We start from the raw sequence: 115,343 nt of genomic DNA on the forward strand, positions 1-115,343 counted from the left end.
CCCTCGCATTAAAGCCTAAATTCATAGTATGCGATGAAGCCGTTTCGGCCTTGGACGTATCGATTCAGTCCCAGATCATAAACCTCCTCAATGACTTACAAAAAGAATTCCACCTATCCTATTTGTTTATTTCGCATGACCTATCGGTTGTAAAGCACATAAGCGATAGAATCGGTGTTATGTATTTGGGAAATATGGTCGAATTTACCGATAAACGCGAGATGTATGCCAATCCTCTTCATCCTTATACAAAAGTCCTTCTTTCAGCCATTCCTGAAACGGACTTACAGAAGATGAGAACAAAGAGGCGAATCTTATTGGAAGGAGACATTCCGTCCAATATCATCACGCCCACAGGCTGTAAATTCCATACAAGATGCCCCATTGCAAAGGATATATGCAAACGCGACGTTCCTCAATTTAAGGAAGAAAAGCCGGGACATTTTGTTGCATGCCACTTTAGCGGAGCGGAGCTGTAATGTTTTTTAGAGACCATGAGCATAGTTTAAAGTCAAAAAGGCGTCAAGCTATGGAAGAAAAGGAAGAATTGAATCATCTGCGGGAAGAAGCAAACCTTGAAAAAGGAGATGTGCCTGCCTTGATAATCGCAGCCCTTACAACCCTGCTGCCCATCGCAGCTATAATTGTATTAGTCTATTATCTGATATCAATGTTCGTCTTCGGCTAGAGCCTTAAACAAAAGGGATGTTCCTTTAAGGAGCATCCCTTTTTTCTCATCCTAACTTTAACAAAATAATCAAATTTACTATTGAAGGAGCGGCCTAGCCCGCTTCTCCGGTTTTTACCTTGTCAAGCTTCATTTCTTTTCCGGCAACCAAGAGCTTTTTGCCCTCAATTTTAGGAATATAATCTTCTATTAAGATGGGAGCTGCAAAGAAGGTGTCTGCATTTATCTCTGCCGGTTTTTGTGCGTAAAAGGCTTTTACGACCTCGGGGTCGGAAGAATCGGCATCGCCTTCAAGGATTACGGGCGTTCCGGGAGCAGCCCACGGGGCTTGAAGAAGCTCGACATGTTCTTTTTCTTCTTCATCATACCAGCTTGCCGCCAAAAGCATACCCTTCGACTCGATACCGCGCATTTTTCGTGGTTTTAGGTTGTCTGCAATTATGACGGTTTTTCCCAATATTTCGTCTTCCTTCAAAAAGGGTACAAGACCTGAAAGGATTGTTCTTTCTTCGCCGGAGCCGTCATCAAGCTTTTCGATGTAGAGCTTGTCGGCATCCGGATGCCTATCGACGGATATAATCTTGGCAGTTTTTAAGGCAATCTTTTTTGAAAAAAGCTCGGCCGGGGAGAGTTTAACTTCCGGCTTTGCAGAAGAAGCCGTATCGGATTTTGAAGCACCTCCGTCCTTGCAAGCTGAACAGCCTTCTTCCGATTTTTTTCTGTCCTTTTGACTACCCGAATAGCGTTCGCGATAGGCATCGATGACCTTGTTATCGAGAGTCTTAAAGATGATTACGGGGTTTTCTACCGTTTTAAGCCCTGCCCTTTCACCTAAATTTTTCCATGAAAGGAAGACTCCTTCCGGCTTATTAAATTGCGGGTCCTTACCGTCAAAGATATTTCCCGACCAAATCTTTTGTCCGAAAAAGCCTGCGGCCTGATCGGCGTATTGGGGCATGTAGGGATGAATTAAAATTAAAATATCCTTTATAAGATAGCAAAGCTCGGACATAAGGGCTTCGGCATATTCAGGATCGGTTTCACGCCTTTTCCAAGGCTCTCCATCTTGAAAGGCCTTGTTTGCAACTGAGGAGAGGGCAAAGGCTTCATGGAAGGAATCCCTAAGCTCGGCCCAGTCGGAAAGCTCCGTTATTTTTTTGAAGCTCGCAGAGGCGGCCTCCCTTAAAGATTTTACCATGCTCTTTATATCCTCCCGACCGGATTTTGCTCCGTCAACTTGAGGTATTTTACCCTCATAATAGCGGTGAACAAAAGTGGCAGTCCTGTTTACAAGATTGCAGAGGTTTCCGATAAGCTCGCTGTTGACCCTCTCCTGAAAATCCTTCCATGTAAACTGGGTGTCGTTCTTTTCGGGGCGGTTATAAAAGATGTAGAACCTCCACATATCGGCAGGGATACCGGATTCTTTGGCATCATTCCCGAAAACGCCCACTCCTTTCGACTTTGAGAATTTTCCGTTCTCGTAATTAAGGTACTCGGTGCCGGACATGTGAAAGAGTTTTGTCCAGTTTTTTCCGGAACCTATGAGAGAACAGGGGAAGATTACCGTATGGAAGGGAATATTATCTTTTCCGATAAACTGAAAAAGCTCTACATCATTTTGATCAAGCCACCATGTCTTCCAATCCTTTCCGGCAAGGTCTGCCCAGCACTTTGTTATCGAAATATAGCCGATTGGAGCGTCAAACCATACATAAAAAACCTTGTCTTCAAAGCCTTTTTTGGGCACGGGGATTCCCCATTTAAGGTCCCTTGTGATAGCCCTTTCTTGAAGGCCGTCCCTAAGCCAGCTTTTTGACATTTGAAGAGCATTGTTTGACCATCTTCCCTCCTCTGCTGTCTTAGGCATCCACTTTTCGTACTCCGGTACGATTTTGGGAAGGTTTATATAAAGATGGGTTGTAGAACGCACTTCGGGAGATGCCCCGCAAGAAGAACAACGGGGTTCTTTTAAATCGGTAGGATCTAAAAGTTTTCCGCAATGCTCGCACTGGTCGCCCCTTGCTCCGTCATAGGAACACGAAGGGCAGGTACCCAATACATAGCGGTCGGCCAAAAAGCGTTTACAGGATGGGCAGTAGAGCTGTTCTATAGTATGCTCGGTAATATAGCCGTTTTTATCGAGGTCATTAAAGATACCCTGAGTTATTTCGGTCTGCTGCGGTGTAGAAGTTCTTCCAAAATAGTCGAAGGCAATATTAAACCAATTGTATATTTCAGCATGAATTGCATGATAGAATGAGCATAGCTCTTCGGGGCTCTTTTTTTCTTCGAGAGCCTTTGTTTCGGTGGCGGTGCCGTATTCGTCGGTGCCGCAAATATAAAGGGTTTCATATTCTTTTAAGCGGCAAAAGCGCGCAAATACATCAGCGGATAATACTTGAATTAAATTTCCCAAGTGGGGAAAATTGTTTACATAGGGCAAAGCCGAGGTTACTAATTTTCGTTTCATGGAAATGATTATGGATTATTATCAAAAAAAAATCAACTACCCGCATTAGTCTGCGGTTAGTTTTAATCTGCGGAAAAACGGAAGAGGCAGGAATCGAACCTGCCATTGCGAATTATGCAACCTACGGTTTTGAAGACCGCGGGAGCCACCAGACCCCATCTGCTTCCGCAAGGACTATACACAAAATCAGCGCTTTTGTCTAGGGGTTCTCCTGATAATACTGTGCTTATACTAAACTCTCAATAAAACGGTACCTTCTGCATCCGAATATTTTGGATAGGTTATAATTTCCAGCCCCATTCCAAGGGAATCTAAATAATCGATTAATGTAGAAATCTTCAAATCTTTTCTTTTTTCAATTTTTGATACCGAAGATTGAGAAAAATTAGCCATCTCAGATTGTTTTATATTTTGCCCTTCTCGAAGCTGAGCCAGTCTTATCGCCATAATATCTTGTTCAGCTTTTATATAAGCTCTTTTTACTGATTCAGGATTCATTTTACTTTCCATTATTTTAATAGCATCTTTCATTTTCAAATCTCCCTCTCATGTGTCTCAATAATTTTTTCGGATTCCGCAATTAAATCCTTATAAAATTTATTTTGATTTTTTCCTTTTTTATCTCCTCCCATAAGAAGATAAGCATTTCTTTTTTTATCAAAATAATAAGCTACTCTTAAAATATGAGCTTCCGTCTTATTTCGTAATTCTTTAAGATTTTTGTATTTTTTTGATCCATGTAAAGTATCAGAATAGGGACGCGGTAGATTCGGTCCAAATTCTCTCAATAGAATTACTCTTTCCAACACAGCTTCTTTACTTTCGTCATCCAAAGTATCAAACCAAGTTTCATATTCCGGAGACATATCTACTTCCCACATAATTTAATTATATTCACTTAAGTGAATACTGTCAAGATTCCTCTTGATAATACTGTGCTTGGGCGTTCCATAATTTGCTGTAAAGGCCGTCTTCCGCTAAAAGTTCTTCGTGGCTGCCTTCTTGAACTATGCAGCCTTCGTCAAAGACCAAAATATGGGAACAAAACTTACAGGAAGAAAGGCGGTGCGAAATATACAGGGAGGTTTTGTTTTTTACAAGGCCGTCGAATTTGGAATAGATTTCGGCTTCTGCAATGGGGTCGAGGGCGGCGGTAGGTTCGTCCAAGATTATGAGGGGAGCATCTTTATAAAGGGCTCGGGCTATTGCAATCTTTTGCCCCTCCCCGCCTGAAATGTTTACGCCTTCATCATCGAAGTTTTTATAAAGATAAGTTTCTTCCGCATTTTTAAACTTAGAAAGATCGAGGCCGGTATTTTTTAAAACTTCCAAGACCTTGAGTTTATCGTAAGCCTCTCCGCCCGAAATGTTTTGGGCAAGGGGGAGAGCAAGTAGTTTAAAATCTTGAAAGACTACGGAAAAAAGATTTAGGTATTCTTTATAGTCATATTCTTTTATATTTTTTCCGTTAAAAAGAATTTCGCCTTCTACCGGGTCATAGAGGCGGCAGAGGAGTTTTACAAATGTAGTCTTACCGCTCCCGTTTTTACCGACTACGGCAAGCCGCTCGCCCTGCCTTAAAGTAAGGTTTAAATTCTTTAAAACGGTCTTTTCGGAATCGGGATAAGCAAAGGAAACGTTTTTAAATTCTATAAGAGGCTTATCAAGCGGTTGATAATTGACCGGAGCATTGTTCATACACATTCCGCTTTTTATATCCAAGAAGTCAAACACATCCTTTAAAAATTCCCTATTGTTTTTTGCCTCCCCTGCAACCGTAAATATTTCGGTGAGGGCAGAAGAAAGGGCTGTGATGCTTGCCGCATATTGCATGAGGTTTCCGGCGGGGAAAGCTCCTCCTAAAGCCTTTAGTCCCACAAAGCCGTAAATGATTATTAAAAGAGAGGTAGAAATAAAGGCCGATAAAAAGGCAAAAAAGCCCATCTCCTTTTTTGCATACTGTGACATCTTTCCGCCCGGTACAAAAATATTACTGGAAGATCTTATTATGTTACCCTGTCTTTGCTGGCCGTACATACGCACATCCATTGCTCGGTTTTTTTCGTTAAAGAGCCTAAAGAAAAAACTAAACACCCTGTTTCCTTCTGTGGCATCCTCCGAAACAATTGCCCAGTAGGAATCGGACATTGTTTGAAGCTTAGCAGGAATGAGAATTAAAAGTACAATACTAAAAAGAATTACAAAGATAAACAAAGGATTGTTTAAAAAGGCCAATTCGGGACTTTGAACCTTAAAACTAAAAAGGCTTATACTCAAGGCGAGCGAAGTAATAACTGAAGTAAGATGTGTAGAACACTTTGGATAGATCCAAAGGATTTTTTCCAAGCCCCAGCCTCCGTAATTTGTATTTTGCCACATCCTTGTATAAATCTCATTTGTTTTCGCGGATTCAACATCTTGAAAGTCCATGCTTAAAAACTTTTGAACATAGATATCTTGCAGTTTATAATCTACGCTCCGGCCTTCATAGTTTGCCCATCTTTTAAATAAGGAAGAAATAAGCATACAGACGGCCGTTAAAATAAGAGAGAGTAAAACCAAAGTTTTGATTTTTGATAAATCTCCTTTCCCCGAATAAATTAAAACAAGCTCGTTTATAATTCTTGCCGAAAAGAAAATACCTATAAAGGGCAAGAGGCTTGTAAAAACTTTTTCTCCAAGCACGGAAATAAAAAACAAAGGCGCCTTTTTGAAGAGAAGCAAAAAAGCCCGCCGATTCAAGCCCTTGTTATGTCTTTTTTTATTATATTCTTTTTCAGTTTTCATCAGATTTCCCCTAAACTTTCAGGCAATTCTTTATCCTGTTCTTCCTTATAATACTTGCTTTGTACTTCAAAAAGATGAGCGTACTCCCCGCCCTTTTTTAAAAGAGAATCATGGGTGCCTTCTTCGATTATTTTTCCGTCCTTTATAAAAATAATCCTGTCACAAAAGCGGGTGGAAGCAAGCCTGTGCGAAATAAAGATAGAAGTTTTGTCCTTCGATAAATCGTTATACTTAGTATAAAGCTCATGCTCAGCGATAGGATCCAAGGCTGCCGTCGGTTCATCCAATATTAAAAAGGGCCTGTCATTGTAAAGAGCCCTTGCAAGTAAGAGCTTTTGAGTTTCGCCGCCTGAAAGTTCTACGGCATCAAAGAAAATGTCCTTGCAAAGACGGGTTTCTTCTTTTTGGGGAAGAGTTTGAACCTTATCGTAAAGGCCTGAAAGTTTTAGCACCTCTTCAATCCTCTCCTTGTTAATGCCTTCTCGGCTTTGTGCAATGTTTACGGCAATACCGGTAGGCAAAATAGAAAACTCCTGAAAGACCGCACTAAAGCACTTATAGTATTCGCTTCGGTTAAATTCTTTTATATTTTTTCCGTTAAACAAAACCTCTCCTTGAGTAGGATCATAAAGCCCGGTAATCAATTTTACAAGGCTTGTTTTTCCTGCTCCGTTTAAGCCGACAATTGCAAGCTTTTCTTTGGGCTTCAAAGTCAAATTGAATCTATCCAAAACAGGAGTTCCGCCTTCCGAATATAAAAGGCATACATCTTTTAGCTCGATGAGGTTTTCTTTTTGTAGAGGAACTTTTTCACCTTTTTCAAATAGATAATCTTCTTTAAATTCAAAAAATTCTCTAAGGCGGGAAATATCCAGACTCTGTTTATGCAAAACGGAAAACCGATTTAAAATACCGCTCACCCATTGAGTAAAAGTTCCCGCTGCGGCAAAATAAAGAATAAATTGGGGAACGCTTATATTTTTTTGTAAGACAAGACTTATCAGCCAATAATAAATAAGACCGTTCCGCAAAAAAGTTAAAACAAGGTCTGCAAGGTCGGCAAAAAAATAACGCTTTTCTCCTTTGAGGTGAAAATTACTGTAAAGCCTTAAATGCTTTTCATATAATTCTTTAAGCCAAGCATCCATTCCGAAAAGGCGGATATCCTTTGCAAGCTGCTTATTTTTTCCGGTTTGGGTTATGTAGCGTAAATGATTTACATGTTTATTTTCTTCATCACGCCTCTTATACATCCAAGAGTTTACACTGTTGGTGATAAAAAAACTCACGCAGGTTGTCAAAATCGTAATTAAAATTATATTAAGGTTTAAGGAAGCAAGGATAACAAGATAGATGATAAAGCAAAGAAGGTATTGAAGAAGTTCCTGCAAGGTAGTCCAAACAGCTTCGGTTGATTTCGAGTTACCGTCGGTAACATCCATAGCCTTATTTTTCTTTGCTTCAAAATCCTTATTATCCAAGTTATTATAGGAAGTGTTCATCGCCTTACCGCCTATCATAAAAATAAGCTCACTCCTAACTCCAATCCGCCCGAATAGATGGTTCGTTTGCAGATAAGAGAGGAGCCCGCGTAAAAGCATTAAAGAAAAAGCAAAGGCAAAAATAGTTATTAAAAGATTTTTAATGGAAGCATTGCTTTGAATAAGGCTCAAAACGGCAGGCGCAAAAAATATCGAAATTAAATTATCTCCCGTATATAAAAGGGATTCCAGTAAAATCAAAACAGGCACAGACTTATATGTCCTAAAAGATGTTTTAAGCATAAACAAAACATTGCTTAAAATCCCGTATTTTATAGGTTCTTCTTTCTTTTCCTCTTTTTCCATAGGGAAAGATGATAACACAAATAAAGGGAAGTGTCAAAGGCAGATAATTTAACCGCAGAGGACGCAAAGGACGCTAAAATCTTTTTCTAATTTACTATTTTTTTCAAATAATAACTATAAATATCTTTGCGTAGACAACCTTTAAATTTCGCTCAGAACCTTTGTTTCCTAACTCAACCAAAGAATTGACCAGAAACTTTGTAACAATGCGGGATTCCAAAGGGCTGCAAGTCCTTTGGCAGCGCGAGGAAAAGGGATGGGGTCAAAGGGGAAGGGAAAAACCACCGCCCTGACTTGAAAAGCCCGTAAGGGAACGGGGGGTTGTCCCTTCCCCTTTTAGAGGTTATAATGAATGCAGAAGGCTTTAAAAACACTAAAGACAAAGAATTAAAGGAATTTTTAGAATATCTTAAAACAGGCAAAACAAAGAGTGAATTTACAAGGAGGATAGAAGAAATGATACAAACAGTAAAACAAAATGAACAGGCAAGGCAAGAATATAAATTAATGTCAACTTTTGAGATGGATATTAAGGATAGGGTTAAGCGGGAAACAGCAAAACTTATGAAAAACAGAGGTTATCCCATTTCCGAGATTTTGTTAATGACCGGACTTCCCGAATCAGAGATTGAGGAACTGTAAATTAGGGGAAGTACAGCCGGCGAAGCTTCAAGGCGTACAGCCAGCGAAGCTTCAAGGCTAAGACACTTTTTCGGAGAAAGGTGTTTCACCTTGAAACTGTTCAAAATTCTAAATATTAACTATCATCTCTTATTTTGGTGAAAACTGATCATTTTCAACTACAACAAATTAAATAGTTAATGCAACACCGCCACGAATGGCGGTGGTTCCATTCTTGCGATGTTTTGCCGTGAGGCAAAACTCGAAACTCAAAATCGGACACGGATGCAGCTGGTTCCATGCAGAAGCGACGTTTGAGGCTTCGCCTCAAACTCGACGATGAAAAATGTACAAGGACGTACATTTTTCATCAGGGGCACCAAGCCAGGCGGAAGCCAACATCTTCGTACCTGTTGTCGGGGCCGTTGCCGAGCCGTATACCGACGACACAGTACTCCGCGCCATAGCGCCAGCCGCCGCCGCGCAAAACACGGTAAGAGCCTGACGCAGCACCTTGAGGATCGGTAACAATACCGCCTTGCTTATAAGCAGCATCGTTTGATGCAGGGTCATCATTATGCCGATCAAAACACCATTCCCAGACATTCCCGCTCATATCATATAAACCGAGTGCATTCGCCCGCCTTTCTCCGACCGGATGAGTTTTATAGTCTGAATTACCACTATACCATGCAACGGCTTTTGTCTCATCCGCATTATTCCAGTCAGCTTTGGCTCCGCTTGCACTGTTTAGCTTAGTCAGCCATACCTCACTACCACTTTCGCCGTAGTCTGTCGCATTTGAATTTGTGTTGTCATTTTGCCGGCGGGCAGCATATTCCCACTCCGCTTCGGTCGGAAGTCTAAAGCCTTTTTTACTCATATCGGCATAGGCTGCATCACAATCAGCTGTTGCCGTTGCGTCTTTTAATACGGTAGGGTCGGTTTTGCTTTTGCGGTATACGCATTCGGTTTCGGAGCCTTTTGTCTTTTCCGTATACGCATTACACCACACTATGCAGTCCCGCCAGCTTACCATTGTTACAGGATGATTTTTGTTTGCTGTAGGAGGCTTGCCTATGTTTGCATAATTGGGATGATAACCTCCGCCGCCTGTGCCGTCCCAACCTTCAAGCCCTTTGTTTGCAAAGGTGTAGCCATTACTTTCTGCCCACTTACGCACTTGATACCATAACTCGTACGTTACCTCTGTTTTGCCCAGCTTATAGGGGCTCAGTTTTACCTTCCGGTCTTTAATAAATACGCCTTTCCAACGTTCGCCATTTCCTGGTAAGGTGTAGTCAGGGTCAACGCCTATTATTCCGTTTGCAGGCAGGGTTATTGTTACAAAGCCGTCGCCTGAGTTACCACCTCCGCCGGAACTGCCGGAGTTACCTGAGTTTCCTACTCCGGAGCTCCCGCCTCCTCCGCCGCCCGCGTTGTTGGGGCAGCCTGTAAAGACCAGTGCCAATATTGCGGCTGTGATGAGTGCCGCGGCTCCCTTAACTGTGAAGGCTTTTGCCTTCTTGTTATTTGGTTTAAACTTTATCATAGGTTCCTCCTGTCAAAGTTAATTTGTAATTTAACCGCCGAGCGGTCTTAACCACCGCCATCCGTGGCGGTTTTAAGGGAATCTTTATAAGGACATCCTTAATAATCCTTTGGTAAATTGAGCAAAGCTCAACTCTTGACATGCATTGTATTTATAACTGCTGTCGGTGTGTTTGTCTATCATTACGCTACAGTGTAACATGTTTCCACACAAATATCAACCTTATCGTAATATCAATTTTATCAAATTTGTAATATCCTAAAATTAAAAAAAAACGATTTTCTTTCGTTGACAAGCTCTAATTTTATCTCTATTATATAACCCAAGATTTAGTAGGGAACCTCAAAACGGAAAAAAGGATATGTACAAAAAAGACTTGGATCTTACCGAAGGCGTAATTTGGAAAACTTTGATAATATTTACTCTTCCCATTTTGGCAGGAAACTTTTTTCAGCATTTATATACGGCAGCCGATGCCGTCATTGTCGGGAAGTTTACAGGCAAGGAAGGGCTTGCGGCAATCGATTCCGTTTTAAGTTTATTAAAACTGCCGATAAATCTTTTCAGCGGACTTTCGGCGGGAGCAACGATTATTATCTCTCAATTATTCGGTGCAAAAAAAATCAGGGAACTCTTTTCTGCAATCCACACTTCAATAGGACTAACCCTTATTGCGGGCATAGGCCTTTCGATAATCGGAGTTCTTATTTCTCCCCTGCTTCTTTTTATGATGGGGGTTCCTCAAGATATTTTTGAGATGACATTGAGCTATGTCAGAATTTATTTTGCGGGAATGGGAGTCTCCCTTTTTTATAATATCGGTTCGGGAATTTTGCGTGCAATGGGAAATTCCAAAACACCCTTTTATGCCCTGATAGTTTCTTCAATATTAAACGTAATCTTAGACCTAATCTTTATAGGAATCTTTAAGTGGGGAATCGGAGGAGCAGCCCTTGCGACCGTGCTTTCACAGCTTATAAGCGCAGTAATAATTCTTTTTGCTCTCACCAAAAAAACGGGATACTGTCCATTGCTCATTAGCAAGATAAAAATTGACAGGTTTTCTTCTGCCAAGATCGCAAGGCTCGGACTTCCTATCGGCATACAGTCAGCCTTCTTCCCCATAGCCAATATGATAATTCAGGCGACTGTAAACGGTACGGGAACGGACAACATTGCGGCTTGGGCGCTTTGCGGCAAGCTGGACTTTTTAATTTGGATATTACTCGAAGCCATGACCACATCGGTTGCAACCTTTGTTGCTCAAAATTACGGTGCAAGAAAATATGACCGCATTACCGGAGTTGTGCGGATAGGGCTTATTATGTCCGGCATCATAATAGGAAGCATTTGTGTAATGCTTTATTTTTGGAATGTACCTTTGGGGAAACTTTTTATCAACTCAAAGGATTACGAGGTTCTTATAATAAGCGAAAAACTTATGCATATCCTTGCGCCCTTTTATTCGGTCTTCATCTTTACGGAAGTTTTTTCGGCGGCCATCCATGCAACGGGAGAAACTTTTAAGCCCATGTTAATAATCCTCCTCGGAGTTTGTGCCTCCCGCATTGCGTGGATATTTTTATTTGTTCCTATAAACCCTGTAATCGAAATGATTGTTCTAGCCTTCCCTATTTCATGGACTTTGACAAGCATTATATTTACGGTCTATTATTTTATCTACAGAAAAAAATTATATCAAGTTCGATAATAGCTTATTTTAATCACACCTTAAACTTTGCGATTTCCGAAGCAACCCCGGAAGCCGTTTCTTTATTCACTCTTGCAGTATCGCTTACTTCCTGAATATTCTTATTTACCTGCCCTACCCCAACCGACATCTCTGTCATCCTTTGAGTTATATTTTCCGAAAGGGAAGAAAGAGTTTTAAGCTCTTGTGAAATTTTTTCTATCTTTAAAAGCATTTCATCGGAACCCTCCTTTACAGCTTGGCTTACCTCTTCCATTCCGTGTATTTCGTGTAAGACCGCCTCTGCATCTTTAAGCTGCTCATTCATAGTTCTTATCATTCCGTCTTCATGGCGGTAAATAAAATCCATCATAGAACTTATCTTTTCAAACTGCTCGAAAACACGGGGACCGGCACCGTTTAGATTTTCGATTTTGCTTTTTAATTCTTCCAAAACCTTTGTAATATTTTTACCCTGCTCACCGGATTCTTCGGCAAGTTTTCTGATTTCATCGGCTACAACGGCAAAACCCTTTCCGGCTTCTCCGGCATGAGCAGCTTCAATTGCAGCATTCATTGCAAGAAGGTTTGTCTGACTTGCCGTATTTTGTATAACGGAAATTGCATCTAAAAGCCCCTCAGACTGCTCGGTTACGATTGCAGTAATATCTACGACGGATTTTACGGTTTCTTTTCCTTGATGGGTTGCCTGTTCAAGCTCTTTAATGGCTTTTAAATTATCTTGCGCTTTTCCTCTTACACCCTCAATATTTGAAACTATTTCTACTACAGCCTTTGTAGAAGACATAAAACTTTCAGTTTGAGTGTCGATATGAACATCAAGCTCTGAAATACCTTTGGATATTTCATCTACCTTGCTGACCGCATTTTCTACACTAGAGTTTTGAGTGAGAACCTGTCCTCTAACCCCTTCAATATTTGCCGTTATCTCATTTAAGGCGGCTGCGGATTCTACCATATTGGCAGATAAATTTTCGCATATTCCCTGCATCTTATCGGTATGCTTCCCAATATTTGCCAAGGAAGCACTAACTTTCTCTATTGCGTTATTTAAAACCGAGGTTATACTTCCAACTTCATCATTTGAAACATCAGCCCTTATGCTAAAATCTCCTTCAGCTATTTTATTAAATACGGAATTCATTTTGGCAAAACGTCCAAAAAAGACTCGCAATAAAAAAGAACTGAGTATCAACATAATTACCAAAATTGCAAACGACCATATAAAAGGTAAGCGTAAAATTAAAAGTATAGAGGGAACAAAATCCACCATAGGAGCAAAAAGCACAATTGAATAAGGGAAATTTTTTAATTGTTTTTTTGCAATAATGACCTTACCTAAATCTTTATCCATGCAATAATAAAGCTCGGAAATACCTTTAACCGGAATAAGACTGCCGGTAATAAGTTCTATCTTTTTTCCGATTAAGTCGGAGTTTGAGGATATTATAACCTCATCATCCTTTCCAATAAAGCCCAGCCAGGAATTATCACTGGGTATGGATTTTTTCATTTTTTCTACAGCCTTATCCAAATTAACGGCCACACCTGCAAGCCCTAAGGCTTCTCCTCTATTATTAACAACTTTATAATCAAACCAAAAATTTACGGTTCCTAAAGTTTTATTGTAGTCAATGTTATAAAAGATCTCTTCTTTTTTCTTTAAAATATCATAAAACCATGAATCAGCCGAATTATCTTTAGATAATTGGTCCCGCACAATATTTTTATTTTTATCAACTGCATAATAAGAACCGGTCAATCCCGAAGCGGCAAAACAGGTACTGAACTTTTCATCACTTGCCAAGCTTAACATCATGGTTTTGATATCTTCACCGACTTGTTCATCCTCTTCATAAGATTCAAACCACCTTATTAAATTATTCTGTCCTGCAAAACTTTTTGAAAGAACTAAACCGCTTTCAATATCTCTTTGCAGCTCCGAAAAGGAAGAGTCCAAAATATAATGAATATTTTTATAAAAAATACTTTCTATAAACGATCTTGTATAATAAATGGTTGAAGTTAAAGCTCCAAATACAACAATAACCAAGGTAAGCGTCAAAAATAAATTGACCGATGTCCTAATTTTCATTATAGCCCCAAAATAATTTTATTACTCATTGTAATATATTTTATCAAAATTATCTAGTAACTAAAGAAAAAATTGCAATGAAAATTCTTAATTAAGATTTCAAAAAGATATTGGCAACATCATTAAAATATATTATAATAAGGGTGTGAGCTTTTACGTAAAAAAAATTGCAGATAAATATCGTTCTCTCCTCATTTTTGCAGTCATAATGTGCTGTCTGCCTTTTTTTTCTTGTGTAAGCACAAAAAAAGCGGTTGCGGAAGATAAGCCCATAGGTTCTATAGAGCAAAATGGAGCAGGCTTAAAGCCTATAGGAGAAGGCACTATTCTTTCTCTCCCCGGAAAGGATGAACTTGCCGAAAAAAAGCTCGATTCAACCCTTGCAGCCCACATCGAAAAAGGCTCCCCTGCAAGCCTAAAAGAGGCGGTTCTTTTTATTCAAAATGACAGCAAGGGCCTCACAAACGAAAATAAACTTTACCTAAAAATAATTGCAGATATAATGTATCTTGTATATCCTTTAGAAACAAATGGAGTCAAACCGCCCCTCTATGCTGAAGATGAACCTTATTTACAGGCTCTAAAAGAGGTAAAATCCGGATTATATCCTGTTTCAACAAAAAAAGACGGCTTTTTAAGCCTTATAATTCCTACATTGGTTTTAACATATAACGATTTTTCCGACACAACGCTTGCACAATATTCCGAGGATATAGAATCAAGGCTTATGGAAGCTCAAAAGCTAAGACCTCAGTCAGTCCTGCCCCATTATCTTTTGGGTCTTTTAAAAGAAAAAAACAATAAATTGACAGAGGCCGTTGCCCTATACCAAAAAGCTTGGCAGCTTGACTCCTCTTGCTATCCTGCCGGTTTTAAATACGGGCACTTTGCTGCCGAATCAGGTAACGGAGCTGAAGCCTTAAAAATCGCCGATACGCTCAACTCCTCATACAAAGACAATACTGAAGTCAAACTCTTATATGCTCAAGCCCATATAGCAAAAAATGATTTAAACAAGGCTTCGGAAAATATCGTATCGGTTCTAAAAAAAGAACCTGAAAACATCTCTGCCCTTCTTTTACGGATAAGGATATTGATAGAACAAAAAGAGTACCTAAGGGCAAACTCTCTTTTGGATGCCTATTCAACCAAAAACAAAACTGCAAAAAACTATCTTCTATATAGAGCCCGTGTAACAAAAGAATGGAATAAAAATCTGATTCGGGCATCCGAATTTTTAACCGAAGCTTATAAATACTACCCTGAAGATTTTAATGTTCTTTTAGCATGTGCGGAAATTTGCTTTGAAGCCTCAACCAAAATAGACAATAAACCGGCAGACTTTTTTATCCGCAAGGTCTTGGAAGCTTATCCAAAAAATACGGCAGCCTTAGCCCTATTGGTAAAAAACGATATTAATAACGGAAAATGGGCACAGGCAGTAGAATCGGCTGAAGACTTAGCCGCGAAATACCCCAGCGATGCAAACAAAGAACTTCTATTAACCTCATACCTTGGTGCAGGTCAAACATCAAAGGCACTCAGCCTTGCAAAAAAGCTTTATGCAAATACAAAAAATCCTTCAAACTCCTTTATAAACCTCTACATGGAAGCTTTATATGCCGGAAAAGATTATCAAACCGTAAAGCAGGTAATAAATCAAAAAATAAAGGGAGCCGATTCGCAGCTTAAATCGATTTTGTATTACTATAATGCAAAATTAGAACAAGGGAATTCGGGTGAATATTTAAATTTTCTACAGTCAAGCCTCTTGTCAAACCCGCGAAACAAAGACTCCCTTTTTGCTATGTATGAATGGTATTTAAAAACAAAAGATTATAAAAAAGCAAAATATTATCTTGGTCAAGTATTGGCCTTAGATCCTTCAAATAAAAACCTCGTCAATTTATCGGAAAACCTGGATAAATTACTTGCCGATTAGCAAAAAAAAGTGTATTATATGAAACATAGAGTGATCTTATAACATCATTTAAGGAGTATGCAATGGATAAATATGTATGCGATTTGTGCGGATATGTGTATGATCCGGCTTTAGGCGATCCCGACGGCGGAATTGCTCCCGGAACCGCATTTGAAGATATACCTGATGATTGGGTATGCCCCCTTTGCGGAGTAGGAAAAGAAAGCTTTACAAAGGTGTGATGCTTTAAGGTATCAAAAACGGAGCCGGCTTTTAAAACAAGGCCGGCTTTATTCGTGCGGAGGGTTTAATACCCCGACGCTTGCGTCGTAACGAAGGGTATTAAAGCCGACTGCAACCACCTTATGAGAACATACAGTGCGAAACATTGAGTACTGTACCCCGACCTCGCGTCGGGGTTGTTGATTTATAAAAAAGTTTAATTTGGGAGAGAAGTTATGGAAATCAAAGATTTTATAAACACAATAGGTTATGACGGAAATTCTGCCATAGTAGATAAGGCAAGACTATCAAAAAATTCAAATAAAAATCTTGACCAACTTTTAGAAGCCGGAGCTTTTAGGGCTGCGGCAGCCTATGCCGTTTATACCGAATCCGATGAGGACCTTCAAAAGGTAGCTGATGAATATAATAAAATTTCCCATTCAAATTACAAAAAAGAACAAATCAAGAGGCTTTTCGGAGTCTCTAAGGTAGAAGTAAAAAAGAAATTAGTTTGGTAAGCAGCTTAACCTTTTAATTAATTTTATAATTAAGCAGAAAATAAAAAAGCCGTGCAGGGTACACCCAACCTTACACGGCTTTTTTTGTGATAGTTTTACGGGATTATTTTTCGCTCAAAAGCATGGTTTTAGCATCAAAAGAAGATCCGGTATCGGAAGCTCCGTTTCCGTGTTCCTTTAATGCCTTAATCCTTACAAAATCCCCGTCATTTTCAAGATAGAGAAGTACATCAATATCATCAATATACTTCTTCAAGCTCTCATCTATTTCAAACGAAGTAACATCTGCAGCAGCCGTATACCAAACGGCAACCCCCATTTCCTTGGCAAAGGCCTTCATGTCCTTCATTGCTTCGGGCAGAGCCTTTGCAAAGTTAAAGTCGTCAATCATAACTACTGACGGCTTTGAGCCTCCTTCGGACAAAGCCCTGATTGTCTTTAAAATCTGAGTAGTTCTAACCGTATCTTGGTTAAAGTTTAAAACAATTCTCTTTGAAAAGGCCTGAGCCTTTACCTCTTGAGCATCGCCGAGGTTCTTTTTCTTTGAGAGTTCATTAAACATATCGTTATACCAAGTTATGGCATAGTCTACATGCTGACTGAACGATATATGAACAACAGGTTTGTCCTGTAATAGTTTATCCAAACCGAACTGAACTAAAATAGATGTTTTTCCCACACCTTTTTTTGATGTAACAACACCTACCTCACCTGCTGCCAAGCCGCCGCCGAGAGCTTTTTCAAGTTTTCTCATCGGGCTTTTTTCAATCAAATCTTCTTTAAGCATTACAGAGCCTCCTTATTTTTTTTCTGCAAGCCGTTTAGCTTCGTATTCTTTTATCAGTTCTTCCGAAATACTTGCCGGAGCCTTGCCGTACTTGGCAAATTCCATAGAGTATTCCGCCTTTCCCTGTGTTGAAGAACGCAAGATGGTAGAAAACCCGAACATTTCGCTTAACGGAACTTCGGCATCTACACGGGTAAAGTTATCGTCTTCAGTTGATGAAATAATAATTCCGCGTCTTTGATTAATAAGACCGAAGATATTACCTTGGAATTCCTGAGGTCCTTCAATAGAAACCTTCATAATGGGCTCAAGAATTGCAGGTTTTGCAGCCTTGTAAGCCTCACGGAAGGCACCGATTGCAGCAGCTTGGAAGGCCATATCCGAGGAGTCTACCGGGTGGGACTGTCCGTCATTTATAGTAACCTTAGTTCCGACAATCGGGAATCCGATGAGGGTACCCCTCTTGATAGCTTCTTTAAAGCCCTTATCGCAAGAAGGTATAAATTCCGAAGGAATTGCTCCTCCCTTTATCTGATTGTCAAACTCATAATCCTGTTCGGTAATGGGTTCAATAAAGCCTGCAACACGGCCGAACTGACCGGAACCGCCTGTCTGCTTTTTGTGAGTATAGTTAAAGTCTGCCCTCTGGGTAATAGCTTCTCTGTAAGCAACCTGAGGCATACCTGTTTCAACATCACACTTATATTCTCTCTTCATTCGCTCGATATAAACTTCCAAGTGGAGCTCGCCCATACCCTGAATAATGGTCTGGTTTGATTCCTTGTCTACATAGCTTCTGAAAGTCGGGTCTTCTTTTGTAAAGCGGTTAAGAGCCTTGGACATTTGATCGGCAGCCTGCTTATCTTTCGGTGTAAGAGAAAGAGAGATAACGGGATCCGGAACATACATGGAGCTCATTGCATAATTTAAATTACCTCCGCAGAATGTATCTCCCGAAGCACAGTCAATACCGAAAAGAGCTACGATGTCACCGGGACCGCCTTCGTTAATATCTTCCATACTTGCAGAGTTCATTCGAACCAAGCGTCCTACCTTAAACTTCTTTTTGGCGCGGGTATTAAAAAGCTCCTCACCTTTCTTTAAAGTTCCTTGATAAACTCGGACATAAGTAAGCTGTCCGTATTTTCCGTCTTCAAGTTTAAAGCCTAGTGCAACGACGGGAGCATTTTCATCCGTACCGAGAACGACGGGCTTTTCATTTTCATCAATATCTAAAGCCGTATTTTCAATTTCTGTCGGATCGGGGAGATAATAACCTACGGCATCCAAAAGGGGCTGGATACCCTTATTTTTATAAGCTGAACCGAGGAAGACGGGAACAAACTGCTCTGCAAGGGTTCCCTTTCTTACGGCAGCTCTTATCATTTCTTCGGTTTCGGCACCTTCCAAAAAGGCTTCTGCCAATTCATCGGAGAACATGGTAGCGGCATCAATCATTTCTTCCCTGTATTTTTGGGCATCGGCTAAAAGATGCTGGGGGATTTCGGCCATGCGGATTTGGGTACCATTTTCGCCTTCAAAATACATAGCCTTCATGGTAACAAGGTCTACAACGCCTTCAAGCTTATCTTCCAAACCTATGGGAATCTGCATCATATAAGCATTGAGACCTAACTTTTCCCTAAGCTGCATTCTAACTTTAAACGGGTTAGCACCGGTTCTGTCGCACTTATTTACAAATGCAATTCGGGGAACATGGTAGCGTTTTAACTGTCTGTCAACAGTGATAGATTGGGACTGAACACCTCCGACAGAACAAAGAACCAAGATAGCTCCGTCCAAAACGCGTAAAGAACGCTCAACCTCAATCGTGAAGTCTACGTGCCCGGGAGTGTCAATTACGTTAACCGTATAATCCTTCCATTTAACCTGAGTTGAAGCTGACTGAATCGTGATACCTCGTTCCTTTTCAAGCTCCATATTATCCATCGTAGCACCCACACCGTCTTTTCCGCGGACCTCGTGTAAAGCATGAATTCTATCACAATAAAAAAGAATTCGTTCCGAAAGAGTTGTTTTACCGGAGTCAATGTGAGCACTAATACCGATATTTCTCATCTTAGAAATATCATTACCCATAATCAATACCTCATCTTTATAGATTTTTAGGAGCAAACTGCCGAGTTTCTCCTAAATGATTTTATAAAACCGAAAAGTCATAATACTTTTCAAGATACAAGACGTTACAGTATAATAAAAAAAAGAATAATATACAAGGGGGTCGATGAAAAATGTACATCCTCAGTCCTTTTTTAATCTTCATGGCGGATAAAATATTTACAAAAAAAGGGAGTCCGTATTCCGAACTCCCCTTTGAACTACCACCTGAAGTGTGCAAAAGCTTTGTTTGCTTCGGCCATTCTGTGAACTTCTTCCTTCTTTTTGAAGGCTGTTCCGGTGTTGTTGTATGCATCGATCAGCTCTGAAGCCAATCTTTCGGACATCTCATGACCGCTTCTTTTTCGAGCAGCGCCGATAATCCAGCGCATAGCCAAGGCTTCTCGCCTTCCCTCCGGAATGTCCATCGGAACCTGATAAGTGGCACCTCCGACTCGGCGGGATTTTACTTCAACAACAGGTTTTACGTTGTCCAAGGCCTTTGAAAAAACGGCCAATGGTTCTTCGCCGGTCTTTTCCTTGATTTTATCAAAAGAATCGTACATGATTTTTGTAGTAATGCTCTTTTTCCCTGAAAGCATCATTCTTCCGATAAAGCGGGTAACTACCACGCTATTGTACTTGCTGTCGGGAGCAACAGGGCGTCTTGCAGTAATTTTTCCTCTACCCATTTTTTACTCCTTAAGCCTTGGGCCTCTTGGCTCCGTACTTGGAGCGGCCTCGTTTTCTGTCTTCTACACCGAGAGCGTCTTTAGTACCGCGTATAATGTGATAGCGTACACCCGGGAGGTCCTTAACACGTCCGCCTCTTACGAGAACAACGGAGTGTTCCTGCAAGTTGTGTCCGATACCGGGAATATAAGCGGTTACTTCGATTCCGTTACTTAAACGAATACGGGCAACCTTTCTTAAGGCCGAGTTCGGTTTTTTAGGCGTAATCGTCTTAACGCTGGTGCAAACACCGCGCTTTTGGGGACAAGACTGCAAAGCAGGACTCTTTGTCTTAACTGCAGCAGATTTGCGTCCCTTTTTTATCAATTGATTAATTGTAGGCATAAGCCTTATCTCCTTAATTTATCCGCCAGCACTACGGAATATCAGAAAGTACAGTATAACATAAATTTTAAAAAAAAGTCAATGCCGTAAACAGGCGTTTTTAATTAAATCTCCCCGGAGGCTTCGGAGGATGCTTTTTTGCATAAATTGTCTTAAAAAGGTGCTTTAAACTTAAAATGGGACGTTTAAATAAAAGTCTCGGTCCTGCATACCTCATTACCTTTTTTATTTTTTCACGCATATCTCTTTTATAGCAATGCACAGGACAGACATTGCAAAAAGGTTTTTTTTCATCATTTTTTCGATAAATGCAGGTTTCAATCCTCTTTGATGCATATAAAAAAAGCTCATCAAGCTCCTCATCACTCATTTCTCTTCCTTTAAAAGAGCGGTACATATCTATCATAATAGCAATGAGCTTTTTTTCTTGTTCTTTTTTATCTTTGTTCAACACAACCCGCATCTGCTTTTATTGCCGATTTTTCATCATCCGGAAGAGTTTTTATCTTAAAGATAAATACGTAATATTTAGCCAAAAATACACAGGCTATTAAGATTCGGGCATAGGGCTTAGCCGAAAAATAAAAAGCGGCTGCAAGCATGATTGAGGCAAAGGAAAGTATGATAAGCTTGTTTTTTAAAGTCATACCCTTTTTTTCGTAAAAGCTTTGAATGTATTTTTTATGAAAAGATGTGCTCATAAACCATTGTTTTAGTCTTTCCGAGCCCTTAGCAAAGCATACGACTGTTACTAAAAAAAAGGGCGTTGTCGGTAAAATAGGCATAATAATACCTATAACTCCAAGGCCCAGACAAATAAAACCCAGCACAATCCAAAAAATATTTATTATCTTCATAATCCTCACACCTTTAGTTAGTCGTAATTTACGTTATTTTTTAATTTTTATCAAGTAATCAGGTTTGGAAGTTTTTTCAAGATGCCCGGCCCTAAGTCCGCGATTTTTTTAGTAAAAAGATACTTAAAATAGAGAATATAAAAATAGGCGTCCACGCTCCTGCAAGGGGCGAGATATATTCCCACTTGGCACTTAACATAGTAACCATTTCCGTAACGTAAAAAAGAGTTGCTATTCCCAAACTGAATAAGATACTCATCAGCAGGATATTCTTTTTAAATTTGCCGCCCAAAGAAATCGAAAAAAACAAGACTATAAAAATAGTAAACGGAAACGAAAAGCGCCTGTGATATTTTGAAAGAGCCTCATAATACGGAAGGCCGTTTTTTTTAAGGGCAGCAATAAATTCTTTTGCTTCCGAAATTCTCATTTCATCGACCGAGCTTAGATTTTTTTGAAAATTAGAAGGAGGCTCTGAAAGAATTATATTATCCGGAATATGGTTCAAACAGCTCACAATATTTTTTTCATCAAATCGGTAAACTTCAGCACTGTCAGTAGTCCAGCGGTCTTCATTCCAGACCATATGAGAGCTTTTAATAACCAACGATAAATTTCCATCCTCGTCACGGATTATTATGTAGGCATTTGCAAGAGTTTGATTTTCTGCATTAAAATAATCGGCCGTGTATACGATTTTTCCGAGTTCGGATAAAATTACCAAGTCTTGAGTATCCAAACTTTCTTCTTCTTGCAAAAGTTTTTTTGAAAGCTGCGTTTTTTCATAAAAATACTTTATAACCACATTGTCTTCAAAAAAAATCATCCCTACAGAAAAACAGAGCCCCAAAACCAAAAGAGGAAGGGTAAAACGGCCTAACGATATTCCCGCCGAAAATATCGATGTAAGTTCATTTTGTGCATATAAATTTCCCATGGTGTAAGAGCCGGCAAAAAGAATTGCCAAGGGCACGGAATAAGCAATACATTTAGGAATGTAGAGCCACATAACTTTTACAATATCTTTAAACTGTGCTCCATTTTGAAGATAGGCAACTATATTGGCAAATAAGTCTCCCAACTGTAAAAGCAAGACAAAAAAAAGCATTGCAACAACGAAGGTTGGTATAAAAAGTTTAAGCAAGTATCTTTGAAGCAGCCTCATTTTAACAACCTCTTTATTGCAATCACAGCCGTGCAGATTACCAACAAAACATTCGGAAACCACATTACAAGGGCTCCGTTTATATTTAGGCCAGATTCAAGGCAGAGCATTTGCCCTCCTATCAAAAAGGCCCAATAAGCAACTGAAATTAAAAGCCCCACTATAAAACCCGTACTCTGATCATAGGTCTTACCGGCACGGCTTATAGCAAAAGCCAACAATACAAAAAAGAAGGCACCGAAGGGAACAGAAAATTTACGGTGAAGCTCCATAATATAGATATTCAAAAGACGCGGACTTGTATCACCGGCTTCCTTTTTTTGCTTTATATCTTTTATTAGGTCATAAGAAGTCATCTTGTCGGGACCTGAACTTGAAATAAACTTAGGGGCAACATCCTTTGCAAGAACATTGTAGGTTATACTTTCCCCATAGACAACATCAAATTTAGATCTATTGTTTAAATCCAAATTTAAAAGACGGGGATTGAGCATTTCAAGCTGCATGATAATCGATCTGTCGTTGGATTTTTTTACATCGGTTTGAGATGAAGATAAAAATCTTTTCGCTCCTCTCTGACTTGAATCGATTATTAAAAGATCATGGATTGAATTATCCTTTATCAAGCCGGAAACAACTATTGAATTTTCATTACGCTTAACCGAATAAGACTCAAGTTCGAGGGCCGGAGTCGAAGAAGCAATATTGTAAAGCACCTCGTTAAATTTTATTGTCCCGCGCGGAATCAAAATATCGTTTGTTATAAACGAACCTACCGAAACAAAAACTCCTAAAGCAAAAACCGGAATCAAAATAAAGGAGGTCGAAATTCCTAGAGCATTCATCGAAATAAATTCATGGTCTGCCGAAAAGCGGCCTAAGCACATGAGTGTTCCTATCAAGGCTGCATATGGAGCTGTTGTAGCTATTATAAACGGAAGAGAATAAAACAAGAGCAATAAAACATCTTTTGTGGGAGCCTTTTTAGATAGGATTTCTTCTGCCATTAAAAGAATCTGATTTACAAAAAAAATAAAAAAGAAAAACAAAAAAGAAACTATAAAATATAAAAGGAGTTCTTTAAAAACATATACAAAGATTGTTTTATGATTAAATGACAGACCTCTCATAAACTACGCTCTTTTTAATCATGCTATTCCCGTAGAACCGTAGCCCCCTGCTCCGCGTTCGGTATTGGAAAGCTCATCCTTTTGAACAAAATCAGCCTGAATAGCTTGGGCAATAACGGCTTGGGCGATGCGGTCCCCGTTTTCTATTTTAAAGTCTTCATTTCCGAGATTTATTAAAAGAACGGCGAGCTCTCCGCGGTAGTCCGAATCTACAGTGCCGGGAGTGTTTAAGACGGTAATGCCGTGTTTTAGTGCAAGCCCCGATCGGGGACGCACTTGAAGCTCAATTCCCTTAGGTAATTCAACCGAAAGGCCTGTAGGAATTAAGCATCTTTGCATGGGTTTTAAGATAATAGGTTCTTCAATAAGGGCCCGCAAATCCGCTCCGGCAGATCCGCTTGTTTTGTATTCCGGTAAAAGGGCTCCTTCTTTTAACTTTGTAAAAACTTCCATTTACAATCTCCTAAAATCACCATGCGCAAAATTTAAAAGCATGGGCCGAGTGATCGGCTCCATGCTCCGTTTTATTTGGAACGATCTTCAAGAGCATCGACATAAGAAAGGTTGAGCCTTCCGAGCTTATCGATTTCCAAAAGTTTAACGGGTATTTCCTGTCCTTCTTTAAGCACATCCGAAACCTTTTCGACTCTGGAGCGTGAAAGTTTTGAAATATGGCAAAGACCTTCTTTTCCGGGAAGTATTTCAACAAAGGCACCGAAGTCCATAATCTTTTTTACGGTTCCGTCATAGACCATTCCGACTTCGGGATCGCTTGTGATGCCCTTAACAATACTCTTTGCGCCTTTAAGATCCGAAGTTCCGTCCTTGCCGTAAATGGTTACGGTACCGTCATTTTCGGTATTGATTGTTACATTATACTTATCCGAAATGGCTTTTACATTCTTTCCGCCGGGGCCGATTAGTGCACCGATCTTGTCTTCGGGTATTGTCATCATCTCAACCCTTGGAGCATATTGGGAAAGTTCCGCATTGGGAGCGGAAATACACTGGTTCATTATGCCGAGAATGTGCATTCTTCCTTCTTTGGCCTGTGCAAGGGCATTTTTCATAATTTCAGGCGAAACACCTGCAATCTTTATGTCCATCTGGAAGCCCGTAATTCCGTCGGCCGTACCTGCAACCTTAAAGTCCATATCGCCTAAGTGATCTTCTTCTCCAAGAATGTCGGAAAGAATAGCGTAGCGGTCGTTTCCTTCGGTGATAAGACCCATGGCAATACCGGCAACCGGCTTTTTCATGGGAACGCCTGCATGAAGCATAGAAAGGGTTCCCGAACATACGGTAGCCATCGAAGAAGAACCGTTTGATTCCAAGACCTCCGAAACAACACGGACCGTATAGGGGAATTTTTCCCTTTCGGGAACCATCGGATAAAGGGAGCGGTGTGCAAGGTTTCCGTGCCCGATTTCCCTTCGGCCCGTTCCGAGCCTTCCGACCTCTCCAACAGAGAAGGGCGGGAAATTATAGTGAAGAATAAAGTTTTCTCTTCTGTCGCCCTCGATGTCATCATATATCTGTTCGTCAAAGACTGTTCCTATAGTTACAACACCCAAGGACTGGGTTTCGCCTCGTGTAAAGACGGCCGAACCGTGGGGACGGGGAAGAACTCCGATTTCGCAAGTAATGGGACGAATGTCCTTAGTGCCTCTTCCGTCAACTCGCAAGCCCTTGTCCAAGATATTGGTTCTTAAAATATTATACTCCATCTCTTCAAAGAGGGCATTAAAAAGTTTAAGCTGAATTTCGTCTTCAAGCTGTTCGGCATATTTTTCGGCCAATTCTTTTTTTACCTTGTCCGATTCTTCGCGGCGTTCCATCTTTGTTGAAAGATAGAGGGTTTTACTTAAACGGGGGAAGGCTTCGTCATAAATTGCCTGTTTATTTTCAAGCTCGGCTTCAAGAGGAACGAGGGGAAGTTTTTCTTTTCCTGCAAGTTCGCGTAAATCTTCCTGCATCTTGCAAAGAGCCTTGATCATTTCATGGGCTTTTTCCAAGGCTGTGAGCATTACCTCTTCGGAAACCTCGTTAGCACCGCCTTCGACCATCGTAATGCCCTCTTTTGTTCCGGCAACTACAATTTCCATATCGGCCGTTTCAATTTGGCTAAATGTCGGGTTTATAATGTATTCGCCGTTTTTATAGGCGACACGGGCCGCTGCAACGGGGCCGTCAAATGGTATATCCGAAATATGAACGGCTGCAGAGCTTGCGATAACTGCAAGGATGTCGGGCGGGTTTATCATATCCGTTGAAATACATGTAGGAACCAGCTGAATTTCACGCCCGAATTCTTTGTTAAATAAGGGGCGCATGGGCCTGTCTATAAGACGGGAAACAAGGATTTCTTTATCCTTAGGTCTACCCTCTCTTTTTATAAAGCCTCCGGGGATTTTTCCGGCTGCATAATATTTTTCGTTATAATCAACCGTTAGGGGGACATAGTCTAAACCTTCCTGAGCCTGTCCCGATGCACAGATTGTAGCTAAAATTGCGGAACCGGCATATTCCGCATAAATAGAACCGTTGGCCTGTTTTGCCAAATAACCGGTTTCTAAAATTAAATCATGTTCGCCGATTTTATAAGTTACTCTTTTTCTCATCATTTTTTCTCTTTGAAAATCTCTTCTTTAAAATTACGTTAATTTTAAAACTCAATAAATAAAGATAAAGGCGCAAGGACAAGAATTCAGTCTTTCTGCCCCTGCACCTTATCAAACTACTTTCTAAGGTTAAGCTCTTTAAGAATAGTTCTATAACCTTCAATGTCTGTTCTGCGGTAGTATTTAAGCAAACTGCGTCTATGACCTACCATGCTGATCAAACCTCTTCGGCTGCCTGCATCTTTAGGATGATCCTTGCAGTGGTTTGTCAACTGGTTAATTTTTTCGGTCAATAAGGCAATCTGCACCTTTACATCGCCTGTGTCTTTTTCGCTTGCACCGAATTTCTTTACGATCGATGCTTTTTGTTCTTTAGTAACTGCCATTACTTACTCCTTACAAATAAATTCTATAGTGTCAAAATTATTAAGGTCTTTTAGATCAAAAGCTTTTGAATCCTTTTCAGGAAAACCCAAGAGCAGCCCGTCGTCATTTATAAGGCAATGAGCTTCTTGTTCTTGTCTGTCTGTTTTTTGAACCAAGACCCTATATTTCCCGCTTTGCGGAAGAATCTGCGATATATATGCCTTGGGAGCAAAAATGCTGTTTTTGTCCTTTACCTCCCACGGCAAACTTACGAAATCAAATAAAAAAGGATAACCCAAAAGCTCTTTTGCAAGGGAAAAATCCCCTAAACGTACAGCCTCCCTGATAGCACTGGAGCTAATCTTAAGGGAACCTCGATTCACGGGATCGATGGAATCAAAGCAAAAGCCTTTCTGAGGGGCGATTTTTTTTAAATCGTCGACCCCCAATCCTCGGCGATATCCGCAGAAAAAATCGCTGCCTACAGCCAAATACTTCATACGGATAGTCTTTATAAGAATATCAAAGAACGCAGTTCCTTCTATTTTAGCAAAACTTGCAGAAAAGTCAATAAGTACAATGAAATGAAAACCTAATTCCTGAAACTTTTTTAATCTTAGCCTGAGCGATGAAACATCACCCGAATAAGCCTTATTTTTTACTGCTGCCGGCGAGCGGAAAAAAGTAACAAGCCCCGGAACAAGGGCATTTTCGGCTGCATAGGTCAACACCTGCCGTAAAAGCTTATCATGGCCTTTATGGGGGCCGTCAAAACCGCCCACACTAATCGCTGTTTCTTTTCCTTCGGGGAAAAAATCCGAACCCGTTAAAACAGACTGAGCTGCTTCAACAAGCCCCTCCCACGAAATTATCTTAAAATCATCCATTACTACAGAGCGGATTATATCTTTTTTTCTATTTTGTTTCAAGAGGAGGACTTATACTTATTCCCGCTTTTGGGCTTAGATTGAAGTTTGAATATTTTTCTTGATTCCTATTGCAAAAGTCAAAAAAGTTTTATACTATAGATATATGAAAAAGACTATTTTAATTACCGGCGCTTCAGGCTCCATGGGCTCTGAAGTTTTAAAACAAATTGCCGAAACCGGAAAACACGATATTACCATAATCTTGCGAGAAAAAAAAGCCAATATACGCTTAGCTAAATCTTTAAAAAAAAGATATCCTGATATTTTAAAAATTATTTTCGGGGACTTATCAATCTTTGCCGACTGCGAAAGAGCCGTCGAAAATGCCGATTATATAATCCATTGTGCTGCGATAATTCCTCCCGTAATAGACCACAATCCCGATGCAGGCTATAAATCAAACTTTTTAGGCACCTTAAATTTGATAAATGCCGCAAAAAAAACGCCCCAAAAAGACAGAATAAAATTCATTCATATAGGAACTGTCGCTCAATACGGGAATAGAACTTTCAAACACCCATGGATAAGAACCGGGGACCCTTTAATAGGTTCAGCCTTTGACTTTTACGGGGCCACTAAGATTATGGCCGAGCGGGAAGTAATAGAATCGGGCCTAAAGTATTGGGTTTCATTGAGACAGTCGGGAGTTTTATACGATGATATTATGCTTAAAAACATGGATGACGGCCTTATGTTCCACACAGGCTGGAATACTCCGATAGAATGGGCAACAGCCCGCACCTCAGGCCTCATGCTTAAAAACCTCATCGAAAAAGATACAGGCGGCACCTTGCCCGAAGATTTTTGGAAGAGGGTCTATAATATAGGAAACGGAAAAGAAGCACGGGTTACCGGTTATGAAACCCTCGACCGAGGCTTTAAACTTATGGGCAGATCGGCAAAGGAGATTTTTAAGCCCCATTGGAATGCGGCCCGCAACTTTCACTGCGGCTGGTTCTATGATTCCCGTATTTTAAATGATTATCTTGACTTTCAATATGAAGGCTTTGAGGACTTTTTTAAAAAACTCGATAAAAAATTTTGGTATTTTAAGCTGGGAAAACCATTTCCGCGTCTTATTAGAAAATTTGCCATAGAACCTCTTTTAAAAACAAGCAATGCTCCTCTTTATTGGATTAAGCACAATTTTGAAGGCAGAATAAAGGCTTTTTTCGGCTCGAAAGAAGACTTTGAAAAAATCCCTCAAAACTGGAAAGAATATAAGCTTTTATCGGAAAACAAAAATCCGAAAACGGGAGAAATGCTGAACTATTCCGAATTAAAAGACGAAAAAAAAGCCGCTTCTTTTTTGCTGAATCACGGCTATGACGAATCAAAAAAAGAAAGCGAACTCGATATAAGCGATCTAAGGGAAGCTGCCCGTTTTAGGGGCGGCGAATGTTTAAGCACAGAAATGAAAAAGGGAGGCCTCTACACTCCGCTTGAGTGGAGCTGTGCTTACGGCCATAAATTTAAAGCGAGCCCCTTCCTCGTTCTAAAAACAGGCCACTGGTGCCCCGAATGTGCATGTCCTCCATGGAATTTTGATGAACAGGCAAAGAAAGTTCCTTTTTATGCCCAGATTTGGTATGACGATCACAGACCCGATGAAAACAATTTTTATGATAAGGACTGTTTTAGGGATATTTTAGCTTCTAATTCTGCAATCTCCTGAAACGGTTTTTATAAAAAGCCGCGGGCTGTCCGTTTTATAGACATCGTATATTTTCTTTTCGGCAGACGAGCCGGTAAAACTATTTTTATAATCGCCCGACGATGAATTAAAATCGCATGAAAAGCCGGTTATATCTTTTGGTAAATATATTGAAAAGTCTCCTGAAGTACTGCTAAATGTAGAATCGTTTTTAGGTGCGGATAAAAACCTTAATTTAAAATCTCCCGATACGGAAGTTCCGGCAAATCCGTAAATGAATGCTTCTCCTCTTATGTCGCCTGATTTTGTATTAAATTCAAATTGATTTTCAATCTTGGAATTTCTAAAAATCACATCACCGCTGACACTTTTAAAATGTAAATTCTTTAGTGTAATATCATAAATCCTAATATCCGAAGAAGTACTCTCTATAAAGGCACTTATTGTATTTTCAGCACTACCGTTTCCGGCATTCTCTGCAATATATAACTCGGCACTCGGTATGGAAATTTCGATTCTATGCGAATAATCCCAACCGAAAAAAAATCGTTTTTTTTCGGTTTCAAAAGCCTTAATAATGAGAGCATCTTTTTCTTTTTTTATTTCGGGAAGTTTTTTATTTTCTTCGATGCCGATAATTTTTACTATAATTTTATCATCGTTACTCGGAATAAATTTTATGTCTTCACTTATAAGCGATGCTTTTATAAAACGTATTTCGTTTATATCAAATTGCATTTCTTTTAACACGGAAGTATGTGGATTAAATTTTCCGTTTATAATGCCGAATCTCATAAAATCTTTATATCCTAACCGGTTAAATCTGCGTAATTCATTTGTAAAAAAAGCAATGACTGCAAAAGCCAAACAAAACCACGCAAGTGCCAAAATAATATTTTTTTTCATTTGCTTTCCTCATTTTTATAATTAGACCAAATAATAAGCAATTTTACGCCTTGCCAAACAGCTATGGCGGCAATAAAAATAAGCCATGAAATATGCCATGCGTGTGTGTAAAAACTTACGGCCAAATAAACGAGCGGAACTAATGTCCAATAAAATTTTTCAAGCGATGTTAAAAAATAGTTTTTATTAGGCCCGTAATTATCATGCGAAAATATTTTTTCTTCTTTTTTGAAATAAGATTGAACTTCACTTGGAGTACTCATATTTACATAAATTAAAATGGAGGTTGCAACAGCCGCCATAGAAAGCAGCAGCACAACACCAATATTGGCATAACGAGACGTTGATAGAAAAATAAGCACGGCAGGCGAAAGCATATACAGTGCTACGGCAATCGAGGTAAGAAAGCCTTTGCGTTTGCGTTCTTTATCGATTTTTTCGGTAATCTCTTTATCCGGTAAAACCGTTTTAATAAGTTCATCGACATCTCCAAGTCCTGCAATAGCAAACCCGTAAGCCTCATGTTCGGATTTGCCTTCTGCCAGCAATGCTTCAAACCTATCATTTAAGTTTGCCAAAATTTCATTCCGCAGCTCAATAGCTTTGCGGCTTTGAGGGACTCCTTCAAAAAGAAGCCCTACATAGTTTTTAATTTTTTCGTTCATTTTCTTCTCCTATGAAAACTTTTTGCAGCAAATAGCAATTTGCGAAAAAAGCGAGGTGCTATTTGTGCCGAGCTGTTTATCACATCTCCCTATAATTCAAGTAAACCGGAAATAGCAGCGGAAAATTCTTCCCAATCGTTTACATTTTCACGGTACAACTTTTTCCCCGTTTTTGTGATTGAATAATACCGCCTTCGGGCACCTGTATCGCCATCACCCCAATAGGAAGTTAAAAGTCCTGCCGCTTCCAACCGTCTAAAGGCAGTGTACAATGTTGCTTCGGTAAGTTGAAATAAGGATGAACTCTTTTGATGAATTTGTTTATTTATTTCATAACCGTAACTGTCCTTAGAATACAGCCGGCCTAAAATAAGCGTATCGGTAAGTCCGCGTAATATCTCCTGTTTGTTTAACATAAGTATATTATAACATAATATACATAACCTGTCAAGGTATCTAAAGTAAATTAGGCAATAAGAATTTTTATATCAGTTTTTTCTTTTTAAACCAGCAAAGTCCTAAAACAACGATGGCAATACTCAGTATTATAACCGTAATATAGCCGTACTCCCATGAAAGTTCAGGCATGTGGGTAAAATTCATACCGTACCAGCCTACTACAAGAGTCAGAGGAAGAAAGATTGTAGTTACAACCGTAAAGATTTTCATAATCTTATTGAGGTGTAGATCCAGCTGAGCTTGATAGGATTCCCGTAACTGATTTGAATACTCCCTTAAAATACGGATATTTGCTCCATAACGCTCTACCCTTTTGGAAAGCAGGTTTATGATTGTCAATTCTTCTTCGGTAAAAATTTCGTTTTCGTTTTCGGCCAGCTCCTGGCAAAAATCTTCCAACTGATCATAATAGCTAAAGAGGGTTAAAAGCTCATTGTTGATATTTGAAAGCTCCGATTCAAAGTTACTGTCTTCTTCTATTTTTTCCCAAACCCTCATTTCCAGTTCGGATATTTTTTTTCTAAAACGGTAGTAGACGCCGGCATGGGACTTGATAAGCTCTTTAAAAAAACGGTTAAGAATACGCGGAATGTTTCTTTCACGAACTATAGTTTGCTGTAAGGCAGCTTCAAAAGCTTTTTGAGCGGAGTAGTCCTTGTCGATAATTTCTATGGCCAAAAAAAGATTTTTTGATATATAAAGCCCTATCGTATCGCGGTCTTTAAAAATGTTTTCCATTTCGACTATATTTATAACGCCGAAACTGTAGTCTTCCCAAACACCCAGGGTATTTTGTTGGGAAAAATCGCTGCATTGCTCGATAAAAAGAGGATCTAGGCCTAAAAGCCCTTGAAGCTCGATGAGTTCTTTAAATCTTATATAGCCGGCAACAGGTCCCGTTATTTTTTCGGTCCGAGGATCAATCGGTGTCAATTCTGCATCTAATTTTACAAACATATCTTAGCTTATCATATTTTTTATATTATGGGAACCTATAAAAACTTCAGTTTTTTGAGGTTTTCCTTAATATCAATAATTTAACTCAAATTGGAATTTATTGCAGCCGCAATTTTTAAAAGTTGGGCTTTGGTATTTTGTGAAGGGTCTTCAAGAACGGCTTCAAATAGCTTTTGTAAGATTATGCCGAGCTTAGGGCCTGCAGGAATTCCGATTTCCATCAGCTCTCTGCCGCCGACGGCCAGATCTTTTAAACTCAGGGCAGAATCTTCGGCTATGACTTTTTCAAGCCTTTTTTTAAAGGCCGCCAAATTGCTTAAATCGGGAGCCTTTCCTGTCATGCCGAAACCGTCGGCCCTTCTTAAATCGAAGAGATTCGGAATATTTTCTACTCCGGCTCTGACTATAAAGCGGCGGACTGCAGCATCGGTCCAATCCTCCGTATAATGAAACATGTGAAGCCCCACCAGATGAGAAACCTCTTCAATTTCCTTGCTCGGGAATTTTAAACGCTGCATTATCTTTTTGGTAAGTTTTTCTGAAACTGCCTCATGCTTATAAAAGGTATAATCGCCGTATTCATTTTTTTCTCTGGTACTTACCTTTCCTATATCGTGGAAAAGGGCGGCCAATCGCACAATCGTATTATCTTGCGGAGCGGCATCGCAGCTTAAAAAGCTGTGGTCAAGCACATCGAAGGAGTGCATTCCTTTTTGCTCGACCCCGCGGCAATCCGAAAGCTCGGGCAAAAAGACTTTTAAAAGCCCCGTATCCTCCAAGAGCTTTAAAGAAATTATAGGATGCTCACTTAAAAGCATTTTAACGAATTCGTCCCGAAACCTTTCTATCGAAACTTTTTTGCAAACTTCAATACTTAAGGGAATCGCTTTTAATGTTTCCTCTTCTATCTTAAAGCCCAGCTGTGAAGCAAAGCGGATTGCCCTGATAGGCCTCAAGCCGTCTTCCCCAAAGCGGTCAAGGGGAGAGCCGACGGTTTTAATGGTTTTTGATTTTATCGATTTTACGCCCTCAAAAGGGTCAACAATGGAACCGTCCTTCAAAGAGACTGCTATTGCATTCATAGTGAAGTCTCTGCGGCTCAAATCTTCTTCGATTGAACGGACATAGTTAACGCTCTGAGGCCTCCGGCCGTCGGAATAATCGGCCTCGCAGCGGAAGGTGGTACATTCTATTTTTTCGCCCTTGTAAAGAATAGTAACCGTACCGTGGGCTATCCCCGTGGGAATCGTCTTACGGAAAAGGGCTTGAACTTCCTTGGGTTCGGCATCGGTAGCTATATCGTAATCCTTGCACGGCTTTCCTAAAAACCAGTCCCGCACAGCTCCGCCCACAAGGTAGGCCGAAAAACCGGCATTGAAAAAAACGGAAGCAATCTCACTCATTTTTTTTGAAACAGGATAGCGCATAGGAATAAAGTTTACACAAAAATTTAGGACCTGTCTATAGGCGTTTTTAAGCTACAGCGCTTCTATTTTTTCTCGGCTCAAGCCTGTACCTTCAGCTATTTTATCAATATCAACACCAAGTCTTTTAAAAGAGACAGCCACTTCCACTTTTGCTTGATATGAGCCTTCGGCTAAACCGGCAGACCGGCCTTCTGCCAAGCCCTCTCTCCTGGCTTCACTGCGTTCATCTTCCACATACATCCGGTATTTTTCGTCAGAGAGTTCTATTGCCATTCGCCTCTCTTCATCAGTTACCCTAAAGAGTGTTGCTTCTGCCATTTTTATACCCTCCTCTAATTTACACAATTCTTCCAACATTCCGCTTTTTTTGTCTTCTTCATAGTTGGCTAAAAATCTTATCCAAAAATCTTTTAAGCTATACTCATCCAATCTCTTTTTCATAGTATAACCTATTAGCTCGTTTAATTCAACATAAAGATATTGAATTATCGAGCTTTCAGGCATTCTTACAAGCTCTGCATTTTTAGGAACATCGCAGCCAAAAACGGAAAGACTTATTGCGTACAAAAAATCGTCCTCTTTGGGCTCCGTCTTTAAAAAGCGGGAAGCTAGGCGCATGAGGTACATTTGACTTCTGCGATGATAGTTTGTTTTCCAAAACTGCTGCATCTCAAGGTCTACAAGAAGACCGTTGTCGGTTCGAATCAAAAAATCGAGGCGGTAAGTTTCTCCCGAAGGCCTGTCCCGAATAAGCTCGGTGTTTATGATTTCTGCCTTGTTGATTTTACCGTAAGAATCTTCCAAAAAAGCGTTTAAAAAGCTTATCAGAGCCTTGTTTCCTTCTTCGCCTTTGGAAAACATCAACTTAAAAACCCAATCGGTTTTGGGGTTTAAAATAGATTGTTCATTTGACATAACTTTTCTCCTTAAAACAGCAAATTATTCTTGCCTGTCTTCACATAATTATAGGGTTCTAAGTTGAATAAATAGTAAAATTTTGAAAAAAGGATTGTTTATTTTATAGCGACGGGATATAGAAAAGTTTTTAAGAACTTGCATTTTTACATTTTATTCATTTTTTTTGAAACAGGATAGCGCATAGGGATTCACTCATACATCGAAGGAACTAAAAGGTTAAATTCCAAGATTGTCTTAGCATCGGGTATTGTGATTCTATATATACCCCTTTTCAACCTTTTGGTAAAATTTACTTTGGAAAGATCTATGTTTTTTATACAAAAGACATCATCTACATAGATTTTTTTTCCTCCGTATTCGGGAAAAATTTGAATAAACTTTTTCTGAAAAACATCCTTATCGATTTTTTTGATTTGAAAAACCGGAATCGAAAGGATTAGATTTTCTTTTTGAAACAACAAGATGTTTAGATCCAAATTTGCAGCAGAATATTTACGTATTTCGGAAGCCTCATTTAAAAGACTTCGAGACCCTTTTTTTAGGCTTTTTTCCAAAAGACCGCCTTTTTTATTCTCCAAAAGGACAGCCCTATGCTCAATAAAAAGAGAAATTAAAAGATGGTTTGATTCGGAATTTACTCCTGCGGGTGAAAAAAACGGGATCGGCTTTTTTGTCAGTGCCTCTTGAGAGGCCGATTCCAAATAGCCTTCAGCCTGAGTCTTATAAAATTCTTCGATAACCGCATTCGGAAGGATATTTTTTACGGTTTCAGAAAAAACTTGAGGAGGCAGAATCGATGAGCATAAAACAAAGAGGTATGACAGGTTTCCGTCGGTTTGAATATAGGCATCAATAACCACAGCTCTGGCTTCTACGCAGGCCAAAGAAATCCTCATACGCAATACCGCTCCTTGCTCGCTCATAAAATTCTCTTGTACGGCAAAAAATTTTAGGCCGTAAAGAAATTCCCTGCGCAAAAGCGAGTTGGTTAAAACCGAGGAATTGGAATTTTCATATTGTCTATATACGGAAACCATCGATAATTTTATCGGCAGTTTTTACACAAAGCATTATAAAAAAACTGCGCCCTGCCCTAAGGCAAGACGCAGGTAAGCTGGTGAACAGAGGTAGTTTTTTTATGCAGTTTTGATTTCGATTTGTTTTGGCTGGGTATCAGGTTTTCTCGGAATATTTACAACCAAAACACCGTTTTCAAATTTTGCAGAAACTTCATCGGAGTTTATATCCTCAGGCAAGGTAAAACGCCTCATAAAATGCCTTGAACTTCGCTCCTTTATGATGTACTCTGCTCCCTTATCTTCCTTTTCTTCTTTTTTGGAAGATGAGATTGTCATAAGCCTATCTTTTAAGCTGATTTCAACATCTTTTTCGCTGTAACCCGGAAGATCTACTTCCATAACATAGGCTTTTTCGGTTTCGCGGATATCGACACTCGGCATTCCGCAGCTTGCATTCTTGATCGGAGCAAAAACTCCAAAATTGGAACCCAAGCTCCTATCAAGGGCATCAAATACGCTGTCCGTAAAAGACGGACTAAAAAGACTTAAACTATTCATAAAGCACCTCCTGCTTATAAGTTACTATTTCAAGCTCAATGAGCGGCTCTGTGAGTCGGCTCTTTAAGCTGTCACTTATATACAAGCAATTTATATGCCAATCTATAAGAAAAGAGGCGGTTTTTGACACAATTTTATAATTTTATATTGGATATAGAATTATAAAATCGAAATAATTAAAATAAACAGATTTTTGATTTTTAAACACAGAAAACGTAAATGAAATCGCGACAAAAAGTACTATTGTGCCAAAATTTCATTTTAAATAGAGTTATTTTGACACAGTAGACTCTGAACACAGGTTTTCATAGGCCACTTTTGCTACAGACTGTTCAGCTTCTTTTTTTGTTTTACCCGAAAGAGGTCCATAAACCTTACCGTTTATTGAAACCGAGAACCAAAAAGTACGGTCATGGTCGGGTCCGCTAGCCTTTTTAAGCTCATACTTGGGAACCGTTTTAAATTTCTTTTGTACCAATTCCTGAAGGAGGGATTTATAGTCGCTTATAAACTTCTTTTCCAGGACCGAATGGATGGTAGATTCCAAAAGTCTTAGAACAAATTTTTGAGCCGCTTTAAAACCCGAATCAATATAGTAGGCACCGATAACGGCTTCAAGGGCATCGGCAAGGATGGCCTTTTTTTCTCTTCCGCCGGACATTTCTTCACCCCTTCCTAAAACCAAGTAATTACTTATATTCAGTTTAGAAGCAGTCTTTGAAAGAGCATCTTCGGAAACAGCGGAAGCCTTTATCTTTGCAAGCTCCCCCTCCGGCCTGTCTTCAAAAGACTTATAAAGATAGGAAGCCGCGACAAGTCCGAGTACGGAGTCCCCTAAAAACTCGAGGCGTTCATTATTTGCGTGGAAATTATTATGTTCGTTGGAAAAAGACCTGTGATGGAAAGCAAGATCAAGCAAGCGTAAATCTTTAAACTTCAATCCCGCTTGCTTTTGGAACTCAAGGAGCTCCTGCTTCCTCTTGGGCTCAAGACCGCTTTTTATCGGAAACAAAGAGCTGCTCCTTAAAACAAAACTTATTTTTGCTGAGATTTGATAAATTCATAGGCGTCGCGGACAGTTTCAAACTCATTAGCCTTTTCGTCCGGGATCTTAATACCCATATCCTCTTCGAGAGCATAAACAAGTTCATAGGTGTCAAGACTATCGGCACCTAAATCTTGTCGGAATGAAGAATCCAATGTAACCTTGTCTTCGTCGATTTCCAACTTTGCTGCAATTAATTGCTGAATCTTTTTGAATAAATCATCCATAAACTATCTCCTTTAGTCTAATTTATCGGGGTTAATAACCTGCTTGCCTTTATAAAACCCGCATTTGGGGCATACATGATGAGGCATAATCAAATTACCGCATCCGGAACACTCAACAAGATTTGGCGCTTGTAAACGCATATTAACACCGCGTCGGCGTCTTGTTCTAGCTTTTGATGTATTCGCTCTTGGTACAGCCATACTCAATCCTCCACTACAAAATATCTAAAATTAAAAAAGCGTATCTGCCGCACCATTATGCGGCCTTACCATACATTTAAGGGTTCATACTACACTAAAATGCATAAAAAGTCAATACAAAATTGAAAAGATGATAAAATATCGGTTTATACCAGATGTTTTTTCATTATCCTTATAGCCATATCGGGATCTTCGGTAGCCAAAAGCCCCATAGCCGATAGTATATACTCCTTATCAAGAAGGAACTGTGGATTTTTAGGTTTTAAGCTAAAAGGATCATCCTCACGGAATTTGCAGGCTTCCATAATTTCCTTATAATTGGGATTATAAACCAAAATTCCGCCCGTCCCTATTATATAACTCAGCCGGGTTAAATCCTTTCCCTCTTGCTGAAAGCTGGCACCGCAGCCCGTATAAACAGGGGTCAAAACTCCTACATGCCTGCCCATGGAAACATCGGCACAAACCTTGGCAACAGCACAATCAAAGGCAAGGTCTTTTGCGTTTTCAGAAATAAAATCGGTGTGCTCATTCCGTTTTTTGACTTCTTCTTCAATATTGTACTTATACTCTTTTGAAAGATAATGGCGAAGCCCATGGGGACCTTGAACATCAGCAACTGTCGGAAGGGAGTAACGCATCCCAAGGTCGCCTTCCACCGTGCGTTTTAAAAAGGCTTCAGGGAGACCATACAAAAAGACAGAGCCTTGTGTCGGATCTCCTTCAGCAGCAGAATGAACGTCGGTTGTAGCCCCGCCTATGTCCAAGATAACGAGATCTCCTAAACCGGCTTCATTGTCAGTACCCTCAGACAGGGTTTGGGCTGCCTTTAGGACGGCAGCAGGAGTCGGCATCAGGATATTATCTATATTATTTTCGACATGGGTCATGCCCTTTGCATGCACGATATTATTCATAAAGATACTGCGGATTGTTTCGCGGGCACTTTCAACATTGAGCTTGTTTATCTTCGGCATTACGTTCTCGGCCAGATGAAAATCTACCTTATCTTTGAAGATTTCGATTATTTCGTCTTCGGCGCTCTTGTTTCCTGCAACAACGACAGGAACCCGTACTCCGTAATCGGCAAGCATCTTTGCATTGTGGATTATACAGCGCGAATCGCCGCCGTTTGTACCTCCGGCCAATAGGATTATATCGGCATTTGAGTTTACGATCGCTTCAGCTTCACTCTTGTTGAGATTGTGGCTGTAAGTGTGAATTACCTTGGCTCCGGCACCGAGGGCAGCCCTTTTTGCTGCCTCGCTTGTAAGTTCAGGCACAAGGCCTATCGCTATAATCTTTAAGCCTCCTGCTGCGGAGGAGCAGGCAAGGCTTTTTACCACCGTATAATCCGTTCCTGTCTTTTTGTGCAATAGCTCAAGGGCATTATTATAGCCTATCATAACATCGGTTTCAACAGTCGTATAGGCCTTTGCCGTACCGATTATGTCTTCTTTTTCGATATCCACAAGGGTTATCTTTGTGTTCGTGCTTCCAAAGTCAACAAATAAATAACAGTTCATTTTAAGTAAATCTTAAAGTTCGATCTTAAGTCCTATGCGTGATCCGGAAAGTCGGCATGTAAATCTTTAATAGTCGTTTCAACCGGTGTTCCCGGCGGATAAACGTGATCAAAACCCATTGCGGTAAAACGTTTATGTACCTCATCAAAATTTTGTTTTCCTACAACTATGTTTCCGCCGACAAAAAGCTTAATTCCTTTTAAGCCTGCTTCATCGCATTTTTCGCGTAAACCTTTACAGTCCAGCTCTCCTTGACCGTAAAGAGAGGATACTAAAATCGCATCCGCATTCGTTTCAAGGGCAGCATTTATAAAATCTTCTTGGGGACTCAAAACGCCTATATTGGTTACTTCAAAACCGGCTTCGGTTAAAGAGTAATCCAAAATTTTATTACCGACAGCATGACAATCAGAGCCTATTACGCCCAATACAAGTTTAATTTTTCTTGCCATATTCCGCCTCCTAAAAAATTTATCGTGTTGAGGCCTAGTCTATTCTTAAAATGAAGATGTGTCAAGTACACTAAAAAGGCAAAGAGTACTTCTTGTAAAAAGTATCAAAATCGAGTATATTGTCTCTATGTCAGAAACCACAGACTGGGAAATAAAAAAATTTAACGAACTCTTTGATGACGAAATAAGGGTTTTGACCAGAAGAAGGGAAAATTCCAAAGATTGCTCCATCGAAGACCTGCAAGGCACCTTAGATGCTCTGTATATATTGGAAGGAAACAATATTGGCGGCCGCAGCAAGGTACATGAAATAGCTCTTTCCGCTTCAATTGCAGCCTATGAGAAATTTATAGAGGACTGGAAAAATGAAAAATAAGATTATCTTTACGCTCATCCTTATCGGCCTGATTTTTTCTTCTTGTTCGATAAAAAAGATGGCCTATAATTCGGCAGCCAATGCAATGGCTCCTCTTCCCGAAAAAAAAATAAAACCGGCGCCGGATGCCCCGAATCCCATTACGGCTTTAACCGGAGAAGATGATGTAGAGCTGGTCGGAGAGGTTTTTCCCGTTATTTTAAAGCTCTATGAGGGAATGCATATTGCAGACCCTGCACATAGGGGGCTTGCCATAATGACAGGCGAACTTTATATAATGTATTCAAATGTATTTGTAGAAGGTCCTGCCAACTATCTTTCGGATGACGAGTACGACAAAAAAGACAAGGCTTTTAATAGAGCAAAAAAGTTTTATAAAAGAGGTTATAATAAAATTCTTTCAGCCTTGGACACGGCCTATCCGGGATTTACCGAAGCCGTTAACTCCGATAATGAGGAAAAAATAGAAGCGATGATTAAAAAATGCAAGCCCTACGACGCGGAAGCCCTGCATTGGGCAGGAGCAGGTATTTTAGCTGCATTTTCCCTTGATCCCTTGGATGTTCAATGTTTACAAACAGTTCAAGGAGCAAGACTTATGCTCGAAAAGGTTTGCAGCCTTGATCCGGGCTATTCTGACGGGGCAACATGGGAAATTTTAGCAAAATTCTATGCATCCGCACCGGACAGCCTGGGCGGTAATATTGAAAAGGCCGAAAAGGCCTATAAAAAAGCTCTTGAGCTTTCTCAAGGAAAAAGTCCTTCAATATATGTAACCTATGCCCTCTCTTTTTGTGTACCTAAGCAGGACAGTAAGGGATTTGATGAAGCAATAGAAAAAGCTTTGGCAGTCAATCCCGAATCTGATCCGGATAATAAGCTGGTCATCAGCATTTCACAAAGATATGCGGAATGGCTAAAAGAAAATAAAGACATGTTTATATTGGGAGATATAGAATGAAGAAAAAATTATTGTTTGCTTTTTTTGTACTTGTAATGATTTCAGGCATCTTTGCTCAACAGAAGATTGTTTTAAAGATTGCAAGCAGTGCCCCCGCGAGGACTCCTTGGGATATTGAATTAAAAAAGCTGGCCCAAGAGTGGAACAAGATAACAAAGGGTCTTGTAAGCCTCAGGTTTATGGATATGACTGTACTCGGAGGAGAAAAAGCAGGGGTTGTAAAGATGAAGCCTTCACGTCCAGGACAAAGGCCGCAAATAGACGGAGCCATATTAAGTCCGGTAGGCTTAAATGAACTTGCGCCTAATGCTAAAATTTTCACCCTTTCCCTCCCCTTCTTAATACAGAATCAAGAAGAACTTGATCTGGTTTTAAGCAAATACGGATATGCCTTTGAAAACGAAATTCAAAAAAACGGATGCAAGCTTATAACATGGTCCAATGTAGGATGGCTTTCATTTTATACAAAGGATTCATATTCAAACCTTAACGAATTAAAAAAGATAAAAATGCTATGCTCAAACGACACAAAAGACTTTACCGATGTGCTAAAAATTTCAGGTTTTAATGTACTACCCGTAGACCCTGCAAAATTCACTCAAGAATTAAAGGCTTCGGCAGGAGCAAGGAGCTTCGCATCGGTTTCTATTCTTGCTTATACGCTAAGGCTGTACAAGGACGTATCCTACATGCTTGATGCCCGTATATGCCCTATAATGGCAGGCTTTGTTATGTCGGATGAATCTTGGGCTCTTATCCCTGATCAGTATAAACCTGCAATGCTGGAAGCAATGAATAAAACAACAAAAAATCTAAATGCAGCCCTTGAGGATATGGAAAAGGAATATGTGAAAGAAATGAAGCAAGGCGGTATAAAAATAATAAGCCTTAACCCTCAACAAAAAAAGGAATGGACAAAAGAATTCCAGGAAGATATGAAAAGAGTTCAAAAAACACTTCCTAATATCATCAATGCGGAAATATACGAAAAAATAACAAAACAGCTTGAAGCATACCGAAAATAAGTATATTATATTGAAATGAAAAAGTTAGTTAATGGTTTTATTTTAGCTCTTACGGCAGTACTGATTGTACTGCCTTTTGTAAGCCATATACTTGCAAGTTTAGGTGGAAATAGTTTAGAGTATGAGCGGTTGATTGTTCAGCTGGTCTTTGTTTTTGCCTGTCTTGCAGGTCTTATCACAACAATAGAAAAAAAACAACTGAATATAGAAGTTTTTACTTCCAAATTGAATAAAAAGCATCAATCAATTGTACATGTGACTTTATCCTGCGTAAATACAGCAATCCTTACAGCTATATTTTTATCCGTATTTCCAAACTACAATATGCTCTCTTCAGAAGATCATGTTTTGTATATTCCGATAAAAATTTTCTTCTCTGCACTCCCTCCGATGTACCTGATAATGCTTGCATTGGAAATAAAGAGAAACAAGTGCATAATTTCAAGCATAGCAGGTCTTTTAATAGGACTTTTAATAAGTACGGGCTCTATTTTGGGACTCTTAAATTTGATATTCGGTTCATGGTACCCTGAAATAAACGATTCAGGTCTTGCAATTCTTTTAAGCGGTATTTCCACCTCCGTGCAAACTTTTTCTGAAAATGCTATTTGGCTGATTGTATTAATTTTTACCGTATTCAGCCTTTTCGGTATGCCGCTTTATATTGTACTTTCAGGTCTGGCATATTTTGCCTTTATGACCACCGGAGGCTATGTAGAGAGCATACCCATGGAAACCTATAATATCTTAACGGATACCTCCATAGCTGCAATCCCGCTGTTTACGATTGCAGGCTATCTTTTGGCAGGAGGAAGTGCCGGAAAAAGGCTCTTGGATTTTGTTAAAAGCTCTGTCGGCTGTATAAGAGGCGGCGTTGTGATTGCAGCAGTATTGGTTGCAACATTTTTTACAACCTTCACGGGAGCATCTGGAGTAACCATATTAGCCTTGGGAGGGATTTTAGGCGTAATTTTAACAGGCTCAGGCTATTCGGAAGATGACTCGGAAGCCCTTATAACGGCATCAGGTTCCATAGGTCTCTTATTGCCTCCAAGCTTGGCCGTTATAGTCTATGGAGCAACTAACTTTATGACCGTAAACATATTTGACCTTTTTAAGGGGGCTGTCCTTCCCGGAATGCTATTGGCCTTGTCAATGATAGTCATAGGAGTTATAAGGGATAAAAAATCAAAAAGAATCAGGTTTTCAAGGGAGGCCCTTGCTCAAAGTTTTAAGGCAGGTTTTTTAGAGCTTCTTCTTCCCGTATTAATAGTGATTGTATATTTTGGAGGCTATTTTACCCTTTTTGAAACCGCAGCCTTTACGGTTTTATATTCGTTTGTGTTGGAAGTTTTAATAAGAAAGGACTTGAGCATAAAAAAAGCTATCGACGTTATTTTACAAAGTATACCGGTCGCAGGAGGAGTGCTCGTAATAATAGGAGCCGCAAAGGGGCTTGCCCTCTTTTTAGTCTATGCAGGAATCCCCCAAATACTCTCAGATCTTGCAATCACCTTTGTCGGTTCAAAAATTTTATTTCTGCTGCTGTTAAACATTGTGCTGTTGATAGTAGGCTGTATCATGGATTTATATTCGGCTATCTTGGTAGTATCGCCCCTTATAATTCCTGTTGCCGAAAGCTTCGGTATACATCCGGTACATACCGGAGTAATATTTTTAACTAACCTGGCTCTCGGCTTTTTGACACCGCCTATCGGAATGAACCTTTTTATAGCAAGTTATACATTTAAAAAGCCTGTAATAAAAATAGTAAAGAGCATATTGCCCTATCTGGCAGTTCAATTTGTCATATTGCTTTTAATTACGTACATTCCGTGGTTCAGCACTGTCTTTGTAGATTAAACCCGGCTCTTATATTTTACGGCTATTATTGCACCTAAAATCATTAAGTGTCTTGAAAGCTGAGAAAGATAATTTAACACGGACATTGTGCTTGTAAAGATATTGCCGTTGATAGAGCCGATAATATCGATTAAGACAATATTTACAATCCATAAGATCATAAAAACAAGCAAAATTACATTGGTTAAACGAATCTCTCCGGAAAAAAACTCTACAATCAAAAATACGCCGGCAATAAGTTCGGCTACAGCCAATGTGATTATAATAATCGTTGTTATTGTCTGGCTTCTAAAGACGGCATCCAAAAGAGCAATAGTCTGGCCTAATTCTCCTGCAGTTGAGCGGATTAAACCTAAAACACCTGCAACAATCAAAAAGAAAGCTAAAGCAATCTGAAGCACAACAAGACCTACAGTTCTTTTCATAAGAACCTCCCATAAAGTAAAAAATAAGATCTGTAAAACAGTCCTTCTTATTGTATCGGAATAAGGGGCTGCTTGCTATAGAGCAAAATCCGATTTTAACCGCTTACCCTTTTTACCTCAGCCTCTATAGTTCCCTTTGAAGGCTGAATTAACAGAGCTTCTCCTTCTTTAACTTGGGAAAAGGAGCAGATAGTTTTTCCTGTTTGGGCATTGCGGACAATGGAGTATCCCCTATCCAAAATACCCTGAGGGTTTGCCCCTTCCAAAATCTTGTTTAAAACTAAAAGTCTTTGCCTAAGATCCTTACATCGCTCCTGCATACCGGATAGGATTTCTTCCTTTGCATTGTCGAATCTTGCAAGAAGGGGCTGCTGAATGTTTCTAAAGCGCAGTTCCAAGGAATCGGGCTTAAAATTATTTAACATGAGCCTTATCCTTTCGATGCGGTTTTCAATATTTTGTGTAAGGTCTTCCCGATTTACGGCTATTGAGTACATAATATCGTTTAAAATGGGAGCGGCCAGCTCTGCGGCTGCAGAAGGAGTGGGTGCCCTCATGTCTGCGGCAAAATCGGATAGAGCCCAATCTATTTCGTGACCTACTGCAGATATGACAGGGGTTTTGCAGGCAGCTATTGCCCTGACAAGATCTTCATCCGAAAATGGAAGGAGGTCTTCCAAAGAGCCGCCTCCTCTTCCTATTATGATAAGGTCGCCTAAGTTTTTTTCATCGGCAATTTTTAACTGCCTGATTAAGACAGGTGCAGCCTCTTCCCCCTGAACGATTGCAGGAAGAACAACTATGCCTATTTTTTCGTTCCGTCTTTTTACTACATTTATAATATCCCGAACGGCAGCTCCCGTGGGACTTGTAATTACGGCAATTCGTTTCGGAAAATAAGGCAAAGGTTTCTTTCTTTCAGAATCAAAAAGCCCCTCTGCGGCAAGTTTTTTCTTGCGTTCTTCCAGCATTTTTAAGATATTTCCCTCGCCTGCAAGGCTCATCTCTTCTATTATAATCTGATAGGAACCGCGCTGCTCATATACCGAAATTGCCCCTTCAGCTTTTACGGTCATCCCGTCCTTGGGCACAAAGCTTAAAGAGCGGGTCTTTCCCTTAAACATTACAGCTTGAATCGAGGCCTTTTCATCTTTTAAAGTAAAATAAAGATGTCCCGCGGCCGAAGGACGGAAGTTGGAAATTTCTCCTTCAATCGAGACATATCCGAAGCCTGATTCCAAAAGCTCTTTTATCTGTAAAGTAATTTCATAAACGGAATAAGTTTGTGCCATCTTAATCTTTCCTCAAAGAAATTTCATTGACCTTTTTATAAAACTCTTCAAGTCTTTGAGAAATCATCCATGTGTAAACTTCTTCTTGAAGACCCGATAAAAGTTTTATACCTTCGCCGATAGTTTTGATTGTCCAAATATTAAACTTACCTTCTTTTACGGCTTCCTTAACCTCCTTAGATAAAAACAAATTGTTTTTATTGCTGACCGGAATCATAACGCCCTGAGTTCCGGTAAAACCCAATATTTTACACGTATTAAAAAAGCCTGCTATCTTTTCGGTTATGCCGCCGACAGGCTGCACCATACCGTGCTGGTTTAAACTTCCCGTAACGGCTATATCCTGCCTCATTTCAAAACCGCCTATTGCAGAAATAAGGGCCAAGAATTCGGCACAGGAAGCGGAGTCTCCGTCAATGTAGCTGTAGGACTGCTCAAAACAAATACTTGCAGAAATTGAAAGAGGAATATCCTTCGAAAATTTTTCCCGTAAAAGAGAGGTTATTATAAGGTGTGCCTTATCGTAGATTTCGCCCGAAAGGCCGGCTTCTCTTTCTATATTTATAATTCCGCCTGTACCGGGAGAGGCTTGGGCCGTAACAGAAACCGGTACACCGAAGGAATGATAACCCCGTTCCTCTACAGCGAGGCCGTTTATTTTTGCAAGCTTTCTGCCCGATACATCTATCAGTATTTCTCCCAAATGAACCATCTCGGCAAATTTTTCTTCAGGCAGAGAATGAAGATAACGTCTTTTTTCGATTGTGCCGTTTAATACGGCTGCACAAATGGTATCCTTTTTTTGCTGCTTTGCATTAAAATCGGCTTCGATGATAAGGTCGGAAATTTTAGTAAATTGAGCTGTAAGCAGGTGGCGGGAACCGGCAAGCTCCGAAGCATAGGAAATTAAGCGGCTGTATCCCGAATCATCGAAGTTAAGAGCTTTTTTTTCTTTACAAAGATACTCGGTCAAATGAATCAGAGAAGCTATATTTTTATCGTTTTTTTGCATAACCGAATCGAATTCCGCACAAACTTTAAAGAGTTTATAAAAGTCCGGATCTTCCTGATAAAGAATATCGTAGGTGTATTCTCCTCCGATTATGATTATCTTAAAATTTGCAGGAAGAGCTTCGGGTTTAAAAACGCTCGGACTATGGTTCCCGGAAGGAGGTATCTGCACTTCGATTTTTCCCGACTGCAAAACTCTTTTTAAATAAGACCACGAATCGTCCTCTTCAAGTAAATCGTGTAAACGCACTATAAGATAACCGCCGAAGGCTCTGTGGACAGCTCCCTCTCTTATGCGTAGGTGTCCGTTAATTTCGGGAGCATCCGAATCGGAATGAGATTCGATCGTGCCGAACAAATTAGTAAAACTCGGCAGGTTCTCATTTATTACATAATTTTTATCATTACTGTTTTCACAAATAAGATTGATAAGATAGCGCCCAAAAAAGTTTTTCTTTATTCTCGAAGATTTAAATTCCGAGCTGTAGATATTCATTCTGTTGATTAGATCTTCTTCGGTCTTTTTTAAAAATAAAAGAATCTTTTTATTATCTTCAATTTGTTTCGGGTTATCGTATTTTGTCGTATATGAATCTACCAGCTTCCTTAAAGGCTCAAGGGCTTCATCAATTATCGGCATAACGGAATCTTTTTGATGCTTTATCAGCTTTTCATCCATTTCAATTCTTTTATCCCGCAAGATAGAAAAAAGCTCGGACATTTCATCAAGAGAGGCGTAATATTTTTCGCGTAAGGCCGTCAATTCTTGCTCACTGAATTTTTTCCGGGCAGCCTTGGATTGAAGCTCGCTAAAGGATATTTCCTTTCCCTTTATTATAGGAATTAAATCCAATGACTGGTTGTTTTCATCCTTTATTTGCAATACCTTAAAACCGACATGCAGCATCTTGGATTCAAATTCCATCAAAAGAATATTTTCTTCATTATCGGTTTTAGTAACAATTTTTTTCTGCTCGGCCAAAAAGCCCTCCGATTTTAAAAGGGCCAGAGTCTGTGTATGAATATGCCCTACGGCTTTTTTTATCTTTTTGCGGAAAAGCCTTCCTTCACCGGCAGGGAAAAAAAGAGCGACAGGCTCAATCGGGCGGCTAAAGTTGTAAGCATAGGCTATATCTTGAAGTTTTGCAAAATTTGGTTTATAATTCTGCAAGAGAGATGATATAACGGTTCTTCGGCCTGTTCCGGGTGCACCCATAACAAAAATGTTATAGCCTTCACCCTCGATACCGAGGCCCAGTTCAATAGCCTTAAGAGCACGGTCTTGACCTACTATGGTTGAGTCGGCTCCGTTATTTTTTAATTCCCTTATCTTGGATTCGGGAAAAGAAAATTCCAGTTCATCAAGGTTTAATTTTTCTGCAGCACCGTCTGTCATGTAAGCTCCTTAAAATCGTACTTGTGAGGATTCTATGTCTGATTTTTTTGTCAGCGAAATACTTGTTTTAATTTTGTTGATTTTACCCTTAATTCGTCCGTTCTCAAAAGCTCTTAAAACAGCTGATGCAATTCCGCTTTTTCCCATTGCGTCTTTAATCGTCTTAATTCTTTCAATCATCGGCCAAGGTCTAATCTTCTCATTAATCCCCACAGCACTGATAGTAATAATCTGTATTATAACAGAATTTGCAAGATTTGTAATGTTTTTAAGGCAAGTTCCTAATAATTTTTACACAATTCCTTCGATTTTATTAAGAATTTTTGTCCTTATCTTGCTGAGCGGAGCTTTTTTTGCAGCTTTTTATTTTTCGCCGGAAAGGGAATATCCCGTTTTTACATCTATTGCCGAAAAAGAGAGGGTTTCTTTTATTGCCGATGAAAAAGAAAAAACGGCCGGAGTTTACTATAAACCGGAACCTTGCCGGAACGAAAAAGAAGCAATCATAATAGTTCCGCCCTTTCCAAATGAAGATGCCGGAACCTTCGATCGCTATCTTTTAAATGAAGGGTATAAGATTGCAAGCCTATCCCTTCCTAAAAAGACGGAATATAAATACAAGCTAAAAAATTCCGAAATCTTTTTTTCCGTCTTTGATTCCGTGTTTAATACAAAGACAGCAGAGACATCAAAAAAAGAAAGCAATGAAAACTTAGGTACAAGTCTATCCTCTCTTATTCGATTTTTTTGGGATACGGAACTCTTTTTAATAGGAGAAGGAGATCAAGTTCAAGACCTTTTAGACTACTATAACAAAAATCCGAATGCCTTTTCGGGTGCCTTTTTTATAATTTCCGAAGACACCCCTCTTCCTAAAGGCTTAAAGGAAGGTACATACACTGTTTTAAACGAAAAAGATTTAAAGTTTTCAGAAAACATCGCCCTTTTTCCTATTTGTATTTTTATTCAATCAAGGGAAAGTTTAACCGGCTTTGGAGACATAAGAGGAAACGACATTCTTGCAAGCCTCTTACTTGGATCTTCAAGAGATTTAGGCAGACAAGACCGAGTCAACACAATAAAGGCCTTTGAAAAATGGCTAAACTTAAGGGCAAGCCGTACAATAAAGTAATTTCAATTTTACTTATAAAAATATAATAATGATAATTTTTTTTGAGGTGGTTTTTTATGGATGATTTTGTTTCATGGGATGCAAGTTACGATTTAGGAATAGAATACGTAGATAAGCAGCACAGAAGATTGGTAGAGCTGATAAACGAGTTGTATCATGCATGTCTCGGCGAAAAAGGGGAATTAGAAGAAAAATTTAAACATGTGATGAAAGAACTTGTAGAATATGTAATGATTCATTTTAAAGATGAAGAAAAGATAATGGAAGAAATCAATTATCCGAACATTAAAGAACATAAACAGCATCATGAAAATTTTGTAAAGAAAATTTTACAATCCGTCAACGATTATCGCAACGGAAAACAATTTGTTCCAAATACATTTGTGCGTTTTTTAAGGGATTGGCTTTTTAATCATATCTTAATTTCGGATAAAGAATGGGCAAAATTCTATTTTGCAAATAAAAAGTAAACCGTTTTAATCTTTCTTTGAAGCCTTTGCGGTTAAATAAAAAAACCGCCTAAGCAAATTGCGCTTGGCGGCTTTTTGATTTATTTTTTGCCCTGCAATAATATTGCAAAGGGATTGTACTTTGTACCGTCATCATCTTTGCGGGAGCGGGGTTCACCCACCTTTCTATCGCCTCGATGTGCAGGAGATCTTTCTCCTCTTGCAGCGGGGCTTCTTTCTCCTCTTTCGGAAAGCTCCTTGCCTCCCTGTACCGTCGGAGATCCTGCAGCGGTTTTAACCGTAAGCGTTTTACCGTCCTTGGTTTTGACTACAAGTTTTTTTACCTCAGCCTTTTGCTTTGCGGTAAGACGGGATGTACCCCGGGCTTTGCCATCGGCACCGCCTTCTCCCGTTTTTCGGCTTAAAGAAATTCGGCGGCGGTCTTCGTCAAGTGAAATGATTTTACACTCTACAATGTCGCCGACCTTTACGGCCTCAAGCGGATCCGAGATAAAAGAATCGCTCATCTCCGAGATATGTAAAAGAGCCGTTTCCTTAATTCCCAAATCTACAAAGGCTCCGAAGTCTACTACATTTTTGATTTTTCCCTTTACGGTCATTCCGACTTTTAGGTCTTCAAATTGAAGAACACCTTGCTGCATGATGGGCTTAGGACAATCTTCGCGCGGATCACGGTTAGGCTTTTTTAATTCTTCGATAATATCGTTTATGGTCTGGTCTCCGATATTGTACTTGGTTTTTATTTCGCTTCGAAGCTCGCCTGAAACTTCTTCATTTTTATGAATTACATCGTAGATGATTTTTCCGGTTTCATAGTTTTCGGGATGAACCCAAGAATTGTCCAAGGGGTTCGAGCTTTCGGGGATTTTTAAAAAGCCGGCACACTGCTCAAATGATTTAGGCCCCATTCCACTTACCTTTTTTAATTGTTCCCTGTCGGTAAAAATCCCTTCGGCTTCACGGCGGGCTACAATTTTTTTTGCAAGAGAGGAGCTTACACCCGAAACGTATTTTAACAAAGAGGCACTTGCAGTGTTTAAGTTTACGCCTACATTATTTACTACGGAACCTACAACAGCATCAAGCTCTTCGCTTAATTTTTTTTGGTTTAAGTCGTGCTGGTATAAACCGACACCTATGGACTTGGGATCAATCTTTACAAGCTCTGCAAGAGGGTCCTGCAATCTTCTTCCGATTGAAATAGCCCCTCTTATCGTTAAATCCAAATCGGGGAATTCTTCGCGGGCGACATCGCCTGCAGAATAAACGGAAGCTCCGTCTTCATCGACTACAGTGAATAAAACATCGGGACAAGATTCTTTTATAACTGCAGACACTATTTCCTGCACCTCGTGGGAGCCAGTGCCGTTGCCTACAGCGATGAGCTGAACATTGTATTTTTTAACGGCTTCCAATACCAAGAATTTTGCTTCTTCAGCTTTATGCTGATAGATCACAAAGGAGCCCAGGTATTTTCCCGTTTCATCGAGAGCGGCACATTTAGTTCCCGTCCTTATACCCGGGTCAACTCCTAAAACCCTTGTGCCCTTGATGGGTTGGGTCATCAAAAGATGCTTTAAGTTTTCACTGAAAATATTTATACCGTGCTCGTCAGCGGTGTCGGCGAGGTCGCTTCTTATTTCTCTTAAAACTGCAGGAGCAAGCAAACGAACAAGTCCGTCGGCTATAGCTTCCTTATGGTAATCGTTATTAATGGTGTACTTATTTTGCAAAAGAGAAATTGCATCTTCGATGCTTACATCTATCTTTACCTCCAAAACCCCTTCCCTTTCTCCGCGGTTAATCGCAAGCACGCGGTGGGGTTTTATTTCGTTTAAGTTTTCGGAATAATTCCAGTACATCTGATAAACGGAAGTCTTTGCAGCCTCTTCATCACCGAGACCCTTAACTTCAAACTTTCCGGTTTTTATAAAATAATCATGAACGGCTTTGCGGTTTTCGGTATCTTGAGAAATTTCTTCGGCAATTATATCGGCAGCACCTTGGAGGGCATCTTCGACCGTGGGAACATTTAGCTCTTCCGTTTCGGCATCGGTTACAATAAATTCCTTAGCCTTTTCTTCAAGGGGAGCGGCTTCAAGCTCTTTCATCCAATCGGCTAGAGCTTGCAGACCTCTTTCAACGGCAAGCATACCGCGGGTTTTCTTTTTCTTTTTAAAGGGAAGCCAAATGTCTTCAAGCTCGGTAAGAGTTCCGGCCTTCATTATATTTTCATAAAGAGAATCGGTCAACTTTCCGGCAGCAAAAATCCCCCGCACAATTTCGAGGCGGCGGGTTTCCAAATTTGTATAAGATTTAAACAGGCGGTCTGAATCCCTGACTTGAACTTCATCAAGAGAACCGTGCATTTCTTTTCGATAACGGGAAATAAAGGGGATGGTGCATCCCTCATTGACCAAACTTATAACTGCAGAGACTTGAGCAACTTTTATGTTAAGTTCTTCTGCAATCTTCTTCATAATATCGGCCTCGTTTACACTGAGGCCTTCAATAAATTCATTTGTAAATTCCATAATACTGCGAGTATATACCATAAAAAAAAGAAAATCAAGGGCTTAAAATCAGGTATCGGATTTAAGCCTTTTACTTTATTTCGCCGCTTGTTACCGAAAAAACATTGTCTTCTTTTTTTGTCTGAACCTTTATATCTCCTATCGGATTCCACTGAACAAAAAATGTTACGGTAGGCACCAGTTCATAATATTTTCTTGACGCACCCGTACGCAACACAGGTTTTACGGAATATGAAAATTTCATTAGCCAATCTTTTAAATAGTGGGTCAAATCAAGGCTAAGAGATTTTAATTTAAATCCTGACTGCAATCTTGCATTTTCATCCCAAAAATAGAAAGAAGAAATCAGGTCCTTAAAAATATTTTTTTCACCGGGGATAACAATCGGAAGATTAAGCGAGTCTTGAAAATATCTTGCAATAACATCATTGCGGGAAACGGCACTAAAACTTATATCCAAAAATTCGTGTATTTTAAAAACGAGTTTAGGAGAAAATGAAAATGAAGAATCCGTTATTCTTATCAAATTAAAATTAAGAGACGAATTAAATGAAAATTCCAATTTAATTCTGTTTTTCCAAGCATAAATTTCAATAGGTTGTGATGAGTTGGAAAAATTTATATCCAACGATCTCGGAATAAATTTTTTATAAGGTAAAGCTGTCCACCCCGTACCCGAAATTAATTTATAAGGATTCTCATAATTCATTGCATAAACTGCCGACATATATTTCCATGAAAAAGAAGCGGCATATCTCTCACTTCGTTTTTCTTCAATATTATAAACATAGGATTGACTTAACGAAATATTATAAGGCAACGAAAAACTTAAACCGATATTGAGCGGATCCCAAAACCGTTTTTTTGCATTATTTTCTTTTTCAAATAGTCTTGTAGAAATATTAAGTTTGCCGTAAGGAAAAGCAAAGCTCCCTGCAAAGGAATAGGCTTCCAAAAGAGGATTTAAATTCATGGATGTGGTAATCAATTGGGTATAATTTTTAAAATTTATTCCAAAACCTGCAGATGCAACATGAGTTTTAATATATTCCTTGTCCCATTTTACAGGAACAGTTTTCCACTCGGGATTGGCAACTGTTCCGATAAATTTATTTTGAAGAAGGGTTTCCGAAATAGACCATTCAACAAAGGTTGGTTTAAATAAATCGTTGGAAATAAACGGACTAAGTTTTAAACTGTTCGAATTATTTATGCTATAAACATTTAATTTATAATTATTTAACTGAAGCCTATCAAGCTCCGTCTTTTTCTTATGCCATATATGTTTTTGATTATTGCCGTTTAATTCAATTGAATTTGATAGATTTAAAAAACCTTGATTATACGAAAGACGGCTGTCAATTTTAGCCTGTCCGCTTAATTTATAATAGGATGAATAAAAATCGGACCAGTTAATGTCAAAAGGCTTTTTCCAATCTTCATGATTAAAAACTATATCTTGAGATGCAAAGCCGTTTAGTTTATAGGTTAAATCATAGTTTATTAAATTCGAAAAACGATTGGTTTTTACACCGTCAATTTTATATGCAGGAAACAGATCAACGGAAAAAGCCGGAGCTTCATTCGTTGCTTTATCGTTTTTATCCTTGCCTGACTCTTCTTCAAAAGGATTTTTAATACCTGTTATGTTTTGTGTTTGTTTTCTTTCTTTTTTTTGAGACAGCATAGATGTTGAAAAAATAGTACCGCCAAGGCCGGCTCTTAATTCCGGTAAAATATTTTTAGGGTAATAAAATAATCTGTCCGGAGCATATAAAGCATCGTTTCCGCTAAGGCTTTCATTTTTCTTTGATTCAAAATTAAGTTTCCCTGAAAAAGCCTCAAGAGACATATAACTTATCCAAGGTTTTAATACGGAAAAGCTCGGATTGATCGAACCGTCTACCCTCCATGAATAAAAATTTTCCAATGTAGTATCTTCGGCAGCTGCCAGTTTATCCTTGTTTAAAAAATATTTAAACCAGTTCATATCTTCACTTCTGCCCATAAAATCTTTTTTAAAAAAAGGATCCGAAATAAACGGAAATAAAACCGAAACATTGAACGGGCTTTTTGTCATACTCATATTAAAGCTGAAATTATACCTGAAGGGTACGATTGCACCGAAAAGGTTTGCCTTATTTATAGCTTTTTCTTTACCGGGATCTCCATATTGACTAAACAGAAGGCCGGTTCTCGGATACAGGGTATAAGAAAAACCTAAAAATCCATGAAAATCAATTTGTTTTACGTATCCTTTTTTGGGAGTAAATTTTCCTTCAAGTCCTGTCAAATAACCCAGCCCCGAATAAGCATCCGCTATCAGTTTTAAATACGAACCTCCGGTATCGGAAGCCGGCTCATCCAATTTTTTAAAAAACAAACCTTCCAGCTTTTGTTTTTTTACCGTGTCGCTTTGCATAAAATTGGAAAACGAAGTAGCTTCATCGCTTTTAGGAGCAGGCTTACGCCCCAGAATATAGGTAGTAGTTTGAACAAAGGCTCCTTCCCTGTTTTTAAAACCGAAGACAGGGTGAAAAAGCATCTCATCTGAAGGATAATAAAAAAAGGGAAAGTACATGATAGGTACAACTCCGACAGATAAAAAACCGTTAAAAAAAGCCATTTCGTTTCCGGGTAAAATCCAAAGGCGGCTTGCCCGAATAGACCACAAGGGGTATTCTTCTTTACTTGTCGTAAGCAGGGCATCCTTAAAAGTTATGGCACCGCTTTCATTTCTTCCGGCAAGGCCGGTATGAATTCTAAAAGGGTCTTGATTTTTTTTTGCAGGAGCCTGCGATATAATTCCGTCAACAAAAACTCCTTCAAGTTTTTGAATATTAAAAATAAGAGCATCCCCTCTAAAACTCTCACCTTCATCGGATCCGATCTTTCGGGTATAAACAACATTTCCGATTGCAGTCAAGGTTTCACGGGTCTTGTTATGAATTATTTTATCGGCAGTAATTGTCGAAACGGAAGTTTCATCCGAAACGGAAATTGAAACAAAGCCTGTAAAAATAATCAGTTCATCTTTTTTTATATTCTTTTCTTTTGAAGAATCTGTTTCGGTTTTATTTCCAAGTTCGGAATTTTCAGCCTTATCTATATCGTCTTTAGAATCTGCGTTTGGAAGCTCTGTTATGGGAGCAGACGGGACCTTTACATATTCGGTAAGTTCTGCAGAGTTAATAGTAACCTTTATTTTCTTTCCGGTTTTTTCATCAGCCTGTAAAATATTTACCGAAAAGAGAAACATAAAAAAGATTAAACTCTGCAAAGCTTTTTTCATTATTCCGTCTTACCTGACTCTTTCAAGCATTTCCTTTATATAATATCCCGTATAGGATTTTTTTATCTTTGCTACTTCTTCAGGTGTTCCTTCCGCTATGATTTGCCCTCCGTTGGTTCCGCCTTCGGGGCCGAGGTCGATAATCTTATCGGCCTGTAAGATAACGTCAAGGTTGTGTTCAATCATAATGACGGTGTTTCCCTGATCTATGAGCCGATGAATAACCTGCATGAGCTGCTTGACATCTGCAAAGTGTAAGCCCGTTGTAGGCTCATCCAAAATGTAGAGGGTCTTGCCTGTAGAACGTTTGGCAAGTTCGTTTGCAAGTTTTACCCGCTGGGCTTCTCCGCCCGAAAGGGTAAGAGCCGACTGGCCTAACTTTATATAACCCAAACCGACCGATAAGAGGGTTTGAAGTTTTCGGGCAATGTGAGGAATGGGAGCAAAAAATTCCGAAGCTTCCTCGATGGTCATATCCAAAACATCGGCAATGTTTTTTCCCTTATAGCGGACATCGAGGGTTTCCTTGTTAAACCTTTTCCCTCGGCAAACATCACAGGCTATATAAACATCGGGCAAAAAGTTCATCTCGATTGTGAGGGTTCCGTCGCCCTGACAATGCTCGCACCTTCCGCCCCTTACGTTAAACGAAAAGCGCCCGGGCTTATAACCTCTCGCCTTAGATTCGGGAAGGCTTGCAAACAAGTCCCTTATCCCCGTAAAAACGCCTACATAGGTTGCAGGGTTTGAGCGGGGAGTTCTCCCGATGGGGCTTTGATCGATATTGATAACCTTGTCTATGTGCTCGAGGCCGCTCAGTTTTTTATAGGCCCCTTCGGGAATAGAGGAGCGCATAATCTTGTTTGAAACTGCCGGATACAGCACATCAGTTAAAAGGGTTGATTTTCCCGAGCCCGAAACTCCGGTAATACAGGTAAAAGCCCCTAAAGGAATTTTTATAGAAACATCTTTTAGATTATGCTCGCTCACCCCTGAAAGTTCCAAGACATTTCCGTTTCCCTTCCGCCTTTCTTTAGGAATATCCATTTTAAGCGTACCTGCAAGATATTGCCCCGTTAAACTGTTTTTTACTTTTGCAACTTCATCAGGCGTACCTTGGGCCGTTATGTTTCCCCCGTGAACGCCAGCCCCAGGGCCGAGGTCTACAATGTAGTCGGCCGTGCGGAGGGTTTGCTCGTCATGTTCTACAACGATGAGGGTATTCCCCAAATTACGCAAGTACAAAAGAGTATCAATCAGTCTCTGATTATCCCTTTGATGAAGCCCTATCGAAGGCTCGTCCAAAATATAAAGAACACCTATCAAGCTTGAACCTATCTGGGTCGCAAGCCTGATGCGTTGAGCCTCGCCGCCTGAAAGGGTTGCAGCCTTTCTTTCTAAGGTTAGGTAGTCAAGGCCGACGTTTTTCATAAATTCCAAGCGGGCCTTAATTTCTTTTAAAATCTGAAAGGCTATGTGTTCTTCCGTTTCGGTTAACTTCAATTTTTCAAAAAACTCGATAGAATCCCCGACGGAAAGACAGGTAAGGTCATGAATGTTTTTATTGCCCACCGTTACGGCCAGCACTTCGGGTTTAAGCCTCATTCCTCCGCAGGTTTTGCAGGGCTTTATCGACATAAACTTTTCATAATATTCTCTGATAGAAGCCGAGTAGGATTCGTTATATTTCCGGTTCATGTCGGCCATTATGCCCGGCCAAGGGCGGTTATAAGAATATTTCCCCGTTCCGCTTTTGGACGTATAAGAAAACTGGATCTTTGTATCGCCCGAACCTTCCCAAAGGAGTGTCTGTATTTTTTTGGGGAGCTTGTTCAAAGGCGTATCAAGAGAAAAATCGAATTGGGCAGCGAGGGCTTCAAAGCGCACCCTGTTCCATTCGGATTCGGGATTATACGGAACGAAAACGCCTTCATTAAACGAAAGGCTCTTATCGGGGGCTATCAGGTCTTGGTCAAAGTGCTGGGTCATTCCGAGTCCCGTACATTCGGGGCAGGCCCCTATCGGGTTATTAAAAGAAAAAAGGCGGGGCTGCAATTCGGGCATCGAAATGCCGCAATCAGAACAGGCATTTTTTTGCGAAAAGAAAACCTCGGTTACGGGAGAATCCTTATCGTCCTGTCTTGTAGCAAGCAGGGTTCCGCCGGAACTTTCCAAGGCCGTTTCCACCGATTCCGAAAGGCGTTTCCGCACATCCTTCGACAGCCGGATTCTGTCTACGATTATTTCGATTGTGTGTTTTTTTTGTTTATCGAGCTTTACCCCGTCTTCGAGGTTTACAAGAAGGCCATCTATGCGGGCACGCACAAAACCGGCAGCGATAGCATCGCTTACTATCTTTTGGTGTTCTCCCTTTTTTCCCTTTATAATGGGAGCGAGAATCTGAACGCGGGTTCCTTCCGGCCAGCTCATAATGGTATCTATAATCTGGTCAACCGTCTGCTCCTTAATCTCTTTTCCGCAAGAAGGACAGTGGGCATGGCCGGTACGGGCAAAAAGAAGGCGGTAGTAGTCATAAATTTCGGTTACCGTCCCGACCGTAGAGCGGGGGTTACGGTGCGTCGTTTTTTGTTCTATAGAAATAGCGGGAGAAAGGCCCTCGATGTAGTCCACATCGGGCTTATCCATTCTGCCTAAAAACTGACGGGCATAGGCCGAAAGGGATTCTACATAACGGCGCTGCCCCTCGGCAAAAATAGTGTCAAAGGCGAGGGAGCTTTTTCCCGATCCCGAAAGGCCGGATATAACGATGAGCCTATCGCGTGGAAGCTCTACATCAATGTTCTTTAAATTATGTTCACGGGCACCCTTTACAATGAGTTTATTTAAGTGTCCGCCTTGATTTTGGTTTTTCATAAGGAAAGCATTATACACAAAAAATAAGGTTTTGGGAATAAGTATCACATACTTAGAATTTCTAAAAATTTATACTAAGTACCGTGTAACTATTGAAACTTTTAAGTATTTATGTTGATACTTCATACATATTTTACAACTCACACATTCAAAATTATTTTAATTGAGGGAGAAACCTATATGAAAAAAAGAGGTTCAATAAGGAATAAGCTATTGATTATAGTCGGTGCTTTGATTTTTACGGCAGGCTTTACGCTGGGGGTTTTGGGAGTACGCACAGCACGAAAAACCGTATCCGAAAAGGTGGTAATTCACCTTAAAGATAAGGCAACCGACACGGCAGAAATTATTAATGGAAGAGTTACGGCTTTTTTCCAATTTTTGGAAGGAATAGCCCGTATGCCTATCTTAACCGATAAAAGTCTTTCATATACTGAAAAAGCAGCTATATTGGACAAAGAAGTTGTTTTTAATGAAAGATTGGAGGAGCTTAATCTGTATGATATTTCAGAAATAAGCACTGCAAATGACGACCAATTTATATCGATAAATAATAGTACCTGGTTTAAATCCGCTGCAAGCGGAAAACGGTTTGCGTCAGAGCCGATTTTATCCCATTCGCTTAATAAACTTGTTTTCGTCTTTGCGGTTCCTGTGTACGGCAAAGATAAGAATGTTGTTGCCGTATTAAACTGTACAATTGGAGCAGAGCATCTATCCAACGATATTGATGATATTATAGTCGGAGAAACAGGATATTGCTATATTTTAGGTATTACCGGAACAACAATAGCACACAAAAAGTTTGATTTGGTCAATTCTCAGGATAATATTTTAAATAATGCAAGATCAAACAAAGACTTTGCCTCTTTGGCAAAATTTACGCAACAAGCTTTAAACGGTACAAAAAGTGAAGTAGGATTTTATGAGTACAAGGGAGAATCCTATATAGCCTCTTACGCAAAGATTGGCAACACGGATTGGACTGTCATTATAAGGGCACCTATAAATCAATTTATGGGAAGTATTGATACTCTGCGCAACAAAATGCTGTTTATAGGCCTTAGTATTTTAGCAATAAGTTTGGCTATACTCTTCATTGTTTGCTATAATATGCTAAAGCCCATAAATGTTGTGGTGTCCGCACTCAAGGATATTGCCCAAGGAGAAGGCGATCTAACAGTCCGTCTGCCCTTGGTCGGAAATAATGAGGTAACTAACTTATCGGAATACTTTAATCAGACAATCGAAAAAATCGGCACATCAATTAAAATAGTCGGAGAAAACAGCGATGAGATGATAAACACAGGTTCGGAACTTGTAAGCAATATGACGGAAACAGCCAGTGCAGTACATGAGATAAGTGCAAATATCGATGGAGTAAAAAAACAGGCTCTTACACAAGCTGCCAGTGTCAGCGAAACGGCTGCTACCGTAGGAGAAATTATCCGGACAATCAAAAATCTTAACGGAAGTATTGAAAATCAGGCAGCAAGTGTTGCAGAGTCTTCTTCAGCAATTGAACAAATGGTAAGCAATATCGCTTCAATTACACAAACTTTGGATAAAACAAACGATGTTATAAAAACCCTTGCATCTGCCACTGCCGACGGAAAAGAAACTGTTGTCGGAGCAAACAGTGTAACACAACGCATAGCTGAAGAATCGGGCGGTCTTATGGAAGCAAGCAATGTTATTCAGCATATTGCAAGTCAGACAAACTTATTGGCAATGAATGCAGCTATTGAAGCCGCCCATGCAGGCGAGGCAGGAAAGGGCTTTGCCGTTGTAGCCGATGAAATACGCAAGCTGGCAGAAGAATCCAGTACTCAGGGAAAAACCATTACCTCAACCCTTAAAATACTTTCGGGAGAAATTGAAATGCTTTCGAATGCTGCAAAGACAACAGAGGATAAGTTTAACACTATCTTCAACTTGTCCGAGCAGGTAAAAACAATGAGCCAAAATGTAATGAATGCCATGCGGGAACAGGAAAACGGCAGCCGTGAAGTACTCACCGCAATCCGTGATATAAACATAGTAACAAACCAAGTAAATGACGGCTCTGCCGAGATGCTCAAAGGCGGTGAAAATGTTGCGATTGAAATGCAAAAGCTTGATGCTCTGACACGCGTTATAACTGACAGCATGAACGAAATGGCTGCAGGTGCAGTTCAGATAAGCAATGCAGTACAGGATGTAAGCGAGATTACCCAAAAGAATAAACGCAGCATAGACAGCCTATCTACAGAGGTAGGAAAGTTTAAGGTATAAAACTAATTTAACCGCAAGGAACACAAAGGACTTAAAGAATTTTTTAATGCTTTAATAATAACGCATTACTTCTGACTAGCTTAATTTTTAAATTTAACCCAAAACTTTTATTGTCATCTCGACTAAAAAGTAAGCTAGAAATTATGTAACAATGCGGGTTCTTAGTGATTGCAAGCCGGCGTAGCAATCCAAGCCCTAAGCGGTTCTTTTGAAGATAGGAGGGGTTATAGGGGAGGTCACAACCAACGAAGTTTCGAGGTCAAGAAATCTTTTATCCGAAAAAGTGTCTTTCCTCCCCTACACCTGAAAGTTCCAGATAGATTTGATCGGCGAGGCCGAAGCCTGCGTTTTTGGTCATGCTGCGGCCGAGCTCATCATACATCATGTCTTGGTACATCTTGCCTGCAAAAGATTCGTCTCCTGCAAGAGTTTTTCCCGTCAAGGTATTCCGCATAGAGTCGAGCATTATTTTTACAAAGTAGGATTCAAACTCAAGAGCTTGTTCGTAAAGCTTACTCGTCCTGTCAATCGAATATCTTGAATGAACCGTTTCGCCTGATTTTCCGAAGGAGGAGGCCATGCCCTGAACCTCCCTGTGAGTGTCGGCCGGAACGGGATTTTCTATCTTCATGGATTTTAAAATATCACCCGGGAGACGGGTATCAAAGAGGGCTTCCGAATTGCCTGTTTTTAAGCCTAAGACGGAAGCAGATCTTTCGCCCTGAATATTAGAAATAATAGAGGACGCTCTTTCAGAACCTCTCAGGGCTTCAAGCATTTGAGTAAAATTTTGCTGAGATTTTGCCGACGCAGGGACTTCACTTTTATTTATCAAAGAATTTTTTACATCTTCCCTGCCCGCTTGATTTGTTCCTATTTTGTTTACTTCCATTTCTTCCCTCCCAAGCCTTAACTAAAATTATCTTTAAGATTAACTAAAAACTATCGCTTTAAACTTACCGCAGTACCAAGCATATTGTCGCTTGTCTGGATAGCCTTCGAATTAAACTCATAAGCTCTTTGAGCCACAATCATGTTTACCATTTCGCTTACGGTTGAAACGTTTGACATTTCCAAAAACTTGTGCTCGGTTCTTCCGAAGCCGGTAAACCCTGGCCGCCCCGGAATAGCCGTGCCTGATGCAGGAGTCTGCCTAAAAAGGTTAGAACCCTCGGCTGAAAGACCTGCGTTGTTCTGGAAGCGGTAAAGCTCTATCTGGCCTACTTCGATCGGATCGTCTATATCGCCGACTTTAACGGTAACACGGCCGTCCCTGCTGACTGCAATAGTATTCTCCCGGTAACCTTCGGGGAAAATGATTTCGGGTAAAACGCGTAAACCGTTTGAAGTTACAAGCTGGCGGTCTGCATCAATCTTAAAAGAGCCGTCCCTTGTATAAGCATAGGTTCCGTCATATTGAAGAACCCTAAAAAAACCTTCACCCTGAATGGCTATATCGCTTGTGACTCCCGTATTTTGCAAGGAGCCTTGCTCAAATATTCTTTGGGTAGCGGCAAGCCTTGCACCGTGTCCCATCTGAACTCCTACCGGAGTAATCGTATCCTCTGTAGCAGGCGTACCCGCGGTTTTTACCGTCTGATAGATGAGGTCTTCAAATTCCGCTCTCTGCTTTTTAAAACCGCTTGTATTTACGTTTGCCAAGTTGTTTGCAACCGTGTCGATGTTTGCCTGTTGAGTGTTCATGCCTGTTGCGGCTGTCCATAAACTTCTAACCATAACTTATCCTACCTTTTAACCTTTATTTTTTTACTGCTTCGTTCCATAATTTGGCCATCATTGTATCTTCGGCCTGAATGGATTTTTGATTGGCCTCATAGGCCCTGTTTACTTCTATCATCCTAACCATTTCGTTTACGACATTTACATTGGAAGCTTCGATAAAGCCCTGCACTACAACGGGACGGGACGGTCCCTCGGCAGCAATAGCTTTTCCCGAAAGAGGTGTATCCAAATAAAAGCTTGATCCGTTTTTGCTTAAGTATCTGTCATTTTCAAATTCCACTATTTTTAAGCGGTCCAGATAAACTGAATCGCTTTCGGGCTCGGTAATCGGGCGTACGTAGATTTGTCCGTCTTGGTTGATCTTATATTCCATGTCCTGTAAAAAGATGCGGCCGTTTTCTCCCATAACGGGATAGCCTTCCTTAGTCATAAGGTAGCCTTCAACACCAATCATAAAATTTCCGTTTCGGGTATACTTTTCTCCATAAGGAGTTTCGACGGCAAAAAAGCCCTGTCCTTCCAAGGCTAAATCGGCGGGAGAGCTTGTCTGTTTTAAAGAGCCTTGTTCAAACTCGGTAAAAATCTCGTTAGTTTCAACGCCGAGCCCAAGTTTTCCTATGATGGGAGCTATGTCTGATGAACCGAAGGGATTTTTTATTACGCCATCATCATTCAGTCTTCTTAAAAGTAATTCTGGAAAAGACTTTTGAACTGAAACATCTCTTTTAAAACTGGTCGTATCCAAGTTAGCCAAATTGTTTGAAATAACATCCAACTGACGCTGTTGAGCAAGCATTCCGCTCGCCGCCGTATACCAACCTCTTACCATATAACCACCTCTTATATAAAAACTTTTTGCAGGAAGCAGCAGCTTCCGAAAAAAGTTTTTTCAAGTAGTTTTGCATTTTGCAAAACTACATACAATAAACGATGTTTTGTGCTTTGCACAAAACTCGCAGATAAACAGTGAGGCTGAATTTCTGCCGAACTGTTTATCATAGCTCTTGTATGATTTTCGGCATAGTAAAATTTTCTTTTAGAAAATAAGAAAACAATTTTTCTTAATATAAAATTTTGAACTTTTTTCTTAAGTCTTTTTTTAGTTCTCCGATAAATGAATTAAGCACAGCTTAAATTTTAATGTGCTTCCGTCTTCTGCGGAATGACAGAGGATCCGGAAATGACATATCGGCAGGGATGCCGCGGGAATTTTAAAATTGCCGAAAATCACCAAAGGAGTAGGAATATGATCATTAATCACAACATGAGCGCTATGTTTTCACAGAGGACATTGGGTCACACCAATTTGATGAACCAAAAAAACATAGAAAAACTTTCTTCAGGTTTACGTATTAACCGAGCGGGCGATGATGCATCCGGTTTGGCCGTATCAGAAAAAATGAGAAGCCAGATCCGCGGTTTGAACCAAGCAAGTGCCAACGCACAAAACGGCATTTCTTTTATTCAAGTTGCAGAAGCTTTCCTTCAGGAAACTACAGATGTTATCCAGAGAATCCGCGAACTCAGCGTTCAGTCTTCCAACGGTATTTACTCGGCAGAAGACAGATTGTACATTCAGGTTGAAGTATCTCAGCTCATCGCTGAAGTAGACCGAATTGCAAGCCACGCACAGTTCAACGGTATGAATATGCTTACCGGAAGATTTGCTCAAGAAACCGGAGAAAATACCGTAACTGCTTCTATGTGGTTCCACATCGGTGCCAACATGGATCAGAGAACAAGAGCTTACATTGGAACAATGACAGCTAAGGCTCTCGGCGTTCGCAATGTCGGAGATGAATCGATTATGACTATCGATACACCCGAAACAGCTAACCGCGCTATCGGTACCCTTGATGAGGCCATCAAGAAGATCAACAAGCAAAGAGCCGACCTTGGTGCATACCAGAACAGACTCGAACTTACCGTTGTAGGTATCAATATCGCAGCAGAAAACCTCCAAGCCTCCGAATCACGAATCCGTGACGTAGATATGGCTAAGGAGATGGTAGATTATACCAAAAACCAGATTCTCACACAGTCCGGTACAGCAATGCTTGCACAAGCAAATCAGGCAACTCAGAGTGTCATGACCTTGTTAAGGTAAGCTGTAAACAGTTTGACGGAAAAGCGGTTCTAAAAAGAACCGCTTTTTTTTATTTCTTCATATAAATTCGTCAACCGCAGATTTTTTCAAAAATCGAGGATTGATGAATTTCCGCACTTTTGCAACATCGGTGAAAAAGTGCATGCAATAGAATGAGTTTGCTTTATGCAAAGTCGCAGCGTTTTTAGACAATGCCAACTGCATTGTCTAAAATAAGCCTTGTTTATTTTTTTTATTTTTAGTATAGTAATTTTTAGTATAGTAAGACATAAAATTCAAGCTGAGTTTATAAAAATTTTAAAATGAAAAAAAGAAAATTAACCGATAAATGGCGGAAAATCATTACTATAGGCTTAATAATTTTTATTTTGTGTTTGAGCATCTTTCTCTATTTTTTTTGGGGACAGCCTCTTATAAAATTTCTTATGGATGCAGAAAAAGTACATGCCTATGTTGAATCTCATCCTTTTTCGAGCCGAATATTTTTTATGGCTGCCGTTTTTTTGCAAGTAGTAGTTGCGGTAATACCGGGAGGCCCCTTCGAAATAGGAGCAGGCTATGCTTTTGGAGCTGTAGAGGGAGCCTTAGTATCATTGGCAGGAATAGCAGCCGCAAGTATTTTAATTTTTTTATTTGTAAAAAAATTCGGCAAAGCGGCAATAGAAATTTTCTTTCCTCCGGAAAAAATAGAATCCGTAAAAATATTTAAAAACAAAAAAAGACTCCACCTCATAGTTTTTATAGTTTTTTTAATTCCGGGAACACCTAAAGACCTATTAACCTATATGGCAGGCCTTACACCTATACGTTTAAGCGAATGGCTCATACTAAGCACATTGGCTCGTTTTCCGGCTATATTGGCATCAACAATAGCAGGGACAAGTTTAGCACAAAAAAATACGGGACTTGCTCTTGCCGTCTTTTTTATAGGAAGCATCGCTGCCTTTGCAGGAGTTTTGATTTTTAACAAACTAAATAGCCGTAAAAAAAGCTAAGTTTCTTACGGCTATTAAAAACATCTAAAAAAAAATATCAGACCTTGGGAAAACCGTGTTTTTCGCCCCAACCGAAAGGATCGAGCCTCCATTCGGCAAGGCTCTTTTTATTTTCTTCACTTATATAGTTTTGCCTTACGGCCTCATCCAGCATAATATCGTAATTTAAAATAGTAACCGGAATACATGGAGGATTAAGTTCTGCAAAAGCTTTTTCGGCTTCTGCAAATCCGTAAGAAAAGATAGCAAAACAAAAAGGAACCTTTCCGTTTGCATTACGCACAGCCTCAACAGCCTTGATGGAGCTTCCTCCCGTCGAAATTAAATCTTCAACAACAAGTACGCTGGAACCTTTATAATCCGCATTAGCACCCAAACCTTCAATCTGATTTTTTAGGCCGTGATCTTTTCCGCCTGAGCGTACATAGGAAACGCTTTTTTGCAAGAAGTCTCCCAAACTTACGGAATGAGGAATTCCTGCCGTTGCAGTTCCTGCAAGCCATTCGGGGTCAAACTCAACCGCTTTTAAAAGCTCTGCGAAGGCTTCTGCTATTGTACGGCGCATCTCAGGCAGGGCTAAAAAACGGCGATTATCGTTATAAATGGGCATACGGTAGCCTGATGCCCAAGTAAAGGGTTCATTGGGAGAAAGCTTTAAGGCTCCCAATTCAAAAGCCGTTTTAGCCAAAAGCGGCCCATATTTTTTTTGAACCTCTGCAATTTTCTTTTCATCTTTGTACATAAGAGCTTCCTTTAAATAGTCTTATAGTATTCATAGATGGCCTGAGTTCCTTTTTCGGCATAACCTTCTTCATTCATCTTGTTAAAGAAATTTTGTGCAAGCTCCAAAACTGGAATGTGCAGTTTGAGTTCCTTTGCAACATTTAAGGTTATGTTTAAATCCTTTAAAAAGTGTTTAATATAAAAACCCGGAGCAAAATCTTTTTGAAGCATCTTAGGCCCGTTGTTTAAAATCTGCCAGCTTCCTGCAGCACCGCCCCCGATAGCCGAAAGCATTTTTTGAGGGTCAAGGCCTGCGGCCTCGGCATAACAGACAGCTTCAACAGTACCGAAAAGATTCGCGGCTACGGCTATTTGGTTTGCCATCTTAGTATGCTGCCCTGCCCCTGCACCGCCTTGAAGAGCCCAAGTTTTTCCCATACAGGCAAAAAAAGGTTCCAACTCTTTAAAGGCTTTTTCATCTCCGCCTGCCATAATCGAAAGGGTGCCGTTTTTTGCTCCTATGTCTCCGCCTGAAACGGGAGCGTCTACAGAAAAGCATTCTTTTTTCTTTGCCTCATCATAAATCTTTTTTGCCAAAATCGGACTTGAGGTCGTCATATCGGCAAAAATCGTTCCAGGCTTCGCGGTTTTTAATAAACCCTTTTCTCCGAAATATGTTTCTTCAACATCTTGCGGATAGCCGACAATGGTAAAAATGATTTTACAGTTGGGAGCAAGGCTTGCCGGGTCATCATACCAAACAGCACCCTTTGAAAGAATCTCTTCGGCGGATTTTTTTGTGCGCGTAAAAACGTGCATCTTAGCACCGGCCGCTCTTAATCTTTCAGCCATACTTTTTCCCATAACTCCAAGGCCTATAAAGCCTACATCACAATTTTCAACCTTCATGATTTAAATTCTCCTTATAAAAATCTTTTGCAGGAAGCAGCAGCTTCCGAAAAGTTATTTTTTCTTGTAACAAATCCAATAAAACATTCCGACAAAAAATGCTCCGCCTATTATGTTTCCGAGGGTAACGGGCATTAAATTCTTTATAAAAAATGCAGCCCAATTTATATTTGAAAGAGCCTCGGCGGAAAGGCCGGAAGTGGAAGCATAAGCCGGAACGCTTTTCGAGAAAATCCCTGCGGGGATATAGTACATGTTTGCAACACTGTGCTCAAACCCGGAAGTTATAAAAAGCCAAATCGGAAAAAAAGCGGCAAGCATCTTTCCGGTCATGTCCTTAGCACCATAGCAAAGCCAGACTGCAAGACAGACCAGCCAATTACACATGATGCCTAAAAAAACAGCCTGCACAAAAGAAAAGGAAACCTTGCCGTAAGCAATTTTTATCGTAATCCCACCCAAAAGGCTCGCATCGCTTGAAAGCTGTCCGCTTTGTACAATCAAAAAAGCAATAAAAACAGAACCTATAAGGTTCCCGATATAAACGGCAAGCCAGTTTTTAAGCATTGCAGTAAGGCTCACCTTTTTTTCTAAAACAGCTGCAATTATCAGGTTGTTGCCTGTAAAAAGCTCGGCTCCGGCAAGGAGTACCAAGATAAGGCCTACAGGAAAGATAAGCCCTGCAACGAATTTTCCAAGGCCGTAAGTTTCAGGCTTGGCAAAAAGTCCGAAAGCAGCCATATTGGAGCCTTCCGAAGCAAAGGCAATAAAAACCCCTGCCAAGAATCCTAAACAAAGCAGCTTCCACACCGGAGTTGAAGCCTTTGCAATACCCTTTTGCACCGTAACTTCCAAAATCTCGGCCGGATCACAATACATTTTTTCAGACATACACGCCTCCTTAATACCGCTATGCAGATTTTATTATTAATTTATAGTTTCTCGATTTCTTCACAGCTTAAACCTGTAGCTTTTGCGATTGCTTCTACGGCAAACCCCATTTCAGCTAAATTTTTAGCAGTTTCCAGTTTATTTTGGTAAACGCCCTGAGATATTCCCTCAGCAAAGGCTATTTCCCGTTCTTCAGCACGCTGCACAGCTATATCTGTTTCATAATCATATTCGGCTAGTAACATATTCAATACCTCCTTAGTCTTGCGTTTTAAATAATCACGCAATATATCATTTGCTATACATTCTTCAATCGCTTTTTGAAAACCGTTTTGAGGATCTGTTTTTTTCCATCTTCGTACCGTTTCTACAAATATTGTGTACTCATACATCGTTTTGCAGTTTTTAAGCAAGGGATGGTGATTTTGCTGATTTATGTTTATTATCTTAACGGTCAACTCAAGATTAGGTTTTACCGTCTTTTCTATAAAAGCATCTGATAGTTTTAATGTTTTATCGGAAGGATAGGTTTCATCCCCATTATAAAATACATAAAATTCGGGCGTCGGAATGTTTAAGAGTTTACGGCTGTATTTTTCTTTTGATTCAAATAGAGTTTCATAAAGGCGGCTTATGTATTCAAGGCAGCGTAAAGGCATATTTGGGTTTATAGTGGATTGATGCTCTACCAGCACTATGATTTTGTTATCAATAAGATATGACACATCATTATAGAATGTCATATAAAGGACCTGATCAAGCCTTACATTTTTCAGCTGTGCTGCAGCCGTAAGTTTGGTGCCGTGTAATGCATTATAAAGAGACAAAAAATTCTCTTTCGCCTTTTCATCTTCACTGAACAAATCAACAAAAACCGAATCCTTGTATTTTCTGTTTGAAATACTCATATCACACCTCTTTTTAATTGGTAATGAAATTACAAATTATCCACTACCAATTAACTCTCAATCCCCTTTACAAATCAAGTATATCATAGAACAGTAGATTTTTCAATTGTCATAGTGTTGAATCTAGTTTGGATTGGAGTACCGATTTTGATATCTTGACTTATTTTTTATAAAAGTATAGAATTATGTTTAAATAACGGTTTCGGTCTTGGTGCTCCTTTTAACTTAAGGAGTGAAAAGGGAATCAGGTGCAAGTCCTGAGCAGTCCGGCTGACGTAAGTGAGAGAGTTGTTTTTCAAAATGCCACTGGTTTATTCCGGGAAGGCGAAAATCAATGATGACCTCCGAGCCGTAAGACCTGCCAATGACTATGAGGGTAAAATACAAGTTTTACCCGTGCCGCACTCTGCTTGGACTCATGAGATGCAGCAAAATTTATCGTGTTAATCATATTTATTTCCTCTATTGCTCCTTGGGCTGTTTGAAGATTTTGTCAAGTTTTCTTCGTTTAGCCTTGAGTACATCCGATTGATACCCTTGGGTGTACATTTTGAGGAAACCTAAATCCCTTTGCGGACCGAAATCGTTTTTCTTTATTTAAATCAAAATTCAAATTTTCCCCCTGATAACTTTCAAAAATAAGGCTTTTAATGTATAATCATCATAAATTATTTTTAAGAAGGATTTTATGGCGAGTACATACGAAAAACTTTTAAGTACAATAACGGAAGCTGCACATACGGCTAATCTGTCAGAAGACGATTACATATCCCTTTTAAGCCCTGAACGAGAGATGCATGTTTCAATACCCGTAAAAATGGATAACGGAAAAATCAAGGTCTTTAGCGGATACAGGGTTCAACATTCTACATTAAGAGGCCCGGCAAAGGGGGGAATAAGATTTCACCAAGATGTAAACATCGATGAAGTACGATCCCTTTCTGCATGGATGACCTTTAAGTGTGCTGTTGCCGACATTCCCTATGGAGGCGGAAAAGGAGGCATTTGCGTAAATCCTTCAAAGCTTTCCCAAACGGAGCTTGAGAAGCTGACAAGAGGCTACACAAGGCGGATTGCATCTTTTATAGGCCCTAAGATAGATATACCTGCCCCGGATGTCGGAACAAATGCAAAGGTGATGGCTTGGATAGCGGACAGCTACAGTGAATATGCCGGAGAATTTAGCCCCGCGGTTGTTACGGGAAAACCTCTTCCTCTCGGCGGATCTAAAGGACGAGTAGAGGCCACAGGCCGCGGAGTTCTTTTTGCAACAAGGGAAATTTTAAAGAAACTCAATAAAACCTTAAAAGACCAAAGTGTAGTTATTCAAGGGCTTGGAAATGTCGGCGGCGTTACTGCAGATCTTTTTTATAAAGACGGAGCCAAGATAATTGCAATAAGCGATACAAGCAGTGCAATATACAATGAAAAAGGCTTAAATATTCCTCAAATACTCAAACATAAAAAAGAAGGAAAAAAACTCAATTCTTGTGAAGGCGATTTTAAAAGGCTAACCAATGAAGAGCTATTGGAGCTTAAAGCCGATATTTTAATTCCGGCGGCCCTCGAAAATCAAATTACCGAAAAAAATGCATCAAATATTAAGGCCTCTATAATCATCGAAGCAGCAAACGGCCCCGTCACCCCTGAAGCCGATCAAATCCTCGAAAAAAAGAATATTATAACTGTGCCCGATGTTCTTGCCAACTCGGGAGGTGTAATTGTTTCATACTTTGAATGGGTACAAAACCTGCAAGGTTTTTATTGGACGGAAGAAGAAGTCAACAAACGCCTTGAAGATAAGATGATTGAAGCCTTCAAACTGGTATGGGACGTAAAAGAAGCCTATAAGGTCAGCATGAGAAAGGCAGCCTATATTAAGGCCTTAAAAGAACTTGTAGAAACTCAAAAAGTTAAGGGAATTAACTAAACCGGCCCTTTTAAAGTTTGTCTATCAGCATCGAACACTTACCCGACGGAATCGGCAAGGTCTTCTTCTTTTCGTTTAGGATATTTATGGTAAAATAATAGAGCTTTTCGCTTTCCATGTGAATTTCCCAGCCCCTCTGGCTTTTGGACGAAAGAATGGTTATAAGGTTCCTTTTAAGGCTTAAATTTTCGATACCCATAACTTCAAGATTGGGGACAGTCCAATTTACCGTTTTGCGCGGAAGACTTATCGAAAGCCCTATAACGTTTTCTATCATCAGGCTGATTGTAGAAAGACCTACACCCAAAAGGTATTGTTTACGCGGAAAAGCAGGTTTTCCCTTCCATTGGGCAGGACCTTCTTTGACAGGAGAATAGGCCTCCCATAAAAAGCCCTGTTTTTTTGAATTGCCTGCGGGCGAAAGGGTTTCAAGCACATAGTAAAGGTGCCTTATAACGCACTCTCTTGCTATCTCCCAGCGGTTATATTTTTCCAAACCCTTTACGACAACAAAGTTCAAAATAGGAAAGACACTGCCGCATGCACCGTTTCCGTTTTCGTCATATTCAGGCTCATCGGCTGCAAGACTGGGAAAAGGATGATCAACCCCGAAAGTCTTAGGATTGGATAGGTGTTCTACCAGAAGGGCGGCCTTATCCTCATTTGGAATCTCGGCAAGCATCGGCCAAAAACCGGCAAGGGTTTTCTTCTTTATCTGCTTACCCTCAGCATCGAGATCATAATAAAAACCGTCTTCTTCATTCCACATCATGGAGTTGATTCTGGTTTTTACAGTAAAATACAACCTCTTATACTGAAAGTCTATTTCTTTGTCGTTTAGTATATCGCCCAAGGCAGACATATAAAGGGCATTTACGGCAAGAGCCGAATTAAAATCGGTCAAAAAAACGGACTCTTTTCGGGGCGTATTAGGCATATTTACTGTTTCAAGAGGACTTTTATAGAGACCGTTATCCGACTTAAACATTTTGTCAATCCAGTCCATGTATTTAATCAAAACAGGCATAATATCCTTTACACGCTTTTTGTTTCCCGTCTTATGATAAATATTGTACTCAGCCCATGCAAATAGGGGCATCCCCAGCCCTTCCGGATTATCCCTTTTTAAAACAGGTTCCTTTGTATCAAAATCATATCTATTACGTATGGCTCCGTTTTCTTCCTGCCTGTCATAAAAAAAGTCAAGAGCAGAATTCGGTGTATAATTCTTATTAGAATAAACAAAGAAAAAAGAAGAAAATATAGTTTCATATTGATTCAAAAAATTGCCGTCCGATTCGGGATAAATAAAAAAGCCCTCGGTACCCTGTTTGCCGTCGCCCGCCGAATGCCAAAAATCATGAACCCAAGCCCATGTTCTATCGTAAATGTCCACGAAATCTTGATCGTAAAAATGAACACGCGGAAAATCTCTTTTATTCACCTTAACTCCTTATTTTTTGTGCAAGACAATATATAGTATATCATATTTTTTCAAAAAAGGGTAGTTTTTTAGCAATATTTATAAAAAAAGTTTTGAATCTGAAAAAAGGCTTTCGTTTTATTAATTACCGGCACCGGAAGTTTCTTCTTTTTCCTCGGCAGAACCTGAATTTTCGGCTGAAGTACCATCCTCAGTGTCGGTTCCGCTTTCAGCACCCTCTTGGACAACAGGCACCACAGGAACAGGTTCAGGCGGGCGGCCCAAAAAGAGAACTATATCTTCATCATCCTTTTTATGCTTCATTTTTAACAAAAGAGTACGGGTTCTTTCATCATAAACATAGCCTGAAGAATTATAAATCTCAAATCTGGGATCCGTTCTAAAATCGATTTCATGGATTTGTATTCTATAAAATGGACGGATTCCCCTTATAATCATGTAATGGGTATCTCCCGTCTTAGCCGAAATTCTAAAACTGAATGTTTTTGCATCGTTTTTAAGCACATTTATATCGCGTGCAGATGTCCAAGCCCAAATACCGGGCTCAGCCTTTAAAGCCAAAGACTCTTCATGCGGATAATATGGATTATCCTTAATAGCAGCAGCATACAGTTTTTCGGCATGGAGAATTAGGGCATCATTGGCCATAAGCCCTAACTTCTTTGCCTTATCGCCTTGAATATCGAAAGATGCCGGTAAACTTGAAGAATTTCCTCCAAGAGAAAATATAGAAGAATACAGGGCCTGCCCTACAGCCTTCCATGTACCTTTATCGGGATATGAACTTCCATAGCGGATTAAAATAGAAGCTGCTCTTAAAGTTTTTTCGGTATCTATGGTCTTTTTATCGGAAGAAATATACAGTCCATCATCAATAGAAATCAAAGAATCTTTTAAAACCGTCTCATATTTCTCGGAATTTTCCATAAAAAGATTTTGTTTATTAGGAAAATAAAAAGCGTAATCCATTGCAGCTTCCAATAGGCCCGCGGCATAACAAGAGTTTAAATCCTCTTGCTTTGCATTGGAAGCTATCTTTTCCAAGGCGGAAATCAAATTTGCCCTTGAGTTGTTTATCAAAAAGGGAATAACAGACTCACTATCAAATACGGAAATTTCAGCCCTTGCTATGCTCGATTCAATACCGGATAACAGCTTTTTTTGGTAAGCAGCAAGGCTTTTATCGTTTTGTGCAAGATTACCATAAAACGTAGTCGATATATAGGTGCGTTTTTCTTTAGGCAAAAGAGAAGACGGAGCAGTGACAAGAGCCTTTTCATATTCTCCCTTAAAGGCTTTTTCGGCTATATATGCCGCTAAAAGCTCTTCGTTATAATTTCTTGACGAAATCACACTTGAAAAATAATCCAAAGCTTTTTCTCTAAATAATTGCTTAGTTTTATTGTATTCTTCCTCACTTGCAATCGGGATACGGCGGATAGAATCAAAGTCCAAACTTTCAGATTGGATATAGGTTTCATAAATGGCCGTTTTTTTTGAACTTGAAAGAATAAGATGAGGAAGCTCCGATGTATCATCTGAATTTCCAAAACCGTAACCGCCTCTAAAAATAAACCTATCTTTTCCATATCTTAAAAATATTTGCTCATCCTGTCTTTCAAGACGGGCCGATTGAGTCAATTTCCAAGGAAAATAAACCGTTTCTATCTCTGACGGCATAGAAACGGAAATTCTTACCGTTTCAACTGTTTCCGAAATGTATGAGGTAAAGTCTATCAAAACATCGTTAGAACAAATAACACTAAAGGAATCTTCGGTTTTTTTGTACTCTAAAACCTTTAGGCTAAGCTCTTCGTTATTGCTCGTTTTTGCAGTAATGGGAGTCTGATCCGTAATATAAAAATCCAAACCGTTTGCAACTATATGGAGAGGTAAAAGAGGAGTTCTATTTCCGGTTTCATCAACCTCATCCCGTCCGGAAACGGACATGGCTCCTATTGTATAATAAAAAGTCTTCCCTATGGTAAACTGAATGACAAAAATGCCGAAAATAATTAGTATATACAATATAGTTAATGCAATCATCCTACTTGATTTGTGCTTCATAATGTTATAGTTTATATAAACTAAGGAATAATTGCAATACTTATAAGGAGTTATTATGAAAATAACCAAGCAAATTTTGGTATGTTTTAGTTTTTTGATGGTCATATCCATCATTTTTTCGTGTAAGACAATCGAAAAAGCTGCAAAAAAAAATCCAAGAGAAGAATTTACCGATAAGCTTACCCAACTTTCGCAAAAGGGAGATTTGGAAGGCATTTTAAAATTGATAGATGAATCGGATCCTGAACTGACCAAAGATTTTAAGATACAATATCTAAAACTTTCCATCCTCATTTCTATGAGAAAAACACAGGAAGCGGAATCCTTTGCAAATGAACTTTCCAAGGACTATCCGGATAATACCGATATTCTTTATGCCCAAGTTATGCTAGCTCAAGCCGAAAACAATCTACAAAAAAAAGATCAATATTTGAAAAAAATATTGGCCATAAACCCAAAAGATTCACAGGCCTTAACAGAGCAGGGCTTGGATTTTTACTCGGCCAAAAGATACAATGATGCCAGAAGAAAATTTATTGAAGCCTACAAGGCTGACCCGAAATGCACGGAAGCCCTTATAGGTCTAGGCCGTATAAACTATCTTGAAGGAAAACTTGACCAAGCAGAATCGAATTTAACTACAGTATTGGAGCAGGAACCCAATAACAGCACAGCCCTTGCAGAACTTGCCCGTATAAAATCCGAAACAAACAGAATGTATCAAGCCCTTCAGGATATAAATAAAGCAGCGGAGCTTGAACCGAATAATCCCAGCCATTGGAATGACATAGGCTCTTACAATCTTACAATAGGCAGAAAAGAAGAAGCAAAAAAAGCTTATGACAAGGTTATAGAGCTTACTCCAGATTCCTACATAGCCTATATATACCGTGCCGGCATAAACGATGAGCTAGGCTATAAAGAAGAAGCCCTCAATGATTACATAAAGGTATGCAACCTTTATCCGCCTTATTATTTTGCACTGGAAGGAGCCGGTATCTTGCTTTGGGAAAAAGGAGACTGGCTAAACGCCGGCACGGCATTTTTAAAAGCCTTAAACAAGGCTCCGGCCTCTTATCAATATGCGCTTTTGTACGCAATAAGCCTCTATAAACAAAATAAAAAGCCGGATGCAAAAAAATTTATGCAAAACTATCTAAAATCCATCAATCGTACCGAAAAAGAAAACGAATACTTTTTATGCCGTCTTTTTATAGATTTTGCAGGCGACAGCGAGCTTATAAACAGGGCAACAGCAGAAACCGACATGGTAAAAAAAGGAAGACTGTTTTTTTATCTCGGAGAATTTTACAATCTGACCAAAAAATACACTCTTGCAGAAAAGTGCTATGTTCAAGTAATGTCTATAGAAAATCCTGCTTTTTTTGAATACCGTTTTGCGAAAAAAGCTATGGATGAATTTAACTCAAGCACAAAGAAATAGGCTAAAAATGCTTAAAGAAGAAAAAGCAAAGGTACGAAAACTTATAAAGGAATATTTTAAAAGCCCTAAAGTTAAAAGCCTGATACAAAAAACCGAAGAGCTTCAAAATACCGAAGAATATTGTAAGAATTTTTTAAATAAAATACCGAAATACGGCGAAGCCAAAACCGTTTTTGCTTATCATCCCATAAAAGAGGAATTCCCTACATTGGGGCTTTTAAGACAGGCAGCAAAGGACAAAAAGACTATAGCCCTCCCCCTCGTTTTAGGTAAGGATTTGGTATTCAAAAAAATGGAATTTAGAAACGGTAAGATAGAGCCCGTTCAAATCGGAACCTTCGGTATTATGGAGCCTGCCGAAGACGCCTTAAACCTCTTTCCTCAAACACAAGAAGAGAAAAAGACAGCTCCTTTGGAGCTTCCCCTTTTGATTTTGGTTCCCGGAAGAGCCTTTTCAAAAAGGGGAGAGCGGATGGGCAGAGGAGGCGGTTTTTACGATAGATTCTTTGAAAAACTTTTTAAAAGCATAAAAAAAGAAGATGTCTGCCTTGCCGGTCTTTGTTTTTCGGGACAAATTTTAGACACAATCCCCATGGGAGAATTTGACCGTCCTGTAGACCTCGTCGTAACGGAAGCGGAGGTTTATTCGTGCGGAGGTTAATTTTAGGCAGGGCAAATAGCTCCGCTTAAAATAAAATTTGATAAAATCATAAAAAATACGAATTTTCTATTGACATTTTATAAAAAATAGTGTAATATCCTAGCACTTCCTAATTGGAAACATTCCCCTGTAGCTCAGTAGGCAGAGCAAGTGGCTGTTAACCACTGGGTCCGTGGTTCGAACCCGCGCGGGGGAGCTATTCGAATGACGGCTGACCTTTCCAAGGTCAGCTGATTTTTTAAAGGTAGGTGCGATATGTCAAGAGTATGTGAAATTTGCGGAAAAGGCTCAATGTCAGGTAACTCTGTAAGTAAGTCCAAAATTCACACAAAAAGAGTTTGGAAGCCCAATTTGGTAAATGTAAAAACAGAAATCGGCGGCAGGACTCTAACCATTAAAATGTGTTCTCGATGCTTAAAAAGCGATTACGTTACAAAGAAAGTTTAGTTTTTTCTTAATTTACTCCTTTTTATTTAATTTCGAGTCTGCCGAAAAGCAGACTCGATTTTTTTTGCCTCGTTTTTCTATTGAAATTTACCTGTACCTATCACTCAAAGAATAAGCCCTCATTTGAAGAATTTTATTTTCATTTTTTGCTTTTAAACATTCTTTTTCAATATCGCCGTCAAACCACATATAACCGAACATGGGGTCATCAAGGTATTTTTGATACTTCATATTAAGCCATGCAGGGAAGCAAATCCACTTCCAAGCCATAACGTCTATTGTATCTTTGTAAAATGAAGGAATCATAAGGGCGTCCTCATCTACAATTTTTTCAATCCGGCGGTTTACAGCAGCTTTTTCTACATAGGTTAAAGAGCCTTTTTCATATTTTTCTAAAAGAAGATCCATTTCAGGATTTGAATAGCCGAAAAAATTATTAAAACTCTTTGATTTAGCAAATGAAGAATGAAAAAGACTGTAATTATCGGGAAGGCGGTAAGAATTAAGGCTGCCCCACCAAGCTTGGAAGTCTCTGTTTTCAAGCTTATCAAAGAGCTTGCCTCCCATTTGCCTAAATTCAAGCTTAAGGCCTGCAAGCAGGGCCTGAGCATATAGAAGCCCGAAAGCTTCATACAATGAAGGATCGTCATATAGAATAACAAAACTCAATTCTTTTCCTTCGGAATTAACCAAGATACCTGAAGAATTTACCCTATCATACCCAGCCCTTGAAAAAAGCTCACGGGCTTTTTTAGGATCAAAGGACGGTTTTTTTATCTCGGGATTATTAAATTCAGCGCTGCCCCATGTTTGACCTGAACCGATTGTGTGAAGCCTGACTCTTTTATCGGTATAGACCCTGCTGATCATCCCATCGATATCAACTGCATAATAAAGCCCCTTTCGTACAAACAGGTTATCGAGAGGAGGTACTTGTGTATTAAAAAATAAACCTGCCGGCCCTTGTACCGGAACATGACGGCCACGCCAAAGGTTTATAAAACCGTTTTGGACATCTGCAGAAGATTCGGCCTTGGCCCATTCTCCCGGATCGTCTATATGAATTACATCAAATAGACCGCGGGCAAATTTTGTAAAAGCAGGTCTTTTGTCGCCGGTAATTATCCTATAAAAAATCTCATCGAAATTAGCAATTGCCTTAAAATGAGGATAGGTTTGTGCCCACCAATTTTCAACTTTGGCAAAATGAAGCCCGTTATTATAGTTATACTTTTTAAGAATATAAGGCCCTGTAGTCGGTTCAACTATACGGTTATATTTTGCGACCCAGTCATCAGGAATTTGCCCCTTATAAAAATGCCTTGCGATGGGTTTAAAATTACTTATATCTAAAAGTTCCTGTTCAGTATAAATTTGATTATCCAGAACATGTACGGATAAACAAAAGTCGTTTATCTTTTTTACTTCAAGATTATTATGTTTTCTGTTTTTTGCAGGATCAACAATTTTTTTAGATTTACAAAATTCGTCAGCAAAGATCCAATCATCAGCCGTACAAGGCTCGCCGTCCGACCAGAAAATATTTTCGTTAAGCTTATAATACACAGTTTTAGAAGAAATATCGACAGCCCAGAATACGGCGGAACAGGGCATAAATTCAAAGGTTTCAAATGAGGTCCATAAAAGCGGCATTTGAGTATTAAAAAGCCTTACACAAAGCTCATCGGCGCCCGGCCCCATATAGCGGAAGGTATTCGGTATATCACCTAAAAAACCGTAAAAAATACCGCCTTTTTTTAAGGCCCTAGAAGAAAGGTCCTTAGGATAGGATGTATACCATTTTAAATCGGAAGGAGTTCCGGCAATTCGGAGGTCTTTAACTAAGACGGCCGGAGCGGAAAAATCAGGAAGATTTTCCATCTCGTCCTTTAAAATTTTATCGTAAGCATCGGAAGCCGGCTGATCAAGATAAGATACCGTTTTAGAACCGCATGAAACAAAAAAAAGAGTGCATAAAGCACAAATAAAAAAAAACTTAATTTTCAATTTTTATTACCAAAAATTAAAGGTGCCGTAAAAACGGCACCTCTTATAATATTTATATCAAATGGCAGGCACACATATGCCCATCTGCAACTTCTCTAAGTACAGGTTTTTCAACCGCGCACTTATCAATTTTCTTTGAGCAGTTTAAATGGAAAGGACAACCCGTAGGAAGATGTATAGGTGAAGGTATTTCACCTGTAAAAGGAATCCTTCTGCGTCTGTTATCGGGATCGGTATCGGGAATAGCCGCTATCAGAGCCTGAGTATAAGGATGTAAGGGGTCTTTATAAATATCCACCGAAGGAGCCATCTCCATAATAGAGCCCAAATACATAACTGCAACCCTATCCGACATGTGCTTAACGACATTCAAGCCGTGCGAAATAAACAAAAGGGTTAAATTCCTTTCTTTTTGCATATCCAATAAGAGGTTTAATACCTGAGATTGAACTGAAACGTCAAGAGCACTTACAGGCTCATCGCATACAACGACTTCAGGATCCAAAACAAGGGCTCTGGCTATAGCAATACGCTGACGCTGTCCGCCTGAAAATTCGTGGGGATATCGGTAATAAGCATCTTCCGGAAGACCTACATATTTTAAAAGCCCCATAACCTTTTCTTTTCTTTCGTGCGGAGCCATTTTTGTCTGGATAAGAAGGGGTTCTTCGATGATGTAACCGACATTCATTCTGGAATTCATAGAGTCGGCAGGATCTTGGAAAATCATCTGAACATTTCGGCGTACATCTCTTAGTTTTCTTTCAGGCAAACTTTCAATGCTCTTACCCTTATAAAGAACTTTTCCTGAAGTGGGCTTATAAAGACGCATCATAGCTCGGCAAAGAGTGCTCTTGCCGCATCCTGTCTCACCTACAAGACCAAGCGTTTCGCCGGGGTATACTTTTAGATTTACCCCATTTAAGGCATGAACAACATTTTTAGTATATTTTCCTTGAGAAAATTCTTGAACTAAATCAACTGCTTCAAAAATAGGTTGTCTTTCGGCCATTAGTCTAACTCCTTTGCTCTAAAGCATCTGATAAAATGTCCGGGTTCAAATTCCTCAAGCTGTGGAGTATTTGACCGGCAATAATCGGTTGCATAAGAACATCTTTCTGCAAAGCGGCAGGTGGCAGGATAAGCCCTTGGAGAGGGTACGGCACCTTTAATATATGGTAGATGCGTCTTAGGCTCAGAGTTCATCTTGGGCATGGACGCAATTAATCCTCTTGTGTAAGGATGACGCGGGTTTTTAAAAATAGTATTAACATCGGCGGTTTCAACAATCTGTCCCGCATACATAACCGCAACATCATCGCTGACTTCTGCAACAACACCCATATCATGTGTGATGTACAGAACGCTCATATTGTTTTTTTCTTGTAAGGCCTTTATAAGGGCCAAAATTTGGGCTTGAACGGTAACGTCCAAGGCCGTCGTCGGTTCATCTGCAATAAGCAGTTTAGGATGGCCTGCAAGGGCCATAGCAATCATAACACGCTGTCTCATTCCGCCTGAAAGCTGGAAAGGATAGTTTTTTAAACGCTGTTCGGCAGACGGCATTTCTACATCTTTTAAAACCTTCAAAACGTGTGTCTGTCTTTCGTCCTTTGCTATTTCGGGACGGTGAAGTTCAAAGACTTCTCCAATTTGCTTTTCAACAATGTGCACAGGGTTTAAAGCCGTCATAGGTTCTTGGAAGATCATCGCAATCTCTGCACCGCGTTTTTTATACATCTCATCGATGGGCAGATCCAAAATGTTTTGACCCTCAAAAAGAATTTTTCCATTGGTAACAATTCCGTATGGTTGAGGCAAAATACGCATAACCGAAGAAGCAGTTACGCTTTTTCCGCAGCCCGACTCCCCTACAAGGGATAGAGTCCTTCCTCGTTCCAATTTTAACGATACTCTGTCTATTACCTCTACAGGATCCCCTGCACCGCTTTTAAAAGCAACGGAAAGGTCCTCAATCGTGAGAAGGTTTTCTCCACTCATAAATACAACTCCGAATTCGGTGCAGAGGGCAATCCCCTGCACCTTAAGATTAATCTTGATTTGGAAGCTTTAAGCCGAAGTTTTAGTCCTGCTTTGCAGCCTCCAAACCTTATTGATTTTCATAATCCTATAGCAAAAATGTCATAGGATTATGAAACTTAGAAATTATTCCGTAATATAGCGGGCTGAAGGAGTCCAAACACGAGATTCAAAGGTTTTTCCTTCGGCTTTTGCCTTAAGAACTTCTTGGCGGATATCTTCATCAATCCACATATAACCCTTGTAATTCATGAAGTCTTCTTCATAATCAAGCTTTCTGTTACCCCAAGAAGGCATTCTCATCCACTTCCAAACACCGCTTCTCACGAAGTCGAGATAGTAATGGGGAATAACCAATGCTTCTTCGTGAACAAGGCGTTCAATCTTCTTGTTGTTTTCAGCCTTTTCTACCAAAGGAGGTCCGGATTCTTCAACTGCAAGGAGTTTTTCCATCTCGTCGCTCCACCAGCCGAAAGAGTTGTTTGTACTTACCTTTTCGGCATTAGCCTTTGAGAAGTACTGCCAATATGAGGGTTCATACCATGTGTTATAACCGCCCCACCATGCTTGATGTTTTTTATTAAGAAGGGTATTGAAAGCACCGCTTTCCATCATCTTAAGTTCAATTTCTACACCGGCTTTTTTAGCCTGTTCTTTAAGAATCGATAAGCGTTCTGTGTGGTTAGGAGCAGAATAAAGAAGCTCGAAAGAAACTCTTTCACCTTTTGCATTCTGTAAGATTCCGTCAGAACCTACAACAGTGTAGCCTGCTTCACCGAGCATTTTTCTTGCCGTATCGGGATTAAAATCGGGTTTTCGGATTGAGTGGTCGTTAAAGTCTACACCGCCCCAAATCTGTCCTAAACCGATGTTGTGGTTTCGCTTATATTCGCCGTAGAGAGCTTGATCGATCATGCCCTGAATGTCGATTGCATAGTACATAGCCTGGCGAACCTTCTTATTGCTGAACAATGGGAACTGTGTATTAAAGAATATACCCTGAACACCCTGTAAAGGAATATAGTTAGCCACCCATCGGTCAACATAACCTTTAGTAATGTTTTCGTTTGTAGCACATCTTCTCCATGTTGCAGGAATGTTCATATAAAAGTAGTCGAGCTCACCGTTCCAGAAATAGTTTTCAACCATATCCTGTCCGCCGGTGATAACCTTGTATTCGACTGTGTCGATATTACATCGGTTTTTCCAGTAAGGATATTCATGTGCCCACCAGTCCTTAACTTTTTCAACAACGAGCATTTCACCCTGAACGCATTTATCGGCATTTACGATATAAGGTCCTGTTGTAGGCTCAATTTTCCAGTTATATTCGTTGTACCAGCCTTTTTTAACTTCGCCGTTATGGAAGTGCTTGGGCCTGGGGAAAAAGTCTGTCTCAGTAATAAGAGATACCTTAGGCAGCTTGTCCGATTCCAAGTACTTAATTGAAATACAATAGTCATTAATTTTTTTAACTTCAAATTTACTGTAATTGTTATTGTACCAAGGATCTTCGATGTTGGGAGAACAAAAAGATTCCCAACAAAAGATAAAGTCATCTGCCGTACAGGGGACACCGTCAGACCACTTCATCTTTTCATTAAGTTTATAGTAAACAGTCTGATTATCTGCACCGAAAGCCCAATGAGTTGCAGCATAAGGCATAAACTCCTGTGTTTCAGCGTTTACATCTAATAAGGCGGCATTAACCCTCATCAAAGGTCTTGTAACCAAGTTTGATTCGGGGCCTACATATCTAAATGTTGTAGGATACTCAGTTAAAGAAAGATGTAAGGTTCCGCCCTTCTTTGTATCTTTTGACGATAAGTCTTTCGGATAACTTGTAATCCAAACTACTTCCTCAGGCATACCTGGAACCTTGAGGTCCTTGTCCTCTACAGGCGGTGAGGTAAAGTCGGGTACACCGGCTGCAGTTTCTTCTGCCATAATTGCTTCAGCCTTAGCGATGGGGCCTTTTCCTGCAGCTCCGCCGCCAACTCCGGTACCGCCGCAAGCGATCATTCCGAGAGCAACTGAAACCAAAAGAATTAACATAGTTAATCTTTTTAATGTTTTCATAGAATTCCTCCTAATAAAGAATTACATCTTATTTTTTTATATAATTAACCTAAAAGGCTATTTATATACCGTAAATCTGCGCGGGTCAAAGGCATCCCGCAAGCCTTCACCTATAAAGGTAATCATAACCAAAACAAGTACAAAACCTGCCACAGCCGAAGAAAGAATCCACGGAGCTTCCAAATAAGTGGCCGTTCCGACACTTAAAAGTTCTCCCCAGCTCGGTGTAGGAGGCTGTAAACCGTAACCCAAATAGTCAAGAGAGGTTAAAGCGCCTATATTTCCCGATATAACAAAAGGTAAGGATGTAACGATTAGAACTATAACGTTGGGCAGAATGTGTACGGTAATTATTCTCCAAGCACTGGCACCCATGGACTTTGCAGCCAAAATATAGTCTCTTTCTCTTTCTCTATAAGTCATAGCCCTCATACCCCAGGTTTTCCCCGTCCAACTGAAAGCTATATTTATTAAAACAAACATGGTAAATGTAGGCTTAAATATTGAAGCCAAAATCATAACCATATAAAGGTAGGGTATGCGCTCCCATATTTCTATAAATCTTTGAGAAATCGTATCAAAGGTACCTCCAAAGTAACCCATTGCAATACCGATGATAGTTCCGATAAAGTATGTTGCTGCAGCTACCAACAAGGCAAAGGACATAGCAATCCTGTAACCGTAAATAAGACGGGCAAAGATATCCCGCCCGATTCGGTCGGTGCCCAAAATATGGCGTGTCTTAAAAGAAGGAGCAAGGGGATGGAACATCTGTCCCTTATCGCCTTTTGCAAAACGTATAGTTAAAATCTTTCCGTTCCCAAGGTCAATTCTGTTATCCTTTGAACCGATTTTATGCCAAATATAGTCTGAAGCATTTACGGATTCATTCGGGTGAGAGCGTCCCACGGAAATGCCTACCCAATTCTTTGAAGCTGAAGGAAAGTCGGATAAGGGCTGCTTGGATGCAGCCGAATCGGCAAATTTAATCCAAGTATAGTCTTTTTCTGCCATTTTTATTCCGTTTATAACACCCACCGCTATCCATTTATAGTCTGCAGGGTCATCCATAGGCAATTTTTCCTTAGATGTAACGGCAATACCCATACTGGGAGTTCCGTCAAAGGTAAGAGCCAAAGGAGCGGCAGCAGTATCTGCCTCATAGGGGTTATAAGGAATCAGAGGAAGGAGAACCCAGCCTCTTTTTTCGGCCTTAATATGTTTTTTAAACTCTCTGTAATTTAATTCAAGTTCATTTTCGACTCTAAAACCGAAATCTTCGGCCAGAAGAGTCCTGCTATAGGTAGGGAAATAAAGCTTACCGTCAACCCACATCATAATGGGTCTGTTTGAAATAAACAACTCGGCAACAAGGGATAGAACATACAAAATGCTGATAAAAATAAGGGCATATTTAGCCTTTTTAATCTCTCCAAAGCGCTCAAAACGCTTTTTCATAAGGGGGTCTATTCTAAACCTGTTTCTAAATGCTCCCCAATATTCTTTTACAGTATCTAAAAAAGTTTTTGATTTTACATCATCACTCATATTATTCACCTAACCTTATTCGGGGATCTACCACCGAAAGAATAAAATCGCTTAAAATATTACCTATTAAACTCAAAAGAGAGGTCATTACCAAGGAGCCTAATACAACCGGATAATCGCGGTCAACAATGGCCCTAAATGAAAGAAGGCCCATGCCGTTTATATTGAATATTTTTTCGATAAGAAAGGCACCTGAAAAGAAAATCGTTATAAGACCGCCCAATCCGGCAGCAATAGGAATAATACTGTTTCTAAAGGCATGTTTCCACATGGCATCTTTAAAGGTTCGGCCCTTTGCAACAGCGGTTTTAATATAATCTGCAGCCATATTTTCCATGAGGTTGTTTTTCATAACCATTGTCGTAACGGCAAATGAACCTATGACATAGGCTATCATTGGCAAGAACATGTGCCAAACATTGTCTACAACTTTTTGGAAAAAATTCATATCCATGTAATTTCGTGAATAAAGTCCGCCCGAGGGGAACCAAGGAAGTGTAAAAGCAAAAATTTGCAATAAAATAATAGCAACAATGTAGCCCGGGAGAGCATAACCTATAAAGATGAATACCGAGGAAACGTTATCAAAAAGGCTTCGGTGTTTTAGGGCTTTTTTGATACCCAAAGGAATACATATAGAATAAATCAAAATAACCGAAATAATACCGAATCTTAAGGATATAGGGAATTTACTTACAATCATCTGAAATACCGGATCGTTATATTTTGTAGAACGTCCCATATCTCCCCTTAAAAGGCTTCCCATCCATTCGAGATAGGCAATCGGCCACGGCTTGTCAAAACCGTAAAAGGCAGCAAGTTCAGCCAAAGCCTCAGCGTTAAGGGGCTGAGAGTCCTGCTTGCTTGAACTTCCGCTTTTGCCTTCTTGGGCCAACATTCTCTGCATAATAGCCCTTTCAATCGGACCTCCGGGAACTATGCGGGTTACTGCAAAGACCACCAATGTTATACCTATAAAAGTAGGAATAATCAAAAGCAATCTTCGTACGAAATAGTTATTCATTATAAAGCTCCATAAAACCAAGATACTAACATACGACACATCCTAACCGAATTATATCAGGTTGATTATCTTACTAAGAGAGAATGGATGTGCATACTTAGACGTCCGTAATTTTAGCATAATGTTAAAAAAAAGTCTAGAGTTCAGGCAGCATTTTAGCATGGATTTCCAATTATTTATTGATAAAAATGTTGATTTGAAGACTTTAAGCAGGGGGGTTAGCCCTGCTTTCCAGCCTCCAAACCTCATTGATTTTTATAAATTATTCCGCAATATAGCGGGCTGAAGGAGTCCAAACACGTGGTTCAAAGGTTTTGCCTTCGGCTTTTGCCTTAAGCACCTCTTGGCGGATATCTTCATCAATCCACATATAGCCCCAATAATACATAAAGTCGGCATCAATATCTAGCCTTCTGTTACCCCAAGAAGGCATTCTTATCCACTTCCAAGCACCGCATCTCACAAAATCAGTGTAGTAGTTAGGTACAATCAATGCTTCTTCATGAACAAGGCGCTCAATCTTCTTGTTGTTTTCAGCCTTTTCTTCCAAGGGCGGTCCTGACTCTTCAAATGCAAGAAGTTTTTCCATCTCTTCACTCCACCATCCGAAAAAGTTGGTTGTATCTACCATTTCGGCATTAGCCTTTGAGAAGAGTTCCCAATATGAGGGCTCATAATCCGTGCTCAAGCCGCCCCACCAAGCCTGGTGTTTTTTATTAAGAACGGTATTAAAAGCTCCGCTTTCCATCATCTTGAGCTCAATTTCTACACCGGCTTTTTTAGCCTGTTCTTTAAGAATCGACAAGCGCTCTGTTAGACTAGGCCTTGAATACAAAAGTTCAAAAGAAACCCTTTCACCCTTCGAATTCTGTAAGATTCCGTCAGAACCTACAACAGTGTAACCGGCTTCTCCTAGCATTTTTCTTGCCGTATCGGGATTAAAATCGGGTTTTCGGATTGAATGGTCGTTAAAATCTATACCGCCCCAAACATTGCCTAAACCGATATTATGACTTCTCTTAAATTCTCCATAAAGAGCCTGATCGATCATGCCCTGAATGTCGATGGCATAATACATAGCCTGCCTAACTTTCTTGTTACTGAATAAAGGGAACTTGGTATTAAAGAAGATACCCTGAATACCTTTCAATGGTAAATAGTTAGCAACCCAGCGGTCTACATAACCTTTGGTAATGTTTTCGTTTGCAGCACATCTTCTCCATGTTGCAGGAATATTCATATCAAAGAGATCGAGTTCTCCGTTCCAGAAATACTTTTCAATTATGTCCTGTCCGCCGGTGATAACCTTGTATTCGACTGTATCAATATTACAGCGGTTTTTCCAGTTAGAATATTCATGAGCCCACCAGTTTTTAACTTTTTCAACAACCAGCATGTCGCCCTGAACGCATTTATCGGCATTTACAACATAAGGTCCCGTTGTAGGCTCAATCTTCCAGTTGTATTCGTTGTACCAGCCGTTTTTAACTTCGCCGTTATAAAAGTGCTTAGGTCTGGGACTAAAGTTTGCCTTACTAATAAGAGAAACCTTAGGCAGTTTGCTCGATTCCAAATACTTAACGGAAACACAGTAGTCATTAATTTTTTTAACCTTAAATTTATCATAATAGTTATTACACCAAGGATCATCCAGATCGCGAGAACATAGAGACTCCCAAACAAAGACAAAGTCATCTGCCGTACAGGGAACTCCGTCAGACCACTTCATATGCTCATTAAGTTTGTAGTAAACAGTCTGATTGTCGGCACCGAAAGCCCAGTGAGTTGCAGCATAGGGCATAAATTCCTGTGTTTCAGGGTTTACTTCCAAGAAGGCGGCATGAGGATTCATCAAATATGTTGTACTCAAGTTTGATTCAGGTCCTACATATCTAAATGTTGTAGGATATTCATCTAAAGAAAGATGTAAGGTTCCGCCCTTCTTTGTATCTTTTGATGATAAGTCTTTAGGATAACTTGTAATCCAAACTACTTCCTCAGGCAGACCTGAAACTTTGAGGTCCTTGTCCTCTACAGGCGGTGAAGTAAAGTCGGGTACACCGGCTGACATTTCTTCTGCCATAATTGCTTCAGCCTTAGCGATGGGCCCCTTTGCAGCAGCTCCGCCGTCAGCTCCGACACCGTCGCAAGCGATCATTCCGAAAGCAACCGAAACCAAAAGAATTAACATAGTTAATCTTTTTAATGTTTTCATAGAATTTCTCCTAATAAAGAATTATCTTATTTTTTTATATAATTAACATAAAAAAGGATAAAGTTCAAGAAGATTTATTTATATTTTTAATTATTTATTGATAAAAATCATCAATTTGATCAAGACTGACAAATGTCCCCTTTTTGCAGGTCAAGATATTTCCGCAAGAACATTCTCCGCAAATACCAACCCCGCACATCGTGTTCATTTCCAATGACATAAAAATCTGATTTTTACGCACACCCAATTTTAAAAGAATTTCGGAAGCTCGGCGCATAAAAATCATAGGCCCTACCAGATAGGCCGTAAAAAAGTCCTGCTTGCCCATCTTTTCGGCTTTTCCCTGAATCGGGAGGCCGGTATTCCCTTCAATATTGTCTTTTTGGAATTGGTTTAGCACCCTGCCGATAACGCCCTTGTCGGCCACTTTTTTATAGGCACCGCATTCAATAAGAATTTTTTCGATACCGTTGGGCTCCTTTTTTTTAATTTCTTCGGAAGTTCCCACATAGGTAGAGACTAAGGCTCCTTGCTTTTTTAAGCGTTTTGCAAGGGCAGGAAGGACTGCAATACCCGTACCGCCTGCAATTAAAAGGGCATTTTCGGTTTTAGGAGGTTTTATTCCTTTGCCGTAAAGGCCCCGCATATAGATTGTATCTCCTGCTTTTAGCTCAAAAAGAGCTTCCGTAAAGGGGCCGCGTTTTTTTATGATAAGGCTTATAGGATCGGCTTCCGCAAGGGAAAATGGCTTTTCGCCAACTCCGGGAATCCATAAGAAGACAAACTGCCCTGCTTCGAATTTACACTTTCCGTTTAGGGTAATTATAATGATATCTTCGCTTTCTTTTTCGATTTTGACGATGGTTTTAGCTTCGTATTCCAAGGCCCTTTTTTTACGCAAAAATGAGGAGGTTTTATCGGTTTCTTTGCCGCGTATGCAGTTTAGAGCATCCGAGGCAAGATTTTGAAAAAAAGGCTTTAAATCGTCTTGTTCAAGCATGCCGCAGGCAGAACCTATGCCTATTATATCGGCCCCGGCCCTAACGAGTTCTGCAGCTTGAGCACCCGTCATAACGCCTCCCATTCCGATTATAGGAATTTCTTCTCCTACAGCCTTCCGTATTTGCCCGATACATTCCAAAGCCCTTGGGAATACCCATGAGCCGCTCATACCGCCCTTTCCGCCGAGTTTATTTTGCAAGATGGGCTTTCCCGAATGGGGCTCAATGTAAACCTTGGGGCCTACGGTGTTGATAGCCGTTATGCCGTCTGCGCCGGCTTCAATTACGGCGGCAGCTATGGCTCCTATATCTTCTACATTGGGGGTAAGCTTTACAAAAATCGGCACGGCACAATCGGGGAGAGCTTTTTTTATGATTTTTACGTATTCGGAGGCAATCGCAGGGTCGCAGCCTATGGAAGCACCGAAGCCGGCCGAAGCATGGGGACATGAAAAGTTAAGCTCAAAGCAGTCGGCTAATTCTTCAAAGCCCTTTAAAAGGCTGATAAAATCTTCAGGGTTTGAGGCCGAAAGGGAAACATTTAAAATAGAATCGGTTTTCCATGAGGAGCGGAGCTCTTTTAGTTCTTTTACGGCCTGTTCCATTCCGCAGTTACGAAGACCGACGGAATTGCCGAAACAGCCCAATTCGGGTTCACAAAGGATGGGTTCTCTATTTCCCGGATTGGGCAGCACCTGAAAGCTCTTTGTGGTTACAAGGCCGAAGCCAAGCTCATCGGCACAATACCTTATCAAATTAGGCTTTGTAGAAAGAACACCCGACACGGTGGCAAGAACAGGTTCTATCCTTCCTTCCCTCGCTGCAAGCCCTGCATTTTTAATTTTTTGTATTATTTCTGCCTTACTTCTCATTCCCATTCCCTGCCGATTATCTTATCTATCGATATTCATATAAAAAACGATACCGACCTGATAAAATTTAACTTGAGTTTTTTTATCGGTATCAAGAATCTTTGTTTGGTAAAAATCCGCCTCACCGCCGCCTTTATAAAGGGGCTTGGTTTGCCACTGAGCCAAAAGCATTATATTATAATCTTTTTTAATATTAAAATTAATGATAGGCCCGAAGGTAGTTAGGAATAGGTTTTCACCCCATACTTTATTATCGAGCCCTTTGGGAGAAGCAAACAGTTTTTTTTCTACATCTATTTTCATTGCAATTAAATCTAAAAATATAGGCATCTTATATCCTATAAGATATGAAGCCTGATATTTCCATCCGTTACGGTTTTCTCCGGAATCGGCTTGATAAAGCCACGATGTTTCGGAATCTACACCGCTCATAGCCTTATAAAGCGCAGCTTGGTCTGTGCGGAAGACCACATGAGACCAGTCATTTGGAATTACGGCACCGAGGTCAAATTGAAAAGCCCCTCCAAAAGAAAAAGAATATATGGATTTACTGAAATTGAGCGGAATATAGTTTGATTTACCGGCATTATTTTTGTTTAAGGCAAGACCATACAGAGTCTTAATATTCCAACCTGATCCGACACGGGACTCGGTATAAAATTCCAAAAAAGCAATAGGCGTCCAAACAATGCCGAATTTTCCTTCAAAACTTATGGGACTCAATTCCGCCCCGATTTTAAAGTTGATATTATTATCTTTTGTCAAAGGATTATCAAACTGCATAAGCGGAACTTTAAAATTCTGAGTTACGCCTACCAAGGCTTGAGGCGGCCATGTAACAATAGCATTTATGGTTGTAGTATAGGCAACTTTTTTATTACTATGATGTTCTGAAGATTGACTTTTATGAGATTCTTCGTGGGCAGTCAAAGGTAAAAATAAAAACGAGCACAAAACGATACCGATAAAAAGTTTTTTCATAAAATGTAACTCCTATTTGTTAATCTTAAAGTTTTATGATTTTATCACATAGCAAGTATAGGGTCAAGATATTTTATAAAATCTTGTCAATCCATTTTAAAAGGCTTGCTTGACAGAATCGGAATTTACCATATAATATATCTATATGATACATTTAATTAAAGATATTTTAACCTCCGAACCGAAAGGCCAGGCAATCGATGTTTACGGCTGGGTTCGTACAAAGCGGGAAACCAAGAATTTGGTTTTTATCGAGATCAATGACGGCTCTTGTTTTGCCTCCATTCAGGCAACCTTTGACAGGGATACAGGTCTCGATAATAATACTGAAGCTCTTTTAAAAAAGGCCGGTACCGGAGTTTCGGTAAAGGTATCGGGCAATCTCGTTCCCTCCCCTGCGGCAGGGCAAAGAGTTGAGCTTCAGGCTAATAATATCCATATCTTCGGTGATGCTGATCAGGAAAAATATCCTTTACAAAAAAAGCGTCATAGCATGGAATTTTTAAGGGACATAGCTCACTTGAGGGCGCGTACCAATACCTTTGGAGCTGTTGCCCGTATGAGAAGCCAGATGGCCTATGCAATCCACACCTTTTTTCAGGAAAGAGGTTTTCAATATGTGCATACGCCGATTATTACCGGCTCGGACTGCGAGGGTGCAGGCGAAATGTTCCATGTTACAACCTTTGATATAGAAGAAACCGTAAAAAAAGCTCTAAAAGAAAAAAAGGATCCCGATTCTTTTAAAATAGATTATTCCCAAGACTTTTTCGGCAAGCAGGCTAACTTGACCGTTTCAGGCCAGCTTGAAGGAGAAACCTATGCGACAGCCCTTTCGCGCATTTACACATTCGGCCCGACTTTTAGAGCGGAAAACTCAAACACAAGCCGACACCTTGCAGAATTTTGGATGGTTGAGCCCGAAATGTCCTTTTTTACTATAAAAGAAAACATGGAGCTGGCAGAAGACTTTATCGTCTATCTTTTAAAATGGGCCTTGGAAAAATGCAAAGAGGATCTGGAATTTTTTGATTCAAGAATTAAAAAAGGGCTTATCGAGATGCTCAAAAATGTTGTAAACACGCCCTTTACGCGTCTTACTTACACGGAAGCTATAGCCGAACTTGAAAAGCACATTGACCGCTTTGAGTTTAAACCCTACTGGGGCTGCGACCTCCAGAGCGAGCATGAAAGGTTTTTAACCGAGGAAGTGTATAAAGGCCCCGTAATTGTTACAAACTATCCCAAGGAGATTAAGTCCTTCTATATGAAGTTAAACGAGGACGGAAAAACGGTGCGGGCAATGGACGTGCTTGTACCGGGCTTGGGCGAAATAATCGGGGGCTCGGAAAGGGAAGAAAACCTCGATATTTTACAAGGGCGAATTAAGGAATTGGGCTTAAGGGAAGAAGACTATTGGTGGTACCTCGACCTCCGCCGATACGGTACGGTTCCTCATTCGGGATTCGGACTCGGGTTTGAGCGCCTCCTCCTCTATGTTACAGGTATGGGAAACATAAGGGATGTTATCCCCTTCCCCAGAGCACCGAAATTAGCCGAGTTCTAATTTTTTAGTAAAAAATTTAAGACCTTAAAAAAATGAAGCACAGCACAAACGGAATTGTAAAATTTATTTTTGTTCTCCTTGGGGCTGTGCTTTTTTGTGTATTGGCTTTTGCAGGCTTTATTTTTTTCCATGTTTCGGAATTAAAAAAAGCACAGCCTTTTGAGATTTCACAAGAAGAAAAAACGGCAGCTCTTAAAACCTTTTACAGCCGGCATAAGATTAACTCCGACTTTCCGCCCCTTAATTCCATAGAAAATTTTTTGCCCGTAAAATCATCGTCTTCTAACATTGACCCATCGGCCAAAAAAATAGAATTACCTAAAATCGATGCCGAGTCCTACATTCTTATTCACGCAAACACCGGCACAATTTTAGCCGAATACAATGCCGATAAAATAATCCCTCCGGCCTCCCTTACAAAGCTGGTAACAATTTATACCATGCTTCAAAAGCCTGAGTTTAAAGATTTGGAAAAGGTTGTTTTTCCGCCTAAGGAGGCTTGGGCAATTTTTCTTCCAAAAGGAGCGGCTTGGATGGGCTTGGGAGAAAATCAAAGTTTAAGTATAGAAGAGCTGATAAGGGGAATGGCGGTTTGCTCGGGGAATGATGCAGCCCTTGCAGCTGCCCTGCTTACGGAAGGAAGTCTTAAAAAGTTTACGCTTAAAATGAATGAGGCCGTTAAAACGATGGGCTTAAAATCCACCCGCTTTGAAGATTCTTCGGGCTTAAGCGAAAAAAATCAAACCACGGCAAGGGACTTTGCCTTGTTTTCCCTCCATTATTTAAAACAATATCCTGAAAACTTAAAAAAATTTCATTCGGTAAATGAGATAAGCTATCCGCAAAAACATAATATTCTTATCAAAAAAAAATCCGCAGGTTTAAAGGAGTTTCAAATTAAGCCTGCCACCAATACCCTTCTAAAAAAAATAGAAGGCTGTGACGGTTTAAAAACAGGTTTTATTTACGAGTCCGGTTTTAATATTTCGCTTACGGCTCAAAAAAATGATGAGCGTTTTATTGCGGTTATCCTCGGCGGTCATGGCAAAAACTTTACCGAAGGAATTTTTAAGCGGGAGCAAAATTCCATCAAGCTTATGAATTTTGCATTTGACAATTTTAAAAGTTTTGATATAAGGGAGCACAACAAAATTAAAAGAAGTGTAAGAGTCCTAGGCTCAAACCTGAATGTAAAAACTTCCGCCTTTACACCTCTCCTCGCCGATGAGGACTTTTCGCAAGACTATCTTACGGTTTTTAAAAACGATGAGAGGCATATAGAACAAGTTATAATTTTACCCGATGTAATAAGGGCACCGCTTTTTGCAGGTCAGCAAATCGGCCGTATAGAATATAGAATTAAAGATTCAGACATTGTGCTAAAAACCATTCCGCTTATCTGCCCGCTCGATATAAAAGAAGGTTCATCTTTTAAAAAATTTATGGACGACTTTTATCAATTTTATAAAAAGTAGTAAATCTTTCAAATAATACATACAATATAATTGATGATAGACTATAAAAATTCGTCCAATACGGACAAACCCGATATGAGGGAAAGGCTTTTAGAGTACGGGCCTCAAAACTTAAGCGACTCCGATTTGGTGGCCATTCTTTTACGGACAGGCATTAAGGACAAGCCTGTAAAAGAATTGGCCGATGATATTATTCTGCACATCGATAGAGCAAGGCCTGAAAAAATTGAGGGCTATCTGCGTTCTATCCGCGGGATGGGAGATTCAAAGATTTCAACGGTTCTTGCTGCCATGGAATTGGGAAGGAGGTATTATGACAACAAGAACCGCACGATTTCACACCCGACCGATGTAGTTCCGCTTTTACAGCACTATGCAGATAGGGATAGGGAGCATTTTATCTGCGTCTCGTTAAACGGAGCAAACGAAATTATTGCAACCCGTGTTGTGAGCGTCGGCACTATCAATAGAACAATAGTGCATCCTCGTGAAGTGTATTCAGACCCTTTAAAGGACAGGGCTGCTGCAATAATTGCTGCCCATAATCATCCTTCGGGAAATCTGGAGCCCTCAAGTGAAGACATGGAATTGACAAAACGCATTTACGAGGCCGGAAAAATTTTAGGCATCAAGCTTTTGGATCACATAATCTTAGTCCCTAACGGAAATTTTTTCAGCTTTGTCCAAAGCGGAACGAGGTTTGATATTTAAAAGGCTACTTAATCAAAAAAGAGGCAGAGGCCGATCACTTCTTTACAACCTCCCTCTTTTAGAGCCGCTGCACAAAAGTTAAGGGTCGCGCCCGTGGTCATAACATCGTCTAAAATTATGAGCTTTTCGGGTAAGGCGGTTTTTAAATCTTCCGATTTTGAAAAAGATTTTTGCCTTGTTAAAAAAATCTTTCCTTTTAGATTGCTTGCACGCCTTTCGCGGGAAAGACTTTTTTGGGAAGCCCCGTCCATTCGTTTTAAACAACGCAAGATTGGAAGATTATAAATATGTTCCAAATAAAGGGACAAATCTTCTATTTGATCCCAGCCCTTGCTTTTAATCTTTTTAGGACGGGGCGGAACCGGCACCATCGGAACGTTTTGAAGTTCAGGCAGCCCTTCGACAAAGGAAGCAATGGCAGAAGCATAAATTTCCGCAAAGCCCCTCATGTTTTGATTTTTCCATAAGCGTAAAAGCTCTCCTCCCCTGCCCTTGTAAGGATAGATGGTGTAGACCTTTTTGAGAAAATCGGATTGAACTGAAAGCGGTTTTGCACAATCTTCCTTTTCGGTCTTTCCCCTCTCTTCTGTTTTTAGATTTTCTTTTTCTTTTAATTTAGCCCTGCAGTCCGTGCAAAACTCTTTTTCGGAAATCAAAATTTTTCCGCAAGATGAACAAAACTTTTCAGGATTTTGAAGCCGGAATAGAACAGGCTCGGTAATTTCTTTTTGTAAACATTTGCTGCACAGCGGAATACCCGTTCCCGTTTCTTCCCCGCAAAAGAAACAAACTTGCGGACAAATTATACGGGCATAAATATTCCGCAGATAAGTCAAAGCTCTTAGTTTAAATTTTTTTATCATGATAATACTCCTATTAGTATTATCATAATTTTATAAATCGTTTAGTAATTTTTAAAAAATAATTTATAAAAAGTTTACATTACTTCCATAAACGGAATGAGTACCAAGTTCATTGCATTTTGAAGCACTATCTTTGTTGCCCTTGCCAATTCCATTCTTGTATAAGAAAGATCGGCATTTTCGCCTGAAAGAATGGGGCAATCGCGGTAGAAGCGGCTGAATGCCTTTGAAAGCTCATAAAGATAGGCCGTAAGGGCACTCGGGTCTTTACGCAAGGCAGAGCGTTCAACCTGTTCGGGGAAGTCTTCTAAGGTCTTTAACAGTTCCCATTCGGATTCATTTGTCAAAAGGGAAGCATTGAGTTTTCCGTTCTTTAACTTTTCTTTGCCTTCGGCTGTTTCGGCCTTTCTTAAAATGGAAGAAATTCTGGCACCCATGTATTGAAGATAGGGGCCCGTGTTTCCGGTAAAGGAAAGGGACTCTTTAGGATTAAAAAGCATATCCTTTTTGGGGCTTACCTGTAAAAGAAAATAATGCAGGGCTCCGACGGCAATGTTCTCGGCTGCAACTGCGGCGTCACCCACTTCCTTTTCTCTTCCGTTTTCTTCAATCTTTTTTAAGGCTTCATCTTGAAGAGAATTGATAAGATCATCGGCATCCACAACCGTACCTTCGCGGCTTTTCATTTTTCCTTCAGGCAGGTTTACCATTCCGTAAGAAAGATGATAGAGGTCGTCAGCCCATTCGAAGCCGAGCTGTTTTAAAACATAAAAAAGCACCTTAAAGTGATATTCCTGTTCGTTTCCTACAACATAGATCATCTGATTAAAGGGCCAATCCTTGTGGCGGGAAATTGCCGTGCCTATGTCCTGCGTCATATAAAGAGAAGTTCCATCGCTTCTAAGCAATACTTTTTTATCGAGCTTGATGGGAGCGAGGTCAACCCAAACGGAACCGTCCTCTTCCTTATAAAAAACTCCGGCCTCCAAACCTTTTAATATCTGATCCTTTCCTTTTAAATAGGTTTCACTTTCAAAATAAAGTTTGTCGAAAGAGATGCCTGTTCTCTTATAGGTTTCCTTAATACCTTCTATCGCCCAAGCGTTCATCTTTTTCCAAAGCCCGATTAGTTCCTTGTTTTTTCCGGCTTCCCAATCCAAAAGCATCTGCTTTGCTTCGGCTTCTGCCTTTTCGGGATTTTCCTGACTGTATTTATGAAAAGCAACATACATGTCCCCGACAAAGCGGTCAGACTTTATATTTTCACTTTCGGGAGTTTTTCCTTCGCCGAATTTTTGATAGGCTATCATGGACTTACAGATATGAACGCCCCGATCGTTTATAATGTTTACCTTAAAAACATCGGCCCCACAAAATTTTAAAATACGCGAAATACTTTCACCCAAAGCATCATTACGCAGATGGCCGAGGTGGAGGGGCTTATTTGTATTCGGGCTCGAAAACTCAATCATAATTCTTTTACCGGAAAGAGAAGAAGTTTTTCCGTAGTTTTCTTTTTCCTTTAGAACCTTATCCAAAACATTCGAGGCTAGATCCCCTTTTGCAAGAAAGACATTTAAATAAGGCCCGATCGCCTTAGGCATTCCGTATTTTTTTATATCCTCGTTTTCTAAAAGACGGGCACAAACATCGGAAGCAATCTTTGCAGGAGAGGATTTAAAGCTCTTTGCAAAGGTAAAAAGAGGAAAGGCCACGTCCCCCATTTCGGGATTAGGAGGAGTTTCTATATTTATGTGTTCAGGTAAAATCTTATCGCATGTTTCGGGAGCTATCCCGTTTAAGGTGTCGGCAATAATTTTTTGCCACGTAGTTTTAATATCTTCCATAAGAGGCGTATTATAACAGATTTTTTGAAAGTTTTCAATCGGGCTGAGCAGTTAAATTGAACACTGATCAAATAAACCGCAGCGAGCGCCAAGCGTTGAGCTAACGCTCAACTTCGCAAAGGGATATTAAATGTCTGGCTATAAAATATCCTAAAAATTCTTTGCGTCCTTAGCGGGCTCCGCGGTTAAATTAAGCAGTAAAAAAATCAACGGTCGTTTTTTTTATTATTCATTTTTTCAACGGCAAAAGCATAAAGAGGCCCGCCAATCAACAAGGCTATGGGAATGGCCAGCAAATACCAGTCATATTCATAAAATTTTTGCACACGAAGATAATGAATAAGACTTAGTATTATTATAAATGATAGTGACCATAATAACCCTTTCTTAACATATAAAAAATATTTTTTCATCATTAAACTCCTCTTTTCCAAAACCATACTAAAATTTTAATAATTATGCAATAAGACGAATTTCTTGCGGTTAAATTAACCCCTCGATCAAATAAACCGCAGCGAACGCCAAGCGTTGAGCTAACGCTCAACTTCACAAAGGGAAAAGATTATTAAGAAAAACCGCAGGTTTGTCTTAATGACAATCCATACCTCTAAGTCAGGGGAGAAGAAAAACTTTTGCTCCATCAAAAGTTTGTCTTTTCCCCTAACTTTCTTATCTCTTCCAAACAGGTCTCTAAGGCATCCTTACCGGAGAGATTATAAATATCGGGAGCTATGCCGAATTCGTCTACACAATATCCTTCAGAATTTAAACCGTACAAGGGATCGAATTTTATAAGTAGTCCGCTTTTCGGAAGCATTATGTAAATCGGTGAATGTCGGCCGTTATGTCCTAAGCCCCCTGTATTAGAGCCTACAAGGGTCGCAAAACCTGAAGCCTTACACAAACCCGCAAGCCTATCAGCGGCCGAGGCTGTTTTTCCGCTTATCAATAACCAATATCTCCTATCCTTGGGCGGAGCATATCCGGGAGCCAGCTCTTGAAAACTGGCAGCATCTTCTTCATAAAGAGCCATAGTATTTTTTTTAGTGTTTGCATTTTTTATATTGGGCACTTCTTTTATATCTATTTGATTGTTTTTAAATGAGGGATTAAGCTCGGTATATTTATTTTTAGAGCATAAAAAATATATTCTTTGCCGGATATTTCTGCCAATATTATTATAACTCAAAATATCACTGTCATAACATTCAACGCTTCCCCCGCCGTTATGGGATACATCTATTATTATGTGTTTATATTTTTCGGTATCTAAGAAAAACTTTTTCATATCCTTTTTATACTGTATATACTCTTTTGCATAGCCTCTTTTCCTAAAAGAATCAATTCTTACATAAGCAATCTTTCCTTCTTCGATTATTTTTATATCGGCCTTAACCATTCTTGCATCGCTGCCGATTAAAGAATTAACGGAATACGAAGGCTTGACTCTATAAAAAGAGTTCATTAAATCTACATCGTATAACTTAAAATAGGAATCGGAAACAGTCATACCATATTCATGATCTCTCATAGATGCAGGATAAAGATGACCTGTAAAATAGCGGGAAGTGATATCTTCACAAAGTTTTGCATAAAAAGATATATATGAGTTTTGACTATATCTAGGAGATGAAGATTTTATTTCTTTGTAACCATCTTCTTTTATTTTTTTTAAATCGGCCCCTTTTCTTTCGCATACTTCGGTAAAAGGATATTCGTTATAAATAAAATCCCAAAAAGCTTCGTAATCGGTTTCGGACTCTTCAAGACTTATAAAACCTGATATTTTATACCGATTTTTTGAGATAACAATTGTACATATTACAAAGGCGGCTAAGAATAAACATTTTATAACTGTAAATATACGAGATTTTTTCACAAAGCGCTCCTAATTAAACAGGCTTAATATAATTGTATCATAGTTTTATAATAAGTCAAGTATTCGCATTGCGGTTAAATTACCCTCTAAATCGGCAAAAAAATTTTAACTTGAGGCAATGCGGACTCTTGCATAAAAACATCAAAAATGCTAAAATATCGCACAATTTAAATGAGGTGAAAAATGATTAGAGGCGGAGATATAGCTAAGGGCACGGTTTTGCTCAATAAGGGAACTCCCTATTTAGTTGTTGAGAGGGAATTTGTCAACCCCGGAAAGGGTGCGGCCTTTGCCCGTGTTAAAATGAAAAATCTGAGAGACGGTTCCGTTTTAATGCAGACTATTAAAACGGCAGACACCGTTGAAGATGCAGTAGTAGATACCCACAAGAGTCAGTATCAGTACAAGGACGGCGACCAGTTTATGTTCATGGATACGGAGAGTTTTGAATCCATTTCCGTACCTGCCGAAACAATAGGCGACAAGGAACATTATCTAAGAGAAGGCGATGAATACGATATTCTCATCTGGGAAAATGAACCTATCGATGTAAGGATTCCCACAAAGATGATTTTTATTGTAGAGCAAAGCGAAAACTATATAAAGGGAGATACCGTTTCGGGAGCAACAAAACCCATAGTTACCGAAACAGGTCTTGTAGTTCGTGTTCCCCTATTTATTAAACAGGGCGAAAAAATACTCGTAAACACCGAAACTAACGAATATCAGGAAAGAGTTAACAGCTAACCTTTACGGAAAAGGGCGGTAATTACGAGGCCAAGCCTTAATTACCGCCTTATCAAATGAAGCTTAAGCTACTACGGAAGCTGCTTCCGAAAGCTCATGAATATAGCCTGTGCGGACGCACATATCAAAAAGATCTTTTTCTATAAAATCTTCACTTACCTTTTGATACCCCTCTTTATCCATACAAATACGTAGGATGTATCCGGCATCGGTTTCTTGCAAAATAGAACAATATGAGGCATCGCCTTGAGTAGTTTTTATCGAATATAATTTCATACTTTCCCTCCGTATAGTACTATTTTCGGTATACAAAACGATATCTTTAGGATATAATGACTCCCATGTATACCGATGCCCACGTTCATATTTTAGATACGATAGAAGAATTAAATTCTCAAAATATAGAAAATCCGATTTTAAAGGCCTTTGATAAGGAGATATTTTTTTGTGCTTCTGCAAATGAGGCCGGCCGTTTTGAAGTTCAAGAAAAAATATGCAGGGAAAATTCCGAGCATTTTATTCTTTCTTTCGGCATACATCCTCAATGCCCGATAGAAGACGAGATACCATATTTAGAAAAACTTATAAACGAAAAAAGAATAGCCGCCATTGGGGAATGCGGATTCGACCTCTTTGACGAACACTATCGAAGCACATTAGAAGCTCAAAAAAAAGTATGGAAGGCCCAACTTGGTTTTGCCCAAAAATCGAATCTCCCCATAGTTGTACACTGCCGAAAAGGGATGCACCTCATATTCGATGATGTAAAAACTCTAAAAAAAATAAATGCGGTTATCTTTCACGGATGGGCGGGCTCCGTAACGGAAGCAAGGTCGTTTCTAAAAAAAGGAGTAAATGCCTATTTTTGTATCGGTAAGGGCATGCTCCGAGGACAAAAAGCTCAGCTTGAAACGGCTGCAACTTTAGAAAAGGATAGAATCTTAACCGAAACCGACGCCCCATACATGAGTCTAAAAGAAGAAAAATTTTCACTTCCTACGGATATAAAAAAAGTGTTTTCGGTTCTTGCAGAATTAAGGGCACAAACCGAGGGACTTTCAAACTATGATGAAAAAACTTATAAAAATTATACGGAGGAATTAAAAGATTCAATCTTTGAAAATTTTAAAAAAGCATATAATATCCGTTTTGACGGCAATTGATTTTTTTTTAATCTTATTCTAAAATAAACCCCATGAAACAATTTATAAAAATTTTTATGGGCGGAGATGTTTGCGGCAACTTAGGTCTTGAAACATTACAAAAACATTTACCCTTGATAATAAAAAAAGAAAAAATAGATTTCTGTGTAGTAAACGGAGAAAACACGGCCCACGGTGTGGGAATAAAAGATGATCAAACGGAAGTCTTTTTTAATGCAGGCGTTGATATTATAACCGGCGGAAATCATACTCTGGAAAGGTTTGAAATCCGTATGAATTTCGGCAAGGACAAAAGAGTTTTGCGACCTCATAATTTTCCATTTGCGCAAGGTTCAGGTCTCGCCATTATCGAAAAAAACGGAATCAAATACAGCGTAATAAATCTTCAAGGAAGAGAAAACATGAGGGCTATCGACTGTCCATTCCAGTCCATTGATTTTCTTTTCTCTTCGCAAAATGAAAATAATTTATCCGAGTCGATTAACATCATAGACTTTCATGCGGAATCCACAATGGAAAAAGAAGCTCTGGCCTTCTACGTTGACGGCAGGGTTTCTGTTTTTGCAGGAACTCATACTCATACCCAAACGGCGGACGAAAGAATCTTACCGAACGGCACAGCCTATATTACCGACCTCGGAATGATCGGCGCCAAGGAGTCCGTAATCGGAGGAAGTCCTTTTACCGCGATTACAAGAACAAAGAGTCAGGTACCTCAGCGTGTAGAAGTGCTTGAAGACGGCGTTGCAATATTTTGCGGTCTAATCGCAGAAATAGACATTGAAACAAAAAAAGCCGTTTCGATAAAAAGAATCCAGATCAGCTCATAAAGCATCATAGGTACGTTAAACAAATACTGAAACTTTTAAAAATCTACTTTTCCTGAAATTCCTGCATTTATGTTGAGTAAAAAAGAATTCGATGTTGTAGAAACCCCTTCCAATTCTGCAAATATTTTTATCTCGCCATGAGAACCTATCTTTGTAGATTGCAAATGCTTAAAAGAAAACTTATAGTTAAGTTTTGGTAAACTCTTATTTTGCGAGAACTCCACAGAAAGTCTTTCTTCCCTGCTGTCGGACAGAGGTATTTTTGAAAAAGTTTCTATTATCAAACGGGGAAGAGATGTTCCACCTTTGTAAGAAAAAATCAAGCTGAATTTTTCTTTCCATTCATCCGTTAAAAATTTTTGCATACCTATTTTTGAAGCCGTATATAAAAATTCGTTTTCAAAACCCAATCTATTATTTGAGTTAAAGAAAAAATAAAGGCTATGATTTGAATTAAAGTTAAATTTAAAAAAGTCTTTTCCAAACGAAAAGCCGAATTTATAAAGCCGGTTTAATTCATCTTCATCATAAAAATTAAACCAACTAAAATAACCGTATTTACCTGAAATATTTAAAGCCGTATACCTAAAAGAAAAATCAAGTCCGTATATATTGCTTTGTCCGGAATTTAATTGAGAAGATTGTACTAATCTTGATACAGCCGTACCGAATTCCAAGGGAGTATATACATCTTTAATAGTCCCGCTTATCAACCTTGAAAGGTTAAACCCGTAAGAATTAAAAAAGCTGTAAAATAAGTTTTTATTCTCGGTTTGAATCTGACTGTTTATTTTTTGGTCAAACATATCATAAAAAAAAGGTTTTGAAAAAAGCCAATATTGTTCGCCTAAACCCGTAAACAAAGAATTCAAATCCAAGGCATAGGATTCAAGTTTTTCAGCTTCTATAGTTTTTTTCTCTTTTGTAACTTTCCTTTTTATAATCGGTGAAAAAAACATTTTACCGGTATTAAATGGTATGGAAATTTCAATACCTGTTTCATCACCGGATCCTTTTTGCTTTTTATTTTGAAAATTCGTTTTTGAAAAGGCTTCAAAATTTAAACCCGATAACCTGATACCTGTTTTATCTTCTTCATTTGCAAAATAATTAAATAAAAATTTTATATCTGCGGTTCTGTTTTCAGCATTTTTTTCACCCGGCGAATACATATCGATTAAGCTTTTTTCCCATGCCTCATCATAAGATAAAGATGAAGGATTAAAAATAGTTTTATATTTTTGTCCCACGGAAAAATTTATCTGAGTATATATTGTTCCGAATTTTGCCTGAGGAATAATAGGTGCAATTGATGTAAATATTTTTTGAGACGTATAGTCTTTATTGTAATCAATAGCGGTAATATAATTTACATCTATATATTTTTGAAAATCTATTTTACATTCACGCCTTAATATAGAATCATATATGTTAACAAAAAAATCTTCTGAAGCACTAAAAAAATAAATCGGTATTATTACGGAATGACCGTAACTTTCAATAATATTCAATCCCGATTTTTTTGATAAAAAGTCAGCCTTTAAAGATATCAAGCCTGCCAATTTTATCTTCCAAATATCAAGAGCGGCATTAGTTTTTGTATGAAGATTTAAAGATGTTTTATTGCTTATAAAATTTTCTTCAAAATTAAACAAAAGATTAGAAAAAATAGGCACATCATTTTTAGAATATAAAGACCCGGCAAAACTATAATTAAAATATGCTTTGTTTTGAAAAGAGTAAATTTGTTCTCTTGCCTTTTTATTACGATCAACATCGGCTTCAAAGCCTAAGGCTGTTCCCGTTTTTATTTTTTGATTCTGATAATCTATACCGCTTGAAAGTTTATATATATCAATAGGATTAGTTTTATTCGTATTTTCCCAATCGCCGGAACCTGCAAAAAAGATATCCAAACCTTTAACCGGCTTCCAATGTGCTCCTGCTGCAAACCTTGTAGTACCGGAATCCGAATATGTCAAACCTTCCTTCCATTGAATTTCTATAATATCATTTGAAAAAACAGGTTCATTTATTGTCAAAGTATGATTAGATTCATTATAAGAAAAGTTAAATATCCTTATTTTATTTTTTAAAACACGAATACTTCCCGGAATAGCCGTATCCGGCAAAATAAAACCCGCCGTTGGCGTATAATTTTTACATAATATTTGTAAACTTAGATCGGTCTCATCGGAATTGTCAGGAAGATATATCTTATAATCCGTCTTGCGGAAAGGAAACATTTGTTGGGGATTAATAAAATCATAATCCTTGCTTGAATCCAAAACCTGAACAAATTGTAACTTTTGAAAACCGCTTAAAAAATTATCGGTTGTTTCTATATTCGCAGTAAAATCATTATTGACGCTCTGATTATGCGTATCAACAACGGATATGGAGGAATCGCCTTTGACTTGAGGTTCATTATACCGTGATGCAATTTCAAAAGGTGAAAATTTTTTCTCTTTTAAAATCAAACAATCTTTACCAAAAATAGTTTTTTTATAAGAATCTATTGTCGGATGTGTATTAATGAAATTGACTATTTCACTAACAGCAGGAATCGGCGGTGCGGAAAAATAATTTTTAACATTTTGCAAATGTAGATTAATTATGGCCGCAGGATTGCTCTCTAAATCAAAATAATTTATAGCCACTCCTTCGGGGTAAGATTTTTTCAACGATAAAACTTTTAAACGAGGGTCAATCGAAAATTCATCGGGACTTAACGGCCGCCATTGTGCTCCTGCAAAATCTTTAACAAAAACCAAGACGGGTTTTCCATATAGGCTATCTACAGGTATATAAAAATGTCTCGCTCTTTGCCAAGCATTAATCGAAATTTTATTTTCTATAACTTCCGTACTCCCGTAATATGTTTTTGAATTATATTCGGAGCTTTCATATCTTAGCATAACATCGGCATTCCATTTATCCCCTGCAAAAGTCCCCATGATACCCGGACTTATAAACTTACCGCCTCCCGTATTTATATACCCATAATTAAGCGGAAATTTTATATTACTATTACCTGCACGAATATGTTTTATAGGAGAATCTTCTTTTCCAAAATAACCTAAGGCTAAAGTACTTTTTTTATAATCATCTTTATAAAGAGTTTCAAAATAAAATGCATTGTTCAATAACAGCAATAACGATAAATTGGCTTTTTGTTTAAATACACCTTGAAAAGAATTTACTTTTGCATAACCGTCAAAAAATTCAAAGCTTGAAAGCCCTAAGAATTCAAGATCCCAAAATCCATCCAAAAAAAGAACCGTATTTTCTTTATTGAAATTTTTAAAATATTGACCGGCCTTATTTTCTCCTGTTCTATTCTTAATTAAATCAATACCGAAATCTACATTCGGGTTTTCATCATTTTCAAAACCGTGGACAAAGCTTAACAAAAAAATACAGAACGCAATTGAAAATATTTTTTTCATTCAAGGCCATCCTTATCTTTTTTTAAAAGACGCGCAGGCTTTAAAATATTCTTTCCCTCTTTTTTTGTAAGGGTATACATAGTTTCTTCAATCTTTCTTTTTTTTACATTCTTTTCGCTGTAAAATAATTCTGTTTGTGCTTCGGGAATATCGGATTCAATATTCATGATGCATAAGCCCAGCAGCCTTATGGGCGTTTTATTATCGAATTTTTTGTAAAAAAGCTCTCTTGCCCGCTCAAACAAATCCTGAGTATCGTTGACAACAGCTCCTGTCGATTGAACTGAAACAGTAGTAAAATCATTATAGCGTATTTTCACTGAAACGGTTTTCCCTTTTACCTTCTCATCAAATATTCTATACATAAGCTCAGATGCAAGATAAAACATAACATCATCTATCTCAGCATGAGAAAATAAATCATGCTCAAAAGTTCGCTCCGTACTTATCGAATGAGATTTGACATCATCGCTAAAAACGTCATAAAGCTCCCCCCGTACAGCCCGGAACAAAAAACTGCCGGAGGCATTTCCTAAAATACTTTGTAAAAGATGTTCGCTTGAATTAAATATTTGGGGCACGGTAGTCAAGCCGGCGGCAATAAGTCTTTCCCGCGTTTTTCCCCCTACGCCCCATACATCCTTTAAGGGAAGACTTTTCATAAAATCAATTTCTTCACCGGCCTTTACAATAAAAAGCCCGTCAGGCTTTGAGCGTCCGGATGCTATCTTTGCAATATATTTATTTTGAGCACAGCCCACAGAAACGGTTAAACCCGTTTCTTCTTTTATAGTCTTTTTTAATAGAAGTGCGGAATTTTTAGGAGTGCCGAATATTTTCTCCATTCCCGTCATATTTAAAAATGCTTCATCCACAGAAATTTGTTTTATTTCGGGAGTAAAATCTTTAAAAATAGACATAACTTCTTTTGATTTTTCATGATAACGATCCATGCGGCCTCTTAAAAATATACCGCTTGGACAAAGTTTTCTAGCTTGTAAAATAGGCATCGCTGAATGAACTCCAAATTTCCTGGCCTCATAGGAACAAGTTGAAACAACACCTCTTTCAGATTGACCGCCGACAATTACAGGTTTACCCATATACTCCGGATTATCAAGCTGTTCAACGGAAGCAAAAAAGGCATCGATATCAACATGAAAAAAAACTTTTTCTGTCGCCATCTTAAGACTCCGCTTTGGGCATCAAATCAAATTCTTTTATAACATGAAAAATGATTTTTTTATTCTTTAAATTATCGTTTAAAAATTCAAAATCAGGATTTAACGGGTTGTCATAAAACCATGCAAGAATTTGTACATGCAATACGGCATTTTTCTCTCCCGAAAATTTTATAGAAAAAGGTTCCGTTAAGTTAATAGGCGAAATAAATTCCGCATTTTTCCCTTCATTCGATTTTTTAAAATCCATATTTGCTTCATAAACAGGAAACCCGTCACTGCGGCTTATAATAACCTGTATAACTGCTGCTTTAATAAGCGGATTTATATTCACTTCGCCTATAATACGCTCAAGATAATTTTGTGTACCGGCCTGAACTTTTATAAAATCATCTTCCTTAATATCTGATAATCGATAAAGCTCGTTATCGTCATCTATTATTTCGGTTTTATTTTTTATATCGGAAATAAAAGAGATATATTGATGACCATTTTCAATATTATATAAAATAAATTCCTTTTTATTTTTTTGGTGCAAAAATGACGGATAAATTAAAATCAAACCAATAAAAACGCAGGTAAACAACGTTATCGACCCTATAATCTTAAGATGCATATATTTTATCTCAGGCCGTTCTTCTTTTAACTGCATAAGTAACCGTATAAACATTAACATATATGGTAGAATAAACATTGCAGCCAAAGTATTATTCGCATAAAATAAAATATCAATAAGATTGTCTTTAATAAATAGCACATCCCAAAAATAATAAACCAACAATAAGATATTTAAAATAAGGAAGAGTATTTGAGCGAATAGTCTTTTAAAATGATAAGAAAAAAAAGATAAAATATAAATTTCCAATACTATAATTGCCAATGATAAATCTACTCGCGAAAAAATAAATATATTAAAAAAACAAGCGATACTTGCCAAGTACCCATAGATAAAAATATTATTGGGCAGTTTTAAATATCTGTTTACATATGCAAATAAAGAGACTATTATAATGGAAAATAATATTTTTAATAAAATAGCCGTGACAGGCAGAAATTTAATAGAATCTTGAAAACCGAATTTAATAGAAAATAAAAGGGTTGTAAGATATTCCCCCATGTATAGGGCAAATAAACTAATTATAAAAAAGAAAACAGGAACCCGCCATAAAAGCAGAAGATCTCTTATATTCTTTTCTCTTCTTTTGTCAAATAAAAAACTGAATATAAAAATATAAAAAAGGCCTAATAAGGTTACTCCTATTACTAAAAGCACTAATGTTTTTTCACTTATAATTCTAAGACCGAAAAAATTTTTTATATTATAGTGTTTATCCCATTCCGATGAAATTCCTTGGGTGTAAGTATTTATTAAGGAGAGTAGAACCGGGCGTATATCGGCTCCATAAGATATTTTTATCGCAGGAATATCTTCTTTTAAATACTCTGCCAGCATATTATCACTGATAATACCAAGACGATAAAGGATAATATTATTATATTTAAAACCGACGGGAATATTCTGCTTTTGTAAAATATCCTGTAAATCTTTTAACATCCATGGAGGTGAAGTCTTTTTTACAGCCCCTACACTTAATACGGCTCTATCGGAAGGACCATCCGATAAAACGAACACAAGGCGTGATTTACTTTCATTTATTTTTGAAATAAGTTTTTTTGTATTTTGAGATTCTATTATATTGATACTTTCAGGCAGATCAGGAAAATCATTATCGGTAATTGCAATTATAACACGTATTTGGAGAGGTAATTCCTTTAGCTCTTTTGCAAAGGCTTCTAAAAGTTCTGTAGAAAAGGTTGACTCATTATTTTGGTTCCTTGCAACAGTAAAAACAATGACATTCTCACTTTTAGGGCCTAACTCATAAAGAGTATTTTCGGAATATACAGTCTGCAAGAAAAAAAATAATAAAATTAAAAAAAAAGTCCTTTTCAATTTATAATCCCTTATGAGTTTAAGTCTTTTTCGGATAAAATCTTTCCTGTCTTAAACCAAGTTTCTATTTTACGATAAGAATTATTTATGCGTCTTATTATTATATTGGCCTCAGCCTGCTTTGCAGGCGAGCTTTGAACATCGGGATGATGCCTTTTTATTAAACGCTTCCATGATCTTTTACATTCATCAAGAGGTACTCCCGATAAAACATTTAAAACGGCAAAATCTTCTATAAGTTCAGGAGGAACAGGAATTCTTAAAGCCTCTTTATTTACTTTAGGCGGCGGCCGCCTCTCCATCCGTCCTCCAATTGTACGGTAGCGTCCGGTTGATCTTTGAGCGGCCGCTTCAAAAGGATCGTCATCAGAGGTAAGAGCATCCCGTAAAATATTTCCCATATCATTATAATAGTTTTTACTCATATCTTATTTCCTTGTAAGAAAATCTTCCATTAGCAAGCCTTCACCGGACTTAACAGCTCTTTGTAAAACGGCTCTGATAAAACTATCGAACATCTCAGGAGCCTCCCCCGGCAATAAAATTTTTTCCGTTCTTAAAACGGCAATATCCTTATCGGTTATTACATCTCCCTTTTTTAAATCGTGAAGATAATGAATAGACCTATTTGTGCGTCCGTAGTTTTTACTTTCAGCCGGACTCAATTTTTTTTCTCCCGATCCGATAACTTCGTTTATAAGCTCAAGGGAATAGTTTAATTTTGTTAAGTCATCTATAATTTCATCATAAGTTTTTTTAGAAAAGGAATTTACGGCGGAACACATTTTTTTAAACATATCAGGCTCTAAGGCAACAGGATCATCCAAACCTTCTTCTTTACGGGAAAGACAGATATGCTTTTCTATTATAAAACCTCCCGATGCAAGCGTTAAGGCCGGAACTAAAATCGGATCTAAAGAATGATCGCTTACTCCGCATGCAATACCGAAGATACGGCTCAAGTTTTTTATTACCGAAACATTGTATTCCTTTTCGGGTGCGGGATAAGATGTAATACAGTGAAGCAAAGCCAGAGGCAAATCCTTATTTTCAGAACGTAAAAAACTGACAGCCTTTTCAATATCTTTTAAAAGAGAAACCCCGCTCGATAAAATCATAGGGATATTAAAACCAGCGCAGTATTTTAAAAGCTGTACATAATTAAGTTCTGGTGAAGCTATTTTTATAAAATCGGGTTTTAATGAAGCAAGTTCTTCAGCAGATCTAAATCCGAAGGGGCTGGCCGAAAACAAAAGTTTTTTTGATCGGCTGTATTCGGCAAGCTCTTTGTAAAAGCTTACAGGAAGTTCCAAACTTTTAAAACGTTCATAAAGAGGAATTTTCCCCGTAGGCAAATCCACATAGCCCGTGTTCGGATGAAGAATCTCATCGGCATAAACAATTTGAAATTTTACGGCCTTTGCTCCGGCTTCCGCAGCCGCATCTATTAAATTCCTTGCTTTTTGAATAGATCCGTTATGACTTGTTCCTATTTCGGCAATCGTAAGAGGATTTTCTACTGAAAAAATTTCCGAACCGAGTTTAAAGTATCCGTATTTCCCGCACATAATATGGAAAATATTACATCAAATCTTAAAAAAAAACAAGGGAGCCGATATGCTAAAATGCCGGCATATTAAAAAAACATTAAGAAAGCTTTATTTTTTCTCGACGGATAAAAATACCTTATTCGGCAGGCAGGCATTCCAATCACCGTGATTTTTTAATTTCGGAGCTGTTATACAGGTTTTATTCGAGCAAGTTGAGCTGACAACAAAGGCTTCATTGTTTTCAATTCTTATACTTACAGGCCCTGTTTCACCCTCAACAACAAAAGATATATCCGTATCCATAGGGTATATCCAATCTCCTTTTGGTGTCCGCACCGATAGATAAAGAGTAGAGCTGTCTGCCGAATATATAAAAAGAGCTGTCGAAGTTATAAATACAATAATTACAGCAAGTATTATAACATCAAGAAGCCTAATTCTTTTAAAAAACTTTTTCATATTTTAGCCTTTTAGCAGTTTTTTTGGTCATGCGCCTACGGTTCAAAAAGCCGGAAAGTCCTTTTTGGAAAAATTCAAGAAGCTCTTTTTTATTATTCATAGTTATGGAATATCCCATTTGAATTTGTGAGAGCGGATCCGAAAAGTCATGAGAAACTGTGTCGGTATCAATATCAAGGATATGGGTTGGAGTATTGCATACACTATAATCGGATCTTATCGCAGCCACTTCCAAACATCTTGTTAAAACTGAAATTGAAGAATCCAGATCATCATTATTTATCGTCTTAAAAGTCCCAAGCGTTACAGCCAAGATATTTTTAAAACCTTTCTCCTTGGCAATCCAAACAGGCGTATTGTTTTTTACACAACCGTCTACAAAAAGTTTTCCGTTATAATTAAACGGAGCAAAAAAACCGGGATAGGAGTATGAAGCTCTCATCGCATCAGCCAAAAAGCCCTTATCAAAAACTACTTCATTCCCTTCACATAAATCGGTTGCATTACAATAGAAAGGAATCTTAAGCTGATCAAAGGTTTGATAACAGGAAAGTTTTTTAAAAAGAGTTAAGCTCCGTTCACCGGAGTCTGCTCCCTGATGAGAAATTAAATTGTTTAAACTTGCACCTATTTGTAAAAACCTTGTCAGCTTAGTCAGCCCAAAACCCAAATGCGATACATCAAGATAATCGGTCAATTCAAAATTTTTTGAAAAGAAAGAAATCATCTCATCTACGGTCATGCCTGAAGCATAGAGCCCGCCGATAATTGCACCTATAGAACATCCGACAATACAATCAGGAAGCGGATATTTCAATTCTTCAAGAGCTTTAAACATTCCTATGTAGGCAAGGCCCTTTGCGCCTCCGCCCGATAAAACCAATGCCCATTTCATAATATAATTATATCTATATTTTAAAATTTATACTAGAGGAACCTTTATAATAAAGCGGCAATCTTATCGGGATAGTCCGTTATAATCGAATCCAAACCTGTGCTTAAAACTTGGTCATAGTCCGTTTGGATTGAGCCGAACCAAGCATTGACCCTAAGACCTTCATTATGAAGCTCATCTACGAATTCTTTTGTAAGCCTATATGCAGGGGGATGATAACATTCTACGCCGTACTTCTTTAAATACGCGGCCGGGTGCAAATCCCAAGAATCAACCAAAAAACCGCATACAAGAGAAGAATCTATCTTTTTCATTCTCAAAACACTTTCATGATTAAAAGAAGAAATAATACATTTGTCTTGCAGATTATATTTTTTTAAAAGAGCATATACCTTTTTTTCTATTCCAGGATATTCAAAGACACCTGTCTTTAATTCGATGTTGGAAATAATATCCTTATTCTTTATAAAATCAAAATACTCCTCAAGAGAAGGAATCTTTTCATCCAAATGTTTTATTCCGCTTACAGCTTCCGAACTTTTAAAATTTGCTGCGGCATTTATCTTTTTTAAATCTGCAAAGGAAAAATCTTTTACAAGACCTGAAGCATTACAGGTTCTATCCAATGCTTCATCATGAATGATAACGGGCACACCGTCGGAAGAAAGATGAACATCAAACTCTATACCGTCAACACCTAATTCTACTGCTTTAGAAAAAGCAAGCATCGTGTTTTCAGGATACTTACTTCTGAAACCTCTGTGGGCAAAATTAAGAACCTTATTCATACTACCAACCTCCCGAGGCGCCGCCGCCGCCGAAGCTACCGCCTCCTCCTGAAAATCCTCCGCCTGACGATCTTCCCATCGAACCGCCGAAAAAGGAACCTCTTGAAGATGATCTTCCGCTAAAAGAACGCCCCGCTCTGCCGCTTCGGGAAAGCAAGTAGAATATCCAAAAAAGCCCGCCCGGAGAAAATTTTGAAATCATAAGATAGACAAAAAGAAAAAACAATAAGGCTTGCGGGAATCCGCCTTCATCATCTTCATCTGAGACAGCGATTTCTTTTAGGAGACTTTCATCTTCTGAGGCATAAGCCGCCATGGCCTTAATCCCGTCATAGATTCCTTCACCGTAATTACCCGAACGGAATTGAGGAGCGATAAAGTTTCGGATGATTTGACCGCTTCTTGAATCTGTCAAGTTTTGTTCAAGACCGTAACCTACTTCAATACGAAGCTTTTTATCCTTAACTGCAACCACCAAAAGAGCTCCTGAGTCTTTTTCTTTATCACCCAACTTCCATTCTTCGGCAACCTGCATAGAATAATCTTCGATAGACTCTCCCTCTAAAGACGGAATTATCAGAACCGCTATTTGCACTTTAGACTTTTGATCCAAATCCAAAAGAAAATTTTCTATTTTTTCGAATTCACTCCTCGAAAGAATTCCGGCCTTGTCAACCACAGGGCCGGAAAGCGAAGGAACGGCTAAGCCGAAAAAATTAAAATTATAAAAGATAAAAAAACATAAAACAATTATCTTTTTTAAGATTTTATCTTTTTGCATACTCTTTAAAAGTTGACTTTAGGAGCGGTCGATGCTTGATCATCAGCCTTAAAATAAGCCTTTTCTCTAAAGCCGTTCATATTTGCAATAATGGAACGCGGGAATTGTCTTATATAAACATTGTATGATTGAACGGCTTCGTTATATCTTTTGCGTTCAACGGCAATACGGTTTTCCGTTCCTTCAAGCTGGGTTTGTAAATCCATAAAGTTTTGATTTGCCTTAAGTTCAGGATAGTTTTCGGTAATAACCAACAAACGCTGTAAGGCTGCACCAAGTTCGCTTTGAGCCTGTTGAAATTTTTCAAATGATTCCGGATTATTTAAAACCTCATCGGAAACCTGCATAACACCGCCGGCCTTTGACCTTGCTTCTGCGATATCCGTAAACACCTTAGCTTCATGGCTTGCATAGCCCTTTACAGTATTTACCAAGTTAGGAATTAAATCAAAACGTCTTTGATAAACATTTTCTACCTGACTCCATGCAGACTTTACACCTTCTTCTGCTTTGACAATAGAATTATATGTTCCTACAAAAAAATTATATAAGCTGAAAGCTAAAACAAGAACAACAGCCAAAATAATTAATCCGATTTTTAAACCCTTACCCATAACGCCTCCATAAATGCTAAAATAAGTTATATTTAATTTAACAAATTACGGATAAAAAAACAAGCCCTTGAGTTTTTCAGTTTATTTTTTTCTAACGGAAGGCGCTGCAATAAAAAATATAAGGGCAACAATGTAAGGAACAGACAATAGAATACCCGATGGAATTTTAACGGTACCCTGCATGATATTTACAGCGTATTCAGCTGAAGAAAAAAGCAAAACGGCGAGGGTACATAAAAGAGGATTTTTATTTCCCAGAAAGATTGCAGCTAAGGCAGTCCATCCTCTTCCCGAGCTTATATTAGGAGTATAGGCGGCAAGACGGAACACAAGAGTCGATCCTGCACAAGCTGAAAAAAAACCTGCGATGGTCCATGAAAATATTTTATAATTATTGGGATTTATTCCGTGAGCAATTAATACGTCGGGTGCCTCACCTGAATATTTTAAGCTGATTCCTTTGGAGCTGTATTTTAAGAGCACAAAGATTACAATGGCCAAAATTAAGCCTGCAAAAAACGGATTAAGGTTATTTATAGGAACAAGATGGGAGGATGCTTCAAAGTCTTCAAAGGAAAGTACTCCGCCTTTTTTTAAAAAGAGTTCCGATGCCCAAGGCACAAAGCCGGCTGCAAAGAGGTTTAAAGAAAGGCCGGTTAAAAAAGAGTTTGCCCTTGTTTTAACGGTAAACAATGCAAGCAAATAAAGAATAAGAGAAGTTAAAAGAACGGAAACTATAAAACCCAAAAAGGGATTGCCGCTTATTATAGTTATAAGAGCACAAAAAAATGCAGACAAGATAACGGCGCCTTCCATAAAAACGGCAAGGGATCCTGCATATTCGGTAAGAAGAGCTCCCAAAACCAAAAACAAAAGAGGAGCCGACATTTTTAAGATGACTAATGCGGCTTCAATCATATTCCCTTCCTTTTTAAAAGAAGCGTCTTTATCCGTGAAATATTTTTACTTAATCCTAAAGTAAAGCGTAGGCTCAACAGGTTTGCAGAAATAAAAAGAAAAACTACAGCCTGTAAAAATACAGCCGTATCAAAAACCAATGAGCCGGACATTACTGCGGCATCGGAAGCGCTTTGTATCCATGAGTATAAGAAGGCGGCAGGAATAATTGCAAAGAAACTATTTTTTGCAATTAAGGCTATCGCAAGGGCAGCCCATCCCATTCCTGAAGAAAAAGAAAGATGACAAATATACCAAGTTCCTGTAATTGCAAAAAATCCGGTTAAGCCGTGAAGCCCTGCAGAAATTCCCATTCCTGCAAGAGGCGGAGCATAAACCGAAAAACCTGCAAACTTGGAAAACTCGGGAGCCGTTCCCGAAAGCCGCAAGCGGTAACCCCACTTTGTTTTAGCAAAAAAAAGAATAAAAAACAAAACCAAAATAATCGAAAACACAAAGGAAATATTTAATGACGACGGCGGTAAAAAACTTTTAAGCTCAAAGCTTTCTGCTATTGGAGGCAGGGCAAGTAAATTTCCCGATGTATCCCGCAGAGGATTGCCGATAAGATAGTTTACGACAGGCAATATAGCTGCAGAAATTAAAAAAGAAGTTAAAAGCTCATCGGCATTAAATTTAATTTTTAAAAATCCTGAAACAAGACCGATTAAGCCCGAAGCAAAAAAAACGATTAAGCCCGTAAGAACAAGTTGTACTACGGACTCCGTCCAAGTATTTTGTAAAAGTATTCCGGTTAAAAGTCCTGCAAAATATATTTGCCCCTCTCCGCCCAAATTAAAGCAGCCGCATTTAAAAGCAAATAAAGAACCTGAAGCTGCAAACAACAAAAGAGAAGTTTTGTTCAGCATGTTTCCAAAATACCAAACGGAAGAAAAAGGTTTTAAAAAAAATTCGGATAAGGCTTCTTTAGGATTTTGAGAACCCAGAGAAATAAAGATAATTATTACCAGAGTGCCGAGAAAAAACGCAGCTCCCGAACTTAAAAATTTATACCTTCTCAATTTTCTTTTCCTAAAAAATAAACGGCATCAAAAGCGTTTTTATAAGAAGCCGTATCAAATTCTTTTGTTAATATTATAATGGTTCTACCCTGCTCGGCAAGAGCCCTAAATTTATTCATAAGAAGCTCCGTGCTCAAAAGATCTAAAC

At 39.2% G+C, this 115,343-nt stretch carries 101 protein-coding genes, 2 tRNA genes and 1 riboswitch (2 of these 104 only partly in view); of the genes, 28 read left to right on the forward strand and 75 right to left on the reverse strand.

Features of this window, described 5'->3' with window-relative positions:
* Positions 1-479 carry the 3' portion of an ABC transporter ATP-binding protein gene (locus HYB91_RS07770; protein WP_002677542.1) on the forward strand. Its footprint begins 679 nt before the window's first position, so only the last 479 of its 1,158 coding nucleotides appear in the window; its start codon lies off the left edge, out of view; it ends in the stop codon at positions 477-479.
* A 50-nt stretch (positions 480-529) separates the two neighbouring features.
* A complete protein-coding gene (locus HYB91_RS07775) occupies positions 530-688 on the forward strand; it encodes a hypothetical protein (RefSeq protein WP_252508194.1) in 159 nt (52 codons plus the stop codon).
* A 94-nt stretch (positions 689-782) separates the two neighbouring features.
* Here the strand turns inward: HYB91_RS07775 and metG are convergent, their stop codons facing one another.
* The 6 genes from metG to HYB91_RS07805 form a co-directional block, all read right to left on the reverse strand.
* Positions 783-3,161, reverse strand: coding sequence for a methionine--tRNA ligase (gene metG / locus HYB91_RS07780; RefSeq protein WP_002677540.1), 2,379 nt, complete (start codon positions 3,159-3,161; stop codon positions 783-785).
* A gap of 78 nt (positions 3,162-3,239) precedes the next feature.
* Positions 3,240-3,328: transfer RNA gene (locus tag HYB91_RS07785), tRNA-Sec, on the reverse strand.
* A gap of 64 nt (positions 3,329-3,392) precedes the next feature.
* Positions 3,393-3,692, reverse strand: a complete 300-nt coding sequence (locus HYB91_RS07790) for a helix-turn-helix domain-containing protein (RefSeq protein ID WP_002677539.1) — start codon at positions 3,690-3,692, stop codon at positions 3,393-3,395.
* Positions 3,693-3,694: 2 nt separating this feature from the next.
* The gene (locus HYB91_RS07795) at positions 3,695-4,027 is read right to left on the reverse strand and encodes a type II toxin-antitoxin system RelE/ParE family toxin (protein ID WP_002677537.1); all 333 of its coding nucleotides are present in this window, start codon (positions 4,025-4,027) and stop codon (positions 3,695-3,697) included.
* 46 nt (positions 4,028-4,073) lie between these two features.
* Positions 4,074-5,948 carry an ABC transporter ATP-binding protein gene (locus HYB91_RS07800; protein ID WP_002677535.1) on the reverse strand — a complete coding sequence of 625 codons (1,875 nt, stop codon included), beginning with the start codon at positions 5,946-5,948 and terminating at the stop codon, positions 4,074-4,076.
* Positions 5,948-7,795: an ABC transporter ATP-binding protein gene (locus tag HYB91_RS07805; protein ID WP_002677533.1), complete on the reverse strand. Its 1,848-nt coding sequence runs from the start codon at positions 7,793-7,795 to the stop codon at positions 5,948-5,950. Before HYB91_RS07805 ends, HYB91_RS07800 begins: the two co-directional genes overlap by 1 nt.
* 348 nt (positions 7,796-8,143) lie before the next feature.
* Between HYB91_RS07805 and HYB91_RS07810 the strand changes: the two genes are divergently transcribed.
* On the forward strand, positions 8,144-8,437 hold the full coding sequence (locus HYB91_RS07810; protein ID WP_002677530.1) for a hypothetical protein: 294 nt from the start codon (positions 8,144-8,146) through the stop codon (positions 8,435-8,437).
* Between the two features lie 349 nt (positions 8,438-8,786).
* Here the strand turns inward: HYB91_RS07810 and HYB91_RS07815 are convergent, their stop codons facing one another.
* Positions 8,787-9,968: a formylglycine-generating enzyme family protein gene (locus HYB91_RS07815; RefSeq protein WP_002677528.1), complete on the reverse strand. Its 1,182-nt coding sequence runs from the start codon at positions 9,966-9,968 to the stop codon at positions 8,787-8,789.
* A 361-nt stretch (positions 9,969-10,329) separates the two neighbouring features.
* On the opposite strand from HYB91_RS07815, the gene HYB91_RS07820 reads away from it, so the two are divergent.
* Positions 10,330-11,679 carry an MATE family efflux transporter gene (locus HYB91_RS07820; RefSeq protein ID WP_002677526.1) on the forward strand — a complete coding sequence of 450 codons (1,350 nt, stop codon included), beginning with the start codon at positions 10,330-10,332 and terminating at the stop codon, positions 11,677-11,679.
* A gap of 13 nt (positions 11,680-11,692) precedes the next feature.
* Here HYB91_RS07820 and HYB91_RS07825 read toward each other — a convergent pair whose 3' ends face one another.
* On the reverse strand, positions 11,693-13,774 hold the full coding sequence (locus HYB91_RS07825; protein ID WP_002677525.1) for a methyl-accepting chemotaxis protein: 2,082 nt from the start codon (positions 13,772-13,774) through the stop codon (positions 11,693-11,695).
* Between the two features lie 145 nt (positions 13,775-13,919).
* Between HYB91_RS07825 and HYB91_RS07830 the strand changes: the two genes are divergently transcribed.
* The 3 genes from HYB91_RS07830 (at position 13,920) to HYB91_RS07840 (ending at position 16,438) form a co-directional block, all read left to right on the forward strand.
* Positions 13,920-15,716: a tetratricopeptide repeat protein gene (locus HYB91_RS07830; protein ID WP_002677524.1), complete on the forward strand. Its 1,797-nt coding sequence runs from the start codon at positions 13,920-13,922 to the stop codon at positions 15,714-15,716.
* 62 nt (positions 15,717-15,778) lie between these two features.
* A complete protein-coding gene (rd, locus tag HYB91_RS07835; RefSeq protein WP_002670545.1) occupies positions 15,779-15,937 on the forward strand; it encodes a rubredoxin in 159 nt (52 codons plus the stop codon).
* Between the two features lie 216 nt (positions 15,938-16,153).
* The gene (locus HYB91_RS07840; protein WP_002677523.1) at positions 16,154-16,438 is read left to right on the forward strand and encodes a hypothetical protein; all 285 of its coding nucleotides are present in this window, start codon (positions 16,154-16,156) and stop codon (positions 16,436-16,438) included.
* Positions 16,439-16,541: 103 nt separating this feature from the next.
* Here HYB91_RS07840 and HYB91_RS07845 read toward each other — a convergent pair whose 3' ends face one another.
* The 12 genes from HYB91_RS07845 to HYB91_RS07900 all read right to left on the reverse strand — a co-directional run bounded on the left by HYB91_RS07845 (position 16,542) and on the right by HYB91_RS07900 (position 27,446).
* The gene (locus HYB91_RS07845; RefSeq protein ID WP_002677522.1) at positions 16,542-17,225 is read right to left on the reverse strand and encodes a P-loop NTPase family protein; all 684 of its coding nucleotides are present in this window, start codon (positions 17,223-17,225) and stop codon (positions 16,542-16,544) included.
* A 12-nt stretch (positions 17,226-17,237) separates the two neighbouring features.
* On the reverse strand, positions 17,238-19,325 hold the full coding sequence (gene fusA / locus HYB91_RS07850) for an elongation factor G (RefSeq protein WP_002677520.1): 2,088 nt from the start codon (positions 19,323-19,325) through the stop codon (positions 17,238-17,240).
* Positions 19,326-19,564: 239 nt separating this feature from the next.
* Positions 19,565-20,035, reverse strand: a complete 471-nt coding sequence (gene rpsG, locus HYB91_RS07855) for a 30S ribosomal protein S7 (RefSeq protein ID WP_002670537.1) — start codon at positions 20,033-20,035, stop codon at positions 19,565-19,567.
* Positions 20,036-20,045: 10 nt separating this feature from the next.
* Positions 20,046-20,420 carry a 30S ribosomal protein S12 gene (rpsL, locus tag HYB91_RS07860; protein ID WP_002670535.1) on the reverse strand — a complete coding sequence of 125 codons (375 nt, stop codon included), beginning with the start codon at positions 20,418-20,420 and terminating at the stop codon, positions 20,046-20,048.
* Between the two features lie 100 nt (positions 20,421-20,520).
* A complete protein-coding gene (locus HYB91_RS07865; RefSeq protein ID WP_002677518.1) occupies positions 20,521-20,883 on the reverse strand; it encodes a nitrous oxide-stimulated promoter family protein in 363 nt (120 codons plus the stop codon).
* Entirely contained in the window at positions 20,858-21,277 is a 420-nt protein-coding gene (locus HYB91_RS07870; protein ID WP_002677516.1) for a YbaN family protein, read from the reverse strand. The genes HYB91_RS07865 and HYB91_RS07870 overlap by 26 nt, the downstream gene beginning before the upstream one ends.
* A 91-nt stretch (positions 21,278-21,368) precedes the next feature.
* Positions 21,369-22,442, reverse strand: coding sequence for an LptF/LptG family permease (locus tag HYB91_RS07875; RefSeq protein ID WP_002677514.1), 1,074 nt, complete (start codon positions 22,440-22,442; stop codon positions 21,369-21,371).
* Entirely contained in the window at positions 22,439-23,572 is a 1,134-nt protein-coding gene (locus HYB91_RS07880) for an LptF/LptG family permease (protein WP_002670521.1), read from the reverse strand. Before HYB91_RS07880 ends, HYB91_RS07875 begins: the two co-directional genes overlap by 4 nt.
* A gap of 18 nt (positions 23,573-23,590) precedes the next feature.
* Positions 23,591-24,025 carry a dUTP diphosphatase gene (dut, locus tag HYB91_RS07885; protein ID WP_002670520.1) on the reverse strand — a complete coding sequence of 145 codons (435 nt, stop codon included), beginning with the start codon at positions 24,023-24,025 and terminating at the stop codon, positions 23,591-23,593.
* 71 nt (positions 24,026-24,096) lie between these two features.
* On the reverse strand, positions 24,097-26,193 hold the full coding sequence (pnp, locus tag HYB91_RS07890) for a polyribonucleotide nucleotidyltransferase (RefSeq protein ID WP_080612197.1): 2,097 nt from the start codon (positions 26,191-26,193) through the stop codon (positions 24,097-24,099).
* A 116-nt stretch (positions 26,194-26,309) separates the two neighbouring features.
* A complete protein-coding gene (gene rpsO, locus HYB91_RS07895; RefSeq protein ID WP_002671840.1) occupies positions 26,310-26,579 on the reverse strand; it encodes a 30S ribosomal protein S15 in 270 nt (89 codons plus the stop codon).
* Positions 26,580-26,582: 3 nt separating this feature from the next.
* Complete coding sequence (locus HYB91_RS07900; RefSeq protein WP_002677507.1) at positions 26,583-27,446, reverse strand: FAD synthetase family protein; 864 nt, start codon at positions 27,444-27,446, stop codon at positions 26,583-26,585.
* A gap of 145 nt (positions 27,447-27,591) precedes the next feature.
* Between HYB91_RS07900 and HYB91_RS07905 the strand changes: the two genes are divergently transcribed.
* On the forward strand, positions 27,592-29,163 hold the full coding sequence (locus HYB91_RS07905) for an NAD-dependent epimerase/dehydratase family protein (RefSeq protein ID WP_002677506.1): 1,572 nt from the start codon (positions 27,592-27,594) through the stop codon (positions 29,161-29,163).
* Here the strand turns inward: HYB91_RS07905 and HYB91_RS07910 are convergent.
* From HYB91_RS07910 to glmS, 13 genes are all read right to left on the reverse strand, one after another.
* On the reverse strand, positions 29,137-30,048 hold the full coding sequence (locus tag HYB91_RS07910) for a DUF4097 family beta strand repeat-containing protein (protein ID WP_002677504.1): 912 nt from the start codon (positions 30,046-30,048) through the stop codon (positions 29,137-29,139). The two genes, HYB91_RS07905 and HYB91_RS07910, sit on opposite strands and share 27 nt — an antisense overlap.
* Entirely contained in the window at positions 30,045-30,713 is a 669-nt protein-coding gene (locus HYB91_RS07915; protein WP_002677502.1) for a permease prefix domain 1-containing protein, read from the reverse strand. The genes HYB91_RS07910 and HYB91_RS07915 overlap by 4 nt, the downstream gene beginning before the upstream one ends.
* 89 nt (positions 30,714-30,802) lie before the next feature.
* A complete protein-coding gene (locus HYB91_RS07920; RefSeq protein ID WP_002670505.1) occupies positions 30,803-31,129 on the reverse strand; it encodes a PadR family transcriptional regulator in 327 nt (108 codons plus the stop codon).
* 67 nt (positions 31,130-31,196) lie between these two features.
* Entirely contained in the window at positions 31,197-32,129 is a 933-nt protein-coding gene (locus HYB91_RS07925) for a magnesium transporter CorA family protein (protein ID WP_002670503.1), read from the reverse strand.
* An 80-nt stretch (positions 32,130-32,209) separates the two neighbouring features.
* A complete protein-coding gene (locus HYB91_RS07930) occupies positions 32,210-33,556 on the reverse strand; it encodes a CCA tRNA nucleotidyltransferase (RefSeq protein WP_002677499.1) in 1,347 nt (448 codons plus the stop codon).
* Positions 33,557-33,607: 51 nt separating this feature from the next.
* A complete protein-coding gene (locus HYB91_RS07935; protein WP_002694202.1) occupies positions 33,608-34,471 on the reverse strand; it encodes a PD-(D/E)XK nuclease family transposase in 864 nt (287 codons plus the stop codon).
* A gap of 191 nt (positions 34,472-34,662) precedes the next feature.
* Positions 34,663-35,511 carry a hypothetical protein gene (locus tag HYB91_RS07940; RefSeq protein WP_002677495.1) on the reverse strand — a complete coding sequence of 283 codons (849 nt, stop codon included), beginning with the start codon at positions 35,509-35,511 and terminating at the stop codon, positions 34,663-34,665.
* 99 nt (positions 35,512-35,610) lie between these two features.
* Positions 35,611-36,051 (reverse strand): Hsp20/alpha crystallin family protein, encoded by a 441-nt coding sequence (locus HYB91_RS07945; RefSeq protein WP_002677493.1) that lies wholly within the window; start codon positions 36,049-36,051, stop codon positions 35,611-35,613.
* 271 nt (positions 36,052-36,322) lie between these two features.
* Positions 36,323-37,063 carry a ribonuclease III gene (gene rnc / locus HYB91_RS07950; RefSeq protein ID WP_002670498.1) on the reverse strand — a complete coding sequence of 247 codons (741 nt, stop codon included), beginning with the start codon at positions 37,061-37,063 and terminating at the stop codon, positions 36,323-36,325.
* A 23-nt stretch (positions 37,064-37,086) separates the two neighbouring features.
* On the reverse strand, positions 37,087-37,323 hold the full coding sequence (gene acpP, locus HYB91_RS07955) for an acyl carrier protein (RefSeq protein WP_002670497.1): 237 nt from the start codon (positions 37,321-37,323) through the stop codon (positions 37,087-37,089).
* 12 nt (positions 37,324-37,335) lie between these two features.
* On the reverse strand, positions 37,336-37,524 hold the full coding sequence (gene rpmF / locus HYB91_RS07960) for a 50S ribosomal protein L32 (RefSeq protein WP_002670496.1): 189 nt from the start codon (positions 37,522-37,524) through the stop codon (positions 37,336-37,338).
* Positions 37,525-37,670: 146 nt separating this feature from the next.
* A complete protein-coding gene (glmL, locus tag HYB91_RS07965) occupies positions 37,671-39,050 on the reverse strand; it encodes a methylaspartate mutase accessory protein GlmL (RefSeq protein ID WP_002677491.1) in 1,380 nt (459 codons plus the stop codon).
* A 32-nt stretch (positions 39,051-39,082) separates the two neighbouring features.
* Positions 39,083-39,502: a methylaspartate mutase subunit S gene (gene glmS / locus HYB91_RS07970; RefSeq protein WP_002670492.1), complete on the reverse strand. Its 420-nt coding sequence runs from the start codon at positions 39,500-39,502 to the stop codon at positions 39,083-39,085.
* Between the two features lie 127 nt (positions 39,503-39,629).
* Between glmS and HYB91_RS07975 the strand changes: the two genes are divergently transcribed.
* From HYB91_RS07975 to HYB91_RS07990, 4 genes are read left to right on the forward strand one after another with little or no spacing between them, the layout of a single operon-like run.
* Positions 39,630-39,878, forward strand: a complete 249-nt coding sequence (locus HYB91_RS07975) for a hypothetical protein (RefSeq protein ID WP_002671854.1) — start codon at positions 39,630-39,632, stop codon at positions 39,876-39,878.
* The gene (locus HYB91_RS07980) at positions 39,868-40,839 is read left to right on the forward strand and encodes a TRAP transporter TatT component family protein (RefSeq protein ID WP_002677489.1); all 972 of its coding nucleotides are present in this window, start codon (positions 39,868-39,870) and stop codon (positions 40,837-40,839) included. Before HYB91_RS07975 ends, HYB91_RS07980 begins: the two co-directional genes overlap by 11 nt.
* Positions 40,836-41,864, forward strand: a complete 1,029-nt coding sequence (gene dctP / locus HYB91_RS07985) for a TRAP transporter substrate-binding protein DctP (protein ID WP_002677487.1) — start codon at positions 40,836-40,838, stop codon at positions 41,862-41,864. Before HYB91_RS07980 ends, dctP begins: the two co-directional genes overlap by 4 nt.
* Before the next feature lie 15 nt (positions 41,865-41,879).
* Complete coding sequence (locus HYB91_RS07990) at positions 41,880-43,727, forward strand: TRAP transporter large permease subunit (RefSeq protein WP_002677485.1); 1,848 nt, start codon at positions 41,880-41,882, stop codon at positions 43,725-43,727.
* Here HYB91_RS07990 and HYB91_RS07995 read toward each other — a convergent pair.
* From HYB91_RS07995 to HYB91_RS08005, 3 genes are all read right to left on the reverse strand, one after another.
* On the reverse strand, positions 43,724-44,152 hold the full coding sequence (locus HYB91_RS07995; RefSeq protein WP_002670484.1) for a hypothetical protein: 429 nt from the start codon (positions 44,150-44,152) through the stop codon (positions 43,724-43,726). The genes HYB91_RS07990 and HYB91_RS07995 overlap by 4 nt on opposite strands.
* A 95-nt stretch (positions 44,153-44,247) precedes the next feature.
* Positions 44,248-45,444, reverse strand: a complete 1,197-nt coding sequence (gene xseA, locus HYB91_RS08000; protein ID WP_002677483.1) for an exodeoxyribonuclease VII large subunit — start codon at positions 45,442-45,444, stop codon at positions 44,248-44,250.
* Between the two features lies 1 nt (position 45,445).
* The gene (locus tag HYB91_RS08005) at positions 45,446-47,851 is read right to left on the reverse strand and encodes a Lon protease family protein (protein WP_002677481.1); all 2,406 of its coding nucleotides are present in this window, start codon (positions 47,849-47,851) and stop codon (positions 45,446-45,448) included.
* A gap of 34 nt (positions 47,852-47,885) precedes the next feature.
* Here HYB91_RS08005 and HYB91_RS08010 point away from each other — a divergent pair, with 34 nt between their 5' ends.
* Together HYB91_RS08010 and HYB91_RS08015 are read left to right on the forward strand one after the other, a co-directional pair.
* A complete protein-coding gene (locus HYB91_RS08010) occupies positions 47,886-48,983 on the forward strand; it encodes a hypothetical protein (RefSeq protein WP_002677479.1) in 1,098 nt (365 codons plus the stop codon).
* A gap of 56 nt (positions 48,984-49,039) precedes the next feature.
* A complete protein-coding gene (locus HYB91_RS08015) occupies positions 49,040-49,453 on the forward strand; it encodes a bacteriohemerythrin (protein WP_002670476.1) in 414 nt (137 codons plus the stop codon).
* Positions 49,454-49,533: 80 nt separating this feature from the next.
* Here the strand turns inward: HYB91_RS08015 and HYB91_RS08020 are convergent, their stop codons facing one another.
* The 3 genes from HYB91_RS08020 to uvrA are packed head-to-tail and all read right to left on the reverse strand — an operon-like array spanning position 49,534 to position 58,153.
* Positions 49,534-52,008 (reverse strand): helix-hairpin-helix domain-containing protein, encoded by a 2,475-nt coding sequence (locus HYB91_RS08020; protein WP_253719465.1) that lies wholly within the window; start codon positions 52,006-52,008, stop codon positions 49,534-49,536.
* 49 nt (positions 52,009-52,057) lie between these two features.
* Positions 52,058-55,279, reverse strand: coding sequence for an LPS-assembly protein LptD (locus HYB91_RS08025; RefSeq protein WP_002677477.1), 3,222 nt, complete (start codon positions 55,277-55,279; stop codon positions 52,058-52,060).
* Positions 55,280-55,288: 9 nt separating this feature from the next.
* Positions 55,289-58,153 (reverse strand): excinuclease ABC subunit UvrA, encoded by a 2,865-nt coding sequence (gene uvrA, locus HYB91_RS08030; RefSeq protein ID WP_002677476.1) that lies wholly within the window; start codon positions 58,151-58,153, stop codon positions 55,289-55,291.
* 180 nt (positions 58,154-58,333) lie between these two features.
* Here uvrA and HYB91_RS08035 point away from each other — a divergent pair, with 180 nt between their 5' ends.
* Positions 58,334-60,427, forward strand: coding sequence for a methyl-accepting chemotaxis protein (locus HYB91_RS08035; RefSeq protein WP_253719466.1), 2,094 nt, complete (start codon positions 58,334-58,336; stop codon positions 60,425-60,427).
* A 271-nt stretch (positions 60,428-60,698) separates the two neighbouring features.
* Here HYB91_RS08035 and HYB91_RS08040 read toward each other — a convergent pair whose 3' ends face one another.
* Genes HYB91_RS08040 through flgF form a run of 3 tightly spaced genes read right to left on the reverse strand, consistent with a single transcriptional unit; the run spans position 60,699 to position 62,999 of the window.
* The gene (locus tag HYB91_RS08040) at positions 60,699-61,319 is read right to left on the reverse strand and encodes a rod-binding protein (protein ID WP_002677469.1); all 621 of its coding nucleotides are present in this window, start codon (positions 61,317-61,319) and stop codon (positions 60,699-60,701) included.
* A 50-nt stretch (positions 61,320-61,369) separates the two neighbouring features.
* A complete protein-coding gene (gene flgG, locus HYB91_RS08045; protein WP_002670463.1) occupies positions 61,370-62,164 on the reverse strand; it encodes a flagellar basal-body rod protein FlgG in 795 nt (264 codons plus the stop codon).
* Positions 62,165-62,186: 22 nt separating this feature from the next.
* Positions 62,187-62,999, reverse strand: coding sequence for a flagellar basal-body rod protein FlgF (gene flgF / locus HYB91_RS08050; RefSeq protein ID WP_002671871.1), 813 nt, complete (start codon positions 62,997-62,999; stop codon positions 62,187-62,189).
* 417 nt (positions 63,000-63,416) lie between these two features.
* On the opposite strand from flgF, the gene HYB91_RS08055 reads away from it, so the two are divergent.
* Both HYB91_RS08055 and HYB91_RS08060 read left to right on the forward strand, forming a co-directional pair.
* On the forward strand, positions 63,417-64,277 hold the full coding sequence (locus tag HYB91_RS08055; RefSeq protein WP_002677466.1) for a flagellin N-terminal helical domain-containing protein: 861 nt from the start codon (positions 63,417-63,419) through the stop codon (positions 64,275-64,277).
* Between the two features lie 302 nt (positions 64,278-64,579).
* Complete coding sequence (locus tag HYB91_RS08060) at positions 64,580-65,272, forward strand: TVP38/TMEM64 family protein (protein WP_002677464.1); 693 nt, start codon at positions 64,580-64,582, stop codon at positions 65,270-65,272.
* A gap of 37 nt (positions 65,273-65,309) precedes the next feature.
* Here HYB91_RS08060 and HYB91_RS08065 read toward each other — a convergent pair whose 3' ends face one another.
* The 4 genes from HYB91_RS08065 to HYB91_RS08080 are packed head-to-tail and all read right to left on the reverse strand — an operon-like array spanning position 65,310 to position 68,703.
* Positions 65,310-66,014 (reverse strand): orotate phosphoribosyltransferase, encoded by a 705-nt coding sequence (locus HYB91_RS08065; RefSeq protein ID WP_002677462.1) that lies wholly within the window; start codon positions 66,012-66,014, stop codon positions 65,310-65,312.
* A gap of 11 nt (positions 66,015-66,025) precedes the next feature.
* Complete coding sequence (locus HYB91_RS08070) at positions 66,026-66,904, reverse strand: NAD(P)-dependent oxidoreductase (protein ID WP_002677461.1); 879 nt, start codon at positions 66,902-66,904, stop codon at positions 66,026-66,028.
* Positions 66,905-66,958: 54 nt separating this feature from the next.
* Positions 66,959-67,795 carry a formate/nitrite transporter family protein gene (locus tag HYB91_RS08075; protein WP_002677459.1) on the reverse strand — a complete coding sequence of 279 codons (837 nt, stop codon included), beginning with the start codon at positions 67,793-67,795 and terminating at the stop codon, positions 66,959-66,961.
* Between the two features lie 41 nt (positions 67,796-67,836).
* Positions 67,837-68,703 (reverse strand): Rpn family recombination-promoting nuclease/putative transposase, encoded by an 867-nt coding sequence (locus tag HYB91_RS08080; protein ID WP_002677457.1) that lies wholly within the window; start codon positions 68,701-68,703, stop codon positions 67,837-67,839.
* A 192-nt stretch (positions 68,704-68,895) separates the two neighbouring features.
* Positions 68,896-69,084, forward strand: a riboswitch (cobalamin riboswitch).
* A gap of 307 nt (positions 69,085-69,391) precedes the next feature.
* On the opposite strand from HYB91_RS08080, the gene HYB91_RS08085 reads away from it, so the two are divergent.
* Positions 69,392-70,633, forward strand: a complete 1,242-nt coding sequence (locus tag HYB91_RS08085; protein ID WP_002677456.1) for a Glu/Leu/Phe/Val family dehydrogenase — start codon at positions 69,392-69,394, stop codon at positions 70,631-70,633.
* 10 nt (positions 70,634-70,643) lie between these two features.
* Here HYB91_RS08085 and HYB91_RS08090 read toward each other — a convergent pair whose 3' ends face one another.
* Together HYB91_RS08090 and HYB91_RS08095 are read right to left on the reverse strand one after the other, a co-directional pair.
* On the reverse strand, positions 70,644-72,077 hold the full coding sequence (locus HYB91_RS08090; RefSeq protein ID WP_002677454.1) for an MGH1-like glycoside hydrolase domain-containing protein: 1,434 nt from the start codon (positions 72,075-72,077) through the stop codon (positions 70,644-70,646).
* Positions 72,078-72,197: 120 nt separating this feature from the next.
* Positions 72,198-74,144, reverse strand: a complete 1,947-nt coding sequence (locus HYB91_RS08095; protein WP_319024077.1) for a hypothetical protein — start codon at positions 74,142-74,144, stop codon at positions 72,198-72,200.
* 55 nt (positions 74,145-74,199) lie between these two features.
* Here HYB91_RS08095 and HYB91_RS08100 point away from each other — a divergent pair, with 55 nt between their 5' ends.
* From HYB91_RS08100 to rpmB, 4 genes are all read left to right on the forward strand, one after another.
* Complete coding sequence (locus tag HYB91_RS08100) at positions 74,200-75,588, forward strand: tetratricopeptide repeat protein (protein WP_253719468.1); 1,389 nt, start codon at positions 74,200-74,202, stop codon at positions 75,586-75,588.
* 7 nt (positions 75,589-75,595) lie between these two features.
* Positions 75,596-76,249, forward strand: a complete 654-nt coding sequence (locus HYB91_RS08105; RefSeq protein ID WP_253719469.1) for a 5-formyltetrahydrofolate cyclo-ligase — start codon at positions 75,596-75,598, stop codon at positions 76,247-76,249.
* 123 nt (positions 76,250-76,372) lie between these two features.
* Positions 76,373-76,445 (forward strand) — tRNA-Asn (locus HYB91_RS08110).
* A 59-nt stretch (positions 76,446-76,504) separates the two neighbouring features.
* Positions 76,505-76,696, forward strand: a complete 192-nt coding sequence (gene rpmB / locus HYB91_RS08115) for a 50S ribosomal protein L28 (RefSeq protein WP_002677448.1) — start codon at positions 76,505-76,507, stop codon at positions 76,694-76,696.
* 87 nt (positions 76,697-76,783) lie between these two features.
* Here rpmB and HYB91_RS08120 read toward each other — a convergent pair whose 3' ends face one another.
* The 9 genes from HYB91_RS08120 to HYB91_RS08160 form a co-directional block, all read right to left on the reverse strand.
* Positions 76,784-78,703 carry an ABC transporter substrate-binding protein gene (locus HYB91_RS08120; protein ID WP_002677446.1) on the reverse strand — a complete coding sequence of 640 codons (1,920 nt, stop codon included), beginning with the start codon at positions 78,701-78,703 and terminating at the stop codon, positions 76,784-76,786.
* A gap of 52 nt (positions 78,704-78,755) precedes the next feature.
* Positions 78,756-79,715, reverse strand: coding sequence for an ABC transporter ATP-binding protein (locus tag HYB91_RS08125; RefSeq protein ID WP_002670424.1), 960 nt, complete (start codon positions 79,713-79,715; stop codon positions 78,756-78,758).
* Complete coding sequence (locus tag HYB91_RS08130; protein WP_002677444.1) at positions 79,715-80,704, reverse strand: ABC transporter ATP-binding protein; 990 nt, start codon at positions 80,702-80,704, stop codon at positions 79,715-79,717. The genes HYB91_RS08125 and HYB91_RS08130 overlap by 1 nt, the downstream gene beginning before the upstream one ends.
* Before the next feature lie 165 nt (positions 80,705-80,869).
* Entirely contained in the window at positions 80,870-82,822 is a 1,953-nt protein-coding gene (locus HYB91_RS08135) for an extracellular solute-binding protein (protein ID WP_253719470.1), read from the reverse strand.
* Between the two features lie 57 nt (positions 82,823-82,879).
* Entirely contained in the window at positions 82,880-84,370 is a 1,491-nt protein-coding gene (locus tag HYB91_RS08140; RefSeq protein WP_002677440.1) for an ABC transporter permease subunit, read from the reverse strand.
* A gap of 1 nt (position 84,371) precedes the next feature.
* Entirely contained in the window at positions 84,372-85,394 is a 1,023-nt protein-coding gene (locus HYB91_RS08145) for an ABC transporter permease subunit (RefSeq protein WP_002670414.1), read from the reverse strand.
* 262 nt (positions 85,395-85,656) lie between these two features.
* On the reverse strand, positions 85,657-87,609 hold the full coding sequence (locus tag HYB91_RS08150; RefSeq protein WP_002677438.1) for an ABC transporter substrate-binding protein: 1,953 nt from the start codon (positions 87,607-87,609) through the stop codon (positions 85,657-85,659).
* A 94-nt stretch (positions 87,610-87,703) separates the two neighbouring features.
* On the reverse strand, positions 87,704-89,482 hold the full coding sequence (locus HYB91_RS08155; protein WP_002677436.1) for a dihydroorotate dehydrogenase: 1,779 nt from the start codon (positions 89,480-89,482) through the stop codon (positions 87,704-87,706).
* A 21-nt stretch (positions 89,483-89,503) separates the two neighbouring features.
* Positions 89,504-90,463 (reverse strand): hypothetical protein, encoded by a 960-nt coding sequence (locus HYB91_RS08160; protein ID WP_002677434.1) that lies wholly within the window; start codon positions 90,461-90,463, stop codon positions 89,504-89,506.
* A 145-nt stretch (positions 90,464-90,608) separates the two neighbouring features.
* On the opposite strand from HYB91_RS08160, the gene asnS reads away from it, so the two are divergent.
* From asnS to radC, 3 genes are read left to right on the forward strand one after another with little or no spacing between them, the layout of a single operon-like run.
* Positions 90,609-92,030, forward strand: a complete 1,422-nt coding sequence (gene asnS / locus HYB91_RS08165) for an asparagine--tRNA ligase (protein WP_253719471.1) — start codon at positions 90,609-90,611, stop codon at positions 92,028-92,030.
* Between the two features lie 32 nt (positions 92,031-92,062).
* Positions 92,063-93,505, forward strand: coding sequence for a D-alanyl-D-alanine carboxypeptidase family protein (locus HYB91_RS08170; protein WP_253719472.1), 1,443 nt, complete (start codon positions 92,063-92,065; stop codon positions 93,503-93,505).
* Positions 93,506-93,538: 33 nt separating this feature from the next.
* Positions 93,539-94,216 (forward strand): RadC family protein, encoded by a 678-nt coding sequence (radC, locus tag HYB91_RS08175; RefSeq protein ID WP_002682286.1) that lies wholly within the window; start codon positions 93,539-93,541, stop codon positions 94,214-94,216.
* Positions 94,217-94,224: 8 nt separating this feature from the next.
* Here radC and HYB91_RS08180 read toward each other — a convergent pair whose 3' ends face one another.
* The 4 genes from HYB91_RS08180 to HYB91_RS08195 all read right to left on the reverse strand — a co-directional run bounded on the left by HYB91_RS08180 (position 94,225) and on the right by HYB91_RS08195 (position 98,805).
* On the reverse strand, positions 94,225-95,079 hold the full coding sequence (locus HYB91_RS08180; RefSeq protein WP_253719473.1) for a ComFC family protein: 855 nt from the start codon (positions 95,077-95,079) through the stop codon (positions 94,225-94,227).
* A gap of 74 nt (positions 95,080-95,153) precedes the next feature.
* Entirely contained in the window at positions 95,154-96,926 is a 1,773-nt protein-coding gene (gene argS, locus HYB91_RS08185; protein WP_253719474.1) for an arginine--tRNA ligase, read from the reverse strand.
* Between the two features lie 206 nt (positions 96,927-97,132).
* Positions 97,133-97,339, reverse strand: coding sequence for a hypothetical protein (locus tag HYB91_RS08190; protein WP_002677423.1), 207 nt, complete (start codon positions 97,337-97,339; stop codon positions 97,133-97,135).
* Between the two features lie 227 nt (positions 97,340-97,566).
* Complete coding sequence (locus HYB91_RS08195; RefSeq protein WP_002677421.1) at positions 97,567-98,805, reverse strand: S41 family peptidase; 1,239 nt, start codon at positions 98,803-98,805, stop codon at positions 97,567-97,569.
* A gap of 183 nt (positions 98,806-98,988) precedes the next feature.
* On the opposite strand from HYB91_RS08195, the gene efp reads away from it, so the two are divergent.
* The gene (gene efp, locus HYB91_RS08200; RefSeq protein WP_002677419.1) at positions 98,989-99,552 is read left to right on the forward strand and encodes an elongation factor P; all 564 of its coding nucleotides are present in this window, start codon (positions 98,989-98,991) and stop codon (positions 99,550-99,552) included.
* Between the two features lie 63 nt (positions 99,553-99,615).
* On the opposite strand, the gene HYB91_RS08205 is transcribed toward efp, so the two are convergent.
* Positions 99,616-99,828 carry a hypothetical protein gene (locus HYB91_RS08205; protein ID WP_002670390.1) on the reverse strand — a complete coding sequence of 71 codons (213 nt, stop codon included), beginning with the start codon at positions 99,826-99,828 and terminating at the stop codon, positions 99,616-99,618.
* Between the two features lie 65 nt (positions 99,829-99,893).
* On the opposite strand from HYB91_RS08205, the gene HYB91_RS08210 reads away from it, so the two are divergent.
* Together HYB91_RS08210 and HYB91_RS08215 are read left to right on the forward strand one after the other, a co-directional pair.
* On the forward strand, positions 99,894-100,715 hold the full coding sequence (locus HYB91_RS08210; RefSeq protein ID WP_044909834.1) for a TatD family hydrolase: 822 nt from the start codon (positions 99,894-99,896) through the stop codon (positions 100,713-100,715).
* Between the two features lie 32 nt (positions 100,716-100,747).
* A complete protein-coding gene (locus HYB91_RS08215) occupies positions 100,748-101,545 on the forward strand; it encodes a TIGR00282 family metallophosphoesterase (protein WP_002677411.1) in 798 nt (265 codons plus the stop codon).
* Positions 101,546-101,580: 35 nt separating this feature from the next.
* On the opposite strand, the gene HYB91_RS08220 is transcribed toward HYB91_RS08215, so the two are convergent.
* From HYB91_RS08220 to HYB91_RS08280, 13 genes are all read right to left on the reverse strand, one after another.
* The gene (locus tag HYB91_RS08220) at positions 101,581-104,994 is read right to left on the reverse strand and encodes a hypothetical protein (protein WP_002677409.1); all 3,414 of its coding nucleotides are present in this window, start codon (positions 104,992-104,994) and stop codon (positions 101,581-101,583) included.
* On the reverse strand, positions 104,991-106,178 hold the full coding sequence (gene dinB, locus HYB91_RS08225) for a DNA polymerase IV (protein ID WP_002677408.1): 1,188 nt from the start codon (positions 106,176-106,178) through the stop codon (positions 104,991-104,993). The genes HYB91_RS08220 and dinB overlap by 4 nt, the downstream gene beginning before the upstream one ends.
* Before the next feature lies 1 nt (position 106,179).
* A complete protein-coding gene (locus HYB91_RS08230; protein WP_002677402.1) occupies positions 106,180-108,129 on the reverse strand; it encodes a hypothetical protein in 1,950 nt (649 codons plus the stop codon).
* Positions 108,130-108,140: 11 nt separating this feature from the next.
* A complete protein-coding gene (locus HYB91_RS08235; RefSeq protein ID WP_002677400.1) occupies positions 108,141-108,554 on the reverse strand; it encodes a J domain-containing protein in 414 nt (137 codons plus the stop codon).
* Between the two features lie 3 nt (positions 108,555-108,557).
* Positions 108,558-109,697: an N-acetylneuraminate synthase family protein gene (locus HYB91_RS08240; RefSeq protein ID WP_002677399.1), complete on the reverse strand. Its 1,140-nt coding sequence runs from the start codon at positions 109,695-109,697 to the stop codon at positions 108,558-108,560.
* A 90-nt stretch (positions 109,698-109,787) separates the two neighbouring features.
* Positions 109,788-110,138, reverse strand: coding sequence for a NusG domain II-containing protein (locus HYB91_RS08245; protein WP_002670373.1), 351 nt, complete (start codon positions 110,136-110,138; stop codon positions 109,788-109,790).
* Positions 110,122-111,033: a patatin-like phospholipase family protein gene (locus HYB91_RS08250; protein WP_002677398.1), complete on the reverse strand. Its 912-nt coding sequence runs from the start codon at positions 111,031-111,033 to the stop codon at positions 110,122-110,124. The genes HYB91_RS08245 and HYB91_RS08250 overlap by 17 nt, the downstream gene beginning before the upstream one ends.
* A 44-nt stretch (positions 111,034-111,077) precedes the next feature.
* Entirely contained in the window at positions 111,078-111,821 is a 744-nt protein-coding gene (locus tag HYB91_RS08255; RefSeq protein ID WP_002677397.1) for a glycerophosphodiester phosphodiesterase, read from the reverse strand.
* A gap of 1 nt (position 111,822) precedes the next feature.
* Entirely contained in the window at positions 111,823-112,602 is a 780-nt protein-coding gene (locus HYB91_RS08260) for a TPM domain-containing protein (RefSeq protein WP_002677396.1), read from the reverse strand.
* 5 nt (positions 112,603-112,607) lie between these two features.
* Positions 112,608-113,216: a LemA family protein gene (locus HYB91_RS08265; RefSeq protein ID WP_002671951.1), complete on the reverse strand. Its 609-nt coding sequence runs from the start codon at positions 113,214-113,216 to the stop codon at positions 112,608-112,610.
* 81 nt (positions 113,217-113,297) lie between these two features.
* Positions 113,298-114,134, reverse strand: a complete 837-nt coding sequence (locus HYB91_RS08270) for an ABC transporter permease (RefSeq protein WP_002677391.1) — start codon at positions 114,132-114,134, stop codon at positions 113,298-113,300.
* Positions 114,131-115,195, reverse strand: coding sequence for an ABC transporter permease (locus tag HYB91_RS08275; RefSeq protein ID WP_002677389.1), 1,065 nt, complete (start codon positions 115,193-115,195; stop codon positions 114,131-114,133). Before HYB91_RS08275 ends, HYB91_RS08270 begins: the two co-directional genes overlap by 4 nt.
* A protein-coding gene (locus tag HYB91_RS08280; RefSeq protein WP_002677386.1) for an ATP-binding cassette domain-containing protein crosses the window boundary here: on the reverse strand, positions 115,192-115,343 show its end. It continues 1,393 nt past the right edge of the window; 152 of the gene's 1,545 nt are visible here — the last part of the coding sequence; the start codon falls outside the window, past its right edge; its stop codon occupies positions 115,192-115,194. The genes HYB91_RS08275 and HYB91_RS08280 overlap by 4 nt, the downstream gene beginning before the upstream one ends.

The sequence above is a fragment of the Treponema sp. B152 genome (assembly GCF_024181665.1).
Lineage (GTDB): Bacteria > Spirochaetota > Spirochaetia > Treponematales > Treponemataceae > Treponema_B > Treponema_B denticola.

Bases quoted from the DNA above. Each gene is read 5' to 3' on its own strand.
- HYB91_RS07875 (WP_002677514.1), bottom strand. From the start codon at position 22,442: ATGAGGCTGCTTCAAAGATACTTGCTTAAACTTTTTATACCAACCTTC.
- fusA (WP_002677520.1), bottom strand. From the start codon at position 19,325: ATGGGTAATGATATTTCTAAGATGAGAAATATCGGTATTAGTGCTCAC.
- HYB91_RS07815 (WP_002677528.1), bottom strand. From the start codon at position 9,968: ATGATAAAGTTTAAACCAAATAACAAGAAGGCAAAAGCCTTCACAGTT.
- HYB91_RS07775 (WP_252508194.1), top strand. From the start codon at position 530: ATGGAAGAAAAGGAAGAATTGAATCATCTGCGGGAAGAAGCAAACCTT.
- HYB91_RS08105 (WP_253719469.1), top strand. From the start codon at position 75,596: ATGCTTAAAGAAGAAAAAGCAAAGGTACGAAAACTTATAAAGGAATAT.
- radC (WP_002682286.1), top strand. From the start codon at position 93,539: ATGATAGACTATAAAAATTCGTCCAATACGGACAAACCCGATATGAGG.
- HYB91_RS08210 (WP_044909834.1), top strand. From the start codon at position 99,894: ATGTATACCGATGCCCACGTTCATATTTTAGATACGATAGAAGAATTA.
- glmS (WP_002670492.1), bottom strand. From the start codon at position 39,502: ATGGCAAGAAAAATTAAACTTGTATTGGGCGTAATAGGCTCTGATTGT.
- HYB91_RS08265 (WP_002671951.1), bottom strand. From the start codon at position 113,216: ATGGGTAAGGGTTTAAAAATCGGATTAATTATTTTGGCTGTTGTTCTT.
- HYB91_RS08075 (WP_002677459.1), bottom strand. From the start codon at position 67,795: ATGTCTGAAAAAATGTATTGTGATCCGGCCGAGATTTTGGAAGTTACG.
- HYB91_RS07910 (WP_002677504.1), bottom strand. From the start codon at position 30,048: ATGAAAAAAAATATTATTTTGGCACTTGCGTGGTTTTGTTTGGCTTTT.
- HYB91_RS08235 (WP_002677400.1), bottom strand. From the start codon at position 108,554: ATGAGTAAAAACTATTATAATGATATGGGAAATATTTTACGGGATGCT.
- HYB91_RS07810 (WP_002677530.1), top strand. From the start codon at position 8,144: ATGAATGCAGAAGGCTTTAAAAACACTAAAGACAAAGAATTAAAGGAA.
- HYB91_RS07995 (WP_002670484.1), bottom strand. From the start codon at position 44,152: ATGAAAAGAACTGTAGGTCTTGTTGTGCTTCAGATTGCTTTAGCTTTC.
- argS (WP_253719474.1), bottom strand. From the start codon at position 96,926: ATGGAAGATATTAAAACTACGTGGCAAAAAATTATTGCCGACACCTTA.
- HYB91_RS08145 (WP_002670414.1), bottom strand. From the start codon at position 85,394: ATGAATAACTATTTCGTACGAAGATTGCTTTTGATTATTCCTACTTTT.
- HYB91_RS08240 (WP_002677399.1), bottom strand. From the start codon at position 109,697: ATGTGCGGGAAATACGGATACTTTAAACTCGGTTCGGAAATTTTTTCA.
- HYB91_RS08150 (WP_002677438.1), bottom strand. From the start codon at position 87,609: ATGAAAACATTAAAAAGATTAACTATGTTAATTCTTTTGGTTTCGGTT.
- HYB91_RS08060 (WP_002677464.1), top strand. From the start codon at position 64,580: ATGAAAAAAAGAAAATTAACCGATAAATGGCGGAAAATCATTACTATA.
- metG (WP_002677540.1), bottom strand. From the start codon at position 3,161: ATGAAACGAAAATTAGTAACCTCGGCTTTGCCCTATGTAAACAATTTT.
- dctP (WP_002677487.1), top strand. From the start codon at position 40,836: ATGAAGAAAAAATTATTGTTTGCTTTTTTTGTACTTGTAATGATTTCA.
- HYB91_RS08070 (WP_002677461.1), bottom strand. From the start codon at position 66,904: ATGAAGGTTGAAAATTGTGATGTAGGCTTTATAGGCCTTGGAGTTATG.
- HYB91_RS07930 (WP_002677499.1), bottom strand. From the start codon at position 33,556: ATGCGCTATCCTGTTTCAAAAAAAATGAGTGAGATTGCTTCCGTTTTT.
- HYB91_RS08095 (WP_319024077.1), bottom strand. From the start codon at position 74,144: ATGAAGCACAAATCAAGTAGGATGATTGCATTAACTATATTGTATATA.
- HYB91_RS08040 (WP_002677469.1), bottom strand. From the start codon at position 61,319: ATGGAAGTAAACAAAATAGGAACAAATCAAGCGGGCAGGGAAGATGTA.
- HYB91_RS07795 (WP_002677537.1), bottom strand. From the start codon at position 4,027: ATGTCTCCGGAATATGAAACTTGGTTTGATACTTTGGATGACGAAAGT.
- flgF (WP_002671871.1), bottom strand. From the start codon at position 62,999: ATGGTAAGAGGTTGGTATACGGCGGCGAGCGGAATGCTTGCTCAACAG.
- HYB91_RS07800 (WP_002677535.1), bottom strand. From the start codon at position 5,948: ATGAAAACTGAAAAAGAATATAATAAAAAAAGACATAACAAGGGCTTG.
- HYB91_RS08245 (WP_002670373.1), bottom strand. From the start codon at position 110,138: ATGAAAAAGTTTTTTAAAAGAATTAGGCTTCTTGATGTTATAATACTT.
- HYB91_RS08260 (WP_002677396.1), bottom strand. From the start codon at position 112,602: ATGCAAAAAGATAAAATCTTAAAAAAGATAATTGTTTTATGTTTTTTT.
- HYB91_RS07925 (WP_002670503.1), bottom strand. From the start codon at position 32,129: ATGTTTGTAAAATTAGATGCAGAATTGACACCGATTGATCCTCGGACC.
- HYB91_RS08015 (WP_002670476.1), top strand. From the start codon at position 49,040: ATGGATGATTTTGTTTCATGGGATGCAAGTTACGATTTAGGAATAGAA.
- HYB91_RS07900 (WP_002677507.1), bottom strand. From the start codon at position 27,446: ATGGATGATTTTAAGATAATTTCGTGGGAGGGGCTTGTTGAAGCAGCT.
- HYB91_RS07945 (WP_002677493.1), bottom strand. From the start codon at position 36,051: ATGAATAGTTTAAGTCTTTTTAGTCCGTCTTTTACGGACAGCGTATTT.
- HYB91_RS08215 (WP_002677411.1), top strand. From the start codon at position 100,748: ATGAAACAATTTATAAAAATTTTTATGGGCGGAGATGTTTGCGGCAAC.
- efp (WP_002677419.1), top strand. From the start codon at position 98,989: ATGATTAGAGGCGGAGATATAGCTAAGGGCACGGTTTTGCTCAATAAG.
- HYB91_RS07915 (WP_002677502.1), bottom strand. From the start codon at position 30,713: ATGAACGAAAAAATTAAAAACTATGTAGGGCTTCTTTTTGAAGGAGTC.
- HYB91_RS08035 (WP_253719466.1), top strand. From the start codon at position 58,334: ATGAAAAAAAGAGGTTCAATAAGGAATAAGCTATTGATTATAGTCGGT.
- HYB91_RS07990 (WP_002677485.1), top strand. From the start codon at position 41,880: ATGAAAAAGTTAGTTAATGGTTTTATTTTAGCTCTTACGGCAGTACTG.
- dinB (WP_002677408.1), bottom strand. From the start codon at position 106,178: ATGGCGACAGAAAAAGTTTTTTTTCATGTTGATATCGATGCCTTTTTT.
- HYB91_RS07805 (WP_002677533.1), bottom strand. From the start codon at position 7,795: ATGGAAAAAGAGGAAAAGAAAGAAGAACCTATAAAATACGGGATTTTA.
- rpsO (WP_002671840.1), bottom strand. From the start codon at position 26,579: ATGGCAGTTACTAAAGAACAAAAAGCATCGATCGTAAAGAAATTCGGT.
- HYB91_RS08125 (WP_002670424.1), bottom strand. From the start codon at position 79,715: ATGGCCGAAAGACAACCTATTTTTGAAGCAGTTGATTTAGTTCAAGAA.
- rpmF (WP_002670496.1), bottom strand. From the start codon at position 37,524: ATGGCTGTACCAAGAGCGAATACATCAAAAGCTAGAACAAGACGCCGA.
- HYB91_RS07825 (WP_002677525.1), bottom strand. From the start codon at position 13,774: ATGAAAATTAGGACATCGGTCAATTTATTTTTGACGCTTACCTTGGTT.
- HYB91_RS07975 (WP_002671854.1), top strand. From the start codon at position 39,630: ATGTCAGAAACCACAGACTGGGAAATAAAAAAATTTAACGAACTCTTT.
- uvrA (WP_002677476.1), bottom strand. From the start codon at position 58,153: ATGAAAAACCAAAATCAAGGCGGACACTTAAATAAACTCATTGTAAAG.
- HYB91_RS08010 (WP_002677479.1), top strand. From the start codon at position 47,886: ATGTCTGATTTTTTTGTCAGCGAAATACTTGTTTTAATTTTGTTGATT.
- HYB91_RS07845 (WP_002677522.1), bottom strand. From the start codon at position 17,225: ATGCTTAAAGAAGATTTGATTGAAAAAAGCCCGATGAGAAAACTTGAA.
- HYB91_RS08250 (WP_002677398.1), bottom strand. From the start codon at position 111,033: ATGAAATGGGCATTGGTTTTATCGGGCGGAGGCGCAAAGGGCCTTGCC.
- rpmB (WP_002677448.1), top strand. From the start codon at position 76,505: ATGTCAAGAGTATGTGAAATTTGCGGAAAAGGCTCAATGTCAGGTAAC.
- xseA (WP_002677483.1), bottom strand. From the start codon at position 45,444: ATGGCACAAACTTATTCCGTTTATGAAATTACTTTACAGATAAAAGAG.
- HYB91_RS08170 (WP_253719472.1), top strand. From the start codon at position 92,063: ATGAAGCACAGCACAAACGGAATTGTAAAATTTATTTTTGTTCTCCTT.
- asnS (WP_253719471.1), top strand. From the start codon at position 90,609: ATGATACATTTAATTAAAGATATTTTAACCTCCGAACCGAAAGGCCAG.
- HYB91_RS08020 (WP_253719465.1), bottom strand. From the start codon at position 52,008: ATGGTATATACTCGCAGTATTATGGAATTTACAAATGAATTTATTGAA.
- rpsL (WP_002670535.1), bottom strand. From the start codon at position 20,420: ATGCCTACAATTAATCAATTGATAAAAAAGGGACGCAAATCTGCTGCA.
- HYB91_RS07880 (WP_002670521.1), bottom strand. From the start codon at position 23,572: ATGAGAGGTCTGTCATTTAATCATAAAACAATCTTTGTATATGTTTTT.
- HYB91_RS08205 (WP_002670390.1), bottom strand. From the start codon at position 99,828: ATGAAATTATATTCGATAAAAACTACTCAAGGCGATGCCTCATATTGT.
- HYB91_RS07870 (WP_002677516.1), bottom strand. From the start codon at position 21,277: ATGAAGATAATAAATATTTTTTGGATTGTGCTGGGTTTTATTTGTCTG.
- HYB91_RS07980 (WP_002677489.1), top strand. From the start codon at position 39,868: ATGAAAAATAAGATTATCTTTACGCTCATCCTTATCGGCCTGATTTTT.
- HYB91_RS07865 (WP_002677518.1), bottom strand. From the start codon at position 20,883: ATGCGGGTTGTGTTGAACAAAGATAAAAAAGAACAAGAAAAAAAGCTC.
- HYB91_RS07920 (WP_002670505.1), bottom strand. From the start codon at position 31,129: ATGTTAAACAAACAGGAGATATTACGCGGACTTACCGATACGCTTATT.
- HYB91_RS08100 (WP_253719468.1), top strand. From the start codon at position 74,200: ATGAAAATAACCAAGCAAATTTTGGTATGTTTTAGTTTTTTGATGGTC.
- HYB91_RS08080 (WP_002677457.1), bottom strand. From the start codon at position 68,703: ATGAGTATTTCAAACAGAAAATACAAGGATTCGGTTTTTGTTGATTTG.
- dut (WP_002670520.1), bottom strand. From the start codon at position 24,025: ATGGAAGTTTTTACAAAGTTAAAAGAAGGAGCCCTTTTACCGGAATAC.
- HYB91_RS07820 (WP_002677526.1), top strand. From the start codon at position 10,330: ATGTACAAAAAAGACTTGGATCTTACCGAAGGCGTAATTTGGAAAACT.
- HYB91_RS08160 (WP_002677434.1), bottom strand. From the start codon at position 90,463: ATGAAAAAACTTTTTATCGGTATCGTTTTGTGCTCGTTTTTATTTTTA.
- rd (WP_002670545.1), top strand. From the start codon at position 15,779: ATGGATAAATATGTATGCGATTTGTGCGGATATGTGTATGATCCGGCT.
- HYB91_RS07790 (WP_002677539.1), bottom strand. From the start codon at position 3,692: ATGAAAGATGCTATTAAAATAATGGAAAGTAAAATGAATCCTGAATCA.
- HYB91_RS08005 (WP_002677481.1), bottom strand. From the start codon at position 47,851: ATGACAGACGGTGCTGCAGAAAAATTAAACCTTGATGAACTGGAATTT.
- HYB91_RS08255 (WP_002677397.1), bottom strand. From the start codon at position 111,821: ATGAATAAGGTTCTTAATTTTGCCCACAGAGGTTTCAGAAGTAAGTAT.
- HYB91_RS08155 (WP_002677436.1), bottom strand. From the start codon at position 89,482: ATGAGAAGTAAGGCAGAAATAATACAAAAAATTAAAAATGCAGGGCTT.
- HYB91_RS07840 (WP_002677523.1), top strand. From the start codon at position 16,154: ATGGAAATCAAAGATTTTATAAACACAATAGGTTATGACGGAAATTCT.
- pnp (WP_080612197.1), bottom strand. From the start codon at position 26,193: ATGAGAAAAAGAGTAACTTATAAAATCGGCGAACATGATTTAATTTTA.
- HYB91_RS08180 (WP_253719473.1), bottom strand. From the start codon at position 95,079: ATGATAAAAAAATTTAAACTAAGAGCTTTGACTTATCTGCGGAATATT.
- HYB91_RS08140 (WP_002677440.1), bottom strand. From the start codon at position 84,370: ATGAGTGATGATGTAAAATCAAAAACTTTTTTAGATACTGTAAAAGAA.
- HYB91_RS08065 (WP_002677462.1), bottom strand. From the start codon at position 66,014: ATGTACAAAGATGAAAAGAAAATTGCAGAGGTTCAAAAAAAATATGGG.
- glmL (WP_002677491.1), bottom strand. From the start codon at position 39,050: ATGAACTGTTATTTATTTGTTGACTTTGGAAGCACGAACACAAAGATA.
- HYB91_RS07905 (WP_002677506.1), top strand. From the start codon at position 27,592: ATGAAAAAGACTATTTTAATTACCGGCGCTTCAGGCTCCATGGGCTCT.
- HYB91_RS08190 (WP_002677423.1), bottom strand. From the start codon at position 97,339: ATGAAAAAATATTTTTTATATGTTAAGAAAGGGTTATTATGGTCACTA.
- HYB91_RS08025 (WP_002677477.1), bottom strand. From the start codon at position 55,279: ATGAAAAAAGCTTTGCAGAGTTTAATCTTTTTTATGTTTCTCTTTTCG.
- flgG (WP_002670463.1), bottom strand. From the start codon at position 62,164: ATGGTTAGAAGTTTATGGACAGCCGCAACAGGCATGAACACTCAACAG.
- HYB91_RS07940 (WP_002677495.1), bottom strand. From the start codon at position 35,511: ATGGTTTCCGTATATAGACAATATGAAAATTCCAATTCCTCGGTTTTA.
- rpsG (WP_002670537.1), bottom strand. From the start codon at position 20,035: ATGGGTAGAGGAAAAATTACTGCAAGACGCCCTGTTGCTCCCGACAGC.
- HYB91_RS08130 (WP_002677444.1), bottom strand. From the start codon at position 80,704: ATGAGTGGAGAAAACCTTCTCACGATTGAGGACCTTTCCGTTGCTTTT.
- HYB91_RS08135 (WP_253719470.1), bottom strand. From the start codon at position 82,822: ATGAAAACATTAAAAAGATTAACTATGTTAATTCTTTTGGTTTCAGTT.
- acpP (WP_002670497.1), bottom strand. From the start codon at position 37,323: ATGGATGATTTATTCAAAAAGATTCAGCAATTAATTGCAGCAAAGTTG.
- HYB91_RS08270 (WP_002677391.1), bottom strand. From the start codon at position 114,134: ATGATTGAAGCCGCATTAGTCATCTTAAAAATGTCGGCTCCTCTTTTG.
- HYB91_RS08055 (WP_002677466.1), top strand. From the start codon at position 63,417: ATGATCATTAATCACAACATGAGCGCTATGTTTTCACAGAGGACATTG.
- HYB91_RS08085 (WP_002677456.1), top strand. From the start codon at position 69,392: ATGGCGAGTACATACGAAAAACTTTTAAGTACAATAACGGAAGCTGCA.
- HYB91_RS08220 (WP_002677409.1), bottom strand. From the start codon at position 104,994: ATGAAAAAAATATTTTCAATTGCGTTCTGTATTTTTTTGTTAAGCTTT.
- HYB91_RS07935 (WP_002694202.1), bottom strand. From the start codon at position 34,471: ATGTCAAATGAACAATCTATTTTAAACCCCAAAACCGATTGGGTTTTT.